The 115,343-nt window shown below is 41.7% G+C and carries 100 protein-coding genes, 3 rRNA genes, 3 pseudogenes and 1 other annotated feature; of the genes and pseudogenes, 80 read left to right on the top strand and 26 right to left on the bottom strand.

The genetic code is table 11. From position 1 onward, the window contains the following. Nucleotides 1–327: 327 nt before the first annotated feature. From BN1067_RS07145 to istA, 3 genes and pseudogenes are all read right to left on the bottom strand, one after another. Nucleotides 328–861: a helix-turn-helix domain-containing protein gene (locus tag BN1067_RS07145; protein WP_053218200.1), complete on the bottom strand. Its 534-nt coding sequence runs from the start codon at nucleotides 859–861 to the stop codon at nucleotides 328–330. A gap of 33 nt (nucleotides 862–894) precedes the next feature. Further along, a complete protein-coding gene (locus tag BN1067_RS07150; RefSeq protein ID WP_053218205.1) occupies nucleotides 895–1,581 on the bottom strand; it encodes an ATP-binding protein in 687 nt (228 codons plus the stop codon). Then, nucleotides 1,578–2,537 (bottom strand): annotated as a pseudogene (gene istA / locus BN1067_RS07155) (IS21 family transposase); the annotation flags it as partial. The gene BN1067_RS07150 and the pseudogene istA, both read right to left, overlap by 4 nt. Before the next feature lie 54 nt (nucleotides 2,538–2,591). Between istA and BN1067_RS20115 the strand changes: the two are divergent. From BN1067_RS20115 to BN1067_RS07185, 7 genes are all read left to right on the top strand, one after another. After that, nucleotides 2,592–3,068: a transposase gene (locus BN1067_RS20115; protein WP_234400639.1), complete on the top strand. Its 477-nt coding sequence runs from the start codon at nucleotides 2,592–2,594 to the stop codon at nucleotides 3,066–3,068. Nucleotides 3,069–3,133: 65 nt separating this feature from the next. Beyond that, nucleotides 3,134–4,141, top strand: a complete 1,008-nt coding sequence (locus BN1067_RS07160; protein WP_234400640.1) for a Mu transposase domain-containing protein — start codon at nucleotides 3,134–3,136, stop codon at nucleotides 4,139–4,141. Beyond that, the gene (gene istB, locus BN1067_RS07165) at nucleotides 4,138–4,893 is read left to right on the top strand and encodes an IS21-like element helper ATPase IstB (RefSeq protein WP_199868485.1); all 756 of its coding nucleotides are present in this window, start codon (nucleotides 4,138–4,140) and stop codon (nucleotides 4,891–4,893) included. The genes BN1067_RS07160 and istB overlap by 4 nt, the downstream gene beginning before the upstream one ends. 779 nt (nucleotides 4,894–5,672) lie before the next feature. After that, nucleotides 5,673–6,230 (top strand): reverse transcriptase family protein, encoded by a 558-nt coding sequence (locus BN1067_RS20120; RefSeq protein WP_234400688.1) that lies wholly within the window; start codon nucleotides 5,673–5,675, stop codon nucleotides 6,228–6,230. Next, nucleotides 6,146–6,526 carry a reverse transcriptase domain-containing protein gene (locus BN1067_RS20125; protein ID WP_234400677.1) on the top strand — a complete coding sequence of 127 codons (381 nt, stop codon included), beginning with the start codon at nucleotides 6,146–6,148 and terminating at the stop codon, nucleotides 6,524–6,526. Before BN1067_RS20120 ends, BN1067_RS20125 begins: the two co-directional genes overlap by 85 nt. Nucleotides 6,527–6,563: 37 nt before the next feature. Further along, nucleotides 6,564–6,971: a group II intron maturase-specific domain-containing protein gene (locus BN1067_RS20130; RefSeq protein ID WP_234400641.1), complete on the top strand. Its 408-nt coding sequence runs from the start codon at nucleotides 6,564–6,566 to the stop codon at nucleotides 6,969–6,971. 784 nt (nucleotides 6,972–7,755) lie between these two features. Beyond that, the gene (locus BN1067_RS07185; RefSeq protein ID WP_053218208.1) at nucleotides 7,756–8,673 is read left to right on the top strand and encodes an LCP family glycopolymer transferase; all 918 of its coding nucleotides are present in this window, start codon (nucleotides 7,756–7,758) and stop codon (nucleotides 8,671–8,673) included. A 77-nt stretch (nucleotides 8,674–8,750) separates the two neighbouring features. Here the strand turns inward: BN1067_RS07185 and BN1067_RS07190 are convergent, their stop codons facing one another. Then, complete coding sequence (locus tag BN1067_RS07190; RefSeq protein WP_053218209.1) at nucleotides 8,751–9,533, bottom strand: helix-turn-helix transcriptional regulator; 783 nt, start codon at nucleotides 9,531–9,533, stop codon at nucleotides 8,751–8,753. Between the two features lie 111 nt (nucleotides 9,534–9,644). On the opposite strand from BN1067_RS07190, the gene BN1067_RS07195 reads away from it, so the two are divergent. The 8 genes from BN1067_RS07195 to BN1067_RS07230 all read left to right on the top strand — a co-directional run bounded on the left by BN1067_RS07195 (nucleotide 9,645) and on the right by BN1067_RS07230 (nucleotide 22,401). Then, complete coding sequence (locus BN1067_RS07195) at nucleotides 9,645–11,918, top strand: FAD-dependent oxidoreductase (protein WP_053218210.1); 2,274 nt, start codon at nucleotides 9,645–9,647, stop codon at nucleotides 11,916–11,918. 22 nt (nucleotides 11,919–11,940) lie between these two features. Then, entirely contained in the window at nucleotides 11,941–13,713 is a 1,773-nt protein-coding gene (locus BN1067_RS07200) for a cache domain-containing sensor histidine kinase (protein ID WP_053218211.1), read from the top strand. Nucleotides 13,714–13,718: 5 nt separating this feature from the next. Beyond that, nucleotides 13,719–15,200: a response regulator gene (locus BN1067_RS19820; protein ID WP_053218212.1), complete on the top strand. Its 1,482-nt coding sequence runs from the start codon at nucleotides 13,719–13,721 to the stop codon at nucleotides 15,198–15,200. After that, entirely contained in the window at nucleotides 15,193–16,491 is a 1,299-nt protein-coding gene (locus BN1067_RS07210; protein ID WP_053218213.1) for an ABC transporter substrate-binding protein, read from the top strand. Before BN1067_RS19820 ends, BN1067_RS07210 begins: the two co-directional genes overlap by 8 nt. A 407-nt stretch (nucleotides 16,492–16,898) precedes the next feature. Further along, on the top strand, nucleotides 16,899–18,215 hold the full coding sequence (locus BN1067_RS07215) for an ABC transporter substrate-binding protein (RefSeq protein ID WP_110943365.1): 1,317 nt from the start codon (nucleotides 16,899–16,901) through the stop codon (nucleotides 18,213–18,215). A gap of 10 nt (nucleotides 18,216–18,225) precedes the next feature. Next, nucleotides 18,226–19,197 (top strand): carbohydrate ABC transporter permease, encoded by a 972-nt coding sequence (locus BN1067_RS07220; protein ID WP_199868486.1) that lies wholly within the window; start codon nucleotides 18,226–18,228, stop codon nucleotides 19,195–19,197. Nucleotides 19,198–19,210: 13 nt separating this feature from the next. Beyond that, on the top strand, nucleotides 19,211–20,041 hold the full coding sequence (locus tag BN1067_RS07225; RefSeq protein ID WP_053218214.1) for a carbohydrate ABC transporter permease: 831 nt from the start codon (nucleotides 19,211–19,213) through the stop codon (nucleotides 20,039–20,041). An 86-nt stretch (nucleotides 20,042–20,127) separates the two neighbouring features. Further along, nucleotides 20,128–22,401: an alginate lyase family protein gene (locus BN1067_RS07230; protein WP_053218215.1), complete on the top strand. Its 2,274-nt coding sequence runs from the start codon at nucleotides 20,128–20,130 to the stop codon at nucleotides 22,399–22,401. Between the two features lie 102 nt (nucleotides 22,402–22,503). Here the strand turns inward: BN1067_RS07230 and BN1067_RS07235 are convergent, their stop codons facing one another. Continuing rightward, the gene (locus BN1067_RS07235) at nucleotides 22,504–23,289 is read right to left on the bottom strand and encodes an IclR family transcriptional regulator (protein WP_110943366.1); all 786 of its coding nucleotides are present in this window, start codon (nucleotides 23,287–23,289) and stop codon (nucleotides 22,504–22,506) included. A 264-nt stretch (nucleotides 23,290–23,553) separates the two neighbouring features. Here BN1067_RS07235 and BN1067_RS07240 point away from each other — a divergent pair, with 264 nt between their 5' ends. From BN1067_RS07240 to BN1067_RS07340, 19 genes and pseudogenes are all read left to right on the top strand, one after another. Beyond that, a complete protein-coding gene (locus tag BN1067_RS07240) occupies nucleotides 23,554–24,726 on the top strand; it encodes a mandelate racemase/muconate lactonizing enzyme family protein (RefSeq protein WP_053218217.1) in 1,173 nt (390 codons plus the stop codon). Beyond that, a complete protein-coding gene (locus BN1067_RS07245; RefSeq protein ID WP_053218218.1) occupies nucleotides 24,726–25,646 on the top strand; it encodes a dihydrodipicolinate synthase family protein in 921 nt (306 codons plus the stop codon). The genes BN1067_RS07240 and BN1067_RS07245 overlap by 1 nt, the downstream gene beginning before the upstream one ends. Before the next feature lie 16 nt (nucleotides 25,647–25,662). Beyond that, entirely contained in the window at nucleotides 25,663–26,688 is a 1,026-nt protein-coding gene (locus BN1067_RS07250; protein WP_053218219.1) for a TAXI family TRAP transporter solute-binding subunit, read from the top strand. 58 nt (nucleotides 26,689–26,746) lie between these two features. Continuing rightward, nucleotides 26,747–28,684, top strand: a complete 1,938-nt coding sequence (locus tag BN1067_RS07255) for a TRAP transporter permease (RefSeq protein WP_053218220.1) — start codon at nucleotides 26,747–26,749, stop codon at nucleotides 28,682–28,684. Continuing rightward, the gene (locus BN1067_RS07260) at nucleotides 28,626–29,696 is read left to right on the top strand and encodes a 2-dehydro-3-deoxygalactonokinase (protein ID WP_110943367.1); all 1,071 of its coding nucleotides are present in this window, start codon (nucleotides 28,626–28,628) and stop codon (nucleotides 29,694–29,696) included. Before BN1067_RS07255 ends, BN1067_RS07260 begins: the two co-directional genes overlap by 59 nt. Further along, entirely contained in the window at nucleotides 29,697–30,350 is a 654-nt protein-coding gene (locus BN1067_RS07265) for a bifunctional 4-hydroxy-2-oxoglutarate aldolase/2-dehydro-3-deoxy-phosphogluconate aldolase (protein WP_053218222.1), read from the top strand. A 216-nt stretch (nucleotides 30,351–30,566) separates the two neighbouring features. Continuing rightward, nucleotides 30,567–31,283 carry a GntR family transcriptional regulator gene (locus BN1067_RS07270; RefSeq protein ID WP_234400642.1) on the top strand — a complete coding sequence of 239 codons (717 nt, stop codon included), beginning with the start codon at nucleotides 30,567–30,569 and terminating at the stop codon, nucleotides 31,281–31,283. A gap of 141 nt (nucleotides 31,284–31,424) precedes the next feature. Beyond that, nucleotides 31,425–31,910, top strand: a complete 486-nt coding sequence (gene agaV / locus BN1067_RS07275) for a PTS N-acetylgalactosamine transporter subunit IIB (RefSeq protein WP_053218223.1) — start codon at nucleotides 31,425–31,427, stop codon at nucleotides 31,908–31,910. Between the two features lie 37 nt (nucleotides 31,911–31,947). Then, complete coding sequence (gene agaW / locus BN1067_RS07280; RefSeq protein WP_053218224.1) at nucleotides 31,948–32,727, top strand: PTS N-acetylgalactosamine transporter subunit IIC; 780 nt, start codon at nucleotides 31,948–31,950, stop codon at nucleotides 32,725–32,727. Then, nucleotides 32,717–33,535, top strand: coding sequence for a PTS system mannose/fructose/sorbose family transporter subunit IID (locus BN1067_RS07285; RefSeq protein WP_053218225.1), 819 nt, complete (start codon nucleotides 32,717–32,719; stop codon nucleotides 33,533–33,535). Before agaW ends, BN1067_RS07285 begins: the two co-directional genes overlap by 11 nt. A 27-nt stretch (nucleotides 33,536–33,562) precedes the next feature. Then, the gene (locus BN1067_RS07290; RefSeq protein WP_053218226.1) at nucleotides 33,563–33,979 is read left to right on the top strand and encodes a PTS sugar transporter subunit IIA; all 417 of its coding nucleotides are present in this window, start codon (nucleotides 33,563–33,565) and stop codon (nucleotides 33,977–33,979) included. Between the two features lie 53 nt (nucleotides 33,980–34,032). Further along, nucleotides 34,033–35,214, top strand: coding sequence for an SIS domain-containing protein (locus BN1067_RS07295; RefSeq protein ID WP_053218227.1), 1,182 nt, complete (start codon nucleotides 34,033–34,035; stop codon nucleotides 35,212–35,214). A gap of 16 nt (nucleotides 35,215–35,230) precedes the next feature. Beyond that, entirely contained in the window at nucleotides 35,231–36,433 is a 1,203-nt protein-coding gene (gene nagA / locus BN1067_RS07300; protein WP_110943368.1) for an N-acetylglucosamine-6-phosphate deacetylase, read from the top strand. Next, nucleotides 36,396–37,358 (top strand): annotated as a pseudogene (gene lacD, locus BN1067_RS07305) (tagatose-bisphosphate aldolase). Before nagA ends, lacD begins: the two are co-directional and overlap by 38 nt. 34 nt (nucleotides 37,359–37,392) lie before the next feature. Next, nucleotides 37,393–38,328, top strand: coding sequence for a hexose kinase (locus BN1067_RS07310; protein ID WP_053218228.1), 936 nt, complete (start codon nucleotides 37,393–37,395; stop codon nucleotides 38,326–38,328). A 661-nt stretch (nucleotides 38,329–38,989) separates the two neighbouring features. Next, nucleotides 38,990–39,538 carry a hypothetical protein gene (locus BN1067_RS07315; protein WP_053218229.1) on the top strand — a complete coding sequence of 183 codons (549 nt, stop codon included), beginning with the start codon at nucleotides 38,990–38,992 and terminating at the stop codon, nucleotides 39,536–39,538. 1,121 nt (nucleotides 39,539–40,659) lie between these two features. Beyond that, on the top strand, nucleotides 40,660–41,628 hold the full coding sequence (locus BN1067_RS07325) for a hypothetical protein (protein WP_053218231.1): 969 nt from the start codon (nucleotides 40,660–40,662) through the stop codon (nucleotides 41,626–41,628). An 857-nt stretch (nucleotides 41,629–42,485) separates the two neighbouring features. Beyond that, a complete protein-coding gene (locus tag BN1067_RS07335; RefSeq protein ID WP_053218233.1) occupies nucleotides 42,486–43,334 on the top strand; it encodes a hypothetical protein in 849 nt (282 codons plus the stop codon). 96 nt (nucleotides 43,335–43,430) lie between these two features. Then, a complete protein-coding gene (locus tag BN1067_RS07340) occupies nucleotides 43,431–44,729 on the top strand; it encodes a PD-(D/E)XK nuclease family protein (RefSeq protein WP_234400678.1) in 1,299 nt (432 codons plus the stop codon). Between the two features lie 426 nt (nucleotides 44,730–45,155). Here BN1067_RS07340 and BN1067_RS07345 read toward each other — a convergent pair whose 3' ends face one another. Together BN1067_RS07345 and BN1067_RS07350 are read right to left on the bottom strand one after the other, a co-directional pair. After that, the gene (locus tag BN1067_RS07345) at nucleotides 45,156–45,641 is read right to left on the bottom strand and encodes a hypothetical protein (protein ID WP_053218235.1); all 486 of its coding nucleotides are present in this window, start codon (nucleotides 45,639–45,641) and stop codon (nucleotides 45,156–45,158) included. A 669-nt stretch (nucleotides 45,642–46,310) separates the two neighbouring features. Beyond that, the gene (locus BN1067_RS07350) at nucleotides 46,311–46,766 is read right to left on the bottom strand and encodes a hypothetical protein (protein WP_053218236.1); all 456 of its coding nucleotides are present in this window, start codon (nucleotides 46,764–46,766) and stop codon (nucleotides 46,311–46,313) included. A 287-nt stretch (nucleotides 46,767–47,053) separates the two neighbouring features. Between BN1067_RS07350 and BN1067_RS07355 the strand changes: the two genes are divergently transcribed. Together BN1067_RS07355 and BN1067_RS07360 are read left to right on the top strand one after the other, a co-directional pair. Then, a complete protein-coding gene (locus BN1067_RS07355) occupies nucleotides 47,054–47,248 on the top strand; it encodes a hypothetical protein (protein ID WP_053218237.1) in 195 nt (64 codons plus the stop codon). Nucleotides 47,249–47,830: 582 nt separating this feature from the next. Continuing rightward, nucleotides 47,831–48,010: a hypothetical protein gene (locus tag BN1067_RS07360; protein ID WP_053218238.1), complete on the top strand. Its 180-nt coding sequence runs from the start codon at nucleotides 47,831–47,833 to the stop codon at nucleotides 48,008–48,010. A 375-nt stretch (nucleotides 48,011–48,385) separates the two neighbouring features. On the opposite strand, the gene BN1067_RS07370 is transcribed toward BN1067_RS07360, so the two are convergent. Beyond that, nucleotides 48,386–48,952: a hypothetical protein gene (locus BN1067_RS07370; RefSeq protein ID WP_053218239.1), complete on the bottom strand. Its 567-nt coding sequence runs from the start codon at nucleotides 48,950–48,952 to the stop codon at nucleotides 48,386–48,388. Nucleotides 48,953–49,215: 263 nt separating this feature from the next. Between BN1067_RS07370 and BN1067_RS07375 the strand changes: the two genes are divergently transcribed. The 8 genes from BN1067_RS07375 to BN1067_RS07410 all read left to right on the top strand — a co-directional run bounded on the left by BN1067_RS07375 (nucleotide 49,216) and on the right by BN1067_RS07410 (nucleotide 57,721). Then, entirely contained in the window at nucleotides 49,216–50,010 is a 795-nt protein-coding gene (locus BN1067_RS07375; RefSeq protein ID WP_053218240.1) for an SDR family oxidoreductase, read from the top strand. A 23-nt stretch (nucleotides 50,011–50,033) separates the two neighbouring features. After that, nucleotides 50,034–51,917 carry a BglG family transcription antiterminator gene (locus tag BN1067_RS07380; protein WP_053218241.1) on the top strand — a complete coding sequence of 628 codons (1,884 nt, stop codon included), beginning with the start codon at nucleotides 50,034–50,036 and terminating at the stop codon, nucleotides 51,915–51,917. 3 nt (nucleotides 51,918–51,920) lie between these two features. Next, entirely contained in the window at nucleotides 51,921–52,394 is a 474-nt protein-coding gene (locus tag BN1067_RS07385; protein ID WP_053218242.1) for a transcriptional regulator GutM, read from the top strand. Beyond that, nucleotides 52,378–52,929: a PTS glucitol/sorbitol transporter subunit IIC gene (gene srlA / locus BN1067_RS07390; protein WP_053218243.1), complete on the top strand. Its 552-nt coding sequence runs from the start codon at nucleotides 52,378–52,380 to the stop codon at nucleotides 52,927–52,929. The genes BN1067_RS07385 and srlA overlap by 17 nt, the downstream gene beginning before the upstream one ends. 10 nt (nucleotides 52,930–52,939) lie before the next feature. Next, a complete protein-coding gene (gene srlE, locus BN1067_RS07395) occupies nucleotides 52,940–53,953 on the top strand; it encodes a PTS glucitol/sorbitol transporter subunit IIB (protein WP_053218244.1) in 1,014 nt (337 codons plus the stop codon). 21 nt (nucleotides 53,954–53,974) lie between these two features. Continuing rightward, nucleotides 53,975–54,325 (top strand): PTS glucitol/sorbitol transporter subunit IIA, encoded by a 351-nt coding sequence (locus tag BN1067_RS07400; protein ID WP_053218245.1) that lies wholly within the window; start codon nucleotides 53,975–53,977, stop codon nucleotides 54,323–54,325. A 654-nt stretch (nucleotides 54,326–54,979) separates the two neighbouring features. Beyond that, nucleotides 54,980–55,768: a zinc ribbon domain-containing protein gene (locus BN1067_RS07405; protein WP_053218246.1), complete on the top strand. Its 789-nt coding sequence runs from the start codon at nucleotides 54,980–54,982 to the stop codon at nucleotides 55,766–55,768. Between the two features lie 69 nt (nucleotides 55,769–55,837). Continuing rightward, entirely contained in the window at nucleotides 55,838–57,721 is a 1,884-nt protein-coding gene (locus BN1067_RS07410) for a zinc ribbon domain-containing protein (protein ID WP_053218247.1), read from the top strand. A 56-nt stretch (nucleotides 57,722–57,777) separates the two neighbouring features. Here BN1067_RS07410 and BN1067_RS07415 read toward each other — a convergent pair whose 3' ends face one another. Next, nucleotides 57,778–59,364, bottom strand: a complete 1,587-nt coding sequence (locus tag BN1067_RS07415; protein ID WP_053218248.1) for a bifunctional metallophosphatase/5'-nucleotidase — start codon at nucleotides 59,362–59,364, stop codon at nucleotides 57,778–57,780. A gap of 942 nt (nucleotides 59,365–60,306) precedes the next feature. On the opposite strand from BN1067_RS07415, the gene BN1067_RS07420 reads away from it, so the two are divergent. Further along, nucleotides 60,307–60,588, top strand: coding sequence for an AbrB/MazE/SpoVT family DNA-binding domain-containing protein (locus BN1067_RS07420; protein WP_053218249.1), 282 nt, complete (start codon nucleotides 60,307–60,309; stop codon nucleotides 60,586–60,588). A 160-nt stretch (nucleotides 60,589–60,748) separates the two neighbouring features. Here the strand turns inward: BN1067_RS07420 and BN1067_RS07425 are convergent, their stop codons facing one another. Continuing rightward, nucleotides 60,749–61,498, bottom strand: a complete 750-nt coding sequence (locus tag BN1067_RS07425; RefSeq protein ID WP_053218250.1) for a DeoR/GlpR family DNA-binding transcription regulator — start codon at nucleotides 61,496–61,498, stop codon at nucleotides 60,749–60,751. Between the two features lie 175 nt (nucleotides 61,499–61,673). Between BN1067_RS07425 and BN1067_RS07430 the strand changes: the two genes are divergently transcribed. The 6 genes from BN1067_RS07430 (at nucleotide 61,674) to BN1067_RS07455 (ending at nucleotide 66,377) form a co-directional block, all read left to right on the top strand. Beyond that, nucleotides 61,674–62,378 carry a ribulose-phosphate 3-epimerase gene (locus BN1067_RS07430; RefSeq protein ID WP_110943369.1) on the top strand — a complete coding sequence of 235 codons (705 nt, stop codon included), beginning with the start codon at nucleotides 61,674–61,676 and terminating at the stop codon, nucleotides 62,376–62,378. Then, nucleotides 62,379–62,939 (top strand): 6-phospho-3-hexuloisomerase, encoded by a 561-nt coding sequence (gene hxlB / locus BN1067_RS07435; protein ID WP_234400643.1) that lies wholly within the window; start codon nucleotides 62,379–62,381, stop codon nucleotides 62,937–62,939. Nucleotides 62,940–62,969: 30 nt separating this feature from the next. Then, nucleotides 62,970–64,142: a mannitol-1-phosphate 5-dehydrogenase gene (locus tag BN1067_RS07440; protein ID WP_053218251.1), complete on the top strand. Its 1,173-nt coding sequence runs from the start codon at nucleotides 62,970–62,972 to the stop codon at nucleotides 64,140–64,142. Nucleotide 64,143: 1 nt separating this feature from the next. Beyond that, a complete protein-coding gene (locus BN1067_RS07445) occupies nucleotides 64,144–64,581 on the top strand; it encodes a PTS sugar transporter subunit IIA (protein ID WP_053218252.1) in 438 nt (145 codons plus the stop codon). Nucleotides 64,582–64,649: 68 nt separating this feature from the next. Continuing rightward, the gene (locus BN1067_RS07450) at nucleotides 64,650–66,080 is read left to right on the top strand and encodes a PTS mannitol transporter subunit IICB (protein WP_234400644.1); all 1,431 of its coding nucleotides are present in this window, start codon (nucleotides 64,650–64,652) and stop codon (nucleotides 66,078–66,080) included. Nucleotides 66,081–66,161: 81 nt separating this feature from the next. Beyond that, on the top strand, nucleotides 66,162–66,377 hold the full coding sequence (locus BN1067_RS07455; protein ID WP_053218253.1) for a hypothetical protein: 216 nt from the start codon (nucleotides 66,162–66,164) through the stop codon (nucleotides 66,375–66,377). A 47-nt stretch (nucleotides 66,378–66,424) separates the two neighbouring features. On the opposite strand, the gene BN1067_RS19825 is transcribed toward BN1067_RS07455, so the two are convergent. Next, the gene (locus tag BN1067_RS19825) at nucleotides 66,425–66,595 is read right to left on the bottom strand and encodes a hypothetical protein (protein ID WP_199868487.1); all 171 of its coding nucleotides are present in this window, start codon (nucleotides 66,593–66,595) and stop codon (nucleotides 66,425–66,427) included. 150 nt (nucleotides 66,596–66,745) lie between these two features. Between BN1067_RS19825 and BN1067_RS07460 the strand changes: the two genes are divergently transcribed. Beyond that, entirely contained in the window at nucleotides 66,746–67,051 is a 306-nt protein-coding gene (locus BN1067_RS07460) for a DUF5634 family protein (RefSeq protein ID WP_053218254.1), read from the top strand. A 46-nt stretch (nucleotides 67,052–67,097) separates the two neighbouring features. Here the strand turns inward: BN1067_RS07460 and BN1067_RS07465 are convergent, their stop codons facing one another. Continuing rightward, on the bottom strand, nucleotides 67,098–67,931 hold the full coding sequence (locus tag BN1067_RS07465) for an aldo/keto reductase (RefSeq protein WP_324777872.1): 834 nt from the start codon (nucleotides 67,929–67,931) through the stop codon (nucleotides 67,098–67,100). 146 nt (nucleotides 67,932–68,077) lie between these two features. Here BN1067_RS07465 and BN1067_RS07470 point away from each other — a divergent pair, with 146 nt between their 5' ends. The 4 genes and pseudogenes from BN1067_RS07470 (at nucleotide 68,078) to wrbA (ending at nucleotide 70,865) form a co-directional block, all read left to right on the top strand. Then, nucleotides 68,078–68,533, top strand: coding sequence for a MarR family winged helix-turn-helix transcriptional regulator (locus tag BN1067_RS07470; RefSeq protein ID WP_053218256.1), 456 nt, complete (start codon nucleotides 68,078–68,080; stop codon nucleotides 68,531–68,533). Nucleotides 68,534–68,732: 199 nt separating this feature from the next. Further along, a pseudogene (locus tag BN1067_RS07475) lies at nucleotides 68,733–69,324 on the top strand (hypothetical protein). Nucleotides 69,325–69,334: 10 nt separating this feature from the next. Beyond that, nucleotides 69,335–69,946 carry an alpha/beta hydrolase gene (locus BN1067_RS07480; protein WP_199868514.1) on the top strand — a complete coding sequence of 204 codons (612 nt, stop codon included), beginning with the start codon at nucleotides 69,335–69,337 and terminating at the stop codon, nucleotides 69,944–69,946. A gap of 307 nt (nucleotides 69,947–70,253) precedes the next feature. Then, the gene (gene wrbA, locus BN1067_RS07485; protein WP_053218314.1) at nucleotides 70,254–70,865 is read left to right on the top strand and encodes an NAD(P)H:quinone oxidoreductase; all 612 of its coding nucleotides are present in this window, start codon (nucleotides 70,254–70,256) and stop codon (nucleotides 70,863–70,865) included. Between the two features lie 572 nt (nucleotides 70,866–71,437). Here the strand turns inward: wrbA and BN1067_RS07495 are convergent. The 8 genes from BN1067_RS07495 to BN1067_RS07530 form a co-directional block, all read right to left on the bottom strand. Next, nucleotides 71,438–73,234, bottom strand: a complete 1,797-nt coding sequence (locus tag BN1067_RS07495; protein ID WP_053218262.1) for a cation:proton antiporter — start codon at nucleotides 73,232–73,234, stop codon at nucleotides 71,438–71,440. A 257-nt stretch (nucleotides 73,235–73,491) separates the two neighbouring features. Continuing rightward, nucleotides 73,492–74,139 carry an HD-GYP domain-containing protein gene (locus tag BN1067_RS07500; protein ID WP_053218263.1) on the bottom strand — a complete coding sequence of 216 codons (648 nt, stop codon included), beginning with the start codon at nucleotides 74,137–74,139 and terminating at the stop codon, nucleotides 73,492–73,494. 128 nt (nucleotides 74,140–74,267) lie between these two features. After that, the gene (locus BN1067_RS07505; protein ID WP_053218264.1) at nucleotides 74,268–74,939 is read right to left on the bottom strand and encodes an ABC transporter ATP-binding protein; all 672 of its coding nucleotides are present in this window, start codon (nucleotides 74,937–74,939) and stop codon (nucleotides 74,268–74,270) included. Beyond that, the gene (locus BN1067_RS07510; protein ID WP_053218265.1) at nucleotides 74,932–76,053 is read right to left on the bottom strand and encodes an ABC transporter permease; all 1,122 of its coding nucleotides are present in this window, start codon (nucleotides 76,051–76,053) and stop codon (nucleotides 74,932–74,934) included. The genes BN1067_RS07505 and BN1067_RS07510 overlap by 8 nt, the downstream gene beginning before the upstream one ends. Further along, a complete protein-coding gene (locus tag BN1067_RS07515; RefSeq protein ID WP_053218266.1) occupies nucleotides 76,041–77,276 on the bottom strand; it encodes an ABC transporter permease in 1,236 nt (411 codons plus the stop codon). The genes BN1067_RS07510 and BN1067_RS07515 overlap by 13 nt, the downstream gene beginning before the upstream one ends. 20 nt (nucleotides 77,277–77,296) lie before the next feature. Next, on the bottom strand, nucleotides 77,297–78,856 hold the full coding sequence (locus tag BN1067_RS07520; protein ID WP_053218267.1) for a DUF6583 family protein: 1,560 nt from the start codon (nucleotides 78,854–78,856) through the stop codon (nucleotides 77,297–77,299). A 248-nt stretch (nucleotides 78,857–79,104) separates the two neighbouring features. Continuing rightward, nucleotides 79,105–80,355 (bottom strand): YIP1 family protein, encoded by a 1,251-nt coding sequence (locus BN1067_RS07525; RefSeq protein ID WP_110943370.1) that lies wholly within the window; start codon nucleotides 80,353–80,355, stop codon nucleotides 79,105–79,107. A gap of 189 nt (nucleotides 80,356–80,544) precedes the next feature. Beyond that, nucleotides 80,545–81,420 (bottom strand): NAD-dependent epimerase/dehydratase family protein, encoded by an 876-nt coding sequence (locus BN1067_RS07530; protein WP_053218268.1) that lies wholly within the window; start codon nucleotides 81,418–81,420, stop codon nucleotides 80,545–80,547. Between the two features lie 167 nt (nucleotides 81,421–81,587). Between BN1067_RS07530 and BN1067_RS07535 the strand changes: the two genes are divergently transcribed. Further along, nucleotides 81,588–82,079, top strand: coding sequence for a DinB family protein (locus BN1067_RS07535; protein WP_234400679.1), 492 nt, complete (start codon nucleotides 81,588–81,590; stop codon nucleotides 82,077–82,079). A 17-nt stretch (nucleotides 82,080–82,096) separates the two neighbouring features. Here BN1067_RS07535 and BN1067_RS07540 read toward each other — a convergent pair whose 3' ends face one another. Continuing rightward, entirely contained in the window at nucleotides 82,097–82,639 is a 543-nt protein-coding gene (locus tag BN1067_RS07540; RefSeq protein WP_053218269.1) for a competence protein ComK, read from the bottom strand. Between the two features lie 75 nt (nucleotides 82,640–82,714). Next, nucleotides 82,715–82,963 carry a helix-turn-helix domain-containing protein gene (locus BN1067_RS07545; RefSeq protein WP_053218270.1) on the bottom strand — a complete coding sequence of 83 codons (249 nt, stop codon included), beginning with the start codon at nucleotides 82,961–82,963 and terminating at the stop codon, nucleotides 82,715–82,717. A 446-nt stretch (nucleotides 82,964–83,409) separates the two neighbouring features. Here BN1067_RS07545 and BN1067_RS07550 point away from each other — a divergent pair, with 446 nt between their 5' ends. The 4 genes from BN1067_RS07550 (at nucleotide 83,410) to BN1067_RS07565 (ending at nucleotide 87,424) form a co-directional block, all read left to right on the top strand. Beyond that, nucleotides 83,410–84,468: a TRAP transporter substrate-binding protein gene (locus BN1067_RS07550; protein ID WP_053218271.1), complete on the top strand. Its 1,059-nt coding sequence runs from the start codon at nucleotides 83,410–83,412 to the stop codon at nucleotides 84,466–84,468. A gap of 121 nt (nucleotides 84,469–84,589) precedes the next feature. Further along, nucleotides 84,590–85,135 carry a TRAP transporter small permease gene (locus BN1067_RS07555; protein WP_053218272.1) on the top strand — a complete coding sequence of 182 codons (546 nt, stop codon included), beginning with the start codon at nucleotides 84,590–84,592 and terminating at the stop codon, nucleotides 85,133–85,135. A 3-nt stretch (nucleotides 85,136–85,138) separates the two neighbouring features. Then, the gene (locus BN1067_RS07560) at nucleotides 85,139–86,419 is read left to right on the top strand and encodes a TRAP transporter large permease (RefSeq protein WP_053218273.1); all 1,281 of its coding nucleotides are present in this window, start codon (nucleotides 85,139–85,141) and stop codon (nucleotides 86,417–86,419) included. A 9-nt stretch (nucleotides 86,420–86,428) separates the two neighbouring features. Then, a complete protein-coding gene (locus tag BN1067_RS07565) occupies nucleotides 86,429–87,424 on the top strand; it encodes a C-terminal binding protein (RefSeq protein ID WP_053218274.1) in 996 nt (331 codons plus the stop codon). 44 nt (nucleotides 87,425–87,468) lie between these two features. On the opposite strand, the gene BN1067_RS07570 is transcribed toward BN1067_RS07565, so the two are convergent. After that, entirely contained in the window at nucleotides 87,469–88,806 is a 1,338-nt protein-coding gene (locus BN1067_RS07570) for a GntP family permease (RefSeq protein WP_407701354.1), read from the bottom strand. A 324-nt stretch (nucleotides 88,807–89,130) separates the two neighbouring features. Here BN1067_RS07570 and BN1067_RS07575 point away from each other — a divergent pair, with 324 nt between their 5' ends. Continuing rightward, the gene (locus BN1067_RS07575) at nucleotides 89,131–89,964 is read left to right on the top strand and encodes a MurR/RpiR family transcriptional regulator (protein ID WP_110943373.1); all 834 of its coding nucleotides are present in this window, start codon (nucleotides 89,131–89,133) and stop codon (nucleotides 89,962–89,964) included. 42 nt (nucleotides 89,965–90,006) lie between these two features. After that, nucleotides 90,007–90,768 (top strand): SDR family oxidoreductase, encoded by a 762-nt coding sequence (locus BN1067_RS07580; protein WP_110943374.1) that lies wholly within the window; start codon nucleotides 90,007–90,009, stop codon nucleotides 90,766–90,768. Nucleotides 90,769–90,855: 87 nt separating this feature from the next. Here the strand turns inward: BN1067_RS07580 and BN1067_RS07585 are convergent, their stop codons facing one another. Further along, complete coding sequence (locus tag BN1067_RS07585; RefSeq protein WP_199868488.1) at nucleotides 90,856–91,377, bottom strand: sigma-70 family RNA polymerase sigma factor; 522 nt, start codon at nucleotides 91,375–91,377, stop codon at nucleotides 90,856–90,858. A gap of 398 nt (nucleotides 91,378–91,775) precedes the next feature. Here BN1067_RS07585 and BN1067_RS07590 point away from each other — a divergent pair, with 398 nt between their 5' ends. From BN1067_RS07590 to chrA, 17 genes are all read left to right on the top strand, one after another. Next, entirely contained in the window at nucleotides 91,776–93,890 is a 2,115-nt protein-coding gene (locus BN1067_RS07590; protein WP_053218278.1) for a helix-turn-helix transcriptional regulator, read from the top strand. Nucleotides 93,891–94,267: 377 nt separating this feature from the next. Then, entirely contained in the window at nucleotides 94,268–94,516 is a 249-nt protein-coding gene (locus BN1067_RS07595; protein ID WP_053218279.1) for a helix-turn-helix domain-containing protein, read from the top strand. Between the two features lie 306 nt (nucleotides 94,517–94,822). Further along, entirely contained in the window at nucleotides 94,823–95,188 is a 366-nt protein-coding gene (locus BN1067_RS07600; RefSeq protein ID WP_234400680.1) for a DUF192 domain-containing protein, read from the top strand. Nucleotides 95,189–95,211: 23 nt separating this feature from the next. Then, nucleotides 95,212–95,397 carry a Flp family type IVb pilin gene (locus tag BN1067_RS07605; protein ID WP_407701355.1) on the top strand — a complete coding sequence of 62 codons (186 nt, stop codon included), beginning with the start codon at nucleotides 95,212–95,214 and terminating at the stop codon, nucleotides 95,395–95,397. 66 nt (nucleotides 95,398–95,463) lie between these two features. After that, a complete protein-coding gene (locus BN1067_RS07610; protein WP_053218318.1) occupies nucleotides 95,464–95,979 on the top strand; it encodes an A24 family peptidase in 516 nt (171 codons plus the stop codon). Continuing rightward, nucleotides 95,976–96,353: a TadE/TadG family type IV pilus assembly protein gene (locus BN1067_RS07615; protein ID WP_234400646.1), complete on the top strand. Its 378-nt coding sequence runs from the start codon at nucleotides 95,976–95,978 to the stop codon at nucleotides 96,351–96,353. The genes BN1067_RS07610 and BN1067_RS07615 overlap by 4 nt, the downstream gene beginning before the upstream one ends. A 12-nt stretch (nucleotides 96,354–96,365) precedes the next feature. Further along, nucleotides 96,366–97,286 carry a pilus assembly protein TadG-related protein gene (locus BN1067_RS07620; protein WP_053218281.1) on the top strand — a complete coding sequence of 307 codons (921 nt, stop codon included), beginning with the start codon at nucleotides 96,366–96,368 and terminating at the stop codon, nucleotides 97,284–97,286. An 11-nt stretch (nucleotides 97,287–97,297) separates the two neighbouring features. Beyond that, on the top strand, nucleotides 97,298–98,248 hold the full coding sequence (gene cpaB / locus BN1067_RS07625; RefSeq protein ID WP_053218282.1) for a Flp pilus assembly protein CpaB: 951 nt from the start codon (nucleotides 97,298–97,300) through the stop codon (nucleotides 98,246–98,248). Nucleotides 98,249–98,270: 22 nt separating this feature from the next. Further along, entirely contained in the window at nucleotides 98,271–99,146 is an 876-nt protein-coding gene (locus BN1067_RS07630) for an AAA family ATPase (protein WP_053218283.1), read from the top strand. Next, nucleotides 99,091–100,521 carry a CpaF family protein gene (locus tag BN1067_RS07635; RefSeq protein WP_053218284.1) on the top strand — a complete coding sequence of 477 codons (1,431 nt, stop codon included), beginning with the start codon at nucleotides 99,091–99,093 and terminating at the stop codon, nucleotides 100,519–100,521. The genes BN1067_RS07630 and BN1067_RS07635 overlap by 56 nt, the downstream gene beginning before the upstream one ends. Before the next feature lie 6 nt (nucleotides 100,522–100,527). Further along, complete coding sequence (locus BN1067_RS07640) at nucleotides 100,528–101,454, top strand: type II secretion system F family protein (RefSeq protein ID WP_053218285.1); 927 nt, start codon at nucleotides 100,528–100,530, stop codon at nucleotides 101,452–101,454. A 3-nt stretch (nucleotides 101,455–101,457) separates the two neighbouring features. Further along, nucleotides 101,458–102,369 (top strand): type II secretion system F family protein, encoded by a 912-nt coding sequence (locus tag BN1067_RS07645; RefSeq protein WP_053218286.1) that lies wholly within the window; start codon nucleotides 101,458–101,460, stop codon nucleotides 102,367–102,369. 582 nt (nucleotides 102,370–102,951) lie between these two features. Then, nucleotides 102,952–104,517, top strand: a 16S ribosomal RNA gene (locus BN1067_RS07650). 82 nt (nucleotides 104,518–104,599) lie between these two features. Then, nucleotides 104,600–105,899 (top strand): 16S ribosomal RNA (locus BN1067_RS07655). A gap of 372 nt (nucleotides 105,900–106,271) precedes the next feature. Further along, nucleotides 106,272–108,933 (top strand) — a sequence feature (most likely nonfunctional fraction of RNA operon). Nucleotides 108,934–109,321: 388 nt separating this feature from the next. Continuing rightward, nucleotides 109,322–109,437, top strand: a 5S ribosomal RNA gene (rrf, locus tag BN1067_RS07670). A 510-nt stretch (nucleotides 109,438–109,947) separates the two neighbouring features. After that, a complete protein-coding gene (locus BN1067_RS07675) occupies nucleotides 109,948–110,253 on the top strand; it encodes a PadR family transcriptional regulator (RefSeq protein ID WP_053218288.1) in 306 nt (101 codons plus the stop codon). Nucleotides 110,254–110,267: 14 nt separating this feature from the next. Then, complete coding sequence (gene chrA, locus BN1067_RS07680; RefSeq protein WP_053218289.1) at nucleotides 110,268–111,470, top strand: chromate efflux transporter; 1,203 nt, start codon at nucleotides 110,268–110,270, stop codon at nucleotides 111,468–111,470. Nucleotides 111,471–111,580: 110 nt separating this feature from the next. On the opposite strand, the gene BN1067_RS07685 is transcribed toward chrA, so the two are convergent. Both BN1067_RS07685 and BN1067_RS07690 read right to left on the bottom strand, forming a co-directional pair. Beyond that, complete coding sequence (locus BN1067_RS07685; RefSeq protein ID WP_234400647.1) at nucleotides 111,581–111,976, bottom strand: hypothetical protein; 396 nt, start codon at nucleotides 111,974–111,976, stop codon at nucleotides 111,581–111,583. A gap of 210 nt (nucleotides 111,977–112,186) precedes the next feature. Beyond that, complete coding sequence (locus tag BN1067_RS07690) at nucleotides 112,187–114,703, bottom strand: PIG-L family deacetylase (protein ID WP_234400648.1); 2,517 nt, start codon at nucleotides 114,701–114,703, stop codon at nucleotides 112,187–112,189. Nucleotides 114,704–115,343 lie beyond the last annotated feature (640 nt).

The raw sequence follows: 115,343 nt of genomic DNA on the forward strand, positions 1-115,343 counted from the left end.
TGAGTATTGCGGAGAGATTGAGCCATTAGTGTGGAGATTTGAGCCACTGTTTGCGGTCAACTGAGCCATTAAGTGCGGGGGTGAGAGCCACTTTGATGAAAGTAGTTAATAATATAAACAACCACTGGAACTACACTGGCTCCAATGGTTGTTTATATTATTATTTAAATCTTTTATCTCTTAATTCCTTATCAATAATCTCAATAGCCCAGCGAACTAGTTCCTCCTCATCTATATCCTCTTCGTCGTTCCAAATGCAGGAGGGTGAATACAGCCAAGAGATTTTACCACCCTTGCCATCTTTTTTACCACTCTCCGCCAAGGAATTTACCAGGCTACGCCAACACGTTTACCATAGGGTAAGGTCGCAATAAAAACATACGCTGGAATCGTTTCTCCTGTTGAACGGTCATTAATCTTCAATGTAGTACCAGCCCAATCTACTTCCATCACTTCACCAGGTTTTCTGCGAATAGGCATGGTAAGTTTATACTTTTTCGCATATTTCCCATAGTTCTCACAAAAAGTACGATAGGCATAGGGGATCTTTCCACCTTCACGTGCCTCTGTCGAATACTCATGATGCAATAGAGACAGGGTCACATTCTTCTTTTGTAGTTCCTTATGCACTCTTTCCCAATCAATTGGGAAGTACCCTTTCTCAACAGCCTGTTTCTCTGGGAAGAGAAACGCTTCTAGCCATGTATTGGTCATGGTGTCATTCAAGCTTTCCACGCCAAGTTTTTTGGCACGTTGAATGACATCTGAAACTGTATTCCTTGAGTGCCCAGTGCTAGAACTAATCGTTCTTTGACTGACTTCTTCAAAGTGAAGTTCCAGAATCTTTAGGTAATTAACCATAAAAAAGCCTCCTGTATAATAATGTCATGCTTGCTAGCATGCAAGGTTATTATACAGGAGGCTTTTCCTTTTTCTATTTATAGTGGCCCTGCATTCCGCAAAGGGTGGCTCTTTCCTCCGCAATGACTGGCTCAAAACTCCGCATAAGTGGCTCATTTTCACTGCAATAATCAAAAGTGTGTGTGCGCTTAGTTCATCGAAACTAAAGTAACCTAATTCATCAATAATTAGTAATTCTGGTCGGCTATATCTTTTAATAATCCGTTGGATTAACCCTTGTTTCTCTGCCTTTTGGCATTCAGCTATAAAATCATTGGCTGTGATAAAAAGTGCTTGGTGTCCATTCGTGATAGCTTCAAAAGCCATGGAAATGGCTAAATGTGTCTTTCCTACTCCTGGTGGTCCAAGAAGTAGGATGTTATCCCCATTATGGATGTATCTACCCGATAACACTTCTTTAACTCTTCGTTCATCTATACTTGGTTGAAAACTAAAGTCGAAGTCATGAATGCTCTTAAGATAGGGAAGCTTCGCTTTCTTTAGACGTTTATCTAAAGCTGCCTTTTCCTTCTGTTCGATTTCTTGTGATAATAGCGTGATTAAGAAGTCCGAATATGGTACATTATTTTTAGATGCGTCTTCAAGCAGACCATCTATTTGATCGGCGGTGTAATGCCAACCGATTTCTTCTAAGCGTTCAACTAAAAGGTTTGTGGTCATGATTGATCACCTCCTTCTAGTTGCTCATAAATTTGAAGGGAACGTTGTTCTACTTCACTATCAGGGGACTGTAAACGGCTGTGGGTCGGCAAACCATCAGTAGTCGTTTGCAGTCCTTTATAATGTTCAAGGTTTATATAATCTCTTACCTTACCAGTCATAATAGGGTGCTTAGCCACACATTCATAATGGTCATAAATTTCTAAATGATGATCTAATGTTTCTTTTATTTTCAGTTCTTGTCCAACGTACCGAAAAGGTACTGAATATCTCTTACCGAGATAGGAGACAAAGCAATCCTTACTCACCTTCCTAATTTCCCAATGATGGATAGGGAACAATGGTTTCGTATTTGATGTCATTAAATGTTTTTGTTCATGCTGGAAACGAGTATGAGGTGATTCAAGCGTTGTCTGATGCACCTTACGGTTCGCTACCTGATCTAACCACACTCTCACATCTTCATTTAATGCTTTTAAAGTAGGTTCATGCTTGCGCTGCAAAAAGTTCTTCTTTAAATATCCAACAACATTTTCTACTTTCCCCTTCGTTTGTGGTCGGTGTGGTTTACATGCCTTTGGGACAATTCCATAGTAAGCTAGAAATTCTTCGAACTTCCGATTGAATCTTATTTCAACTGGACTATGCCTGATAACAGCAGTTTTCATATTGTCATATAAAATTTGCTCAGGCACTCCATTGAAATAAGCAAAAGCGTTCATATGGCACTTCATTAAAGTTTCTAAATCCATACTGTCTGTAAACTCTACATATTTAAGCCTCGAATAACTTAGTAAAATCACAAAAGCATAAATATCCTTCATTTCACCATCAACGGCGAATTTACCAATGTGTCCCCAATCCATTTGAGCTTGTTTGCCAGGAGGAGTCTCGTATCTTATGGTAGCTTGCTTTTTAGGTCGCACCCGATATGGTCGAATGAAATCCCGAAGGATNTAATTAATGGGCACACCGAAGGTGTGACATTTTTTGTATGGAGGTATTTTTAAATGATTCATTATCGAAGGATATTGGAGTTACATGATGAGGGAATCAGTCTAAGAGGTATTGCCGTAAGTACTGGTAACTCTCGTCAAAAGATAACAGAAATCATCCGATTAACGGAAAAGAAAGGCTTAGTCTGTCCGCTAGATGAAGAAATGACGGATCAATGGATTGAGGAGTTTCTCTTTCCGGAGAAGACTATGGAGGGGTCTGGACGGCAGCCATTAAACTTTGATTATATTCATGAAGAATTAGCCAAACCTAATTTGACGCTATCCCTTCTACACCATGAATACGAAGTGGAGTGTCGAGCGAATCGTAAGATTCCTTACTCCTATCGAAGTTTCTTACGTCACTACAGTAGATATGCGGATAAGTATAAAGCCACTTTACGCATTCGTAGAAAGCCAGGTGAAATTATGGAGGTGGATTGGGCAGGGTCTACATCCTTTATTATCGATAGAGACACTGCGAGAAAGTAAAAGCTTACGTTTTCGTTGCGACATTACCGTGCAGTCAATTATCTTATGCGGAAGCAACTTTATCAATGGATTTATCATCATGGGTTTCTGCACACAACCATGCCTTTAAGTATTTTGGTGGAACCACACAAATTCTTGTACCAGACAACCTTAAAGCGAGCGTGACAAAACATACGACACGTGAGTTAATCTTAAACCCTACTTATAGGGAAATGGCAGACTATTATAACACGGTGGTCATGCCTGGACGGGTTCGTACTCCGAAGGATAAAGCAAGCGTTGAGGGTTCGGTAAATGTAATCTCTACCTGGATTATCGCGGCATTAAGAAATACACATTGCTTCAGTATTGATGAATTGAATGAAGAAGTTTGGAAGAAATTAGCCGAATTCAATGAGCGTCCCTTTACTCGTAAAAAAGGATGCCGTCTTTCGGCATTCGAGGAAGAGGAGAAATTCGCACTTTCCCCTCTACCGTCCATTCCTTATAAAATATCTGAATGGAAAACAGCGAAAGTACGACCTGACTATCACATCTCTGTCGATAGTATGTTTTATTCAGTTCCATATGAATATATCAATCGAAAAGTCGAAGTGAAACAATCAGATACCCTCGTTGAAATCTATTTTAATCATATGCGGGTGGCATCCCATAAAAGATTATATGGGAAATTCGGTCAATTATCTACAGTTCGTGATCATATGCCTGAAAATCATAAATTATTTGTAGACCAAACACCAGAAGCCGCCATTGAATGGGGGGAAAGTATCGGGTCTTCTACATTAAACATCGTTAAATGTATTCTAGACGCTTCTCAAACTGAAAAACTAGCACTACAATCGATATTCACTTTGAAAAAATCTGAGCGCCGTTATACAAAATATGAAATTGAACGGGCAAGTAAAATGATTATCTCCATGACCAAAAGGCCAACGGTTAAGGGGATTCAGACACTTCTAAAGAGCAATAAAAAGAATGATGCCGAGCAAGAGATGAAACGCAAAACAGAAACTAGCGAAACCAACTATGGCTTCACAAGAGGAGCTCGTTACTATGGGGGAATAGACAAATGATGAATGACCAAACATTAACTAAATTACACGAAATGAAATTAAGTGGAATGGCAGAGGCTTATAAAGAACAAGCATTAAACAAGGAGTTTCAAAAGATGAGCTTTGAGGAACGTTTTTCTTTACTCGTGGATTTAGAGTATTCCCGTCGAAAGAGTAATAAGCTCCAACGCCTGATACAATCAGCGACCTTCTTAAACCCGAATGCCTGTGTCGAGGATGTAGAATATCATCAAGATAGAAAACTAGATAAAGACTTGATATTAAAATTAGCCAGTTGCATCTATATACAAGACGGTCACAATATTATTTTGAAAGGAGCCACTGGTGCAGGAAAATCATATTTAGCAAGTGCATTGGGGGTATCTGCTTGCCGTCAATTTTATAAGGTGAAATACATTCGTCTCCCAGAGCTTCTAGATGAGTTGTCACTCGCCAAATTAGCTGCGGACGGAAGTTACCGGAAATGCATCAAAAAATACACAAAGGTTGATTTACTTATACTTGATGAATGGCTATTAACGGATTTAACATCTGACGAAGCAGCTATCCTTCTGGAAATAACAGAAGCACGTCACAAAGTAGCTTCAACAATCTTTTGTTCACAAATCGATCCGGATGGCTGGCACTTTAAATTAGGTAATGAGACCATTGCGGAGGCTATTTTAGATCGTATTATCCATGACTCCTATCAAATACTAATAGATGGAGAAGTTTCTATGCGTGAACGTCATGGGCTAAGTGTGGAAATCTGATATGAGTATTATGACAGAAAAGATTTTAAAAGAGACAGAGGAATACTATTTTTATACAGGGTATAAGAACTGGTATCCATTCCCCAATGATCTAAAAACAAAGCTACTGGACATTTTCGGGAAGGAACCATTTCCCTATGAATGGACAGAACAGGACATTTATGAGGGTTCAAGAAAAATAATCCTAGAGTATTTTAAGAATACTTCACATTAAAAAAGCAAAAACCCTACGGGTTATTATACTAGTAGCGTGCCCAGCACGCTATTAATTGCTTACTGGTGAAAGTCCAGTCTGAGTAAGTGCCAAGACGCTCAGTAGCTGACAGGCGACTGGTGGAGAAATCCTAAGGTTGAAGCCCTGTGACAAAGTAACTCCTTTCGGAGTGCGAGCAACTTAACAGGTTGTAACATGAAGTGAATCTTGCAGCCTCGTCAATTAAACCCCTCTTCGGAGGAACAAGGGAAGTCGAGCCTCTTGCTTATGGGCGAAGACCATGGAAAGTGTGTAGAACTTGGAATGCAGCACTGAAGGATCCCTCGGGGTATGGAGAGCGACATGTTAAGACAGTAATTAATGGAACTGGGGATACCCTCCTCGGTCACTTCGAAAGAAGTAAAACAGATACCTATAAGCTGTCGGTGAAATGGTTGATGGACTGAGAGAGAGTCGGAGGGGGTCATAGTACCAATGATGACAAGGACAACACAACATTGTCTAGGGAAGGACGGCACAAGCCAATACCCTACTTCGTTCCTATGTTCAAAGGAGGTAAGAGTCAGTGAATGCCAAGAAAATGGCTAACTACGCCAGTAATGCAAAAGCTCAAGAACTCTGGAAAACATTATACCTTTGTGCCAAGGAAAGTGATACTCGTCGGTTTCATGCACTATATGATAAGATTTATCGCCCGGATATCTTGTGGGATGCATGGCAACGCGTGAAACGGAGAAAAGGAAGTGGAGGCGTAGATGAACAGACGCTGGAAGATATCATGGCTTATGGAGAGAAGAACTTTCTCAATGAGCTCTACTTGGAGTTGAAAGATAAGAAATATCATCCACAGCCGGTTCTTCGAACCTACATTCCAAAGGGTGATGGGAAGAAACAAAGACCGTTGGGAATCCCGACAATCAAGGACCGAGTAGTTCAAATGGCAACGAAGCTGGTGATTGAACCCATATTTGAGGCGGACTTCCAGGAATGTTCTATGGCTTTCGTCCAAAACGAAATGCGCACCAAGCTATCGCTAAAATACGTAAAGAGAGTAAGAAATCCTATTGGGTATTGGACGTCGATATCCAAGGTTTCTTTGACAATATCAATCAGGATAAGTTAATGAAACTTCTTGAACAGCGTATTAGCGATAGAAGAGTGCTAAAACTTATTCGGAAATGGCTGAAAGCTGGAATTATGGAGGAAGGAAAGCTCAGAAACTCCATAACTGGTACACCGCAAGGTGGAGTTATCTCGCCACTTCTGGCGAACATCTATTTGAATACAATGGACAGGTTATGGGAAAAGAAGTTCAGTCATTTAGGTAAACTTATTCGTTATGCGGAACTTTGTGGTTATCTGCAAGAGGAAACAACAGGCACTGGAAAGTGCGCAAGTAATAAAGGCCATTATGAATAAACTCGACCTTACCATTCACAAGGAGAAATCGAGATTAGTGAATATATGGGATGACCAAGATGGATTTGATTTTCTTGGATTACATCACCGGAAATTTCCAGTCCGCAAGAAAGGTGGGCGTACATTCTATATCATGAATCACGTACCATCAAAGAAGGCCATGAAAAAGATGCGGACTAAAATCAAGGAATACACCGAACCACGCCATAAATTATATATGGATATTCGTGATTTAGTGAAAGGATTGAACCGCAGACTTCAAGGTTTTAAGAACTATTATCAATTGTCCCCGATGGGAAAGAAGTGGTTAAATCGCATCGACTGGTATGTATTAACTCGTCTTAATCTGTTTAATAACAAGAAAAGGAATAGACGGAATAAACATGCCAAATTCCAAGATACTGCAGAAGAAGTTAAATACTTATTAGTGAAGTTGGCGAGTTAACACCGTAAAGCCAAAGGAAGAAGAACGTCGGAAAGCCGTATGAGGGAAAACTTCACGTACGGTTTGATGAGGGGGAGCTGAAAGTAAAGAAGATAGCCGAAAGGCTACCTTCTAGAAATCAGTTCTCTACTCTACATCTGTAGGGTTTATATTAGGTTGGTAAATGTATTGGCACTGTGTGGTAAATTCACTGGCGAACACTGGTAAAAAACTTGGCAAGGGTGGTAAAATCGTGTGGCCGTAATCAGTACTCCTTCTCCTTAGCAGGATGAGGTTTAAAACAAGCCCATTACCTTAAGTGGTAGTGGGTATTTTTTTATGCAATTCTATATATAAATTTTTATCCATTCAGCTCCACGGCGTTCATGCCCATACTCATCGTATTCTGGAATACCATTACACAATGGAGTCGTGGTGTGAACTACCTATAAGCCGGACATGGATCGCCCTGCAAATAATGCAGTTGGGTGTTCTGTGTCCGGCTTATTTTTTTGTTTCTTTTTTCCCTACGGCTCCTTGCCGGGCCATAGGAGGAAAAGAGAATGAGCGAGTTTTTTGTCAAAGTCGGCAAGAAGCAGGCTGATGACTTACCTTACATCTAATGATTTTATAAAGTAATTTAGTGATTTAATAATGATTGACCTGCTGAAAATTAATAAAATTTGAGTTGGAAAAGTTTCACTTTTTGGAAAATAAGTTCTTAAACTATCCTTGATTTTTGATATAATGTAAATACATGACACAAAAAATCAGATTTTGTACTTTAGAAAAAAGGAAGGTTTTTATGCGCTCAACAAATAATAAGAAATCCAAAAAGCTATGGTTTAAGATACTCTTGTCTGTTGTTTTATTCCTTGTTGTAGGTTCAGGTGCTTTCGCCTATTCCATTTACCACAAAACGAAGCAAACCGTCGCAAACAAAATAACCCACCCGGTTAGTTCCATCGATACATCAGTCGGCAAAAAGAAAGTAAAAGATCAAGAACCTTTAAACATATTACTCTTGGGTGTAGACGAAAGAGAAAATGATGTTGGCCGTTCAGACGCAATGATGGTCCTTTCCTTAAATCCAAAACAAGACAGTATGCAGCTTATCAGTATTCCGAGAGATACGCGGACAGAGATCGTAGGAAAAGGAACGCAAGACAAAATCAACCATGCCTATGCTTTTGGTGGCGTCGATATGTCGGTCAATACAGTAGAGCAATTTCTTGATATCGATTTGGACTACTATGTCCGTTTAAACATGGAAGGGCTGACAGAATTGGTTGGTGCAGTTGGGGGCGTCACTGTTAATAATGAAATCGAGTTTTCAAGTGGTGGCTATGACTTCCCGCTTGGAGAGATTCGACTAAGCCAAGACGAAACACTAAACTATGTCAGAATGCGGAAACAGGATCCAAACGGTGATTTTGGGCGTAACGAACGCCAACGCAAGGTAATTCAAGGCATTATCGATAAAGGGGCTTCCGTTGGTTCGGTTGGCAAGATTGACGATATCGTCCAGGTATTAGGCAACAACATGGCAAGCAACATGGACTTTGATGATATGCAAAACCTGCTGTTGAACTATCGAAATACCAGGAAAAATATTACGACGTATCAGATGCAGGGATCCGGAACAAAAATCGATGGGATTTACTATTACCTCATCGATGAAGAGGAAACGGCTAAGGTGCGCGATATGATAACTTCTAAATAATGGATAATGTAAATATATGAAGCCGTTTAGCATATTTCAATCCGCTGAACGGCTTTTTTTATGCTCATAAACTAGTTTCACACCTCATTCATCTCCCTGAACTTCGAAGGCGACACCCCAACTCTCTCAGAAAACCTTCGTGAGAAATAGAAACCATTATTATAACCGCACTGTTCTGCTATGTGCTCTACCGTATCATTTGTTTCTAATAACAGCTTTTTTGCCTGTTGGATTCGTAGATTTGTAATATATCCCCCGGGAGTGATTCCTTGATAAGCGTGAAATCTTCTTGTGAATTGGACTGGGCTCCATCCATACTCTTGTGCCACCTGCTTTACTTGTAAGTTTTTGTGGAAAGCATGTTGATCGATATAGTTTTTTGCATCCGCAATGAGAGAATTCTTCTTACTATGCACCATATGATCGGTATCCGTGTTCTTCTCCATAAAATAAAGCATCCAGATATCTGTCAGAAGATGGCTTTTCCAATTATTGTGTATTGGGTTATCTTCTAAAGCTGCATACCTGAAATGGGTATACGTGGAGTCAAGACGTTGGCGGTCTTTTATTGTGTATTTGCCAACGGATAGGGAGGTCTCCAGCCACTTATCATTGCATTCAAAACGCAGAAAATGGAAGGAAACTGGTGTTACTACTTCACGCTTGAATACAGTGCCAGGGGGACAGAGAATGACATCGCCATAGGTTGCTCCTCCTTCTTCCTCTTCCATTTTGTAAAAAATGGTTCCATCTTCAATCGCGAAAGCTACCCATTCTTCGTAAACATCTTCAGAAAGCTGAAACGCCTGTTTTTCCCTCCAATAGGTATGCTGCAGGATATTGGTCAAAGTATCACTCATGAGTTTCCCTCTCCAAAATGAAATTTTCTATATATTCATGATAAATAAGTGCATGTGAAAAGTAAATAGAAAGGAGTATGATGAAATAAAATATATATAAGAGGTGAGTGGATGAGGAGTGAACAGGTGAAATCGGATATTACCGTTATCGGCGGCGGGTTGGCAGGTGTATGTGCATCGATAGCAGCAGCGCGTCTGGGAAAAACGGTGTCCCTCGTGCAAAATAGGCCGGTTTTAGGTGGTAATTCAAGCAGTGAAGTTCGAGTGTGGGTATGCGGCGCTACCAAGCATGGCATTAATCGTTATGCTCGAGAAACGGGAATAATGGGAGAATTGTTTGTCGAGAATCAGTACCGTAATCCTGATGGAAATCCTTATTTATGGGATGCTTTAATATTGGAAAAAGTAAAAGCAGAGAAAAACATTCAATTATTCCTCAATACAGATGTCCATGAACTGGATTCAGAAGAAATGACGGAAGGTGAAAGGAAGATAACCTCCGTGACAGGCTGGATGGCTGGATCGGAACGAAAGATCACGTACCTTAGCGAGGTTTACCTTGATTGCACAGGAGATGGATTGATTGGTTATTTGGCGGGTGCAGATTATCGTATTGGCCGTGAAGCGAGGTACGAGTTTGACGAGTCATTAGCTCCTGAGCAAGCAGACGATATTTTATTGGGGAGTACCATTCTCTTTTATACGCGCGATGAAGGACATCCAGTCAAATACGTTCCGCCTGCTTTTGCGAAAGATATAACCAAAACACCGATTCCGACCAATCGAATCATTCGTAGCGGCGACTCTGGCTGTCATTACTGGTGGATTGAATTTGGCGGGTTGATGGATACGGTCCATGAAAATGAAGCCATCCGGGATGAACTGTGGTCGGTCATTTATGGTATTTGGGATTATATTAAAAACTCTGGGAAGTTTGATTCAGAGAATCAAACATTGGAGTGGATCGGCGCCATTCCGGGCAAGCGGGAATACCGTCGGTTTATCGGGGATTATATTTTCAACCAAAATGACGTCACGGAACAAAAGCTTTTCGAGGACAGGGTGGCCTTTGGCGGCTGGTCGATTGATCTTCATCCTCCCAAAGGGATGTATGATGAACAAAGCGGAGCAAAGAATTTACAAGCAGATGGGAATTATCATATACCGTTTCGTTCCTTGTATTCGAGAAATGTAGCGAACTTACTGTTTGCCGGCCGGGACATCAGCGCCACTCATATTGCTTTTGGGACGACAAGAGTTATGGCAACGTGTGCAGTCATCGGCGAAGCAGCAGGCACAGGGGCTGCCTTTTGTGTGGAAAAAGGCGCAAGCCCGAGACAAATTTATCAAAGGCATATGGAAGAGATGCAACAAACATTGCTGAGGCAGGATGCCGCTGTCCTGGGTATCCAGAATAAAGAGGACAAAGATATCGCGCGAAACGCCGTTCTGGAAGCGTCTAGTTTTCTCAATCGTCTGCAAATAGACCAGGTACACGAATCATTCCGACTGGAAGAGGATATTGCCTTTACTTTTCCTGTCGACGATGGGAATCTCCCGGGTTTAAATCTCCTGCTCTCCGCCACCAATGACACGGAACTAGAGGTAGAGGTATGGGATACCGGGAAACCGCAAAATTATATTCCGGATAAGTTTGTCAAAAAGCAAAAGATCCCGGTAGGAAAAGGAGAAAAACAGTGGGTAAGTGCTGTTTTTGCAGAGAAAGCATCTATAGGATACCAGGCTTTTGTCATCGTCAAAGCAAATCCAGCTGTTAATCTTTTTCTTTCCCATCAACCGGTTACAGGGGTGCTTTCTTTTGTGAAGCGGGAAGTAAAGCAAACCAACCTGCACGCTTATGAATCGGTCAATACCATTTTGGAATGGTCAATGAAGCCGGTGCAACGCAAACGGTTCTGTTTCCGATTAGATGAGGCGGTAACAGCTTATACACCAGAAAAAGCGATCAACGGATATGTTCGTCCCTATAATGGGCCGAATATGTGGGTATCGGATCACATGATGAATCAAAAGGAGGAATGGATCCAATTAAATTGGGAAAAAGCGGTTGAACTAAAGGAAATACACTTAACTTTCAACGATGATGTCAACGAGGATTTGATCAACCTTCATCATCATCGTACTCCTTTTGAGATTATCCCTGAGCTGGTTCGGGATTACCGTTTGGAAGCATTGGTTGATGACGAATGGAAAGTCCTTTTGAAAGAAACAGGTAACCGCAAAAGAAAGCGTATTCATATTTTGCCTGATGTGATAAAATCAAAGCAATTGAAAGTAGCGGTTGAATCGACTAATGGCTGCCCGAGGGCGGAGATTGTCGAAATAAGAGTCTATGAAAACCAAATTTCCGAGCAAGAAAGATAACCTTATAAAAGGAGATTTTGCCATGAGGAATTTTTTTCAGCGTTTTATTCCCAACAAGCTAAGAAATAAATTGTTCATGGCTTTCTTCTTTTGTGTCTTTATTCCGTTTCTTATTCTGAGTATCTATGTATTTAATGAGATTGAGCAGATTATTCAGGGGAAAATCAGTTCACAGGTTCACAATGAACTGAATTATATGAACCAGTCATTGGAAGACCTCACGGGGACAGTCATGAAAACGGTCGTTCTATTGGAACAGGATTCTATCATTGAATCTGTTTTTATGTCACCGGAGAATTATGAACCAATGGAAAGACAAGCCATCATCGAAAACAAATTGAAAAGCATCAATAACAGCCTCTTCCTCAACACTCCGCAAACATATATAACCCTTGTCGACTTTCATGAAAATATATATACCTCTTTTCAGCCAAGAGAAATGTTGGATTATCAACGAATGACGACTGAAGAGTGGTTTCAGGAGTTAAGTGAACCCGCAGCAGAAAATCACAGGTGGCTCACCAAAGATGAAAGTTACGTTCATCCGGATGTCACGCAAAGCGAAAACTTGCTCACCTTGCATGCCAAGTTATTGAATAAGCATTACAACCCCTATGGCGTGGTGAGAATCAGTATTGATTATCCGCAATGGTTTTCGGGATTAGTAAAAAATGTCCCGTTTGATCAAGATTATTTTATTCTCTCCTCGGCTGGTGAAGTCGTTTCACGATCAAATGACAACAGTATATTGCACAGCAACATAAAGGACCGGATATTTTCGGACGAGAAGACAGACGGTTATTTTATCGAACATTCATCAAATGCAATGGTCAATTATAATTATATAGAAAAATTGGATTGGTATTTGGTCAATAGTATTAATTTGGACCAGTTATTCAGTGAAATTAATGCATTGAAAATAAGCTTATTCGCTATCATGCTGGTACTGATTATTTTCTTTATTTTTTCCACCTATTTTATTTCGCATAAAGTAACCAAGCCACTAAGTTCCTTGCAGACAAGAATGAAAGAATTCATCAACAATAACAAGAAGGAATTGATTACTAGCACTAACTCTACCGGGGAAGTGCAGGTGTTGACCGATGCCTACAACCAAATGATCACGCACATTAACAACCTGATCAACAGACTGAAGCTGGAGGAAAGACAGAAGCAGGAATTGCGATTCAAAATGTTGATTGCTCAAATGAATCCACACTTCTTGCTCAATACATTGAACACGATTAAATGGATTTCCATCAAAAATGGCGATAAGGATATCACGGATATATCTGTTTCATTAGGTAAGCTGCTGGAAACCAGCTTGAATGATCAATCCGATTTAATACCGCTCAACCAGGAGATCGAACTAGTTCAATCCTTTGTCCAAATACAGAAATTCAGGTACATGGATCTATTCAAAGTCGACGTTTTCCTGGAATCTGGATTGGAGGAAGTAATGGTGCCGAAACTCAGTGTACAGATGCTTGTGGAAAATGCCATCCATCATGGCTTTTACCAGAAAGGAAGCAAAGGGAGTATCCAAATCCGCGCTTACGAAGTGGAAGAAGGATATTGCATGATTGAAGTGGAGGACGACGGAATAGGCATGGAGGAAGCGGCAAAGGCCTCCCCAAAACGCAAAAGGCAAGGAATTGGAATTGCCAACATCAAAGAACGGCTCGTTTTATTGTTTGGCAGACAAGCGGGTTTTTCCATACAATCTTCCGCTCACGGAACACTGGTGCAAATGAAGATACCGATTCCCGTTGCTTCCATAGAAAGGAGTGTTTAGCGGTTATGTGGACAGTGCTGCTTGTTGAAGATGAACTGTTTGTACGGGAATCCATTAAGCAAATCATTGCTTGGGAAAAGGAAGGGTTTACGGTTATCGGGGAAGCTGCTAATGGCCAAGAGGCTTATGACCTGATCAAACAGTATCAACCGGATATCGTTATTTGCGATATCATGATGCCGGTCATGGATGGGGTGGAATTATTAAAAAAGGTAAGGGCACAAGGCTGGAACAATCACTTCCTTATGTTGACTGCTCATACGGAATTTGAGTATGCAAGGCAGGCAGTGGAGTATGGAGCTTCCAACTATATATTAAAGCTTTCTATGAGTATTGAATCGCTGTTGGAGGCATTACAAAAAATCAGGGAAGAATTAGAACTCCAATGGAACCAGAATCTTGTGGGGGTAGAAGGATTTTATGAGTCTGGCTGGCAGAAGGTTTTGAATGATGAAGAAATCAAGGAAGCAGATCGACATACGTTGCTTCAATTTCAGAAGTTATACGGAAATCATTTGATTATAGCCGCCACGATGACAGAAAAAGCAACAGAGGCCGAACATGATAATCTTCCGGATCTCCTCGGAATGAGGGAGGGATCGGTTGTCCATTCTTACTCGGCTTTAGGACATACAAGTTACTTTTGCTGGTCCAATCAACCGATCAATCTTGATAAACACAAAGCCAAGGATTGTCAGCTTGTCTTTAAGGAAGTCGGTGAATTGTCAGCCTTCATGGATAGCTGGAAACAGGTAGTGGACCTGCTTGATTCTATATGGTATGGGAAAGAAACCGATATGTTGGAAAAAACACGGCTATCAGGGGGTTCTGCGAAGGAAAGCCTTCCTTGGGAATTGGAAAGTCGTTTTTTTCATACAGTCGAGCAGAAAAAAACGGAAAATTGCAAACAAGTAATCGAAGAACTATGGAATTACATGGAAAAGCAAGGCTTTTCGATGATAAGAGTAAAAGAAACTGCTTTATGGATTGATCAACTAGTAGGGAAAGTGGTGCAAAAGGACAGCCAATGCGAGTCCGCTATCAAAACAGCCTCAACGCATCATCGATTGAAGGAATTGGTGGAGGAAATGATAGATGATTATATGGTGTCATATTGGAATGAACAGTCCCGGCAAACCGATCACCCGGAGGTAAACCGCGTTATCGCCTTTATTCAAACAAACTATCAGAAGGATTTATCGGTGAAAAACATAGCAAAGCATATTGGAATGGATGAAAATTACTTAAGCGGCCTTTTTAAAAAGAAAACAGGTGAATCCTTGATACATTATATTCATCGGGTGCGGATTGATCATGCCGAAGTCTATTTACTGAATAACCAAGGCATGTCCATTGCGGATATAGCAGAAAAAGTTGGATTTTTGAATGATAACTACTTCATCCGGATATTTAAGCGGATCAAACATGATACACCGAGCCAATTCCGTCGTAAATACGCAATGGACCAGGTGAATGAGCATGAATAGGAAGGCTGTTGCAAAAAGATTATGTAGTTTGTGTTGCCTTTCGTTTCTCTTGATCGGTTGTACCTCTGCTGATAATTCCGATCGTGTAACGGATGATTCACCGATTGTGTTGAAATTCTGGGGAGGAGTTCCTAAGGAAGCTGGTCCGCAAGCGGTGATTGATTTATGGAACAGCAAGCATCCGGACGTCCAGGTCGATTATATGCGGTATTCAAACGATGATAATGGTAATCTTCGACTGGATACGGCTTTATTAAACGAAACGGATGTGGATATGTTTGTGAATTATTTTTCTTATAACTATAAACAGCGGGTGAAGATGGGGTTGACAACCGATCTGGCATCCATTGATCCGGACTATGACGTAGAAGAAAAAGTGGGGTCGGAAGCAGAAGAGTGGAAGGTGGACGGACAATATCACGCAATGCCCACGAAGAAGAATTTTTACTTTATTCTTTTGAATAAAGACTTGTTGAAGGAAAAAGGGTTGCCAATTCCCGCAGATTGGAGTTGGAAGGAACTGCGAAGGTATGCAGAACAGCTCAGCACCAAGGACCGCTGGGGGTTTGTTCAATATGATTTCGTCTTGCCTTATCCAATAGACGGGACTTTGGGGGAAAACGGCTCTATAAAAAGTGATGGCACATCTAATTTCGATCATATTGCCGTGTCTAAGCATTTAAAGCTATTATACGACATGATGTACAAGGATAAATCAATGCCTGCCTTGCCGGAGCAGTTGCTTAAAAAGATGCCGATCGATATGCAATTTTTAGAAGGAAAAGCAGCGATGTTATTTGGCGGAGAATGGGTATTGCGCTATGTGAACAGCAATAAGATCGCGGGCACACCTTCCTTTGATGTGGCTTTTGCACCGATTCCGAAAATGAGTGAAGATCAAACGGATTTTCGCTATATCGGCGGGGTCGGAGATGCTATTTCCATAAACGCCAATTCGAGATACAAAGAAGAAGCGATGGAATTTATCAAGTGGTATGTTGATGAAGGCATGTATGCGATGGCACGCGGAGGTCGCCTGCCAGCCTCTAAAGATGCCGATTTGGAAAAGGCTTTGCACTTATTGATAGGGGCACATGAACGCTTTGACAATCAATCGCTTGAACGTATTATAAATGGAGATCTGCCAACGATGCAACTAACGCTGGATCAGGAAGTGATAGAGATGCGCAAGGAAGCGTTTGAACATTATTTTTCCAAGAGTGCAACTTTAGAAGAAACATTGGAACGTTTAACAGCCAGGCATAATGCCTATTTGAAAACAGCTGACTAACTATAAGGAAGTTGTCGGGAAATCTTGGCTGTTTCCATAGTTCTGCTGTTATACTGTGTTACACCAGTTTAGTTTCCACGAATTTGGTCCAAGGCTCGGAATGGCAGTGATTTACTGCACAGAGCCTTGGGCTTAAGTCTGTCGCGAGCGGAAATTTCCAAAGGATGTGGAAGATTTAGCCTGTATTCCTTTAAACAGACCTTTTTGCTTTTTGTTCTTGTTTTCGAAGATTTGTATTATTAACAAAGAAATGTACGATTGGTAACCAATTATTTGTAAGCGTTTTCAACAGAAATGCTAATTCCTAAGTTTTCTGGTATTGATTCATAAGAAATGTTACTACTTCCTTTGAATATTGCTTGCTATGCTTTGCTTATAAATAAATTTTAACAAGGGAGTGGTCAGTAGTGACAAGGAAACACCTGGTATCTGGATTAATGATTCTCTGTTTATGCTTTTTCTTATTTGCCTGCAGCAACTCGGGCACGGAGACGTCTGAAGCTTCTTCTGGTGATGAAGGAGATAGTGGGTCAGACGGTAAGACCACAGAAATGGTCTGGGCTGGATGGTCTGGAGAAGAGGACTCCTCCAAAGATGTCATCAAAGGCATGATCGATGATTGGAATAACGAGCATTCTGATTCTACCTTTAGTTGGGTTGGGTGGCCTTGGGACAATACGCTAGAGCAACTGATTATCCGCAGCCAAGGTGGCGAAGCATTGGATGTGGCTCAGGTAGATATCGTTTGGCTGAAAGCACTGGCTAATGCTGGCGTACTAGAAGATTTATCCCCAGTGGTCGGTGAAGATTGGTTGCAAGAAAACATTGAAGAAGCTGCCTTGAAAACCGGGCAAGTGGATGGAACACAATACGGGATACCATGGACTACCGCGTCAATCGGTATGGTGAACAACCCTTCTTTGTTAGAAGAAGCAGGAGTAAGCGAAGTACCGCAAACGATCGAGGAATTCGAAGCCGCATTGAAAAAAGTCAAGAGTGCGAATCCAGACATCGTTCCTTATGCACTGACTACAAAAGGTGGCGGAACAGCAAAGGACTTCATGCAATGGCTTTGGACTTTCGGTGGTGAAGTGTTCGATGAAAATGGAAATGTGGTGGTCAATAGCGAGCAGGGGGTAGACACACTGAATTGGTTGAAAGAGATGGTGGATAATGGATACATTTCCATGGATATGGACCGTTTTGCCGCCCGCCAAATGTATGCGACAGATCAAGTGGCATTTTATGATGACGCAATTCTAGCCCGTGGGATTTTGGAATCAAATGGGGTGGCAGAAGCAGATCTCGACAAAAAAATAAAACCAATGCTTCGTCCTGTCGTGAAGGCAGGAGATACGCCACAATCCGTCATGTGGGGGCATGTCTTAGTGGCCTTCAAAAACACTTCCGACTTAGAGAAATCTGGAGAATTTATCAAACATCTTATCGGGGAAGAAGAAGCACTGAAATACTTCGATACCGTTGGTTTACCTCCTGTAACGAAATCAGCGATTTCCAATGAAAAAGTGCAGCAGGATCAATGGACGAGTGAATGGCTCGATATTACAGCAACCGGACAAAATGCAGAATCCATCAGTTACGAAAACTCCAGTGAATTAGATGGAATCATCTCAGAAGAATTACAAGCAGCGCTATTAGGTGATAAATCTGCACAGGATGCTCTCGATGATGCGGCATCCCGACTTGAAAGTGCCATAAATTGAGGTGAGCAGAGTGGAAACACAAGTAAAAGTGAACATACCGGAGCCTCCAGAAGTAAAAGCGGATGATCAACAAAAGCCGCCGAAACAAAAAAAACGCAGGCATAAAGGTCAAAAGTTAACAGAAAGCCAATTTGGCTTTCTGTTGCTATTACCCGCCTTATTGATTTTCACGTTTATCATTTTTTATCCATTTATTAACTCGATTATTATGAGTTTTACCGATCGCAGTTTAATGCGCCCCGAAAGTACTTTCATTGCTTTTGAAAATTATCTTAATATGTTCAAAGATCCAAATTTCTTGAATGTGCTGAAAAACACCCTGGTGTTTGTGATAGGGGGGACTTTGCTTCCATTCACTGTAGGTTTGATTTGGGCCATCGTCTTAAATGAAGGTTTTCGCGGGTCTGAATTTATGAGAGGCTTGACGCTCGTATGCTGGATTATTCCAAGCACTGCGATTTCCTTTCTCTGGATGTGGATTTTTCAGGCGCACTATGGCGTGCTGAATGAATTACTGTTAAATGTAGGTTTGATTGCTGAGAAAATAAACTGGCTTGGTCAGACGGAAACCGCCATGCTGGTAGTCATTATTGCAAAAACGTGGCAGACGATGCCCTGGTTCATGATTTTTCTTCTAGGAGGGCTGCAGGGCGTGCCGAAAGAACAGATAGAAGCTGCCAGGATAGATGGAGCCAACAATTTTAAAGTCTTTACAAAAATCATCCTGCCAAACATGAAAATGATTGTCTCGATTGTCTTAATACTCGGTACCATACAAAGTCTCCAGCACTTTGATTTGATTTGGGTCATGACAGAAGGCGGCCCGGCCCGTGCCACCACTACGCTGGCCGTAGAGGTTTATAAAAATGCCTTCCAAAATTGGGAACTAGGATCGGCTGCAGCAATCGGAACGGTGTGGGTGTTGATTGTATCCATCTTTTCTATTCTTTATATTCGTAGTTTAAAAGACGACTTAGCATAAGGAGGTGCCCGCTATGTTTGAGAAAACAGCAGGTTATCGAATCTTTTTTTGGATGTCCCTGGTGGTAATTGGAATCTTTGTGTTTTTTCCGCTCTATTGGCTGGTTAATACTTCTTTCAAGAATGCTAGCGAGATTTTTGAATTGACCTTTATCCCTTCAGCTCCAACCATTCAAAATTATGTCAATGTCATTACCGACGGAACACTGTTAACTTACTTGAAAAACAGCTTGTTTGTTGCCGGCGTGAGTGCTGTGCTGACGACCTTTGTTTCCGCTTATGCGGCTTATAGTTTTTCAAAGTTCAGATATCGCGGCAGAAAATCGTTGATGATTTTATTTATCTTGTCCAAAGTGTTTCCTTATGCCGTTTTATTATTGACCATCTATTTAATTATGAAAAATTTCGGGATTTTGGATAGCTATCTTTCCCTGATTCTGGCATTCGTCACCTTCACGCTCCCGGTAGGAACATGGACATTAAAAGCTTTCTTTGACCAAATACCGAATTCGTTGATTGAGTCTGCAAAGATTGATGGGGCAAGTCAATTTAAAATAATTCATAAGGTAATTTTTCCAATCACCGTTCCAGGATTGGTCGCGACTGCGCTTTACGGTTTTGTTTGGGCATGGAATGATTTGCTTTACTCGCTGACGCTCATCACTTCCCCGGAGAAGCGGACGCTGGCACCTGGCTTGATTATGAACTATATGGGTGAGTTTCAAAGCAACTGGGGAAATATGATGGCTGCATCTATCGTTGCTTCCATCCCAGTGACCATCATGTTTGTTTTGTTGCAAAAGTATTTTGTCCAAGGGCTAACATCAGGAGCGGTGAAAGGCTGATGGAAGCTGTCTTATGTTGTTTTCGATCGGATTATCCTCCCTTCAAAGGGAGGATGTCTGAACTAAATAAAAAAGGAGTGTAAAGAATGGGAAAGATGAAAGGGTGTTTTCTAATCATCCTGGTGTTTACAATCGCGGTGTTATGGTCACCTGCGTTGACAGCAATGGCTAAAACAGCAGAGAAAACCGACCAGAAAGTCTTTACTTCTCATTTTGATGGCGTGTTGTTCAATCAGGAAATGCTCGAATTAATGAAGCAAAGGATTGAGAAGAAGGAAGAACCAACTTACACTGCTTGGCTCGACGTAAAGGCGGCTGCCGACTATAGGATGGAGCAAGAGCCCCATGCACCGAAAAACTGGTATGTTCCTGGATTTTATACGGATCCAGAAGCACATCGGGCCGCAAAAGCAACAGTCATGAATGATGCGAATGGCGCCTATGAATTGGCTTTGGCCTATCAAATGACAGGCGAAGAAGCATATGCAGCAAAGGCAGCTTCTTTTATCAATGACTGGTCTACCACGGTGAAGACACTTGACCGTACGGATGATTCCATGCTTTCCTTCAGCTATCATTTTCCGGCGATGATTTATGCAGCAGATTTGATAAGGGATTCTTCCTCTTGGGAGAATGATGATCAAGCTATGTTTGAAGCCTTTCTTCGAGAGAAGGCTTTACCGATGAATACCATGGGGGCGGAAAACAACTGGGGCAACTGGGGGCTTGTTTTATTCCTTTCAACAGCCGCTTACTTAGGAGATGAAGGTCTTTTTGATCAGGGTATCGATCGCTGGAAGGAATTTATTGAAACCCAAATCGATGAGAATGGTCATCTAAAGCATGAAGTGAATAGAAACGGAGGAACGCATGGAATCTGGTATTCTCATTTTTCTTTACAACCGCAGACGATTGCAGCGGAAATCGCCCGCATAAACGGTGTTTATCTCTATGATTATATTTCACCGAGCGGCCATAGTTTGGAACAGGCATATGATGAGGTCGTAAATTGGGTTGCCGCTCCAGAAACTTTTCCATACTATGATGGGCCAGTAGAAAATATTGTTCACGTCACACATATTAGAGACGATGCATACTTGAATTTCCAAGGTGAATATCCTGCAAGTATGGGTTACTTTGAAATATTGAACAATGTATATGAGAATGACCAAGCAGAAGAACTGCTGCATGAACTGCGACCGCTGAATTCTGTCCATTCGGTACCGCATCCGACATTCACACATGGAGATTTAGGGGCGGCTAATTCGGAGGAAATTGCCAGAGCAAAGATCAGCATCGATAAGGAAGAACTTGTGGAAGGCGAAACCAGGCAACTTCACGTAGAAGCGTATGATGAACATGGTTTCCTTGTAGATCCTGAGGAATACAACATCGTTTTCTTTTCTGACAACAAATCGGTAGCAAAGGTGAAAAATAAAACTGGAATGGTGTCAGCTAAAGGAGAAGGAGAAGCGAGTATTTATGCTAAGGTAATCAGGAAAGGAAAAGGCAAGCCGATAGAGTCTAATAGTTTGAAGGTGATGGTTTATAAACCAGAGATCACGGTTGAACAGGAATCCATCACTGAAACAGTACATTTCCTTCCTCATTATATTGGTGGAACGAGTAAGGGGATCGAGGAACTGGAAATCCGGTTAGGTGATACTTCTTCTAGAATTGCTGTAGAAGAAAATGGAAACTGGCATTATCGATTAAGTGGTGTACAGGATGGTGACCATGAAATCGAATTGATCGGAAAAAATAGTGATGGTAAAGAAATTGTATCAGAACGTGTTGTTGTCTCAGTTTTAGTTAATGATTATCTATTTGAAGAGACATTTGAAAACCTTTCTGAATGGCAAACAGTGGAAGGAAATTGGGAGATTGTCGAGGATGGTGGCAATACTAAAGCTAAGGCGGAACCTTCGTCCTGGGGGTGGGGACCAGCACTTGCATTTGTGAAAGAAAAAACCTGGGATGATTTTGTCATTCAGGCAAGGTTTTCTCAAATCTCAGGTTCTTCTACTTATGGGGGATCATCAGGATTATTGTTCCGTTATCAGGATGAACAGAATTTTTACCATTTAAGACTGGAATATGCGGACGGAGAAAACCAATACCTCCAGTTGTATAAATGGGTCAATGGGTCTGCGACGAAATTGGCGGAAGAAAAGGTTTCCTTCCAACAGGATCAGTGGTATGACATGAGAGCGGTTGTAGATGGAGATAGTATAACGGGATATTTCAATGGGGAATTATTGATTGATGTACAAGACACTTCTTTCTCCTATGGGAAAATCGGTCTCCGAGGCTATCACCGATCCATGTATGTAGATGATTTGAGTGTGTTTGAGAAGTAAACATATTAGCTTACGGTTGTTGACTATTGCGGGAAACAAAATGAGAAAAGCAGTTGGGATCAACGCGGACCCAACTGCTTTTCTCTGGAAATCTAACATATATTACATTCTGGCGGGAGATGACATGTAGCCCATTTTCAAAGAAATTAAATCAGTTGTTTCGATTAAGATGCTAGCCAGTTCTTGCTGTCTTTCTTCCAACCTGATTTCAGATAAAGGACCGGAAAGACTGATGCCTGCAACTACCTTTCCACTCCTGTCCCTAACAGGAGCAGCTATACAAGCTCTGCCTAGAGCTAATTCCTCTATTTCAAGAGCATAACCTCTTTTTCGAGTCACCTCTAACTCCTTCAATAATTCTTCTTTGTCATCCACAGTATTAACAGTATATGGAACAAGGGCTGTTTTTTCTAAAATTTGATTCGCCTCATGATTTGTTAAATGTGCCAATAAAACTTTTCCGATTCCTGTAGAGTGCAAAGGGTTTTTATAGCCGACTAATGTGTACATTCTTGGAGATTTTCTGCTGTCCACATGGGCTAAGTAAAACATTTCAGTTTCATCTAATACAGCTAAATTAGCTCCCAGGTTCGTTTTTTGTTCTAAGTCGTAAAGTTCTGGAAGTGCTTGCTTTCTGATTTCATAGTTGTTTAATGAGACACCAGCTAATGATATAACCTTTTTACCTAGAAAGTATGCCCCGGAAAAATGATTTTTTTCTACAAAACCTCTGTCTACCAAGGTTGTTAATAATCGAGACACACTGCTTTGAGACATGTTTAGCATATTACAGAAATCAGCCACTCTTAATTCAAAGCGAGCATCTGAGAAACATTCTAATAATTGAAGTGCTCTATCTACACTTTGTGATTTACTACTATTAGTCAAAAGATAACACCTACCGATAATTGGATTTGATATCCAAATTATATAACATTTTTTTAAAAAATGAAATGAATCTTCATATTTTGTTTTATTTATAAAGAATTTTCGAAAAAATCATTGAAAAATCCATTGCTTGGTGTTTTAATAATCTTAAATGGATATAAAATCCATATAATGAATTAAATATTTCTTTTTGAGGTGGTGAAGGTTTAATTTACAAATTTTTCATCCGATTTATGGGATGAAGAAAGACGAGGCGATATAAAGTTGGAAATTACAAATGTAGAAGTTTTTCCTTTAAAGGTGGATAAAGGCGTCGTTTACTTAGGAGAATCCTCAGGTCTTCATTACAGCAAAAACAATTATTATTTAAGGCCGGAATATAGATCTTTTTATTCTAAAAGCCTGGAAACATTGCTTGTGAAAATCTCCACTAGCAGTGGGATAGAAGGATGGGGGGAATGTCTTGCCCCAGTTGCTCCAGAAGTGGCCGGGACAGTGATTGAATCATTGTTCTCTTCTTATTTATTAGGGAAAGATCCAAAGAGGATTGATGTTATTTGGAACAAATTATACGATTCAATGCGAGAACGTGGTTACTTTTCCGGCTTTATGGTGGATGCTATCACGGCGATCGACATTGCTCTATGGGATATTCTTGGTAAAGTACACAATGTCCCTGTTTATCAATTATTAGGTGGCAACTATATTGATAAGATTCCTGCCTATGTTTCAGGTTTGCCTAAGCAAACGATAGAAGAGAAAAAAGTTCTCGCCAATGATTGGAGAGAGAAGCAGTTTCAAAATATTAAACTTCATTTAGGTTATGGTTTGGAAGAAGACGTTCGTATAATCTCACAATTGAAAAATAATTATAGTGATATCAATTTTATGGTAGATGCCCATTGGCACTATTCTCCTAAAGAGGCGGTCATCTTATCTGAGAAGTTAAGTGAATATGATGTGAAATTTATTGAAGCCCCTGTTCTTGCAGAAGATATAGATGGAAATCATTTCGTCAGGGAGAATTCTAGGATTCCAATTGCTTTGGGAGAAGCCATCCGAACAAGATACCAATTTAAGGAAAGATTGGTTAAGCATGCAACAGATATCCTCCAGCCGGATATTGGAAGAGTTGGGATTACGGAAGCAAAAAAAATTGCCAATATGGCTGAAGCATTCAATGTCCCTATAGCACCCCATCTGAGTGTAGGTTTAGGAGTGTGCATTGCAGCGACTCTTCATGTAAGCGCATCTATTAATAATTTCTATATGCTAGAATATCAGCCGACAGTCTTTCCGGTCGCGAATGATCTGCTGGCGAATAACTTAGTCTGTGAAAAAGGTTTTTATCATCTTCCAGAAGATTCTGGTCTTGGGATAGCCATTGACGAAGAAAAAGTACGTTACTATTCAATCAGAAAAGAGGGTCAGTTTTAATGAAAAATAAAGAATTAAATGGTGTATTTCCTATTTTGGCAACACCATTTACTGATGACTATCAAGTTGATTATCAAAGTCTGAAGAGATTGATCAGGTTTCAGTTAGAAGCAAGGGTGGATGGAATATCCATTTTTGGTAATGCGAGTGAAATGTATACGCTTACGGAAGATGAAAGAGAACTTATTGGGCAGGTAGTAATGGAGGAAGTAGCCGGTAAGATTCCTGTAGTATTCGGTACAGGAGCTACAGGAATCCCCCAAGCCATCCAACTTAGTAAGAAAGCAGAACAAGCAGGTGCTAGTGCCTTGATGATTATTCCGCCATATATGGTAAAGCCGGATCCCCAACGGATTTACGACTATTTCGCAGAAATTGCTCAAGCTGTAAATATACCAATCATGATGCAAGATGCCCCCATCGCCAGTGGCGTCTCCATCCCTGTAGATATAATGGTTAAGCTGGCGAATAACTATGAAAATATTCAGTATGTAAAGGTGGAGTCCCCACCTACTACGATCAAAATTTCTAAGGTACTCGAGCAGGCAGACGGAAAATTAAAGGTTTTCGGTGGATTAAACGGAATGTACTTATTTGAAGAAATCAGACGTGGAGCTGTGGGTACGATGCCGGCATGCGAATTTCCTGATGTTTGCGTGCGGATCTTTGAATTATTTCATGATAGAAAAGAAGAAGAAGCAAAACGATATTTCTTTAAACATTTGCCTTTAATCCGAATAGGAACGTTGGCTAAATATGCAATGGGAGTACACAAACAAATTTTGAAAGATGGAGGAATCATATCGACCTCCCTTGTAAGAAACCCCAATGTGCCGATTGATGAATCGATTAAGGAAGAAATTGATCTCATTACGACAGAATTGGATCTTCTTGCTTTAAGTGGCAAGGTAACTATATAAAAGGAGGAGTTTTATTATGGAAAAAAGATTAAAGCGCATGATTCCTGTGTTTATAATTCTTCTATTAACATTAGCAGCTTGTGGAAATGGTGGAGAAGCAAGCACGGAAGGAGATTCTAGTCAAAGTACGTCAGACTTGAATGTAACTTTAACGATGGGTGCACAATCTGGTTCTATGTATCCGATCGGAGCTTCTATCGGCGAGTTTATTAGCGGGGAATACGAAGATGCACAAACTTCTGTGAAAGTTGGCGGTGCGTTGGCCAACTTGGAACTGGTAGGTAGTAACGAGGCGCAAATGGGCCATTCAAGCACTGGTCTTAGTTACGCGGCTACGGAAGGGATTGAACCGTTTGATGAAAAGTTATCTGAAGTAACCAGCATAGCTAAAGTTTTTGAATCAGTATTTCAGTTTGCTGTTCTGGAAAATTCTGAAGTTACTTCACTAGAACAAGTAAAAGAGGAGCAATATCCTCTAAAACTTTCAGTTGGACCTCGTGGAACGGAAAATGAATTATTAACAAGAAGGGTGCTGGAAGAATACGGCATGACATATGAAGACATCGAAGGTTGGGGTGGCAGGATTGAGTATGTAAGCATGAGCGATTCCAGTTCCTTAATGAGAGATGGTCACATAGAAGCAGTCACTTCTCTTGCAGGATTTCCTTCAGCCCCTTTTGAAGAAATGAATTCTTCCAGACAGCTTAAGTTCCTTAATCTATCTGAAGAGGTAACTCAAAATCTGGCTGATCAATATGGATACCAGGCGATGGAACTCCCGGCAGAGACATATACAGGCCAAGAGAATGCTGTAGAAACGGTTGGCGGGGGAGTAGTGATCATTGCTAATAAAAATATGCCAGAAGAAGTAATTTACGAAGTGACGAAGTGGATGAATTCTGAAGACGGTATCAATACATTAAGTAATATTAATGTTGGTGTAAAGGAATTTTTGTCTGATCCAGAAAAGGCGTCATCTGGTTTGGGGGCACCACTTCACCCCGGAGCTGAACGTTTTTATGAGGAAGCAGGAGTAGAGTAGAATTTCAGTAATTAAGAAGATTGATGGTGATTACTTGATGAGAGGAGGAGAAATTTAAATGAGTGAAAAAATAATAGATTCTCCGCATAATAAATGGAACACCATGAAGGTCATTCAAGGCTTGGTTTTCATCATAGCAGTATGTGCGTCCCTGTTCCATATCTATCTTGGTTTGACTGGTGTACTAGAATCTTATAAGATGCGGGGTTTGCATCTGGCTTTCTTATTACCGATTTCGTTTCTACTATATCCTTTAGCCAAATCAAAACGCAATAACGTCACACTACTAGTAGATTTTATACTATTTATCCTGTCCACTATCAGCATTTTATACTTAAGCGTATTTGAGTATGACCGAATTATAACTCGTATGGCTTATGTGGAGAGTTTGACACCCCTCGACTTAATGGTAGGGATTGCTTTGATCCTATGTATATTAGAAGCAACCAGAAGAATTATCGGCTGGAGCATGGTGATCGTATCTTTGGCTGCAATAGTTTATGCCCTATACGGCAACCTTTTATCAGGTCCACTAGCTCACACCGGTGTTTCCTTTGATCGATTGATCGAACAACTGGCATTCACCACCGAAGGGATATTTGGAATCCCGCTCGCTGCTTCTGCCACCTTTATATTCTTGTTTGTATTGTTCGGTGTATTTTTGGAAAAGTCAGGTGTAGGGCAGTTCTTTATTGATTTTTCTTATGCGCTTACTGGTCGTTCTCGGGGTGGTCCTGCCAAAATGTCAGTGCTAGCAAGTGGCCTAATGGGTTCTATTTCTGGAAGTTCAACTGCCAATGTAACTTCTACAGGAGCCTATACCATTCCATTAATGAAAAAGGTAGGGTATAAGCCTTCTTTTGCTGGGGGAATTGAGGCAGCGGCTTCTACCGGGGGACAGATTCTTCCACCGGTTATGGGAGCAGCCTCCTTCCTTTTGGCAGAGTTTGTCGGTTTGTCTTACACTTCTGTTATTATAGCAGCCTTAATTCCAGCCGTTTTGTATTTCTTGAGCGTCGGTTTTGTGGTTCATTTCCAGGCAGTAAAAATGGATATTAAAGGATTGCCTAAAGCAGATGTTCCGAAGTGGAGTTATGTGTTAAAGAATGCCCATTTGTCCATTCCGCTTTTTGTCATTATCGTTGCATTGTTTTTGGGATATACTCCTTACCTGGCTGCCTTGGTTGCGCTGGCTTCTGTAGTAATAGTTGGGGCTGTAAAAAAGGCAACACGAATGTCCTTGAAGCAAATAGTCGTCACATTGAGCGAAGGAGCAAAAGCAACAATAATGATAGCGGTAACATGCGCAGCAGCAGGAATTATAATCGGCGTAGCAAGCCAGACTGGAATAGGGATCGCTTTTACTTCTACTGTTATCGGTTTAGCACAAGGACACTTTTTTGTCATTCTACCGTTGGTTATGATTGCTTCTATTATTCTTGGCATGGGAGTACCAACTAGTGCTGCCTATATCATGGTAGCTGCAATAGCAGTGCCTGCTTTAGTAGAATTGAATGTTAGTGTTTTGGCTGCCCATTTATTTGCGCTATATTTTGGAGTTTTTTCTGGCATTACTCCGCCAGTAGCCATTTCTTCCTATGCCGCTGCAGGAATTGCTGGCGCTAAACCTATGCAAACGTCTTTAATGGCTTTTAAGATTGCAATTCCGGCTTTTATTATCCCGTACATTTTCGTTTTTCATAACGAATTACTGCTGCAAGGTGAATGGTACGATATCGTGTATGCTGTCATGACTGCACTTATCGGGATTATTACTTTGTCTGCGTCAATTGTGGGTTGTTATTTACGCAGGATGAATTGGCTGGAACGCCTTGCCCTTTTTTCGGCTTCTCTAGGTATGATCAGCTTTAATAATATTATCATACCAATTATAAGTTTATTTGTGATAGTAGCAGTTACTATCATGCAAATAGTGCATGGAAAGCGAAATAAAATTAATGGAGCCATTCAAACCCAACAAATTAAGAATTTATAGGAAAGGAGTAACTATGTACACTTGTTTAGTAGATTCCGGCACCAGTATGACGAGAATAAGGTTATTCCAGGAAAACCAACTAGTTGATGCTGTTATAAAACATGTGGGAGCAGCGGATGTAGCTGTGTCTGGAACGAAGAAAGCTTTAGTAGAAGGGTTAGAAAGCGGCATTTCGCAATTGAAAAAGAAAGTCGGACTGGCTGACGGGGATATCTCAGCTGTTATTTTGACCGGGATGGTCACATCCAATAATGGTTTGAAAGAGATTCCACATGTACGAAATACCGTTCCTTTAAATGATTTTTCTATGATAGAAGAAAAGAAATTCACACTAGCCGGCTGTCCCGTATTCTATATACCTGGTGTTAAAGTAGAGAATGGTCCATTGGAAGAAAAAGACATGATGAGAGGAGAAGAATGTGAAATAATCGGTTATCTTCAGTCACAAGAAAATGTGACAAATAACATGGTGTTTATTCACTATGGATCTCATCACAAAATAATAAGAGTAGAGAACAATCATATCGTTTCCTGTAAGACCTCTATGACAGGGGAGATCATGGCTCTATTATCCAACCATTCGATATTGAAAAATAGCATAGTGGATTTGGCAAACTTAGAGCAAAAAGAAGAATGGGTATTAAAAGGTTTTCGCCAGACATTTGAACAAGGATTTGGGAGAACGGTCTTTTCGACTAGGGTCCTAGATGTGATGGAAGGTAACGACAAAAATAACAATATGAACTTTTTGCTTGGTGCACTTTTAGCTTTAGACTATCAGTTTATGGAGCCTATACTATCCAATAGCAAGGGTAAGGTCGTTTTGTATGGTCGCCAGCTATTTCCTATGCTTTTCAGGAGAATACTACATCGTCACCATTCAACTTTGAAAGTGGAAATTGTAAACCCAGAAAAAGCAGGGATGTTGAGTACGCAGGGAGCACTAGCTGTTTATTCACAATATCTAAGGAAAAAACAAGATTTTGTTTCATTTGGAACAGGGGATGATTAGATGAACGAATACCAAAGAATAAGAGACAACAGTGTGATTGCTGTTATACGTGGTGCAAAGACTGAAAATGTGCTAGATGTTGCGAGGTCTCTTCTTCGTGGAGGTGTGAAGACGTTAGAGATTGCTGTCGATCATCCGTCAGCATTAGAAGCCATTAAACAAGTAAGGAGGGAATTCAGAGAGGAAGTAATCGTCGGGGCCGGGACCATACTAGATCCAGAAACGGCTAGGTCTGCTATCATGACTGGAGCACAATTTATCTTTTCACCTACTGTAAACATTGAAACACTAAAGATGACAAAAAGGTATGGAATCCTAAACATTGCAGGCGCGATGACCCCTACAGAAATTTTGACAGCCTTTGAACATGGATCTGAAATGGTCAAGGTTTTTCCGGCAAATGTATTTGGGCCTTCTTATATAAAAGACATACATGGACCTTTCCCACAGATTCCTTTGATCCCTACAGGAGGTATTAATGGTGACAATGCTGCTTCTTACTTAGGATCTGGAGCAGCAGCAGTCGGAGTGGGAAGTTCTCTTGTAAATATGAATAAACAAGTAAACGAAAGATTTCTGAGAGAGTTGGAGGAAAATGCCTCCATGCTAATGGAAAAGGTTAGAAATGAGAGGGACAATGACTCTCTAAGTTAATAAATTTAAAAATGAATTTTCTGTTGAAAATCGGTTATGCAAAAGTGTTGCTAACCGATTTTTTTCTGTATTTTAAACTTATTGTGTCTACTAGTATTAATAGGAAGAGACGAAAAAACGATGGAATCCTTTACATTCATTCTGAAAAAGGTTATCATATACTCAACTGGTCATAACCACTTCATTTTAAAATGAAAAAGAGCTAGGTGACAGCACGTGATAAAAAATAAGAGAATTCCATTATATCTTCAATTGATGGATCAAATCATTGATAAAATAAATACACAAGAATATCGAGAACAAGAAAAGCTGCCTTCAGAGCGGGAATTTTGTGATTTGTACGGAATGAGCCGTATTACGGTCAGACAAGCACTACAGGAATTGGAACGCGAAGGCTATATTTATAAATTACATGGCAAGGGCACATTTGTAGCACCGAAATCCTACAGCCAAAATTTAGTGAAATTATATAGCTTCACAGATGAAATGAGGAAGATTGGGAAAGTTCCGACCAGTAAAGTGCTTTCTTTTGAAGCGGTGAAAGCAGAAGAATCAATTGGCAACAAAATGGGGATAAACCCGACGGAAGAGGTATATAAAGTTGTGCGACTAAGGCTCGCTGATGGGGAGCCACTCATGTATGAAACATCCTACATTCCTGTTTCTAAATTTCCCGGTCTGACTCAGGAACTCTTAGAAAAAAAGCCAATGTACGAAGTGTTTTATGATGATTATACGGTTCCTGTAAATAAAGCAGTAGAAAGTTTCTCCCCTACACTTGTTAGGGAGGAAGAGGCGAAATATTTACAAATTCCAAGCAAACAAACAGCAATGCTGATAAAAAGGTATGCGTATTCAAATGAGCAATTAATTGAGTACACCATTACAGTTGCTAGGGGAGACAAATTTGAATATAAGGTAGAACTTACGTAAAAAAGGTATTTTAACCTTTTTTAACAAAACTGGTTATGACAACATAACCATTAATGATAAAGGGGGGATTTATGCTTTGGGAGATGAAATGGTGAAATATACTCTTTGACTTTAAATATTTTATAAAAGGGGATGGAGAAAATGGCAAATCCGAATATTTTATTGACAAGAATTGATAACAGATTGATACACGGTCAGGTAGGGGTCACCTGGGTAAACCACCTTGGGGCTAACTTAGTGGTTGTAGCCAATGATAAGGTGGCAGAGGATGAAGTACAGCAAAATCTGATGGACATGGTACTGCCGGATGTTATCCAAACCAGGTTTTTTACGTTGCAGAAAACGATTGATATCATCCATAAGGCTTCTCCAAAACAGAAAATATTTTTGGTGGTCCGAGACGTGAAGGATGCACTTTCATTAAAAGAGAATGGGGTTCCTATCGAGTATTTAAATATAGGAAACATGCATTATGAGGAAGGTAAAAAGCAAATTTCTTCAACAGTGTCTGTAGATAAAGAAGACATTGAAGCCTTCAAGAAACTGGATGAACTTGGAGTGAAACTCGATTTAAGAGGAGTGCCGAATGAAAAAGGAAAAAATATTATGGAACTATTAGAAAAATGATTGATCTACTGTCAAATACGAAAAAGGGGGCGTCACTATGTTAGTAGAAGCGATACTTATTGCCTTATGGGCCGGTATCCTTGGAATAGATTTATACAACGGCTTGACGCATATTCATAGGCCAGTTGTTTCGGGACTAGTTGTCGGTTTGATTCTGGGAGATCTCACCACCGGACTGATTGTAGGGGGAACGTTAGAGTTGATATGGATGGGAATGGTTCCACTTGCCGGTGCTCAACCTCCAAACGTTGTTATTGGCGGTGTAATTGGGACCGCATTTGGTGTCATTACTGGCCAGGATCCAGATGTTGCTGTTGGCATCGCCATTCCGTTTGCGGTGGCAATGCAAGGGCTTGTTACACTTTTATTTACATTATTCGCTCCGCTGATGCATAAAGCAGATCAATTCGCCTTAGATGCCAATACGAAAGGAATAGACAATCTCAACTATCTGGGTCTTACCATCACATTTTTCTTTAACGCTTTCATTGCATTCTTGCCAATTTACTTTGGGGCACAGACAGCTGCTGAATATGTGGAAGCGGTACCACAATGGATTATAGATGGGTTGGCCGTTGCAGGTGGAATTATGCCGGCTATCGGTTTCGCCATGCTTCTGCGGATTATGATGAAAGTTGAATACATCATGTTTTTCATTGTAGGGTTCATTCTTGCAGCCTATTTGGAGTTGCCTATACTGGCTATCGCATTAATCGGGTTGGCTATAGCGTTATATGATTTTTACCAAAATAAAAATAAAAATGGCCCTGCAGGTGGGAATCAAGTTAATGAGGAGGAGATAACGGATGGCATCTAACTACGTGTATGAAGACTCAAACCCGGCAGAGGAGTTGAGTCAGAAGCAAATCCACAAACTTGCCTGGAGATCCTTGTTGCTCCAAGCTTCTTTCAACTATGAACGTATGCAGGCGGCAGGCTGGCTTTACTCTCTAATCCCTGGATTGAAACAAATCCATAAGAATAAAAAAGATTTAAGTAAATCGATGAAGGACAATTTGGAATTCTTCAATACTCATCCATTTTTAGTGACATTTGTGATGGGAATAATCCTGGCTATGGAACAAAAGAAAGAAGACCGTGAAGCTATACGAGGGATCAAGGTAGCGACAATGGGACCGTTAGGCGGTATAGGAGATGCCTTGTTCTATCTGACACTTCTTCCGATTACGGCCAGTATAGGTGCTTCTTTAGCGGTGGAAGGGAACATAGCGGGTCCGATTGTATTTTTGATTGCCTTTAATATTATTCATTTCGGCGTACGCTTCGGATTAATGAACTATGGATACAAAATGGGTGTAAAGGCCATATCCAAGTTAAAAGAAATGATGGGTTATATTTCACGCTCTGCTTCCATTGTAGGTTTGACAGTTGTAGGTGGATTGATTGCTACCTATGTGGGTTTTGAAATAGACTACGTTTGGAAACAGGGTGAATCTGAGATGAACGTACAGACGGATATTTTGGATCAGATTATGCCTGGTCTGCTTCCATTAATTTATACATTGTTGGTTTACTGGCTTTTGAAAAAAGGACGTTCTCCTATAGCATTAATAGGATTGACAGTGGTCGTTGGGCTGATTGGTTCGTTCTTTAATATTATGTAATCACCACTTTCATTGAGGAGGGCTAGGATGATTGGAATTGTATTGACGGGTCATGGCGGTTTTCCGGAAGGTTTGCTGGATTCCGTTCAACTAATTGCGGGGATACAAGAAAATGTAGAAGCCGTGTCATTTAAAGAAGACAAAGGAGCGCTGGAGAATCAGCTTCGTGAAGCGATTGCCTCTGTTGAACAAGGGGATGGAGTCGTCTGTTTTGCAGACCTCGCTGGTGGAACACCATTCAATGTCAGCAGCTTGATAGCCCACGAAAAGGAAAATGTAAGAGTCGTTGGAGGAACCAATGTCCCAATGGTGTTAAGCGGTATTTTTCAACGCGAAAAATCACTAGATGAATTTGTTTCTTTTGTTTTAAGTGAAGGGGCTAGTAACATCAAGAAATTCGAGAAAAAGAGAAACAAAGAAACATCCAATTCTACAGGAATTTAAAGAATTACATCACAACTGGTTATGACAACATGACCAAATGAGGAGGGCTTGATTTGTTCAATTTATCTATAGAAGAAATTAAGGAGAGAGGGGCATTCCATACAGCCACAGAAATTCATCACCAACCTGAGGTATGGCGGGAGTTATTGTCGACTATGGAAAAGTCGAAATCCGGATTTAAAGAATTTTTGGAAGAAATTTCTGAAAAGCATGAACAAGTGCACGTCATTTTGACAGGAGCAGGTACATCAGCTTTTGTCGGGGATACCCTCGCTCCGGAATTGAATAAATGGTGTAAAAGAAACGTTTTTTTTGATGCCATCCCAACTACAGATATTGTCTCCAACCCACGCGAATATTTGAAACCCGATCGTCCGACCGTCATGGTCTCTTTTGCCCGATCAGGAAACAGTCCGGAAAGTGTAGCAGCTGTAGCACTGGGCGAGAAGTGCATCAAAGACTTTTACCAAGTTGTCATCACCTGCAACAAAGACGGTCAGTTGGCTGCAAATATAAAAGGGGATGATAGAAGCATAACCGTGCTAATGCCAGAAAAATCCAATGATAAGTCCTTAGCAATGACCAGCAGTTTCACCTCTATGCTTTTGGCAGGTTATGAACTTTTTCTCCCGGAAGAGGCTAAAGGGACAATTGCCGATCAAGTTATAGCAAATGGAGACAGACTGATAAAACGTGTTGGTGATCACATTGATACTGTTTTAGGTATCGATTTCAATCGAATCGTTTATCTCGGCTCTGGTCTTTTAGGGATGCTTGCCGAAGAGGCTTCCTTGAAAATGCTGGAGTTGACTGGTGGTCAAGTGATTGCTTTCCATGATTCTTCCCTTGGTTTTCGCCATGGTCCAAAGTCTGTACTGAATAAACAAACTGTGGTGGTCGTATTCCTTTCAGAAAACGAATACACCAGAAAATATGATTTGGACATGCTTCGACAACTTCATGAAGAAGGAACAGCAGCAATGGTGGTGGCGCTGACGCAAAATGCCGATAAGGATGTGGAGGAACTTGCCCATTTCACTGTTTCAATCAGTGAAGGAGGAAAAAGTCCACAAAACGATCTTCAAGCGGCTTTATCTTATATAATCTTTGCTCAAGCACTGGCTATGAAAAAATCGATGAAATTGGGAATCACACCTGATAATCCAAGCCCGAATGGCGAAATCAGTCGTGTAGTCCAGGGTGTCACCATTCACCATTATGATGAGGAAGCATAAAAGCAGGAGTGAAAACATGCGGTATTTTATAAATGCAGATCAATATTTACTTGAGCATGGAGTGATAGAAAAAGGATATTTGGTGGTGGAAGACGGGCGTTTTTCTTCAATATCCACTGAAGTACCTACCGGAGAAAAAGTCATAGACTGGAGCGGCTACATGGTCGCTCCAGGTCTGTTTGACACACATATACATGGAATCAACGGTCATGACATCATGGACGGTACGGAGGAAGCTGTAACGGAAATTTCCGCCACTTTGGCTTCGTACGGTGTCACCCGGTTTCTGCCGACAACCTTGACGTCTTCCGATACAGATTTAAGAAAGGCGCTTGAGGCAATAAAACGAGCGGAAGATAATGGGCTGCCCGGCGCTCAATCCCAAGGAATATTTTTAGAAGGTCCTTATTTTACTGAACAACATAGGGGAGCGCAAAACGAGAAGTATTTCCGGGACCCAGATATCGAAGAATTTAAACTATGGCAAGCGGTATCTGGTGGCAAGATAGTGAAAGTTGCCTTGGCACCGGAACGGGAAGGCTCACTTGCGTTCATCCGTATGGTAAAAGATTCGGGGGTGCAAGTAAGCATCGCCCACTCGGATGCTACGTTTGATTGCTGTATAAAGGCCCTTGAGAATGGTGTGAATAATTTCGTTCATTTGTTCAATGGGATGAGGGGACTCCATCACAGAGAACCAGGTGTAGTAGGAGCTGCTTTCCATTCGGAAGATGCGTTTGTTGAGTTGATTTCCGATGGCTTGCACGTCCATCCGGAAGCGGCTGCTCTTACCTATCGTTTGAAAGCAGATCAATTGATGTTGATTACGGATTGTATGCGTGCAGGGGGCATGCCTGACGGAAGTTATAAATTGGGAGAATTTCCTGTAATCATGGAGGCTGGAGTAGCGAGAACGGAAACAGGATCGCTTGCTGGCAGTACACTTAAACTGCTGGACGGAATCAGAAATTTGCAGAAGTGGACAAAAGCTGATTTACAAGATATTTGGCACTTGGCTTCCTTGACACCTCCTAAAAGTTTAGGGATGGACAATGAAATCGGCAGTATCACATTTGGAAAAAAAGCGGACTATGTGGTAATTGATTCAAACCTGGAAGTTCAAGCGACCGCCGTCAACGGAAATCTCATCTACACTAAGGAAGAAGAAAGGGGAAAAAATGATGCAAACCCGTACAATGAAAGCAGAACGATTAAGTAAGTTAATGAACGATAATGGCTATTTCAGCGCTTTGGCGATTGATCAACGTGGTGCCTTGAAACGGATGATGGGAGAAGAGACAACGAAACAAGAAATCGAGAAGTACAAATCACTCGTTTCTGAGCGGTTAACTCCTTATGCTTCCGCTATACTATTGGATCCTGAGTATGGCTGGCCGGCGGCAGGCAAAAAAGACGAAGAGTGCGGTCTTCTTGTAGCTTATGAAAAAACGGGGTATGACACAAGCGATGTTGGTCGTATGCCCAGTCTTCTTCCGGACTGGTCGGTCAAACGGCTTGTCGAGAAAGGAGCAGACGGAATAAAAATACTCATCTATCATGATATCGATGGTTCTATCGAAGTAAATGAGAAGAAGAATGCCTTCGTGGAAAGGATTGCATCCGAGTGTAAAGCGGAAGATATACCGTTTTTTTTAGAAATCATCACGTACGATGAAGGAATGCATGATATGAAAGGTCGGGAGTTTGCCAAAATGAAGCCTCGAAAAGTCCTGTCATCTATGAAACACTTTTCTGGTGAACGGTTCGGAGCTGACGTGCTGAAGGTCGAGGTTCCTGTAAATATGAATTTTGTAGAAGGGTTCACGGAAGAAGAACCAGTATATACCCGTGAGGAAGCCTCTTCCTATTTTAGAGAACAAAGTGAATCTACGAATCTTCCTTATATATTTTTGAGCGGTGGTGTAAGTGCAGAGCTTTTTCAAGAAACACTGAAGTTCGCAAAACAATCAGGCGCAGCATTCCATGGCGTCCTTTGTGGACGTGCAACATGGAGTGGATCTGCTTTTAAATATAAAGAAGCTGGATCAGCAGCTGCCAATGAATAGTTGGAAACAGAAGGGAAAGAAAATATCACGTCTCTAAACAAAGTACTAGCGGAAACAGCCGCTTCAAGCCAGCCATAAAATATATATGTTTCGAGAAAAATGAGGTGATGAGATGATTCTCACGGTAACGCTGAACCCTTCAGTGGACATCGGCTACAAGTTGAACGGCACACTTAATTTGGATGATGTCAATAGAGTTACTGAAATTAATAAAACTGCTGGAGGAAAAGGACTCAATGTATCGAGAGTATTGAAACAATTGAAAAACGAGGTAAAGGCGACTGGGTTTTTAGGCGGGCATTTAGGAGAGTTCATCGCCGAAGAATTGTCTGTACGTGGCATCAAGCATGATTTCGTGAGCATAAAAAAGGATACACGGAATTGTATTTCCTTACTGCATGAAGGGATGCAGACGGAGATTCTGGAAAAAGGCCCCACGATTGATAGTGAAGAAGCAGTCCAGTTTTTAAATCAATTCGCCATTCAATTAAAAGAAATAGATGTAGTTACTCTCTCAGGAAGTCTTCCTGCTGGTCTGCCGGATGATTTTTACAATCAGCTTTTAACCATTGCCCAGAATTTCAAGATACCGGTCTTGTTGGATACGAAAGAAGACCTGCTAGAAAAAGCCATCAAGCACACGACAAAACCATTTTTAATCAAGCCTAACGCAAAAGAAGTCGCAGGATTGTTTCAGAAAGATTTTCAATACCAGGAGGATTTACTCGCAAACCTCCAGTCCAAATACTTTTCCCGAATTCCTTGGATTGTTGTGACTCTGGGAGCGGATGGAGCAATTATTAAATGTAAAGAGAAATTCTATAAAGCAGAAATTCCTGTGGTGAAAGCAATCAATCCTGTAGGATCAGGCGACGCTGTCCTTGCCGGATTTGCTTCTGCTTTTCATAAAGGAATGAAGGATGAAGAAGCAATTAGGTATAGCCTTGCGATGGGAGTATCCAATGCCATGGAAGAGCAGACTGGGTGTGTTCAGCTTTCGATGATAGGTGAATTGATGGATCAGATTTGTCTTCTTAGGGTTGAGTGATAGATATTGAGGATACGTAGATTAATCTATTAATATTGTTTTAATGCTTTAATAAAAATAGCGAAATGATTTATGTGTTCAGCTAGAATGATTCTCCAGATTCCGGTGAAAGTGAAATAGTTTTTGAGATTCTTTATAATTTGATTGCCCTTGCAATACTAGAGTAACGAAGAGCTCGAAGAACATGGATAAAAGCATGTTACGCCAAAAAAGCTACCTTTGAGCAATGAAAAGGACTATCAAAATCAAGGTAAAGCCCGGTTAAGCATGATAGAAAAATGGAGGAGCCCCTCCTTTTTTCCTACCCTTCAAGCAAGCGAATCCACTCCGACAATGGAGTATTCCGCTTGCTTTTTTCACATCCCCTTTGAATAGATTTTTCCGCAACTTAACCACAAATAGTTGCCTCCTTTCGCCAAATTTTTTGTAAATCAACTAAATTTCGTCAAAAACCCTCCAATATGATGGTATAATATTCCTGATTCTCTCCTTTTTATAGGAAAATGGTATGATGTAAAACGAGCATTTTTATCCTGGGTTTGTTTACAGAAGTTTTGGTAGTTTTCTATTTATAAAATTGCCAGAAAAGGATTGGCATAGTACTAACTCTAATATATATTACTTATCATAGAGTTAGTACTAAATAAAAAAGAGGGATAGAGTGAAAAAAGTTATCGGTGGAGCCGTATATAACACGGAAACGGCTAAAAAGATTTGTGAACAATTGTCGGAAGAAATTGAATATGAAAAAGGAGCAAACGTAAAAAAATCCAAACAGCTTTTTAAAACAAAAAGCGGAAAATACTTTCTTTTTATTAAGAGTGAATTTACCGGATACATTGCGGTGAATAATGACGATTTAGACCCGGAATTTGAAGAGGCAGAATTAGAAGAAGAAAAAATCAAGCCAGTTCCCTATGAATTAGCTCTTCAATTTGCAAGCGAAACTATCACCTCGAATCCGGAGTCAAAAACATGGGTGGGGAAATATTTTCCCGAACTTATCGATGGAATCGAAAACAATAAAAAGATCCAAAAAAAGATTTATATCTCTGAAAAGGCTAGCTGGTATTTAGAAATGATGTTGACAGACAGCGACGACACGAATAGCAGCCTGATCGAGAAGTTGATTACGGATGAGTATCACAGACTCTATGAAAAAGGGCTGATGAAGCGGGATCCATACTTTGAAATGGAAGCTAATAAATGACCGATTGGAGGAAAGGTTCATGGAAACGACTGTTCGAGATTTTATTTTAGACAATTTGACAGATCAACACTTCGAAAAGCTGGTCAACAGGTTGATTATAGAGAACGTCCGTTTATACGATTTGGATGATAGGACGGAAACCGTTTCTCAGTACTTAAAGGAGCAAAAACCCAGTTATACGAAAAATGATTCCTTTGAAATAGTAAATGAGATCGAAAGAATGAATAACCCCCAAATGATGGATTTGAAAGAATTAAATGATTTAATACCTGTATGGATGCCCACACGAAATAACGTAGAGGAACATCCCGATAAAGGGATAAATACAGACGAAGAACTTGACGTTTCTGATTCACCTAATGGTAGGGACCCGTTGAATGGATCGGAATACAGTTCCTTTCGTCAGCTGAAAATTGCCTTTCTTTCTGAAAACCCCTTGGAACGTGAGAAAAATGATATTGCACCATATGAGGTGAATTCGACGAACTATAAAGCATACGTCCGGCAAGAGATTAACAGAGTTGCATGGGGATTGTCGAATTTTATTTATGAAATGTTGCATTATTCCCCAGCAAACAAGCCGGAGGAATTTCCTGATGAAAAATCGCTAGTNCAATTGTCGGAAGAAATTGAATATGAAAAAGGAGCAAACGTAAAAAAATCCAAACAGCTTTTTAAAACAAAAAGCGGAAAATACTTTCTTTTTATTAAGAGTGAATTTACCGGATACATTGCGGTGAATAATGACGATTTAGACCCGGAATTTGAAGAGGCAGAATTAGAAGAAGAAAAAATCAAGCCAGTTCCCTATGAATTAGCTCTTCAATTTGCAAGCGAAACTATCACCTCGAATCCGGAGTCAAAAACATGGGTGGGGAAATATTTTCCCGAACTTATCGATGGAATCGAAAACAATAAAAAGATCCAAAAAAAGATTTATATCTCTGAAAAGGCTAGCTGGTATTTAGAAATGATGTTGACAGACAGCGACGACACGAATAGCAGCCTGATCGAGAAGTTGATTACGGATGAGTATCACAGACTCTATGAAAAAGGGCTGATGAAGCGGGATCCATACTTTGAAATGGAAGCTAATAAATGACCGATTGGAGGAAAGGTTCATGGAAACGACTGTTCGAGATTTTATTTTAGACAATTTGACAGATCAACACTTCGAAAAGCTGGTCAACAGGTTGATTATAGAGAACGTCCGTTTATACGATTTGGATGATAGGACGGAAACCGTTTCTCAGTACTTAAAGGAGCAAAAACCCAGTTATACGAAAAATGATTCCTTTGAAATAGTAAATGAGATCGAAAGAATGAATAACCCCCAAATGATGGATTTGAAAGAATTAAATGATTTAATACCTGTATGGATGCCCACACGAAATAACGTAGAGGAACATCCCGATAAAGGGATAAATACAGACGAAGAACTTGACGTTTCTGATTCACCTAATGGTAGGGACCCGTTGAATGGATCGGAATACAGTTCCTTTCGTCAGCTGAAAATTGCCTTTCTTTCTGAAAACCCCTTGGAACGTGAGAAAAATGATATTGCACCATATGAGGTGAATTCGACGAACTATAAAGCATACGTCCGGCAAGAGATTAACAGAGTTGCATGGGGATTGTCGAATTTTATTTATGAAATGTTGCATTATTCCCCAGCAAACAAGCCGGAGGAATTTCCTGATGAAAAATCGCTAGTGAAAATAAGGGATGACGAAGATCAACAGGATGGTTATTGTGTCCATTTTCTTTTAGACAACAGGACACGATATATTTCCGAAGAGGCACATCAAGCCTATTTACGTAGATGGGACTCTGCTATTCCAATTGTCGAACCTGGGTTTATGGACTACTTTTCCATTTGGGAAGACTACATTACGGACAAAACGTATATCCTGGCTCCATTCACAAACTATTTGAACGAGAAAATGATCGTCCCGGAACTTTCCGAAGAAGGTTTGATGGACGTGCTTGTCCAGCTTGTTCATTTCTTGACCCTTAATGGATTTACAAAAGAAGAACAAATAGAAGAAATTATTTGCGCCAACAGCAATTACGATCATATATTCATGTAACAGCCGGTGTTTCAGTCACATATCTGGAAACTACATAATCTAGCAACAAAAGGCAGTAAGCAGGGGGATTTTAAATCAACAGCATGATTACTTGAATAGCCATCGCCACCTTTGGCTTAAAGCCTAGTCTAAAAAAAGGAGAACGCTCATGCACTATTTCATGCAGTACATAAAAGCAATCAAAAACCTTAATAAAAAGCTTTATTTGACCCCATTTCTTATTTTTATTTATTTAGGTAGTATTTTGCAAGGATGGGACCCATGGAGCCGGTTCATAAATCACGATGGCAAAGAGTTATCGGATATCGTCCTCTTTATCGTGAGTTCTTTTCAGGTTTATATCTTAATTTTTATACGGATAATCTTTTACCCCCATGCTAGTTTTTTTGTACAAACAACCTGGTTGTATAGAAAAGTTTTCGGAAATACATTGGGTGTTGTCTCGTCTGGGCTTTCCAGATTTGCGAATATCGGGAAGAATATACCGGACGATGTCCACATTCGCGGTTCCCACGGAACTTCGTATACGATACGTTCGGGCCATAAATCGAAAAGGGATAGAGTAAGTGACATGAGAGCTTCATATGGCTACTACTTAATAATGAAGTTTTTCTTGAAAGATGTTGCGTTAAGATTGTTCACACATCTCGGGATTCTTGCCATCAGCCCGATACTATTCCTTATTGCCGTTCCTATGCTGAAGAAAAGGGGACAACTGGTCGGTATAGAAAAATGACGCTCCCTTTTGATTTATTAAACTAGTCTTGCATTACGGATGATCAGAGTGAAAATGGTTAATGTCTGGACTGTAGGTAGAAAGAGGATCCCTTCGAGAAATCCTAAGAGGAGTGAAATAAATGGCTGACAAGGCGAAAAATTACAGCATCGAAAAGATTGTGGACCAAGTGATAAAAATACCAGGAGTAAAAGTGAACAGGGAAGACTTCTTGAAAAGTAAGTTCGAGAAGCTGGTGACGGAAAAGCAAATGAAGGAAATCATAGAGGTAGGTCCATATTTATCTGGAATAAAGCGTTCTAAATTAGAGAATATCGCAAAATCCGTCATTCATATGAGAACGATTAAAAGCTCATCCGTTTCCTTTGCGACTGGCGTTCCTGGTGGACTTGCCATGATAGGGACTGTCCCTGCAGACATTACCCAATTTTTTAGTCATTCATTCATTTTGGCACAAGAACTAGCTTACCTATACGGACATGAGGATTTGTGGCTAGAGGAACATTTGGATACGGAGAAAGCTAGAAATGAATTGCTTATATATTTAGGAGTAATGTTCGGAGTGGCAGGGTCTGCTTCTGTAATCAAGTTTGTTTCCTCCGGCCTGTCCCAACAAGTTCTAAAGAAAATACCCCAGAAGGCAATGACGAGAACTTTTTATTATCCAATCATCAAGAAAATTGCTGGGTACATAGGAATCAAGGTGAACAAGGATATTTTTGCGAAAGGGATTTCTAAATCAATCCCTATACTCGGAGGGGTGGTTTCCGGCTCCATAACGTATGCCTCGATGAAACCTATGGGTCGCAGATTAGCGAACGTATTAGCAGATACGCTCACTCTTTCGAAAGAAGACTTGTACGAAGAATATAAAGACATGAAGAAAAACTTTCCTGATATTATCGATATTGATGTAGAGGATATTTCTGAGGATGAGGAGGATCGTGACGGATTCGCTAGGAACGAATAGCTACGAACGAAGTATAGTATTGGTCTTATCTTATAAAGTTTGCTGTTTTCCATTCAGCCAGACGTCTATAGAACAAAGGGGGAAGTTCTATTGAATATGTTAAATTGTCCACGATGCGGTTCACCACTGATAGAAGATGCCGGGGAAAATCTTGAACAGAATGAAGACTGCGGGGTGGTCATGGATGTATTCCCAGCATATGTCTGCGAGGCACAGTGCGGTTATAAGAGACGAATAGAAGAAGTTCCGGAAGTGATTGCCCAGCAGGGGGAGGATCGCCTTTTATTACTGTATTCCAATCAACAAGCAAGAATTTTGGATGTGCGGGATTTGGTTTTATGGCCGGCAATGCATGTTGATTCATTGCTTGCCAGAGGCTATTGGGAGGATTACAAGGGAGATGATAATATCGAAGAATTACTGCAAAACGCCAAGGATAGTCAGTCTGCATATGTCGAAACACCGAATTTGTTCCAGTTCGCAACAAGTGAGTTGTCGCAAGATGCATTCTTGTGTTGGCTGACGGCTTGGAGTGACCAAGCTTACCGTTCGCTGAACCGGCCACTGCATGACGCAGGGGTGGAGTTCATTTCGGAGATTTTCCATGTCCATGACATTCCTGCTCCGGTGACTGACTCCATTGAAATCATCCGGCAGTTTAAATCATTGGATATTCTCGCCATCATCAATGACACGTATGCTATTTTGATAGAGGACAAAACCTATACGAAAAATCATTCCAATCAGCTTCAACGCTACCGTGATGCGATCCAGGAAGCATATCCGCATCTGATTCAGTTGCCGATCTATTATAAAATTGCAGATCAAAGCCACTATCGCTCTGTTGTGGATGCCGGTTATGTCCCCTTTAAACGGCCCATGATGTTAACCATACTAAAAAATGGTGTCGATAAGGGCATAGACAATACCATCTTCCTTGATTATTATCGGCACCTGCAAAATCTGGATGACAACGTATCTTCTTTTCGAACGAAGCCCCTTAAAGAATGGGATGATCATGCATGGCAGGGATTTTACCAAGAGATCCAAAAAGAAATAGATGGAGATTGGGGTTATGTACATAATCGGTCTGGCGGGTTTTGGGGTTTCTGGTGGAATTCCAAGCTTAACAAAAGATGTTATATGCAATTGGAACAAGAAACCCTTTGTGTGAAAGTAGTAGCGCGGGAAGACGAAAAACGAAGCAAGCTTCGCACAGAAGTCTTGAGCGATATCCTCGAGGAATCAGAAAAACAGGGACTTCACTTAAAGAGGCCAGCCAGATTAGGCAACGGAAAAACGATGACCATCGCTCAAAGAACGGACTATATCCAATGGAATGAAGATGGAACAGTGAATATTAGGGAAACGATTGATTTATTGAAAAGGTATTAACGGGTTTTCGGGATTGGAAGCGACTTATCCAAGGTTCTTAGCATCCATGAATCAAAAAGAAGATAGTTTGCTTCCTTCATAAATATTCCTTGAAATGCGTTAAGGCTACCGTTTTGAATTGAAGACGTTATCTGCTCATTTGGGAAAAGCATAAATCTTTCCACATAAAACTCCCCACTTCAATCAAAAAATTGAAATGGGGAAAAGTTCTCTTAGTATAAAGAAATCAAAATACTTTATCTGTTAGTTGTTCTTAATCACTTTATATGTAGTAAATGGAAGTGAGACTAAAATGAGTGAACTCAAGATAAGGAGAGGTACACTGTTTAAAAAAATTCCCAGTGACGTCATTATGCCGGATACACTGACTGTTAGTAATGTAGACACCACCAACAACCTTTTTCTTTTATTCATTATCTTTCCTCCTTAACTACCGAAAGCATTGGCTATACAAACCGCATCACCGCCAACCGCAAATCCGGCCAATCCGGCGACACATGCTATGCACCCTGCACCAGCTGTTAACCAACATGCCGCTGCGCAACCTATTCCGATTACATCGGCTAATCCCATCGAAATACCCAGACATTTAGCTAATTTGCTAACACTGAAATTCAAATGCGGCCCATTGAATTGGTCCTTATAAGCAGAAGCTGTCATAAACTTTTCATCGGTGTCCTTATCCACAACTTTTTTATTGTCTATGTAGGAAGTCACCTTGAAATTACCTTGAGCGTTCTTCGTCAAATACAATTCCGTGTATTGGACCAGTTTTCCATCTTGATTATAGATGATGGCCACATTTGAAAGTTCATGACTATCCTTCAAGGAAACAGGGATATTGTTTATATACAATACTTCTTGTGTTTCCGGATCTACATATTTCACCAAGGTGGCTGATTCAACTTTCAAATTCTCTTTTTCCGTTTGTAGTAGTATATCGTTGCCTATCTTTAATAGTGAGCGGGAAGTATAACCATTGTTCATTCTTAGTCAGATATAGTTCAATGTGTTGAACCATTTTTCCATTTTCGTCATAGATTACAGCAACATTGGTAAGGAACCGACTTAAGCTTACATTCACTGAAAAGGAAAGTGATGGGATACATTATTGAGGGCAACCTTAATTTGCATAGCTATATGAAGAAGATGTTAAAACAAAACGAGATAAGCTTATTCACTTTTATGAAATGATCATTAAGAGAATCGAAGGGATTAAGGATGTTTTTAGAAAAGGAGTAAGATATGAGAAAGGGTTAGCAACACTCCATTTTGTTTACTGTTTACATTTAGCTAAACCTTTTCTTACAAGAAGAAATTCATGTGAGTACAACTTCAATTAGCAACAACCAACAATAACAGATAAATCATTTAACCTTCAATTTATGAAATTGAAGGTTAAATGATTTTATGTTGGCTAAGTTAGACTAATCAAGTGTTTGTGTCCATTACAGGGCTTTTGATTAATTCAATAGCCTTAGACTGGAGATACTTTAAAAAGTATCAATTACCTTCTAACATCTTCCAATAGTTCTATTTAGAAATTCGATTACAACTCATATGTTTGCTTAACCCCTATAGTTAAGAATAGTGAGGTGTTAGAGAGCTACCATAACCATTGGGGTTTTCCATCAAAATGACATTAATTCCAGTATCATTCGCATATGCTTCTCGCACTTTTTCTTCAAATTTAGTTTCATGTGTTCCAGTGAAAACAGAAGATACTATTCCGGCTGTTGTACCTAATGCGCCCCCGAGTATACCTAATCCAGTTCTTGTAAGAGCATAACCAAATGAATTATGCTGTGCATACAAATCTTCTACTTCACTTTCTGAAATATAATAGCTTCCGGCATAAAGAGTGGTTCCTCCCTCGTCTGGTGGAACTACAGCATTAGTACCTACTGTAGCGTCTTTTGATTCACTCACAGATAGATTTGAATTCACATCTGCACTAACACTTATAGGTGCAAGGGCCATACCTGCTATTGCTGTTGCACTTAATAATGTTTTAGAAACTTTAGAAAAGCTCTTCATTTTTAAAGACCCCTTTCTTTAGATGAAAAATTAATAGAATCTAATTAATTATTCGATTTACAAAAAATTTGAATAATTATCTAAATTCTACCAAATTAACAGAAGTTAACAAAATAGTAATAAAATCGATTTAAACCTTTTTAATGGAATATATTAATTAATACTCCATTGTGCTTGAATATATTGGAAATTCTTTTATTTTACTATCAGATAAGGTGCTAGTGCTTTATTTAGAAAAATGTTAAAATCACCAATAAACGTTTATTTTATTTAAAGGAGGCAGATCCATGTTCAAAAATGAAAAAGCAAACATTGTTTACAGCATAATAGGATCTCTTATCATACTAGTAATGGTAACGTATATTTTATATCCAACTCTTGAAGGGGTTATCCCTTGGTTAGTTTATACTTTAATCTTATTAGGTTTTGTATTATTTTTCAGAAAACAATTTTATCGTTGGAAAGATAATAAAGAAAATTAAAGAGGCTGGGATAAAACCGTTTTAAAATGAATAAAACGCATGAAATCAAGATTTTTTCAGATTTCATGCGTTTTTATTTTCATGATGACCACGACCTTACAGAACATCGTTTTAAATTGAAACGCGTTATCGAGACTTAAAAAACATGGAAAGAGCATTTATTTCTTTAGGGAATTCTCTCAACTTTGAGGAGGGGTTCCATGTAAAGTGTTTCATATTTTTACGCTTTGGCAGCAATTGGATTAATTTTTTTGATTCCATATTTGATCATAAGATACTTTAAGAAGGGGCGGAAAATCTCTTCGGTTTTCACCTCTATTGTGAAATGAGAGTATTAACAGTGGGGGATTCGAAGGAATATAAATACGAGTGGCTATACAAATTTAGATACCTGTTGGTGGGGGTCGTTGGTGCACTTTTCCTCGGTGCTTCGTATCGATTGAATATACATCTTTCTTTTTTAACCTTTAAGGAGTACAAAGTTTCTTGGGGAAACTTGTTTTTTACTTTACTTAGGAGTATATGATAGATAGCTTTTTACTTGTAGGAAATGTTAGTAAGTATTAGTGGGAGGTTCAACATATGGAACATTTAATAGGGTTGGATGTTGTTATGGCAATAATGGTAGTTGTTACTTTAACAAGTAAACTTATATTTGAAAGTGATTATTCAGCTATTGCAATAGTGATGTTATTTCTTCTTGGAACCCAATTTTTAGTGAATGCAAGATATTTTTATCCGAAAAGTAGAGAGCTATATTAGCTATATTAGTTAAAGTTATACATAAATATCTTGAATTCGAGTCTTACGTAAACGGGGGCGATTATTCAATAAGGTTAGTGTGTTTTCAAGCCCGTTCCTTTTATGAAATCGTAGGGTATGAATTTGTAGGTGAAATTAAAAATTCTCCTCCTAGCAGCAGTTATTATACTATAGTAAAGACACTTATTTAACACGAGATCTTAATGAATATCTCGGATTCGAGTCTTAAAGAATTGGGGGCTTTACTTTAACAAACTTCATCAACAAAAAGACCTTCAATATACATCATTTTATATATTGACGCTAATATTGAAGGTCTTTTTAACTACAAAAAATATACTGCCATTTCATACGTGGATTAAATGCCAAATACACTCAGCTATCTTCCGCCTCTTCTGTAACAACTTCTTTTTCCTGTTCTTCTTCTTTTTGTTTGATCAATGCTTTAACCTCATCCGATAAGAGGGCCCCTATTATTTCATACTTGCTTTTAAATTCTTGCGTCAAATCATTGACGTTTTGGTTAAAAGATAGGAGAGAACCGGATGGATTATGAACCTGTTCTACTATAGAGGACAATGTTGCGTACAATGCTTTGCACTCTTGATAAATCTCATCGTATTCTTCGGGGTGTTTCTTTGAAGCTTCAGACAAAGTATTTAGGTTTTTAGACATTTCCTCCAACGATTCATCAGAAGCGTTAGCCATATCCTCAAATTTACTTTGTTGCATTCCAACTGCTATGCTGAAGTTTTCTCCATTATCAATCGCATTACTCCAGGCATTTGAATATCCAGATAAGGCAAAACTCGAGATAAAGAAGATTGTATCTGCCTCCGTGTAAAATTCCGCCAATGCTTCATTATATTCATCATTATTAGTGCATCCAACCAAAAGGATCAACAAAAGAAAAAGTAAACCAGCGTTTCTTATTCCATTCAACTGTTCACCTCCTTTAATAGCAACAACTTATTGCTAGGTTTCGCTGAGACACATATAAATGATCCTTTATATTTTATGTTTCAACTAGCAAGGAATGCCAATTGGGTTACCAAATAATCCTCTCAGGTAGCATAAAGCTGCTTCGCCCCACTAAAAACTTTCATTATTTCCCCTTTTTCCAATTTCACCACAAAAGTATGAATTAATTTTGAAAACGCTTATTTGTACAATACAATCAACAAGAAATTTAGGAGGCATTACGGATGGGAAATTGGTTAGGTATTGAAGGTAAGGTTGCTATTGTAACAGGGGGAAGTTCTGGAATTGGCAGAGCGATTGTTACAGCATTATTAGAAAATGGTTCCGTTGTATATAACCTGGATTTAAAAGACCAGCCGCTGGATGATGATAATTATCGCTTTATGGAACTGGATGTCACCGATGCGGCAGCTGTAAAACAAACGGTAGACACTGTAGCGGCAAAAGAAAGCAAAATCGATGTGTTGGTAAACAATGCAGGTATTAACCTCCCGAGATTGCTTGTAGATGTAAGAGGCGAGAAACCTGAATATGAAATGGATGAAAAAGACTTAGATGTTATGTTCAATGTGAATTTAAAGGGCCCTGTGTGGCTTAGCCAAGCAGTAGCCAGACATTTTATCTCTCAACAATCTGGTATTATTATTAATGTTTCGAGTGAAGCTGGACAAGAAGGATCGGATGGCCAAAGCATCTATTCAGCTACGAAAGCTGCGTTGATTGGTTTCACGAGGAGTTGGGCAAAAGAACTTGGGAAGTACAATGTAAACGTTATTGCTATTGCACCGGGCATTATTGAAGAAACGGGGTTACGTACATCACAATATGAAGAGGCTCTTGCTTACAGCAGAAATACGACTGTCGATCAATTAAATGGCGATTATTCAAAGTCGATTCCATTAGGCAGGGTAGGCAAATTGACGGAGATTGCTGACCTGATTTGTTATTTAAGTTCTGGAAAAGCTAGCTACATCACAGGCACCACAGTTAATATTTCAGGTGGTAAGTCTAGGGGCTGATTCCATAAGATAGGGGAGAAGTCATGCAACTTAATGAAAAACACCTAAAAATAATAGAATCTCTCATGAAGGAAGAGATTGAATCAGAAAAGTTGTCCTATCTATTAAATCTGTCGGAAAAGACGATTTCTAATTATATAAGACAAATCAATGGAGAATTTGAAAAGGAATCCTATATAACAAAACACCATCACTTGCTGTCACTCGTTATTAAAGATAATGACTCCTTCTTTGATAAACTAAATTTGCTTAAACAGCAATGCGAAGAAATTGAAAAAGAGAATCTACAAAGAAAAGATGAGCTTTTTTATCATTTATCCATTCACAAGCAAACGACCCTTGATGAAATGGCAGTAAGGTTGTTTTTAAGCAAGGCATTAGTTAGTAAGATATTGAAAGATATAAAACGTGACATCGAAGCCTATCACGTGCAGATCACAGGTACTCCAAATGTCGGCTTGGTATTAGAAGGATCAGAATTTGAGATACGCAAGTTAGCAATTGAACAATTTCCGTCCAAATTCTTGGAATATGAGGTGCCACAACGACTTATAACAGGCTTGTGTGATTTACAAAATGACTGGAGATTGGATGAGCAGTCTTTTGAGCGCTTGCTCCTGTCACTAAAGGTCACATTGCACCGTATGGATGAGGGGCATTTTATTGATGGTACCGTTGATTTGGATACCAATATCTTTAACTCTCAAGAATACGTTGCTTTAAATTTTATGAAAGCGTATTTAGAGATGCATTTCCCTGAAACAGATGCCAGGAAGGAAATCATATTAATTGTTATTCAGTTGATGGGACGCAGGGCTTCGATATTAGATGAGTTATTAACACAAAAAGATGAGAGACTGATTCAAAAAATCATTGATCAAACGATTCAGGATGTGGAGCGATTTTACGGCCTTAAAATTGACGAGACATTATTCACGAAGGACATTCGTTTACACATTAAGCATTTAATCAATCGATTGATCTTTCGAATCAAGTTGAATAACGAATTGACATATGACATGAAGCAGCGCTTCCCCTTTGCCTACGAATTGTCTACCGTATTAGGGGAAAGCATTACTCGTGTGACTGGCTTGAGGATGCCAGAGAAGGAATTGGGCTTTTTAACGATCTATTTCAGTGTTTATTTGGAACAACTCGAACAAAAGATGAATGAATTAAGGGATATTGCAATTTTGACGAATCAAGGACTAAGCACGACCAAGTTGCTTACCATGAACTTGCATAAAGTGTTTGGAACCCAAATCAACGTCGTGGTACTTGATGATTCAGAATTTACGGAAGAACGTATTCAGCCATTTGATTTAGTGCTTTCCACGGTTAAAACAAACAGAATGTTCAATAAAGTTATTTATGTAGAGGATGTTTTTGATCAGCAGCTGCTCAAATTAAAGATAGAGCAATTCTTGATTTACAAGGATGTGAATAATAAGAAATTTTTTAACCGCAGTGTGCTTGTGGATTTTCTTGATCACTCTGATTTTTATCACTTTCAAGGTCAGCAAAGCTATCAAAATATTATTTGTCGATTGGCTGATGAACTGTATGAAGAAGGCAAAGTCGATGACGATTTTAAGAAGAATATTATCGATAGAGAAAACAAAAAATCTACGATTAATGGTCCACTTGGCTTCCCGCATGCCAGTCATAAGCAGGAAGGTATTTTTATCAAGGTAGGGGTTCTGGATGAGCCGCCTGAAGATCATGAAAACGTCAAGATAGTAGTGCTAATTGCTTCTCCTGAAGCCAATGTGAACGAGGCGATGCTTATCCGGATTTACGAAGAAGTATTAGCGATAACGACCAACAACTATATATTGAAAAAGATCCATGCGAAGACGACTTATACAGAGTTTTGTCAAATTTTAAATCAAGAAATGAGGGAATAACCGATGTTTTTTATCATGCTGATTATCATGGCCGCTGTTGGCTTTGTCGTTCAGTACTTACTAGGTTTACTCCAAATAAAGAATTTTACTAAGAACTATACCCAATTGCGTGAAAAAGGGCGTGTCGCTATCGGAAGACGGCCAGCTATCATTAAAGCCGGGACATTAGTGTTATTGCAACTAAACAATAAAAATGTAATTGAAGACGCGAGATACATGCAAGGTGTTACCGTGTTTTCTAAGTTCAAGCCGCTCAAAGGTTTAGAGGGCATGAAACTTCGGAAACTGGGTGAAAGCGACTTAAAAAGCTATAACAAGTTATTAGCAAAAGCGATTTTGGATGCGCAAAATACTTTCCACATCATTCAAAGTGGCGGTGAAATTGCCCAAATTCCTTCGCCAATGATGAAAGCTGTACGTAAAGTAAACGGAATGTTTAAAAAAGAAAGGGGTCTAAAGCATGGATTACATCGTTAATTTTGCCGAAGGATTTATCAACCTATTTCAAACGGGTGCCGACACGTTTATCGATTGGATGACATCTATTGTACCGCTTGTCCTGATGTTATTGATTGCTATGAATACCATTATTCAGTTAATCGGCGAAGATAAGATTAATGTGATTGCACAAAAATCAGCAAACAATGTGTTCTTAAGGTATTTAGTTTTACCATTCTTGGGTTCGTTTATGTTAGCAAATCCGATGGTCCATTCATTAGGAAGGTTTATGCCAGAGAAATACAAACCGAGTTACTTTGCGTCTGCAGCACAATTCGCTCATACAAGTAACGGAATATTTCCTCATATTAATCCGGCGGAATTATTTATTTTCTTAGGTATTGCACAAGGCATTCAAGAACTGGGATTGCCCATGACGGATTTAGCTGTCCGGTATTTATTAGTCGGTTTAGTGATGAACTTTATCGGTGGCTGGGTGACGGACTTTACAACGAGTTATGTGGAGAAACAACAAAAAGTTAAATTAAGCAAAGAAGTAAACGTAGAAGGCTGAGGTGGACAACATGGGACAAAAAGCGAAAATCGTTAAAGGATCAGGTGGATTTGGTGGTCCGCTAACTATTGGGGTCAATGGAAAACGTAACAAGTTGATGTATATAACAGGTGGTCATAAGCCTGCCATTGTTGACAAGATATGTGACATCACTGGTGCAGAACCTGTGAATGGCTTTGAAACATCCGTGCCAGAAGATGAAATCATGGCAGCTGTGATTGATTGCGGGGGAACATTGCGTTGTGGCATTTATCCACAAAAGGGCATTCCGACAATCAATATCATGGCTACCGGTAAAAGTGGTCCTTTGCGTCAATATATAACCGAAGACATTTATGTATCTAATGTTGATGTGGAGCAAGTATCGGTTGCTGGTGAAGAAAGTGATCGTGCGGCAGTGACAGAGGCCCACACGGAAACCAAAGAAGAACAAGAACAGAAAGCGACTTATTCAAAAGATAAAAAAATTATGGAGACAAGGGCGGAACAAGAAAATAAAAGTGTCTTGACCAAAATCGGATTAGCTGCTGGAAAAGTGATCAATACTTTCTACCAAGCTTCTCGTGATGCGGTGGAAACGATGCTGCATACAGTCATTCCGTTTATGGGATTTGTAGCATTATTGATCGGTATTATTCAAGGCTCTGGCATCGGTGACCTGTTCGCAAACGTCATGTCACCACTTGGAGGGAATATCTGGGGGTTGCTTGCCATCGGTTTTATTTGCTCTCTGCCTTTCTTAAGTCCATTACTTGGCCCAGGAGGGGTTATTGGACAAGTTCTAGGTACCTTGATCGGTGTAGAAATCGGGAAAGGGAATATCCCTCCAAACCTGGCACTTCCGGCATTATTTGCGATCAATACCCAGAATGCCGCAGACTTTATTCCGGTTGGTTTAGGCCTCGCGGAAGCAGAAACAAAAACAATCGAAGTAGGGGTGCCATCGGTCCTTTACTCCAGGTTCTTAAACGGCGTCCCACGTGTGTTTGTTGCCTGGCTTGCCAGCTTCGGATTATATAAATAACAGACAAGGAGCGTATCAATCATGTATCAGACAGAAATAAAAAAAATTGGGAAAGATGCAAAAGCCTTTGAAGCTGAAAAGATGATGGTGTTGTTTGGAGAGAACGCACCGGCAGAACTTGCGGACTTTTGTTATATAATTGATGTCAATCCAGTAGAAAAAGAGATAACAGAAGATTCAAAGCTAACAATCGACGGAACAACTTATGGGATTACGAAAGTCGGTTCTGCCGTCAATAAAAACCTTAATGATTTAGGTCATATTACATTACGATTTAACGGGAGTACGGAAGCTGAACAATCGGGAACCTTATATCTGGAAGATGCAGAATTGGTGACAGTAGAGGTTGGATCGAAGATAACAATTGAATAAAAGTTGGATGCCCCCTCAAAGATATCTTTGAGGGGGTTATCTATGGATTGAGCAGAAGCAGTTGATTAAAGGTGAATAGTAAAACAAACTCTGATGATAATAAAAAGAACTGGAATTTGTTCAGGTTCAAACTGTATAGAAGCAGGTCAAATCTTAATTTTTTGGGAGGAAATAACATGTCCGAAGAACATCGTAAAAAGAACTTTAAGCCGACCAATCCGAGTAAAAAACAACCGGATGAACAAAGAAGAGGGCAATCGAAATCTAATTCCCGAGGCAAAACTCGATAGGATGTTAAGTAGGAGCTCATAGCTCTCCTATCTGTTGTACTTTTCCCATTTAAGAAAGCGAAACATCTTCAACAAAGGAGGTGTTTCACTTCCTCTATTCATCGGTAATCCCCTACCATATAAAGCTTTTTCCAAGGTATTACCGCAGATAAATCCCCGCCTCTCGACAAATTTTTATATAAAATTACAAATTTATTGATTAGTAGTTAAAAATCCCTAAAAATGGTGGTATAATATTCCTAATTGTCTCAATCGAATAGGAGTTTTATAACAAGTTTTTGAAATAATTTACATAATTACAGTAATAAAAATTTATTTCCTGAGAGAGACAAAAACTAACAGAGAAGAAAAGGGAGATGGAATCATGCATTGTACGCAATGTGGATCATTGAATGAAGCGGAAGCTAGATTTTGCGCTGAATGTGGAACAAAATTAGTTTCTGGGATTCAGCAAAGCCAGCAGCAGGCTAACCATGAACAAGCTGCTACGGTAGAAACGGCAGCAACCGCTGGAGGAAGCAACGAATACGTTGAAAAAGGGAAAGTGATCAGCCGGCAGTTTTTCTTCGCTTTTGCGAAGGAAGCTTTAAAGGGGCCAATGGTTGCAAGCAGGAAGGTTACTGGAGCAGATATGATCAATGGGATTATCGCCCATGTACTGTTTGCCCTGTTGCTGCCTTTATTTTCTTATTTTACTGCCAAAAATTTCAGTAGCGGTTTTATCACAATTCCTTTTGGAGCAACCGTAGTTCAGCCATTTATTTATCTATTAATCTATTTGGCTATCTATACAGCGGTAGTTTTTGGTGTAGCAAAATTGATGAAATCGAATGTTACATTTGTAGAAGTCATGAGTAGGTTCGGGGTATTCAATGTATTGCCGGCAGCTGTACTGTTAGTGGCAGTCATCTTTTCGTTAATTTCGGCAACTGCTTTTAGTATGTTTCTTTTTGGTGTTGCCCTTCTTTTATTTGTTGCTTCGAGTTTGGCAGTCATTTTTTCTGTCAAAGAAGACAATGTTTCCGGTGGAATCGATGTGTATTACGGGCTGATCATTGCAAATATTGCCCTGGTGATTATCTTTGCCATCATTGGAGACAGCATTGTTGGTAACTTAATAGATGATTTGGAAAACTCCTTTTACGGATTTTGATTGAAGTACAGGCACCTGATGTGAAGGTGTCTGTTCTTTCCTTACTACACAATTTACAAGGAGGCTAATATGAAATTTTGTAACCAATGTGGCACAAAAATCGATACGGACAAGAAGTTTTGTACAGAATGTGGAGCACCTTTGACAAATAATGACCAATCATCAGTTGAAAAACAGATACAATCAACTCCAAGCAACCAACCGCAACCTGCCAAAAGAGCATCAAGTAAAGCCCCAATGTCACCAAAAAAGAAAAAGAAAGTCATTATCATTGGTTCTGCAGTAGCAGTAGTGCTGGCAACAGTATATTTTATCGGTGCGTATTTTACTTCCCAAGAACGATTGGTCGATGCGTTTGAAGACGCGGTTGTTGAAGGGGATGCTGAAAAAATTGCTGACCTGTTATCCTTCCGTAATCAGGAACTAAAGATTGCTAACGAGGATGCCGAGGCGTTTGTGAAATATTTAGAGGCTAATCCAGAGGATGGAGATGTACTAGTCGAATCGGTGAAAAAGCAATCTGAAGCATACAAAGGTAATAAAGCTAATGCTGAGGATGAAGTTTTGGAATTTTTAGTTGGTGGAGAAGAATCGTTAGTCCGACTGGAGCAGGATGGGAAATTTCTGTTTTTTGATCGATACCAATTATACATAGAACCAATTTATGTGCAATTGCACACGGAATTCCAGGGAACGAAATTGTACAAAGGGGACGAGGAGTTGGTAGAGGCGTCCAGTAACGATTTTTCCAAGGAAGTGGGACCGTTCCTACCTGGTATTTATACTTTTTCGGCAGAATATAAGCACGAGTACATGGATGTGAAAGAAGAGCAGGAAGTGGAATTGACTCCTTATGACAATCACTCAACGATCAACCTGTCTGTGAACGGGGGAACGGTATATTTCGATTCTGCATTTGATGATTCCGTAAACAGTAACGTGATCATCAATGGGGAATCGGTTGATTTTAATGTATTCTCCGACGAAGCTTTTGGCCCTGTGGCATTGGATGGCTCTATGGAAATGGCCGTCCAGGCAGAATTTCCGTGGGGGACAATGACTACGGAAGCTGTTGCGTTGGAGAACGACTACTTTCCAATAGAGTTTGCCATGAATGATGCGCTGCAAAAGTCTTTGGTAGATGCGATTGCAACTCATTATACCTCTTATATGAAGGCCCTGGAAAAAGGGGATGTTGCGTTAATTGAAAATATGTCAGAGGACCTGATGGCCGATTTTAAAAATGAACTCGATTACCGTCAAGTGGAAGACTATATCTACACGAAAGAAACGACCAAGTTAGAAATGGATACAGATAATTTCTCCTTGATAAGTACAGAGGATGGACTTCTGTCTACTGTTTATTTGAAAGAAACAGGAAAAGAAGGTTTTTACTATCAGGCAGATGACCCTCAGCTAACGGAAGAGGAAAGCTATTTGATTTATGAACTTGTCTACCAGGATGACAATTGGGTGGTGACATCTAAGGATGGAACGTGGATAGACCCGAGTAATTTTGAACAAGCAGTGAATATAATCGAAGAGCCGGTTTCCATTAAACTCGATAATAGTACAGAAACTGCTGAAGCTGACGATGAATCCGATACAGAGGAAGCGTTGAAGGAAGTATATGATAGCTATTTAGGTGGTCTTATCGCTGCCATCAACAATGGAGATTACAGTGAAGTAGAGCCTTTTATCAAGGCAGGCAGTGAACTCGAAACTGCGCAACGTGATTTAGTGAAGCGGTTAAGTGAGAAAAATATCGTAGAAGAACTGCAGGACTACGATTTTGTTGGCTATGAAACTGATGGATCCTATTATGTCTTGGATACAACGGAAACGATTAAAATTAATTATCAGGACGGTACCTCAGAAGTACAGGACTATCAGTGGAAATATACAGCAGTTAAAGATGGAGACCAGTATAAACTAACTACTATTGAAGAATAGAGGAAAGCAGCAGGGGTAGCCCTGCTGCTTTTCCCATATATCCCGTTGAGTAAAGATTATTCAACGTCTATTCTTCCTAATTCAGGCGCTGTTACTTGCCCATCCAATCCTTCTAAATAGGTTATCATGGCATCTAAAGCGAGTGGACCTGTTACTTGGTCCGTTCCTTCGGTAAGAACGGTAAATCCGTCTCCGCCTTCAGCCAGGAAATTGTTCACCGTAACGGTGTACGGTTGATCGGATTCAATCGGGTTTCCTTCATTATCGGTTAACTCAACTACCTTCTCACCAATAGGAGCGTCTTGTTCCCAAGTGTACTGCAGCCCGGATACTTGCAACATGTGTGGGTAGCTGCCTTCCCATTGCTGTTCAAGCAAAGCTTTGATTTGTTCCCCGGTGAGGGTCATATTGACAAGGGTATTTCCGAAAGGCAGCATCGTATAAAGCTCACCCCATGTGACCGGGCCTTCATCCAGGTCGGCACGGATTCCTCCAGGATTCATGAAAGCGAAATCCGTATCCATGGCAGTCCGTTGAGAATCTGCTACAAGATTACCGAGTGCAGATTCTCCGCTGTCATCCTGGGCAGTAGTAATCGTTTCGGAAGTTTCCGCTATCACTTGGTCAACCAAATCCTCGATTTCCGTTTCATAAGTATCTACCATATTGGCGACTTGCTCATCTGGCTCGATTGCATCATGATACGTCGTAACGATGTTTGCTTCTTTGGAAATGATGTCTTTCGTCTTCGGATCGATCATTAAGTCGATATCCGAAAAAGCGGTGCCACTTGAGTACGATTGAACGATCAATTTGCCGTCGACAACGGTGTTGGCATAGTCGTGGTTATGACCACCTAATATAACATCGACCTCATCATCGATTTGTGGAGCAAATTCGACAACGTCTCCTGATGGGTTGGAGCCATCTTGCTCGGAAGAAGCAGGGGCATGCGCGAGTACGACGATGGATTCAACCCCTTGTTCCTTTAATTGCTTGGCAGCATCATTGATTGCCTCTGTTTCATCGGTGAATGCTACGCCTTCGATACCACTTGGCAGCACGATGTTTTGGGTTTCAGTTGTAACTACCCCGATGAAACCAATCGGAATGCCATTCACTTTTTTAATCACATATGGTGGGAGAATCGGTTCTCCGGTATTTTCGTCCACTACGTTTGCTGCCGTATAAGGGAAGGAGGATCCTTCGAAATCTCCTGTTATTTCGTGTTCCCCTCCGTCAATAAGGCGCATCATCTCGTCCACGCCTTCATCAAACTCATGGTTTCCCAACGTCCCGACATCAAAGCCTAGTTCATTTAAAATCTCAATGGTTGGTTCATCCTGGAGCAGTGAAGACACCGGTGAGCTGGCACCAACTACGTCCCCGGCATGGACGAGCAACGTATTTTTCGTTTCTTCCTCATACTGTTTAAGGTATGCAGCCAAATATTCCGCTCCACCTGCTTGTCTACCGCCAATGTCACGGTAAACGTCTAACTGCCCGTGTAAATCGTTAATCCCTAAGAGTTGGACATGCTTGTACCTGTTTTCGGCATGGTCATTTTCAGTAGCAGCTGCGGAAACAGACGTACTGAAGAGAGAAGTGGAAAGCAAGACAGCAAGCGTTACATTTTTCCACATGTGAATACCTCCTTTTAATATGTAGGGTCTCTTTTAAACTAGCAAACTAGCATTTAAGCTGGTTATATTTCTAATGTAAAAGTTCGATAAACAAAAGAACAGGGTAAAAAGTCGGGGTTTGGAGCTAATCTTGTCGGAAGATTCAGGGGATGAATTGGTTGAAAACCATTCAGAGATAAGTAGTGGAAACCACATTGAAAATAGAGGCATACAAGGCAGAAAAAAGAGGCGGGGATATAACTAAATAGGTAAGAAAGATCCGAAAAACCTGAACCTTGCATAGGCGAAATACGCAGACTCCTTTGGGAACAGCACGAGCTGAAGATCCGCTGTGTGCAATGTTCTTCTTCACACAGTTAGCTGAAGCCGTGCACAAGGAAAGCGAAGTATTTTACCTATGCGGGATGTGTATTCAGCAATCACTGTTCGGATTTTTCTTTCTATCCAATTAATCTTTTCCCAGCCTCTTCTTATTCACTATTATTATATATGTTGATTATTTGTGTTTGTCGAATAAGTAACGAAACGGATTATCGAGCCATTGCATTGTCATTTGAACGAGTAGGAGCATCATTTGAATGTAATTTAATTAGATGTGAAACATAAGATTTTAATTCAAATCTGTCCTCTCTGATGAATTGGTCTAACTTTACTTTATTACTGTGATGCATATTGTTTCCCTCCTAATCGTTTTGTTGTTTGGTATTATTATTCTCTTATTCTCGTTCTTTTAAACATGGTAGATTTTAAGTTTCCTTTGTAATTTATGGAAAGGGATAGGGTAAAGATACATTGTTTGTGAAAGACACAGAAAAATATGGACAAAAAAATCAAACTACTCGCTGAATGACAATATATCTTGTTACAATGAAGAGGTGTTCTCAAGACTAAGTCTTGAATCCAAATCGAATAAAATAACTTATACATAAGGGAGAGTATCACGTGAAAAGTACAGGTGTAGTAAGGAAATTAGATCAATTAGGACGTATTGTGATTCCAGTGGAGCTCCGTAATAACTTAGACATCGCAGAAAAAGATCCAGTTGAAATCTTTATGGATGACGACAAGATTATTTTTCAAAAATACAAGCCACGCAAACAATGCATGATAACTGGAGAAATCAGTGACGACAATGTGGAGCTTCCAAGTGGGATCGTTGTAAGCCCAAGGGGAATGGAAATCCTGAAAGAGCAGCTAGAAGGCAGCCTTACTGTTAACAACTAAATTTGATTTGGAAAAAAAGGAAGGGTTTGTAGCGGCTAGTACCCTTCTGGAATTTCTATTTATAGCAAAAAAGGCAGTTGGTCTCCATAAAGGGCCAACTGCTTTCTTTGTTTAGATATGATTTTTTCCTGTTGATTGTATAGACGGTATTCGCGCACCATTACTCTATTACAATGATGTCTTGTTTTTCATACTGTGTTTTGATGTCCTTGTTGATTTGTTCCGTGACCAGATAGGTTAATTGGTTTGTTGGGCATACGATATGTTTGGAAATAGTATCAAGCTTGTCGGATGTTACCATTCCCAGAATCTCGGATGAAACCGATGCCATTTTTCGTTTCACTAAAGCTTCGGATCTACTTGGCACACTTATCCCAGTATGTTGGTCGATTTTGTATATTCCCATAATATATAAATCAGCTCTTAAAGTGTTTAGTTCTTCTACGGTATCTATCCCTAAATTCACCATGGATTCCTTGAATAACGTTCCTCCAATCATGATCACTTCGATATGCTCATGATTGGATAGGGCCATGGCGATTGGGGGGCTGTTCGTTATAATAGTAGCTTTTAATGATAATGGTAAGTTATTAACTAAATGCAGATTTGTTGTACCTCCATCTATCAGCAGCACCATGTTATCTTTTACAAACGTTAGAGCTTTTTGGGCCAATTTTATTTTAATTTCATTATAAAGGTTTTGTCTGGTAGAAAAATCCACCACAGGTGGGCCCTTCCTCAATGCTCCACTATGTACTCTTTTGATTAGTCCTTGACTATCTAATTCCTTTAGGTCTCTCCTAATCGTATCCTCTGATACCGACAAACGTTTACTTAAGTCACTTGCTATCACTTTATGCTCTTCATCCAATATTTGTATGATTTGTTGTTGGCGCTCTTCTTTGAACATAATGTTCGTTTCACCTCCCCTTCCTTTTTATTATATTACCATAAGTTTGGAAATACATTCAAAAGCAAACGCGCAAATAAACATGCAAAAAAATGCGAATTTCTGCTTTACAACGGAATGTAAACGCTATATAATCATTAAATAAACGCACAATTACTTATAAGGAGGCACGAACGTGCATAAACAAGAAGTAAAAATTGCGCCATCGATCATGTGCGCAGATTTATGCAACTTAGAGCAGAGTGTAAGGCAAATGGAACAGGCAGGATTGGATACATTACACATTGATCTCATCGATAGTCATTTTAGTCCAAGTATGCCACTGGGCCTTGATACCATTAAACAATTAAGAAAAGTGACAGACATGGCATTTGACGTTCATATTATGTCGGAAAATAATGAGTTCTTCATTCAGGAGATGTTAGAAATCGGTGTGCAGCAAATCACCTTCCATCTCGAATCGAGCAAACATCTTGATCGGGAAATAAATTTAATTCGGAAAAAAGGTGTGAAAACAGGCGTCGCACTAAATCCTGCTACCCCTTTGTCGACTTTAGAATATGTGTTGCCTCAATGTGACACCGTGCTGCTTATGTTGATTAATCCGGGATTTGCCACAGATAAAAATGAAAAGCAGGTTCCGTACGCATTGGAAAAAGTTCAAGACTTGAAAGCTTTGATAACGGAAAAAAGATTAACAACAACTATAGAAGTGGACGGCAGAGTCTCATTAGATACCATACCCAGTCTTGTTAGTGCGGGGGCGAACATGTTAGTCGCCGGTTCAACAAGTTTGTTTATTCCTGGTAAGACTTTGCAAGAAAATATGAAATCGCTTGAGGAATCCATAACTGCAGGACTAGCAAGGGAGGTAAGTTGATTGATTAAATTTGACAACGTTACCAAAGATATTGTCGAGGAGCTTTCTACTACTTTGAGTCATGTTGATAGCGAGGATGTTGATAGCTTAATAGATGAAATTAAAAAAGCGGAAAAAGTATTCTTTGTGGGAGTTGGCAGGGTCTTATTGTCTTTGAAATCAATAGCTAAACGATTGGCGCATCTCGGAGTTGAAACCTATATTGTGGGGCAAGTAACAGAGCCGGCCATCACCGAAAAGGATTTGCTTATCGTTGGATCTGGAAGCGGGGAAACGGCTTTTCCTTTGATCATCGCTGAAAAGGCTAAAAAGTTTAATGCAAGAGTAGCCCATATTGGTGCGAATCCAGATAGTTCTATGCGTCAGTATTCGGACTTGTTTGTCAGAATACCAGTGGCAACAAAGCTGCAATTACCCGGTGAAATTCCTTCTGTACAACCGATGACTAGCTTGTTTGAGCAAAGTCTGTTATTACTCGGTGATACCATCGCACTACTGCTTGTCAGAGAACAAGATATAAATATGCATGACCTGTGGCAGTACCATGCAAATTTAGAATAACAGCTTAGAAGAGCGGAAAGGAGGAGTAAGATGAAAGCGTTGCATTTTGGGGCAGGAAATATCGGCAGGGGGTTTATAGGTTATCTCTTGAACCAAACCGGGTATGAAGTATGCTTTGCGGATATAAACCAGGATATTATCGGTAGCATTAATAAAAACAATGGCTATAGGATTGAACTTTTGGATGATAACCCCGATCCAAGGCAGGTATCTGGTTTTACTGCATTAAACAGTCTATCACAAAAGGACCAACTCATTGATGCCATAATCGATGCGGATTTGATTACGACCTCGATTGGAGTCAATAACTTTGGGAATATTGCCGAAGTGTTGGCAGAAGGGCTGTTAAAACGACTGAATCAGCATGAACGGAAACTCGATATCATTGCAAACGAGAATGCAATTAATGCATCTACCATGTTGAAGAAGCAAGTGGAAGCAGTCCTTTCCGAATCGGACAAGGAGAAAATGAACCGCTTTGTAGGATTCCCGAATGCCGCTGTTGATCGATTAGCTTTGTCAAAGGTCCGGGATGGGGAAGAAGTCGTGCAAGTAGAACCTTTCTGTGAACTCGTTATCAACAAGTCCGAAATGGTTAATCATCAGTTGCCGCCAATTAAGCATGCTACTTACGTAGATGATTTGAAGCCTTACATCGAAAGAAAGCTATATATTGTTAATTTAGGACATGCTGCCACAGCGTACATTGGTTTTTTGGCTGGAAAAACAACCATTCAGCAAACCCTGAGTGATCCAAAACTCGAAGGATTTGTTCGAAAAACGCTTCGGGAAGCTGCTCAGTATATAATTCATACATTTGGGGTTGATTCGGAAGACTTGGAAAAATTCATCCATACAACGCTTGATCGTTTCAAAAATGAAAACGTAAGTGATGATATTTTTCGTGTAGCTCGCGACCCGATTCGTAAACTAGGTCTTGATGAGAGATTAATCAAACCAACCCGAAAACTATATGAGATGGGATTATCTACAAAAAACTTATGTATTGCTATTGCGGCTGCTTTCTTATTTGATAATCCAAAGGATGTACAATCAGCAGAACTGCAAAACTACATTTCTGAACATGGGATAGCCAAAGCAATTCTGCATTTCACCAAATTGGATGGTGAAATGAGCAGCATGGTTGAAGAAGCGTACACGACATTAAAAAAACAAAAGCAAGGTTTAGTAGAGGAGAGTTAGTATGTTAAGTGAATACTTGCAAGGAAATGTAAACTTCATTGATTCTGTTACTTCTTGGGAGGAAGCAATCGAAACAGCAGCTTCCCCGTTACTGAAAAATCAATCGATCACAACCAAGTATATCCAGGACATGATAAAAAACGTACATGAAAATGGGCCTTATATCGTCATTGCGCCAGGAATCGCCATGCCTCATGCAAAAAATGAGGGTGGTGTTCTAAAAACGGGCATTTCTTTTCTCAAGCTAGATAAGCCTGTGCTCTTTCCGGAAAACAAGGAGGTGAATGTCCTTTTTGTTTTGGCAGCTGTAGATTCTTCCGGGCACTTGGATTTGATTTCCGACTTATCAGAATTACTGATAGATGATAGCATGATGGGTCAGTTGAAGGATGCAACTTCTGAAAAAGAAGTTATAGAGCTTGTTAACACTGTTGAATAATTCATTTAGGTGAAGAGCACAAACTCACAGGGATGGGAGAATAATCAATAAAAAAGGGAGATGAAATAATGGCGAAAGTAATGGAAATGGAAACTCCAACGCGCAGTACCCGCGCCCGAGTTCAAGCATTCGGAGGATTTCTTACCAATATGGTGCTTCCTAATATAGGAGCATTTATTGCATGGGGGATATTGACAGCACTATTTATTCCATCGGGCTGGATTCCTAATGAAAGTATGGCTGGAATTGTAGATCCGGCAATAACTTATCTTCTGCCTTTGCTTTTAGCTATAACAGGGGGAAGGATGGTTGCCGGTCAAAGAGGCGCGGTAATGGGAGCGATTGGTGCCATCGGACTTATCGTTGGCTCTGATATTCCAATGTTTTTAGGAGCCATGGTGATAGGACCGTTAGGCGGGCTCGTCATTAAGAAGTTTGATCAATTAATAGAAAACAAAGTGCCAGCCGGCTTCGAAATGATTGTTAATAATTTTTCTATCGGTATTTTAGGCTTTGCTCTGATGATTGTATCTTTCTTATTTATTGGACCGGTAATTGAGGCGGCAAACAACTTTGTAACGGCAATGATTCAAGCGTTGGTATCAACTGGTTTTTTACCACTGCTTTCTCTAATTAATGAACCTGCAAAAGTACTGTTTTTAAATAATGTTATCGACCAGGGAATTTATTACCCTCTAGGTATGCAGGAAACGAAGGAATTAGGCAAGTCTCTATTTTTCACTGTTGCTTCCAACCCTGGACCTGGTCTGGGTTTATTGCTGGCGTTCACGTTTTTTGGAGCGAAAACAGCTAAACGGACAGCCCCTGGCGCAATCGTTATCCACTTTTTAGGCGGGATTCATGAACTATATTTCCCATATGTTTTAATGAAACCACTTACAATATTGGGGATGATTGCAGGCGGTATGTCGGGCATTGCCGTTTTCAGTTTATTCAACGCTGGACTTGTTGCTGGACCTAGTCCAGGATCGATATTTGCTTACTTGGCCTTAACGCCAAAAGGAAGCTTCTTGGGTATCATATCAGGTGTTCTTGTAGCGGCAGCGGTATCTTTTGTTGTCACTTCTATTATTTTGAGTATGGACAGGAAAAAGGAAGACGATTTTTCCGATTCGGTAGAGAAAACAAAGTCCATGAAATCGGCAGGGAAACAAATATTAAATCCTGTACATTCCTCCTCTTCAGCTGATATCCGTAAAATCTCGTTTGCTTGTGATGCAGGTGCCGGAAGTAGTGCACTGGGGGCTACTACATTCAGAAAAAGGCTCAAGAAAAATAATATAGAAGGAATTGAAGTGAAGCATTTTAGAATCGAAGATGTTCCTGAGGATTCAGATGTCATTATCGTCCATAAGGATTTAGTAGAGCGGGTTCGACTTTCCAATAATAAAAGCAAAAGAATCATTACTATTGAAAATTATCTAAATGATCCTAATCTGGTTGAATTAATGGACGAATTAGAGGAGAAAAAATCATAAAGTCATTAAACAAGTCTGACCAGAACCATTCATACAAACGCGGATAATTGTAAAGGATAAACGTGTGAATGGAGGTCCTTTATGAAAAACGAAAAACAGCTTCGCAAAGAGATGAACAACGTTAAAACCGAAACAGACAGTTCGGCAATCTTGAACGACGTCATAAACAGCGAGTTTGAACAGCATCCTGGACAGAATGAAGAACTTACCAAGAATCATCCACTTAGCCCGGAGCAGGAGATTACTCAGAACAATACCGACGGGAAAACGTGGATGCACGCTGATAACGATGACTGAGCAGGAAAGCAGTTGGTTCCAATAACGGAGACCAACTGCTTTTTTGTTTAGTCTTGTTTTTTACCGCGTTGTTCGTTTAAATAACGGTTTTCTCCGGGAGAATAGGTGATGTCGCGGAAGTCATTTGCTTCCTGTCCCGGGTAGCTCAATGGCTGTTCCCCGATTGGGTTGTTTTTCTTTTCACGTTTCATGTTATTTGGATCTTTTGGTCTTGTCATTGGAATCCATCCTTCTAAAGTTCTTGTAGTACTTCTTTCTATAGTCTGCTTCAAACACACATAGTAAGACAAGGAAATTTTTGCATGCATGGCTTAATCAAAAGGAATGCATATTAATAGGTGCAAGTGTGTTTTATGGAGGGATAAAGCGTGGATAACGTAACCATCGATCAGATTAGGGGCGATCTGCAGGATTCTTTTCGTCCGCTAATGGAGAAGTATAATATAGATGATATCGGCACCTTTGAAGAAGAAGGGGCAGAAGACGATTATTATATCGGTTATACCGTGAGAAAAAATGGACGAATTTATATGGTGCATATGCCGTTCAAGAAAACGGGAGAGGGTCAGCTGGCGCTGGCCAAACAGGAATGGACGGTGGAAACGGACGATCCGACCGATGAGGATATTAGCGGGTTTCCGACCATCGACGCCGTGTTTGAGCATTTGTTTTAATAAGACAGAAAAAGGGGCTGATTGATTAGGTCAGCCCCTTTGTTCCTTATTTCTTTTCATCTGGATCACTAAAGGCACGGACGCCGGTATCCATTTGCTCGATTTTGTCCATGTCTTCTGCCGACAGCTTAAAGTCAAACACATCGGCATTGGCCACAATCCGATGTTCCTTTGTAGACTTCGGGATAGTGATGACGCCGGTTTGCAGGTTCCAGCGAATAATCACCTGTGCGGGCGACTTGCCGTACTTGTCACCAATTTCTGTTAGTGTCGGGTCATCAAGCAGCTGACCGCGTTTCAGCGGAGACCAGGCTTCCAGCTGAATATTACGCTGCTTGCAGTAAGCCTGCAGTCCTTTTTGCTGAAAATGCGGATGGAATTCTACCTGGTTCACCATTGGCGCAATCTCTGCATCCTCCAGCAGCTCATCCAGGTGATGTTCTTTGAAGTTGCTAACCCCGATTGCCCGCACTTTTCCGTCTTTGTACAGCTTTTCCAGCGCTTTCCATGTTTCTTTGAATTTTCCTTGGGATGGAACCGGCCAGTGAATCAAATATAAGTCCAAATAATCCAGTTCCAACTTTTTCAGGCTGGTTTCAAACGCCGCCAGGGTGGATTCGTAGCCATGATCATTATTCCATACCTTTGAGGTCACAAACAACGCATCCCGGGAGATGCCTGATTCTTTGATGCCTTGTCCGACACCCTCTTCGTTTTTATAAACGGCGGCAGTATCAATGCTTATGTAGCCGTGTTTGATGGCAGCTTTAACAGATTGAACCACTTCGTCACCATCTTCGACCTTGAAAACACCCAGTCCAAGCCAGGGCATTTCCACCCCATTATGTAAAGTCGTTGTACTATGCAAACTTTTTACCAACCTAAAAACCCCCCTGTTCATAGTTTCCTTTATTCTCCCACATTTCCGGTAAAATACAAACGATATACATACAAAACCAGTTGACACTTGAGTATGGTTATCGTATAATTATCTTGAATTCGAGATATTAAGAAGGAATGAGCAGGATGGATCGTCAGGAATTGGAGAAATACGAAGAGGATTTGTCTTTAAAGGCTTTTACCGTTTTATCTCGAGCCATACAATCAATTAAAAAGCGTGTGGAAGAAGACATAAAATGTTTAGGGATCAATCCAACAGAGTTTGCTGTTCTGGAATTACTTTATAGTAAAGGGGATCAGCCCATACAAAAAATTGGCGAAAAGGTCTTGATTGCCAGTAGTAGCATTACCTATGTAGTAGATAAACTGGAGAAGAAAGAATTCATAAAGAGAAAACCTTGTCCGAAGGATCGCCGTATAACATATGCTGTACTCACCGAGGATGGAAGGAAACTGATGAATACCGTTTTTCCTAAACATAAGGCAGCTATGAAAGAAATTTTTGCAGGATTAGACATCCAAGAAAAAGAAATTTTAATCGAGCAGTTGAAGAAACTGGGATTCCATGCACAAAGCATGTAAATTTTTTTGTAATTATATCTCGAATTCATAATATATTAATTCGTAATAATTTTGTTGCTGATAGAAGAAAGTTCTTGAGCTTAAGGGATAAGTGTTCTTTGAAAACGAATGAAGAAAGCTTTTGGATATGGCTTCCAGGCATATTGTCTAGGCAAGAATCTAACTGTGAGGGAAATGACAAGAGAAGAAACCAAGTGGGATCCATCACATCACCGCAATTGGAGGGCACCCGCTGGGGTACTTGGCCTACGACTTGTAAAAAAGACGATTAACTTTGATCGTGCCGAAGTGTATCATCTTTTTTTTGGCAATGAATCTGGCAGCCCTGGGACGATCATGACGTTTTTTCCGTGGAAAAAACAACTTAAAAGCAGAATTGGCGTAGGGTAGGTTGGTGAGACGAGTTACATGATTCCTAAAGGTTCTATGCGTTTTTGGGAGAATCGGTTGAAAAAATTCGCTGTTGAAACAGCGTACTCCACTCGATTTGGTGAGAAGTATCTCAAGTTCCGTGATCCGGACGGACTTCCAATAGAGTTGGTCGAAAGGGATGAAGCATCAGTAAATCAAATGGGTTTCATCCCACAGAAATGAAAGATCGACAATATTTCGAAGCAGTGTATTTTCATGAAGAAGGTGGCATTCTTTTCGAAATCGCAACTGATCCTCCAGGTTTTTCCGTGGATGAACCGGTGGATAAAATAGGAGAGAAGCTTATGATGCCTTCTTGGCTGGAAGGGCAGCGGGGAGAATTAGAAGCGTCCTTACCTGCCATGAGGTTAATATTCTAAGGGAGGATAAATAATGAAACACATATTCAATAAAGGGAAGGATCCGCAAAAACCTACGTTACTGCTGTTACACGGAACCGGGGGAAATGAATTAGACTTATTACCTCTCGCTGGAAGAATAGATGATGAAGCATCCGTTTTAAGTGTTCGGGGAAATGTCTCAGAAAATGGGATGCCCCGTTTCTTTAAACGATTGGCAGAAGGCGTATTTGATGAAGAGGATTTGGTTTTTCGCACAAAAGAGTTGAATCAATTCCTTGACGATGCAGCGCAAGAATATGATTTTGACCGTGATAATATGATCGCTATTGGTTACTCCAATGGGGCAAACATCGCAGCTAGCTTGTTATTTCACTATCAGCATGCATTAAAGGGTGCCATTCTTCATCACCCAATGGTTCCGCGCAGAGGAATAAAGCTTCCGGATTTGTCAGGGAAGTCCGTGTTTATTACAGCGGGTACAAATGATCCTATATGTTCACCAGTTGAATCCAATGAGCTGCAAACATTACTGGAAAATGCAAATGCAGAAGTATCCTTGCATTGGGAAGATAAAGGTCATCAATTAACAGCTCAAGAAGTGGGAGCCGCAAAAACATGGTATTCGATGTTGAAGAATTAGGATTAAAGGCAATGACGGGAAGTCCGCAGGGATATTACTTGAACGGACTTCCCCTTAAAAACTAGTGATTCTCTAGTGGATACGTATTTAGTAGTCCTTGCAATAACATTCTTTGAATGGCTCTGGACAAATAAAGGTTAGAGCGAGGGAAGCTTAAAAAGCATGCTATTTTCGCCGAATATCTCACAGATGAGAAATATGAATGAAAAGTAATGTGTAAGGTCGTTTCTATCAAAATAAATTGTAAGAAGGTGCAATAATGGGGTTTTTAACTAAATTATTCAAACAAACAAAGGAGACGGAAAATATGTCAAACGTAAAATTAGCTGTAGTATTTTATAGCATGGGTGGAACAAACTATCAGATGGCAAAATGGGCAGAAGAAGCAGCGAAAGAAGCAGGTGCTGATGTCAAAGTATTAAAAGTACAAGAATTAGCTCCACAATCTGTCATCGATGGAAATGAAGTATGGAAATCAACAGTCGAAGCGACAAAAGATGTTCCGGTAGCGACATCCGAGGATCTGGAATGGGCAGATGCGATTATTTTCAGTGTTCCAACTCGTTTTGGTAATATGCCATCTCAAATGAAGCAATTCCTTGATATGCAAGGTGGGCTTTGGGCAAATGGTAAAACAGTTAACAAAGTAGTGAGTGGAATGACTTCTGCGCAAAATCCACATGGTGGCCAAGAAGCTACATTGTTATCTCTCTATACTTCTATGATGCATTGGGGCGCTATTATTGCTTCCCCGGGCTACACAGATCCGGTTCTATTCGGAGCAGGCGGTAACCCTTATGGAACAAGTGTCACCGTCGACCAAGAGGGTAACATGGTTGAAGACGTTGAAGCTGCTGTGAAGCACCAGGCAAAGCGTACGGTTACTGTTGCTGAATGGGTTAAAAAAGGAAATCAATAAATCTTCAATATTTTTAGAAAAGGAAAGAGCCAGTAATGTTTGTGGCTCTTTTCTTGTATGCAAAGGGCGCGCAACTCGGTTGTCAGGAAACAAGGAACCAAGCTTGTTCTGACGAAAAATCGGGCATGGATCCAGTAGTATAGAAAAAGAGAGGCCATCCACCAAGAAAGCCTCTCTTTTCGTTTTCTCTTCTTCCCGGTTGAGTTGATCCTCTTCGGCTGGAACTTGCTCATCTTTCAGGTTGAGATGATCCTCTTTGGCTGGGACTTGCTCATCTTTCAGGTTAAGATGATCCTCTTCGTCCGGAACTTGATCTTCTTCCGGTTTGAGTTGATCCTCTTTGTCCGGAACTTGCTCCTCTTCCCGGTTGAGTTGATCCTCTTCATCCGGAACTTGATCATCTTTCAGTTTGAGATGATCCTCTTCGTCCAGAACTTGATCATCTTCCGGGTTTAGTTGATCTTCTTCGCCCAGAGCTTGCTCCTCTTCCCGGTTGAGTTGATCCTCTTCGTCCGGAACTTGCTCATCTTCCGCGCCGTGTAGATCATCTCAGCCGGAACAAGACCCTAGTATTATTCTTCCTCTTTCTTCATCAATACGATCAGCTGGTCTCCCTCTTCAAGCATGAATTTTTTCCGCAGGCTGATCAGCTCGACACCGTTTTTCTCTTTTTTAATGAAAAGTGGTACCACATCTGCGGGCAGGTTTTCTCTGGTTACTTTATTCTTTTCTTTTATGATAATGGTTTGCAGCGAGTAGACGGTATTGATTTTCCGGTTCAGTTCTGTGAAAATAGCGTCTTCGGAAAACAGCAAATGGGTTCGCTGCGACTTGTCGACTTGTTCCTGGTCGTTGGAATCGTTCCTGCCCGGTAAAGAGAAGGTGTTGTTATAACCGAATTCCGGTGCGTAAGACTGTATGACTAGTGCGTTATAGGAACTGTCACCGGTCATTGCCAGGATGGTTTCATACGGTGTCAGGTCCACATCATATTGTGTATGCTCGGCAAGTATCTGGCCGTGATGAACCGGGATGTCTTTAGCAATGGCGCCTTGAAGCCGTCCCGCAGAGGAGTCACTGATCAACACGGGAATATCAAATTTCCGCAGGTAATCGGCCAAAGCGATTGAAAAGCTGCTGGCACCGACGATGAGAATTCCGGGAGCTGCGTCATTGGCAAGTCCCAATGTTTTTGCTAACGGTCGTAACGTAAATCCGTGGGCGCAAACGGTAATAAAGACAAGGGCGAATGTTAACGTGGTCAGCAGGGAAGCTCCCTGATGTCCTTCTTCCATTAACAAGGCAGCGAAATATCCCGACACCGTCAGTGCGACAACGCCTCTTGGTGCCACCCAGCCGATCAGTGCTTTTTCGGAAAGGGTCAATTCGGTGCCGATTGTGGATATCCAAATCGATAAAGGACGGACAAGAAACAACATGACAAGCACAAAGCCGATAATTGGCAACGTGAAAATTTCGGCTATTGTTTCCCTGGACAGGGAAGCGGTCAGCAAAATAAAAATGGTCGACGTTAACATAACGGAAATGTTTTCGACAAAGTGGTTGATATTACCGATGGAAGAGACGTAACGTTTTGTCCGGGCAAGGGTCAAGCCCATTACCGTAACTGCGAGCATTCCTGTTTCATGCATGATCACTTCCGCCGCAGTGAAGCAGATCAAGACAAAGGCAAGCATGATCGGTGATTTCAAATATTCTGGAAATATACCTTTACTGATCATAATACTGACGGCCATGCCGATCGCATAACCAAATACGACTGCGATCAATGCACTGAAGAAGAAATTCAACAAGTAGTCAACATGCAACGAATCAACGGTCAGCACTTTGATGACTTCGTAGGCAAACAGTGCAAGCAACGGACCGAAGGGATCGACAATGATTCCCTCCCACTTAAGCGCTGCAGCGATACGCGGAGCCAGCTTGGCATTCCGTAATAAAGGAATAATGACTGTCGGGCCGGTTACGACAAACAAGCCGCCGATAATAAACGATACCTCATAACTAAGACCGGCGATGAAATGGGCAGCGAGTGACCCGGCAATCCAGGCAATGAACGCACCGACTGTAACGATGCGAAAAACAGACTTGGAGATGCCTCTAATTTCGCGAATGTCGAGACTGGAGCTTCCTTCAAACAAAACAATGGCTACGGCCAAAGAAATCAAAGGACTGTAGAGACTGCCCAATGTTTCCTGAGGGTTGAACAGGCCGAGAATAGGGCCGAGCAGCAAGCCGGCAATAGACATGATCACAATCGAAGGCCATTGAATCCGCCAGGCTAGCCACTGGGAGAAGATTCCGATTCCGAGGATGACGACAATGCTGACTAGTACGAGATTCTCCATTTATATAAAACACCTCTTTATATGTATCTTAGAATTAGGGAAGAAGGATAAATATTTGCGTAAAAACATCCTGCAGGCATAGCTCCCTGCAGGATGGTGGATTTGCTGTTAATCCTTATTCCATTTAAGATAACTTTGAATGAATTTATTATACCTATTAGAACAGAGAAAGAATAGCATTATTTCTTTTTATTGGTCATGAGAAATGTTGCAACAAGTGTATGTAAGAGATCGCTCTTTTCACCTATAGCTTTTATTTACAAAATGTCTGCCGGGTTTTCGACCTTTTCAAATAATTTTTCGATGAAAGGGAAGTTGAATGTGTCGTACCAATTTTCCGGCAGTTCCAATTCCTGCAACAAAGAAATAAATTCTTCCACCAGGTTTCCATCAAATTGGGACCAGGAGCACCGGCGCAACTCATCAAAAGCTTGCTGATGCGACATTTTCTGCTTTTTATAATTTCGCATATCATAGGTCATCGTATCAAATGAGTCGCAGATTCTGATAATCCGGCCCTGGATGGAAATGTCCTCTCCGATCAGGCCGCGCGGATAACCGGTTCCTTTCCAATCCTCGTGATGATCACGGATGAAACGGGCTGGTCTCAACTTACCGAGTTCTTTTCGGACGATGACGTTGCCGATATGCGAATGGCTCTCCACAATCGTCTTTTCCATCGTAGTCAGCTTTCCAGGCTTCAACAGGATTTCCTTAGCAATTCCCATTTTCCCAATATCATGTAAAAAGGCGGCTATTCGTAAGTCCTCATCGTAACAGCCAATTTTTTTGGCTAATAAAGTGGATAAGTACATGACGCGTAAGGAATGATGCTTAAACAATTGTAGTACTTCATTGTCTTGGGCGATATTATCAAATAACGATTCCGGAGTCCGTTTTGTCATTCAACCAACCCTTCCCTTTTATTACAACATATTATAACAAAATATAGTGAATTTTCACACTATTAGACAATGAACCAAGGTATCAATCACGCCTGTCTTTTTGTAAATCTAGTAATCCCACATGCTTTTTACAATACGTGCACGTCTTTCCCGTGATCCTCCAGGAATTTTTTATAGAATGGATCGGTTCCGATACCATAAATCCGGTCACATAATGAAGTGATTTCTTCCATGTCGTGAGAAGTATAAAGGATCAGTTTATTTTTGGATTTTGCCAGATGGCGCAGATAGGCACCTATTTCTGTTTTTGATTTTAAGTCGATGCCGACCGTCGGTTCATCCAAAAGTAAAATGTCCGGATCATGGATAAGACTAAGGGCAATATTTAGTTTGCGCTTCATTCCTCCGGATAAGGAGCTGGTTTTGTGTTTCCAATGCTCCAGTTTCATATCCTGGCAAAGCTGTCTAAGCTCTTTCTTTGTTCTTTTCTTCCATGACAACTGTTCAAAAAACACCATATTTTCTTCTACAGAAAAGTCTTCCCAGACAGCAATATCCTGCGGTACAAATCCGATCTTCTTTCGCAAATCAAACCGGTTGTCCTGATAGTTTAGCTCGTTATACAAAATCCGGCCGCTTTCGATTGGAGTCAGCGTTGACAGGATTTTAAGCAAGGTAGATTTTCCGGCACCATTTTCCCCTACCAGGCCTATTACTTCCCCTTTATTGACTGTAAAAGAAACGTCTGATAAAACAACTTTTTTTCCAAAGTGTTTCGTCAAGGATTCTACTTTAAGCATAGGCTTTCTCCTTTCTAAAGTACCAACATGCAAGCAAGATGACGGATCCCAAAAGCCAACTGTTCACTACTTTTCCCTTCAAAAAAGCATCTATCGGACTTAATGCCGTTACCCATCCATGATCGAAAGGAACCGAGATCCATGCTCCTCCTAAAATCGATAAAAGCATGACAATTGGAAGAACGGAAACATAGTAATGAAAGGTGGATCGGAAAAACTGGGCGAACAAAAAGGCTATCGTACTAATAGAAAATTGAAAACTGAGCATGGAAAGAAAATCGGCAAGACGGATTTGCTCATCCAGGTAGTAATCGAATATTCCAAGAACGATTCCATCAACCAGCCAAAGAAGGGCTAAATAAATCAGGCCGTTATAGAGCAAATAAGATTTATAGGAAATGTTCAAAAGCGACAATCGAAGGGTGATGCTAGACTGTCTTTCTTTAATTAGCCAGTCAAATAGAAAAAAAGTGGACAATAATGCGAACGCAGCCCAGATTCCCCAAATGTTCCAAAGGGAAATAGAGGTGTCCTCCTGTTTTTCTGATTGATGAAAAGAAAAGGTTGTATGCAGCAAAGCTTCCTGTTTTTTGATTTCCTTACTGGTTGTAACGATTTCCTCCCAATTCCAGCCAATATTCCCGTTTTGTTGTTCAGCCAGCTGGATGACATAATGGGCAGCCCGGGAACTACTCGCATCCTCCTGTACATAGGAGGCAATCGCTTCTTTTACAGGTGTATAAGCGAAAGACCTATCAGACGTATAAGCAGTAATCAGCCGGTTGCGGTTGTTGGAGCTTATTTCTTCTTCATATCCGTCTCTGATCACAAATACACTGTCCAGCTGATGTTGTTCCAGTTGGCGAAGCGCTTGATTCATCTCTGTTTGCTGGACGGAAAGTAACGGATTATCGTTTATTGCTTCCGTTAAGTCTGCAGCGAGCTTCGATTCGTCCTCAACCACTAGCCCGACCGGAATTTGCGTCTCCTGCTGCCATTGGGTCGCAGTAACAACAAACAACGTGGAAAAAACAACTGGGACCAAGAGCCAGAACAGCAGGCTTAGCCATTGCTTGTGAAAGTGCATGAATCGCGTTTTGATTATTGCTGCCATTCTTGAACACGCTCCTTCCAGATAGACAAAACAACCAAAACGGCGAAATGGACAAGTCCTAGTAGAATCAGTATCCCATATTCCGCGAACATTCGTCCTTCCATTGCCACTTTCGTCAGCTGGTCAAATGCTTGGGCTGAAAACAGATACGGAAGAACGGTTTGTACTTTTTCCGGGAAGTAAAGGGAAGGAATAAAAGCTCCGCTGATAAATAGAACCAACCCGGTGAAAATCCCCTGGATGAACAAGGTCATTTTTTTTGAGCGAAATAGTAAATCACTGATCGCCATTCCTGTTAAGAAAAGGAGGCTATAGATGGTGACCAGAAGAGTTATTCGGCCAAAATCGATCAAGTAAAATTCCGTTTTGGTAAGCTTGATATAGAGGATAAACCCAGACATGGCCAGCAACATCCCATAACCAAAGGTTACAGCCAACCGGGATATCATCCTTTGGAGAAAGGTCACGTTATACAATCGCATTCTGTTCCACATCGAAGTGCCTTCATCGTCACCTAATAACGTGAAGATGCCAAAAAACCAAATGGTAGTTAACACAAACCATCCTGCAAGTGCATAATAATGGGCGGGATTAGACGTTGTTAAATTTGTGACTTCTCTTTCATTGAAAATTTTCCCTTTTGCCGACAATGTATAGATCATAAATTCATTAAATTGATCGAGTAGGATTTCTTGTCTTTTTTTATCGCTGATCGGCAGTTGTTTGGCATACTCATTGATCGTCAGGATACTAGCCTGGGCAGAAGCGATGTAACGAGTCATGCTTTCGACTAATTCCTTTATTACATAGCTTTCTACCGGCCGGTCTGCGTTTCCCACAATTGGTATCTCTACTGATTTTCCGGTGTAGAGGTCATTGGTAAATTGTTCGGGAAATGCAATATAGGCGCTAATAGTCCCATCTTTAACAGCCCGTTCGGCTTCAGGGCCGGTAAAATGGGTGATATGTATATAGGAACCGAGCAATGAAGAGTTGTCGATGACATCGACAAGCATGGTTGTTTCTTCTGATTTATCTAAATCGACTAATCCGACCTGAATGGTCTCGTCTTCGTCGGGTAGAAGGATAGAAGAGACGATGTAAAAAAACAGCGCAATTAGGATAATTGGAAACAACAAAAGAAGAGGAAGAGACTTCCACTTCTTTTGTAGTTGCTTATGGTGTTGTTTGATGAAAAAAACAATTCGCGTTAAATGAAGCATGAATTCCACTTCCGTTCAGCTTAAAAGCCCATATTGGAATTGTAAAAGGATCCATAATATTCCATCATCCAATTTTGTAATTGGGGCATGACGTCTTCGTAGTAATAGGATTCCATCTCTTCTGGACTCATCTTCCCTATATCCACCACATTTTCGGATCCGGTATCGATATCCAGACTCTTAACTAGTTTAGCATCACTGCTTACGTTCAACTGGAAGATATCCTGGCTGATTCCTTCCCCTTCCAAGGCTAGGTGATGCTCTGCATTCATTTGATCCTTGTCATATGAAGACTGGCCATCCCAGATCAAATTGTAGGCTTCCATGGAAGCAGGATCATTCATTGAAAAGGAACGGTCGAAGTCTCTTGTTCCACCTGCTAATTCCTCTGTACTTGTATAATTAAATTCTAATCCGCTGCCTGTGTTGGTTAGTGTAATTTCGTCATCGGCTTTATTGTCTTTCCATGACAAATCACCGGTAATATGGAAAGTGTCGTCTGTCCATTCGTCTTTAAAACCGAGTGTGTAATCGAAGTTTTGAGCCTCTTTTGTAAGGAGTTGATCCGCTGTAAGGGATAACTGTACAGGCTCTTCTTCTTTATATCCAAGATCGACAGAGAAGGCGCGTTTTACAATCAGATCATCTTTCATCCATAAAATTGAGGTCAAACCGTTTGGAAGTTTGAGATCCTCCAAATCTTCCTTGCTTTCCTTGATTCCTTCTTCAAAGTCTTCGAGAAAAGCGGTAATCTCGCCATTGTTTAAGGTGACAGGATTTAGGGAAGCCTGGTCTTTTATGATTTCTTTTAACTGGTCATCGTTCTCCATCGTGCTCAGCACTTTTTTTAGTAAACCCTTCACTTGATTTTCTGAAAGGGACAGTGTGACTTTAGAAGCGTCGACTTTTTCTCCATTCACATCCACCGTTTCATCACCAGCAGCAAATGCGTCTTCCGGCAATTCATCGTAGATCATTTTTACGTATGTATCCTGAAGATGTTTCAACTGATCTTCACTCAAAGTAGATTGTTTGAAAAAATTGTCAAATTCGATTTCTTCTTCCCCTGAGAATGTATAAGGGTCGGCCTGCTGTAGCAGATCTCCAAGGTCCGTTTCATTCACTTGCACGAATTCCTTTAAAAATGGAAGGGTGAACATAGCCTTATCGCTTGTTAAATAAAATTGGATTCCTTCAATCGAAAGCTCGGCGATGTTTGCTCCCGCTTCAAGGGACATTTCTTGCTTCTCCGGATTATAACCACTTTTCAATGTAATGGTTGCATTATTGATAATATCGGACATGCCTGTCATATCATAACCGGATGGATCATTGTATTCGGCAGAAACTTCAAAGGTAGATTCACTTGGTTTTTCCTTTGTTGCTTCCACCCAGTCCAATTCATCGCTGTAACGATTCTCGACAACCTCTTTCATAAATTGGAAACTGTTTAACTCCGCACTAAAGTATTGCTCCTTTGGATTCTTTTTCAACAGTGCAGAAGCGGAAATTGAGGCGCCGATCACTATGACGGCCGCTAACACAATAATCCATAACGTTTTTTTTGAGATATTCTTCATTTTCTCCCCCACTTTTCCCTACGTAAAATTTGAACCGAACAAAAAGTCACAAAAATAGATAATACATAAAATTGCGAATTCCGGCACATTTTTATATATTATACTAATTTCCGACAAAATCCTAGTCCTTTTTCCCCTTATCTAAAGAATATAGAGCAAAAGATATGGTTGCCGGTAAACTTTATATCGGAATGAAAAAGTCTTACTTTAATGACGAAAAGAAAAAAGCCGCAGTTAACGGCTTTTTCTCACTCATTATTGTCATCATCCCTGCTTTCTTCGTAGCGGCGTCTCTGTCGATAGCCATAGGTCGTATTCAAGACAGTGTCCTCGCTTTCCAGTGCTGCACCCAATGCTCCGACAATGGTGCCGACAGAGCTTGCCAGCCAGGCCAATGTGATATAATTCGAAAAATCGACTTTATCATTGATTTGCGATTCCAAAATGTCACCTGGTATAAACACGATAACGGCGATGAAAAACAAGATAAACAGGGTAATATAATACATCGTCACCGCTACCATCAAGGTGAAGACCGTAGATACATTGTACAGCCTGGCTATATACGGCGACTTGGCGTTGACCGTGTTTTCCCATAAGCCATGAACAACGACGATCCATACAGAAAGCATGGTGATTGCTGTGACCATTAACAGTAATAGTCGAAAAGGTTCCAGCGCATTACTTAGCTGCCAAAGGGTAGGAAAGATAAGGCCATAGGCACCAGAGGTGAAAGCAGCAGCGATTACTTGCTTAAAGGCTGGAAAAGCGGTCCAAGGGCGATTGGCTCGGACCATTCCGGTTAACATACGCCAGCCTCCGTGAATCTTCGAATGGATTGTATAGCGAACATCCACCTCATAGTCTGCATCGGGGGTGGTTCTTACAATCGGAGATAACAGATCAAACAGTCTCTTGCTGAAAAGGTCCTTTGCCCCTTTCATCTTCCATCTTCTTTTGCCTTGTTGTTTTTTACGAGATTTTTCCGCTTGTGTTTTTGGTGGTTCTTCCGAGCTGCCGTTGTACATATCGTTTATCAATTGCAAAATGCCTTCCTGTACTCTGCGTAGAATGGGGGTTCCACCGAGCGCGGGTAAGGATAACCAGGCACTTCGCCTTTTCTGGCTTGCTTCAGCCACAACCAGCCGTTTGTTCAAAAAGATTGGCAAATCTGTGATACTCACCGCATAATCCCATTCAAAACGGTCTTTACAATGCATGGTTTCTTCTAATAGCTCGTCTGAATCTGCCGTTGCACCAGTCAGCGGATCCGTAACGGTTATGACTTCCCATGTTACTTGATCGTCCGTATAGTTGCTTAAATAGTCGGGTAAGTTTTTAGCCAGCTTATTTGCGAGTGCTTCTGGCAAATCCGGAGAAGGAACGAGACCTATTGTGATATCTGCCTTCGGATTGTCTGTTTCGGTTTGTTCCAGTTCCGTCTCAAGATGTTTCCGCTGCTGGTCGGCATCTGGCCTCGATGGATGTATGCTGTCCATGGCGATAGCTCCTTCTCTTTAGCGAATTCGTCCATTCGGGTATTGACGTTATTAAGGGTTATAACCCTTTCTCCGACAAGGTAAACAGTCTTATTGATGGTATTTTTTTACTGAAACAAGAAAGTCTTTATAGAAAGTAAAAAAACCAACCTTCCACGAAGGGAAGGCTGGACATTTCAGAAGATAGGCTTAAGCTTGCTTTGCCAGGTTCTCAACCAATTCCGGCAGCCAGTCCGACAAGTCGGTAAAAGGAAAGCCGTGACGGGCAGCTTTTTCATTGCTCATCGTCCAGTTGCCTGGAATGTTGTAGGGAGATTCTGTTTGTTTTTCTGAGTATATAACCGGTTGTCCGGTTTTTCCGGCTATTAGCTCCATCAATTGTTCCATGGAAATGGAACCGTTGGCGCAGGCGTTCAGCGGTTCAGCAATATGCATATCAGCCAGCCAGGCTAAAAATTGCCCTGCCTCCTCCTCCGAGATGAAGTTCATTTTTGCATGGGGAGTTTGCAGATAGACTCCTTGACGATATTGAATCTTTTTTATGTACAGAGCCAGACGTCCCGTGTAATCATTTTCGCCAAGCACGATTGGAAAGCGGACAGCAGTAACAGGGAAGGGGGCATGTTGAAAGAAGGCTGCCTCTGCTTGTTGTTTTCCCTGCTGGTAGGAAAAAGCGTCACTTCCAGCCACGACCAGTTTTTCTTTTTTCGGATCAAAATCTTCCTCTTTTACGGGAGGCGTAAGCTTTTCCATGTCATAAACGGATAGAGACGAAGTAAGTACATATTTATATGTCTTTCCTTTGAAAATTTCCATGGCCGTCATTGCATCTAGGGAAGAGAAGCAGATTTGATCATAAATGACATCCCATGTTTCGTTTTTAAAAGCGCGCGACAGGCTTTGTTTGTCTGTTCGATCCAGTACTACACGTTGAACGGAATCACCGAACGGATCAGGGGTTTTTCCTCTCGTCGCGATGGTTACCGAGTAGCCTTTTTTGAGCAGTTGGTTGACCAAATGAATCCCGAAAAACTTGGTACCTCCGAATACCAGGGCTTTTTTCATCGCTAATCCCTCATTTCGCTAATCGCTATTATATAGAGAAAATACACAAAATTTTCCTTCCTGGTTTCAAATATACTATTTACAGAAAAGTTTGTGAATGGATATGGATTATCTTCGCCCTCTACAGTACACTATTGTTAGAAACGAGAGGAGGAAAGACCTTGTCGATGTTAAAACAGCAATACGAGTTGGTGCGCTATACGAGAGAAAATTTGTTTTCCTTTTGTGAGCAGCTTGCTGCAGAAGATTATACCAGGGAAGTAGATGGATTCGGCTGGGCATCGATTCGAACGTTGCATGCCCACGTCGCGGATTGTTACCAGTCCTGGCTCGCTCATTTTGGTCTTAAAAAGAAAAGAGAGAAGTTGAACCCGGAAAAGATCAGCGACGTAGCGGACATGCGAAAGCAATTTTTAAAAATGGACCAGCTTGTACTCGAATTTTTGAATTACTACCAAGCTGATTACTTGCAGAAAATAAGCGGTACTGTGCCCTGGCAGGAAGAACAGGAACAGCTTTCCGCTCTTTGGTTGTTCACACATACGGTTACCCATGAATTTCACCATAAAGGTCAGATTGTTTCGATGGCCCGGCAGTTCGGCTACATCCCTGTCGATACGGATTTATTGACACCTTCCGACATGGAGAAGTATGTGTGAGCAACCGTCTATGCTGGTCAGGAGGGTGGTGTAAGCTCATCGGGCGGATCAAAGGTATAATCGGGTGCTAATTCCTGAGCTGTTTTCATGTAACTGGAAAGCTTGATGTCAGCAATCGCTGCGCGGTTATACTGTTTATTCAGAATATGACTGGATTCCTCCATTGGAAGTTTGAAGCCATTGTGGAAAACAATGATGGATTGTGCAGCAAGTTTCTCTTTTTTAGGAGCGGACATGATGTCGAAGATGTGTTGATAAAAAATCCAATGGCAGGATAGGGAGTCTGGAGCACAGGTGGGAAAGGCGATGATGTTATTCTCCGGACTGATGGGAATCGGCACCTTTTTCATGGAACCGGTGAGGTAGGTCACGGCTGAGCGTCGTCCGTCATAGGAGGAGCCCCCATTCAGACAGCCCTTTTTGATCAGTTCGAGCGGCGGTTTTCTTATGTACAGGCGGCGTTTCCGTTCAATTACGACGGTTTCGTACTCGATTTGGAAGGCCGTCATTAGCGCCATCGTCTGTTTGTTAATTTGGTAGTCCTTTTGAACATTATTCATCCTCAACACTCCTTAGTGAAATTTGTGCTGAATCATTGATGAATCAGAAGCGTGGTATATCCGCTTCTTATCGCGCTACTGAAGTTCGCCCTCCATGTCTTCTATTACCTCGTGAATCAAGTAATGAAGGTTTAATTCAAGTGGGTCGCTAAGCTTGGAAAAAATGTACAAAGAAGGATTCTTTTGTCCCCGCTCTATTTTTCCTAAATAGTTATCATCCACATCTGCCATAATTCCCAACTCACGCAACGTCATCTTTTGTTCCCTTCTCTTTTGCCTTAAACGTTTTCCAAGAAGTTTTCCAAAAATTTCTTTTTCTTTCATCCATCCCCCTCCTTTTCTCTATTATCCTCCTATAAATTGGAAAAATAAAGGTTCTAAAGTAACTTTTTCGAAAAAATTGGTGGATTTAGGAAGAGAAGTAGTGGATGAAAAGGGAAAAAAGGCGAAATGGATACAATGGTAGAGGATGATCGTTCATTTCGGCACATTTTGTTTGGAGGAAAAGTTTTGGTGACGGGCTTTAAAGTTGTCGGGAGAAATTCCCGGAGTTTTCAGCAAAAGCGTTACAGAAATGGAAGCAAGAAGGTCGACTTTTTTACAAAGTACAACTAACATAAAAAAGAAAAAATTTTTTCTTTTTTATGTTGTAATAGAAAAAATTTCGATATATAATGGACACAAGTTTCTGAAACCGCTTACATAATACGTGGTTTCAAATTGATTCAGGCGGGGCAAAACTCGTCACTAAACTTATGGGGGGAAATAAAGTGAAAAAAGTTTTTGCTGTACTATTTACTGTTATGATTCTGTTCGTTTTATCTGCTTGCGGCGGCAATAACGAAAGTACCGCGAAGGATGAAGGGGGAAACAATGAAAAGAGCAATGGAGAAAGTACTTCCGAAGAAAAGGTAATCAGAGCTGGCATTGGTTTGAATGACAAGCATCCGCAGTACAAGGGACTCTTAAAGTTCAAAGAAATTGTAGAAGAAAAAACGGACGGGGCGATCAAGGTTGAAACGTACCATAGTGGACAGCTTGGTGATGACCGGACGATGACAGAGGCTTTGCAATTAGGCTCACAGGAAGTCACCATTCCATCAACAGCTCCATTAGCCAACTTTGCAGATGAGTTCAGCATCTTTGATTTTCCTTTCTTATTTCCTAATGAGGAAGTTGCCGACAAAGTGTTGGATGGAGAAGTCGGACAAAAAATACTTAAGAAATTGGAAAGCAAAGACTTGGTAGGACTGACATATTGGGAAAATGGTTTCCGGGATGTGACCAACAGCAAACGCCCAATCAAAACGGTGGAAGATTTTAAAGGATTAAAACTCCGCACCATGGAAAATGATCTTCATCTAGAAGCATTCCGTGAACTGGGAGCGAATCCGACTCCTATGGCATTTACCGAATTGTTTACGGCCATGCAGCAAGGCACCGTTGACGGACAAGAAAACCCTTACGCTACTATTTATCTGGAGAAGTTTTATGAGGCACAGGATTATGTTTCCAATACTCACCATGTCTATAGTCCATTTGTTTTCTTAATGAGTAAATCCTTTTACGATGGTTTGTCTGCGGAGCAACAGCAAATTGTGACGGAAGCTGCCATTGAAGCAGGTCACTATGAACGAGATCTTAACCGCGAAGCGAATCAGCAATACTTAAGTGACTTGGAAGAGGAAGGAATGGAATATAGCGAGATTTCAGAGGAAGAACATGCGAAAATGAAGGAACTAGTCCAGCCCGTCATCGATAAATATGCAGAAGAAATCGGGAAGGAATTGGTTGACGAGGTTTACCAGGCAGTGGAAGATGCTCAATAATTAAGGCAAACGGGGCTTTGGGTTCTGCTCAAAGCCCCATCAAGGTTGCAAGAAAAAGGGCCGGGTAAAATTGGACCGCTTTTTTACAACTGCAATATGAAGTCTTAGAGAGGCGATAATATTGAAAATTTTAAAGTGGATAGATGCACACCTAGAAGAACTACTACTAGTACTTATTTCGTCTGTTATGGTTTCAGTCATTTTTGTGCAAGTAATCATGAGAATATTCGGTAACTCCTTGTCCTGGTCTGAAGAATTAGGTCGATATTGTTTTATCTGGCTTATTTATCTCGGTATCAGCTATGGGGTGAAAAAACAGCGACATATCAAAGTCGATGTTGTGTTGATGCTCTTGAAAAACAAAGCGAGAATCGCATTAAATATTTTAGCCAATTTGTTATTTCTCACCTTTGCATTATTTGTTGTTTACTATGGAAAAGATATTGCGGTCAAATTGCTGGAGTACGGGCAACAATCACCGGCGCTTCATATTCCAATGGGACTCGTTTACATGGCAACGCCGATCGGTTTCGGCTTAACCGCTTTACGTCTCATTCAAAATATTATTCAGGAGTTCCTGGCTCTGTTGAACCGCGGAAGGTACCGGGTTGCTTCGGAATATGAACGGCTACAGGAAGATAGCCAACAAAAGGTTCAGGGGGAATAAATCATGGCTACTAGTTTACTATTCGGTAGTTTCGCTGTTTTTTTGTTACTGAGCGTACCAATCGGAATAGCCTTGGGACTTGCGACGATGGCAACCATTTATTTTACAGGCTCCTTGCCATTGGAGTTTTTATTTAAAGAGCTTGTTACATCAGTTGACTCCTTTCCGATCATGGCTGTGCCATATTTTATATTGGCAGGGGAAATCATGGGCAAAGGAGGGATTTCCGACCGTTTGTTCAAAGTGGCCAATGCAATCGTCGGCAATAAGACGGGCGGTTTTGCAATTGCTACCATTATGACATGTATGTTTTTTGCAGCGATTTCCGGCTCAGGTCCTGCAACAGTAGCTGCTATTGGCGGTCTTATGATTCCGGTTATGGTTCAGCAGGGCTATGATAAAAAGTTCGCTACAGCTGTAGTAGCATCAGCAGGGTCTATTGGTGTAATTATTCCTCCAAGTATTCCAATGGTCATTTATGGAGTTGTCGGTAATGCTTCCATTGGGGATATGTTTATTGGCGGAATTCTCCCTGGTGTGTTGGTAGGACTAGCTCTGATCATATGGGCATATATATATTCAAAGAAAAAAGGATATCGTGGCAATCAAGTGAAAATGACTTTCCGGGATTTCCTGCTGGCTGTGTGGGATGCCAAATGGGCATTGTTAATTCCAATTATTATTTTAGGAGGAATTTACGGAGGTATCTTTACACCTACAGAGGCAGCGGTCATTGCAGTAGTGTATGGTCTTATAGCCGGACTGTTTCTCTATAAGGAATTGAAAATCAAAGACCTGCCTAAAGTGCTGGTGGATTCTTCGTTAACTACTGCAACTGTATTGATTATTGTAGGGACAGCTACAGCTTTTGGGCGGTTTCTTACCATTGAGCAAATCCCCAATCAAGTAGCAAATCTGCTGCTGAGTGTATCGGAAAACAAAATCATCATAATCCTGTTAATTATGTTGTTATTACTCTTGGTTGGTTGTTTCATGGACACATTGGCTGCCATCATCATTTTAACACCAATATTACTGCCGATAGCTGTAAATTTGGGATTCGACCCAATTCATTTTGGTATTATCATGGTAGTTAATCTGGCAATTGGATTCATCACCCCGCCTTTGGGTGTCAATTTGTTTGTTGGTTCTGGTATATCGGGATTATCAATCGAAGCTTTATCCAAGGCGATCATTCCATTCTTTTTTGCAATGCTTATTTCGCTGTTCCTTATTTTGTTTGTACCACAATTATCGTTATACCTTCTACAATTCAGGCAATAGGGGTGGATTATGGGGAAATTTAAAGTAGTGATCACAGATTATGAATATAACTCCCTCGCGGAGGAAAAAAACATTTTCGAAAAGTTGGATGTAGAGTTGGTCGGTGCCCAGTGCAGAACGGAAGAAGAGGTGATTGCTGCTGCGAGGGATGCGGATGGTATTCTGAATCAATATGCTCCGATTACCGCCAACATCATTCGATCGCTCCGTCATTGTAAAGTCATTTCCAGATACGGAATCGGAGTCGATACGGTTGATTTGAATGCAGCCACAAATGCTGGGATAGTAGTGGCCAATGTCACTGATTACTGTTTAGAGGAAGTTTCTGATCATGCGTTGGCTTTGCTCCTGAACGGTGCGAGAAATATAGCCGCCTACAATAAACAAATTAAACAGGGGAGATGGGATTACAAAAAAGGAAGCAAGTTGTTCAGATTGCAAAACCGTGTACTCGGATTGGTCGGATTTGGTCATATTGCCCAGCTGCTTGCCCGCAAAGCACAAGGCTTGGGGATGAAGGTGGTCGCTGCCGATCCTTTTGTGTCAGAACAAAATGCTGCATCCTTAGATGTTGAATTAGTATCTTTGAAACAGTTATGCCGGCAGTCTGATTTTATTTCGGTCCATACACCGCTGAACGAAAAAACAAGAGGGCTGATCGGTAGACAGGAATTTGATTGGATGAAAGAACAGGCATATATCGTCAATACTTCCCGCGGCCCGGTTATAAATGAAGCTGAATTGATTGAGGCTTTGCAGCAAGAGAAGATAGCTGGTGCGGGTTTGGATGTTTTGGAAAAAGAACCTCTGGAGGATCATCACCCCTTTTTATCGATGGAACAAGTAACACTCACCCCCCATGCCGCTTGGTATTCCGAAGATTCCGAGGCAGATTTGAAAAGAAAGTCAGCTCAAAACGTGGCAGATGTTTTATTGGGATATTTTCCGGAATACTTGGTCAATACAGAGGTGAAAGAAAAGATTTTTTTATCCGTAAAAGGTTGAAATATAAGGCCTGCAACCGTATAACATGTTGCAGGCCTTGCTTTCTATATAAATAAACTAAGCAGGAGCGTCATAGCAAAACCAACTAACGCAATGATCGTTTCCATTATACTCCACGATAAAATGGTATCTTTAACGTTCATCCCGAAGTAACGGTTCACAAGCCAAAAGCCGGAGTCATTGATTTGAGAAAAAATGGTTGCACCTGATGCTATCGAAATGACAATCAGTCCGAGCATCGGTCCGGTGATTGACAGGTTTGTCAACATAGGAGCTATCAGGCTGGCAGAGGTCACCATGGCCACCGTGGAGGATCCTTGTGCAACGCGCAGCGAAGCGGCGATCACGAAAGCGAGAATCAATGGGGGCAATTGAGTGGAAGCCAATTTTTCACCCAATACTTGTCCGATTCCTGAATCAATTAATACTTGTTTAAATACACCGCCAGCACCAGTCACGACCATTATGATTCCAGCTGGCTCCAAAGCTTTGTTCACCATAAAGTGTACTTCTTGTTTGCCATAACCGCGCCTTATACCGAGAAAATAGATAGCTAACATGGTGGCTATCAACAAGGCAATAATCGGATGGCCGATAAAGCTTAGTATGGAAAGAGGGAGGCCGTCGGACAGAAACATCATTGCAAGGGTTCTTATCAACATGAGAACCAGTGGAATTAAGATGATGACAGCAATTAAGGCAAAGTGAGGTAGGTCTTCCTTTTCCTCTGTTTCTGCTAAGTTCATATAATCCGGCACTTCCACTTGAATACGTTTTGCGATAAAGCCACCGAAAAGGGGTCCGGCAATTGCCATCGAGGGGATGCCTGCAAGAATACCAAACAGAACTACCCAACCCAGGTCGGCATGAATAAAATCAGCTACGATAATCGGGCCTGGTGTAGGGGGAATGTAACTATGGGTAACGGCTAATCCAGCCAATAAAGGAATGCCATAAAATAAAAGGGAACGACCTGTTTTTTTCGCAAGTTTATAAATGATAGGAATAAGAATAATTAGTCCAACATCGAAAAACACAGGGATGGCTACGAGAAAACCGGTGATACCGAGGGCCCATTGCGCTTTGCTTTCGCCGAATTTTCTAATCAGTGTACGGGCGAGCCGTTCAGCACCACCTGAGATTTCCAGCATTTGGCCGAACATTGCGCCCAATCCAATAATGACTGCAACAAAACCCAGGGTTGCTCCCATTCCCGATTGAATGGACTGGAGAATTTCGTCTGCCGACATTCCCGTACCTAAGCCAACAAATATACTAACTAACATTAGCGCGAGAAAGGCATGGAGTTTTGTACGTATAATAAAAAATAAGAGTAGGAAGATTGCAACACATGCAATCATGATAAAAATAATTCCTGGCAATAAGGCCACTCCTTTCTGGTGAAATCAATGTAAGTAAGCGTTTACAATCTTGTGGATGGATATTACCTGCAATCGAAGAAATTCTTATCTTATTATAACGAATAATCCGCCTGTCAGGGAAAAAATTTCGAATTTTGATCAACTGTTGTTAGGTGTGTCATGCAGAAAAGGCAATGGCAGTGATATCTGTCTCCACTGAGCCTCTTTGCAAGTCCGTGGATAAGGTGCATTTTGAAGAGCAAATACAGACCGAAAAAAATATTTTTCTCTTCAAAATTTTGGTATACTGTTTCTATAGGTTCTTCATGAAAAGAGGTGTTGAAAATGAGTCATTGCATTGCCAAAATCCATGCGAACTACCATCAGTTCAGTAAAACTGAAAAAAAGATTGCGGATTATATTTTAGACACACCTGAAAACTTAGTACACAAAACCATTGATCAAGTGGCAGAGGATTTGGATGTAGCCATATCCACTGTTTTTCGTTTTTCTAAAAGATTGGGTTTTAAAGGGTTCCAGGCGATGAAAATAGCTCTCGCTGCAGAAGTGGCCGAACCGATAAAAGACATTGTCCAGGCAAAAATTGAAGAAAATGATAACGAACAAGCGATAACAGAAAAAATCTTCAATACAAATATTCGTATGTTTAAAGAGACTATCCAGGTAATGGACTTTTCTTCTATAAAAAATGCAGTAAGCGTTATTTTAAAGAGTAACCGTGTCGAATTTTACGGCACGGGCGATGCTAGCATTGTCGCGCTGGATGCTCATCATAAATTCATTGGCTCCGGGATTTCTACGGCAGCTTATACAGAACCATATTTGCAAATCAAGGCAGTGTCTCAGTTAACCGATCGTGATGTTGCAGTTATCATTTCTCATACCGCAAACGACGAAAACTCATTGCAAATCGTTCAGGCAGCAAAAGAAAGAGGAGCAGCCGTTATTGCTATTACAACATACTCAAATACTCAACTCAGTCAGCGGGCTGATGTCACATTGAATGTAGTATCTGGTAGTGGTGTGCCGCCCATGGACGCCAGTTTTTTGAGGATCATTCAGTTAAGCCTGATTGATTCGTTATACCACAATGTAATCAGTATGAAAAATAGCTTTCTCAAAAACCCTATTGATAAACTCAAAAACTATTTTAAGTGAAAAAGGGTTAAAAGCGAGAAAGGCTGATATGTAAGGGGGATTATCGTGAACGACTTGTTTGACTTAACAGGGAAAGTCGCAGCCATTACGGGAGCAACTAGAGGAATAGGAAGGTCGATGGCTTTTGCATTAGCAGAGGCAGGTGCCGATATAGCCTTATTGCAAAGAAACCCCGACAACATTGATGTTCAAAAGGAATTGGAAGCATTGGGACGGAAATGTGTGATAATCCCTTGTGATTTAATTCGTATGGAGCAAGTAAGAGAAGCGATTCCTAAGGTGGTGGAGGCATTTGACAAGATTGACATTCTGGTAAATAATGCTGGGATTCAACGGCGGTCTCCTTCCGTTGATTTTTCTGAAACAGATTGGGATGACGTGATACAGGTAAACCTGAAGGTTGTTTGGTTGTTATGCCAACAAGCTGGACGTTATATGATCGAACAAGGAAGTGGAAAAATCATCAACATTGCATCGCTATTATCTTTTCAAGGCGGATTCACTGTGCCAGCCTACGCCTCGGCAAAAGGAGCTGTTGCACAAATGACAAAGGCACTGTCCAATGAATGGTCCCAACATAACGTAAATGTGAATGCCATTGTTCCCGGATATGTAGCTACAGATATGAACACAGCCCTGATTGATGATCCAGGTAGGAGCAGGAAAATTTTGGAGAGAATCCCGGCGGGACGATGGGGCAAACCAGATGATTTCAAAGGAACAGTAGTTTTTCTCGCTTCATCTGCATCTGATTATATTGATGGGCATTTATTGACTGTTGATGGAGGCTGGATGGGAAGATAATGGGCGAGCACTTCCTCGAATTTAGGAAAAGTTAGATTATATCTTTCTTACTAAATAGAAGTCCGCCGGAGAAGCATTAACCGCCGACTAATCGTCGACGGTTAATGCTTTGTCCAGTACCCTCCTTATTTTCGGCTTGGCAGCTCTCGCCCAGTTTTTGACGGCGGCAGTCGTTACCTGCTCTTTTCGCGCGATTTCTTTTACAGATAAATCCTCTAGTACAAACAACTGAAACCAGGTCATTTGTTTAGTTGTCAGCACATTTTTTAAACGATGAAGCAAAAATGGATCGATCCCAATCTGTAAGTAAGTTACTACATGCTCGGAGTTAGATTTTTCCATTCGTAAATATCTGTCTTCCTTTTCCTGTTGGCGGTTCTGTTTGCGGATTACGCTTAGCATCGCTTTCTCCATATGAAAATATGCATAGGTGGAAAATTTCCCTTTGGCAGGATCATAGGTTTCGGCCGCCTTCCACAAAGCAATTGTTGCTTCCTGGTAAAATTCTTTTTCCGGATCTCGGATGCCCCACTTATGAATCAAATAATAGATCATCCTTTCATACTCTGCTAATAACTTTTCAAAATTATCTTTTCTGAATTCGTACACCTTACCCTCAATTCCTAAAGGCGCCTCTAAGTTTATTCCGCGGTAAATCAAGCTTAATGTACGAGTCTCTATTTTTCCTCTTGCGAAAAAGGAAGTTTCCTAGTGCTGGAATTATGTTAGTCAGTTCAATTGTTACGTAATCGAAGCGATAAACGATGTTTGAACGAGTCTTTCGGCAATAAGATGACTTTTTTACTAAGCCAGAAACTAGAAGAAAGTGAGAAAGAGTATCCAGTTTTGGTAACTTTTCATTTGGGTAGATTATCTATAATCTATTTTTCCGTTCATGTAGTTGAGAGGAGCTAATAAATGAAGCAAAGTAAAAGCATATCCAGAAGCCAACTACCTATCCAACCTGTCAGCCCTGATGTCTATTCTTCTAATCGGAGGGATGATTGATGGCTCAGTCGCCGGAACTCCTGGAAAATCTCATCCAAACTTACGCTTTTCAATCCGGGTTGACCATCTTTTTAACAGATGAACAGGGGGAACGGGTTCTCTCTCCTAAAGGAACAAATGCATTGATCGAAATCCTGTTACAACAAGACGAAGCATACTTTTTTCAAGAGGTAAAAAAAAGTATGGAAGTGGAATGGAATATCTCTGCACCCATTTTTTACGATCTTATCCCTGGCATCCATTTCCTTGTGTTACCGGTACAAAACAGTGAGTATTTTTTATGGGCAGGAGGGATGGTGGAGGAGCAAAATCGTCCCTATGTTGAAGAACAGCTGGGAGGCATTGCCCAGGGGATAAACTGGGAGGAGCTTCTCCGACAAACGCCGGTTCTTACGAGAGAAAACAGGAAGGAATATTTAAACTGGTTAAATTACCTTGGGCAGCTGACTGCTCTATGTCTGAATGAAAAAAGAAAGGAAGATCCACTCCAGCTTTCTTCTAACTTACTTCATCAAATAAGTGAAGAGGATAAAAGTGATCACTCTACCGTGTTAGCGGAGTTCCTGAACCATACTTCTGATTTTGACTTTTTAGGAGTCGCAGAACAACAGAATGATATGTATCAGGTCACGCATGTAACGGGACAAGAGGCCCAATCGTTTAAGGGGGCTAACTTTTCACCTGGAGAGGGATTTTTGGGACGCGTTGCTCTTAATGGGAAGTATGCTTTACTGGAAAAGATGGATAACGATCCTCGCGCGGTATTCTTCTATCGTTATTCTTTTCGGCCAAAGTCCATGTTTTGTTCACCCGTTAAACAACGGGATGGATCCATGTTGCTTCTGTTTGGTGGAAGCTTTACTAGTCCCATCATGTCAGACGGGATGGAACGTGTAAGCAAGATGTTGGCCGCTTTTCTGGAAGTCAGGCTGCTGATTCATTCCCTGCGGTTAGAGAATGCGCAGCAGTTCAATCGATTAAGCTCCCTGGTGGAAGTATTGCAGCTGATGTCCGTTACTCCTGACTTTAAAAGAATCCTCTACATATTAGTGGATATCAGTATCAATTTAGTGGAAGGGCCTTTTTCTTGTGTCGTGCTAAAAGATAAAGATAGTAAAAAGATTCAACTGGTATCGCGAGGGGATTTTTACGGGGGGCTGCAAACCTACGCTAAAAATGTGTCGGATCGCTTCCTGGAATACACGGAAGAATCCATCTTGAACCAGGAGCCGGAAGTGCAACAAACTATAGATGGCCACAAGGTGATTGAGTGCCCGTTGTTTGATGGCGATCAATTGTTTGGCGTTTTATGTGTAGGACTCCCGCCAGAAACAGGCAGGTATTTGAACGAGCATCTTGCTTTTTTACAGACTTTATCCATTATCGGAAAGGTTTCCATCCAGCTGGCCAGCCAATCAAACCAGCATTACGATGAGGATAAAGTAGATTTACTCCAGCGGGCAACAGCTCAATTAGATGTGGAAGCCTATGTCGTTTCAAGGGAAACAGAATTGCTGGCCACCGAATTTACAACCCACCTTGGTGTGCATGCTGCCACCTCGAAAGAAGTGATTCAGGCATGCAAATTGTCTTTTTACGATGCAAACTTTATACGTGATACCATTCCAGGACTGAAGGCCGCCGATAGTTTGGAAGAAGGAAATGCCTGCAAGGAAAATCCACCATTTAATAAGAAGAAAGAAGTGAAGGAGTCGAGCAAAATCTTCGCCCTGGTTCGTTCATATGTGGATCATGGTCGTAATTTAGACAAACTGGCTCCCTTGAAAGAAATCGATGAGGAATTGCATGGCAAATTTGTTGCTTTTGTTAAAGGTAGGCTGATAACCGAACAGGAGATTACTGTTGAAGATTTGGAAGAAAAGCAAATAGGGGAATCAGCTGCCAGTGCTGTCAGAAAACATGTAAACCTTTCCCCGCGTGAACAGGAAGTGCTGGAACTTGTACTAGGTGGCTTGAATAATCGGGAAATCGCCGAGGAGCTTTATATAAGCGAGCACACAGTGAAAAACCACGTAACCAAGATCTTTCAAAAACTAGGTGTTTCCGACCGGCCGCAAGCGATATCTAAGGTTTATCAGCTCATCTATCAATAGGAAGAGAATGGAACAACCCCAATTCTATGAAATTTGCTTTTATAACGTTATCCATTATTCTGAAGTCGGAAAACGGTAACTTAGCGAAGGCAAGATACGGAGACTCCTACGGGACCAGCACGAGCTGAAAATCCCGCAAGAAAGCGATGTGTGCTTTCTGAGGAAGTTGAAGCCGTGCCCGTGGAAAGCGTAGTATCTTGACGTAGCGCTGAGAAGCGCTCATCAAACAATAGAAGGAAAGGAAGTCTATCTGGGGGGCTGGAAATAAGAAAAGCAGGGGATAGGTAATCCGTGAAATTTCCAGTAAGATAAGAGTATCCTCTTCCGAAGTATAGAGAAAAGGATAAAGGATATGGAAGCAGAGAGGAAAGGTTACAGTGGGGAAAACAGCATTAAAAATGGAATGTTCGGTTTTATTTCAAGCAAACCCTTCTAGGGCTTTAACGGTTGATGAGATACAAAGGAAGCTGAGGAAGACCAAAATAGAATTGGATCCTGTACTGACGCTGCTTATGAAACAGGGGATCGTTAAGCGAGTCGATAACAGTGGGAACGAATCTTATCGGTATCAGGAGCCGGTAACCATATTGCAGATGGACGGTACTGATCGAAAAGGACGTTCCTGAAAATCAGTTCAGGAATCCAGCCTCTCCAGATTAATAACAGGCCTTCGCCATACATAATGGCGAATGGCCTGTTTTTTTGTGCGATTCTACATTGTTTTCCACATAACAGTGCGAAACTATTGGAAGCAGGAATGCAGGAGGATATCGTCAGCCTTTCTTCCTGAATATAGGAATCTATTCTTACAAAATGCAAAGATTGAAGAACAGGAATGGCGGGGGATATTTTTTTCCTTTCCGCGGATGCATAATAAGGACTGTAAGGTTGATCAACAAAAACAAATCAGCCGGGAGGTGTAGCAGGTGAAAATGATCGATGCAGCCAGCAAGCAAGTTATCACAGAGGATGTCAAAAAAGCCTATCGCTTTTGGCCGAGGTTTAAAGGACTCATGTTAACAGAGGGGATGCCGGATCATACGGCGCTTCATTTGGCTCCTTGCCGATCGGTTCATACATTCTTTATGAAGTATAGCATTGATATCATCTATCTTAATAAACAAAACGAGATTGTCGGAATCGAAGAAAATCTAAGTCCAGGTAAACTAGGCAAGAGGTTTTCGGATGCACACTCTGTGGTGGAGCTTCCGGCAGGCAAAGTGAAAGATACCGCGATCACACTCGGACAAGAAGTGGCTTTTGTTGAGGAAACCGAAGCAATAAAACAAATCATTTAACATATATAAAGGGAGAGATTTACATGTTGGTAAATAAAATTAAAGGTCTATTCATCGAAGAAGAAGGACAAGGAATGACAGAATATGGTTTGATTCTTGGTTTAATCGCTGTTGGCGTCATTACGGTTTTAGGATTGCTTGGAGGCAATATCAAAACATTATTTACAAATCTAAAAGATGCATTACCATCTGGTACACCAGCAGAGTAATTGAATAGAAGGACCCTACCAACTGTAGGGTCCTTTTCTAAAGAAATCAAAAAACGAATGAAAGGGATGGCTGCTGTGATTGATGTTTTTCTTTTATTAATATTATTGATTTGTGTCATTACGGATATGAAAAGCCGAAAAATTTATAACAAGGTGATTTATCCTTCTTTAATTCTGGCATTTTCATTTCACGTGGCAGCTGCCGGATGGGCTGGATTTTCCCATGCTTTCCTTGGTTTTTTGATCGGCTTTGCCCTATTGCTGATTCCGTACTTTTTAGGAGGAATGGGGGCAGGGGACGTAAAGCTGCTGGCTCTGATCGGCGCTTTAAAAGGCGGAGAATTTGTGTTTCAGTCATTTTTTTATATAGCCATTGTGGGTGCAGTTATGGCGATTATCATCTTACTGGTTCGCCGTGGAGTGCTGAAGTCGGTTCTTTATTATGCAGCTAGTTTGATGAACGGAATCAGACTTCCGGGAGGCATTTCGAGAGGCTCGTTGACAGCTACGTACCCGTACGGCGTGGCTATTGCTGCGGGAGTTGTTCTCTGTCTCTTTCAGACAGGATGGCATGTTCTATGATGATCCGCAAAGAGGACGGCCAGTCGCTCGTAGAGTTTGCTCTTGTTTTGCCAGTTTTACTCATGCTGGTGGTAGGTATTTTGGATTTCGGGAGAATTCTTACTACGCATTTACAGATGGAAATGATAAGCCAGGAATCCGTCCGAATGGGCGGATTAGGGCGTGGAGATGAGGCGATCCGTTCCTATGCCATCGATCGCTTTGATGGAGATACGACTGATTTCGAGGTAACGGTGACACCGACAGAAGGCAGCAGGAAGACAGGGGATTATGTGACCGTCACCTTAACCTATAAGGAATCGTTTTTTGACGTATTAGGAGATGCTTCTATCCCTTATACGCTTCAATCCCAATCTACAATTCGGGTCGAATGAGGAAGGGATGTCATGAAAAAAATATCGAAAAACATCGCAAGACAACAAGACGGCAATGCCCTTGTCCTTGTGGCGTTAGCGATGGCAGCAGTGCTTGCTTTGACTGGACTTGTCGTTGACGGCGGCCACCTGTACTGGAATAAGGCCCACTTACAAAAAGCAGCCAATGCTGCTGCATTATCAGGCGCCCAGGAAATCGTCAACAGCCAGGAAAACATCGATAGAGTGGTAACAGAAATTCTAGAGGCACATGAGGCAGAGGGAAGTTTATTAGAAGCAACGGTGGAAAACGAGCGCCAGTTGAACGTTGTATTGGAGAAACAAGTTCCGGTATTCTTTTCTTCCATTTTCGGGGTGGAACATATCCCGATCAAGGTAAAAGCAAAGGCCGGTTTATCCCCAATGGGGGAGGCTGTCGGTGCTGTACCGCTCGGCATTGACGAATCAGTCCCTCTCCAATATGGAGAAACCTATCAGTTAAAAGTGGATGCCGGGGATTCGGCCGCCGGGAATTTTGGCGTTTTGGCACTGGAAGGACCAGGGGCCAAGTCTTATGGTGATAGTCTCATGTATGGATTCGATGACTTACTGCAGGTCGGTGATATTGTAAATACACAGACAGGGAATATCGCAGGAGCAACAAGGAGCGGTATCAATTATCGAATGGATTTATGTCCCAACTGGGAAGGCGGGACGGAATTAAGGGATTGTCCGAGAATTATGCTGGTGATTGTATATAAACCATACAGCCAGACGACGAATCAAATGAAGAGTGTAGAAATCACCGGCTTTGCTTATTTTTATGTGACAGAGAGAATGGGCAATACCGATGATTCGATTAAAGGAATCTTTATCAAACGGGCTGGAGCCGGTTCGGAAGGGCAAGGGAACCCGCCAGATCGTGGTGCATACGCGATTAAATTAACGGAGTAGGTGAACGACAGATGAAGCCAAAAAAACTATTGCTGCTTGCTCTAGCAGCAGGATTGATTACTACTATTATTTTTTATTTGTTCCTAAACCAGCTGCAGCCGACTGCCGCAGAAAAGCCGGAATTAGCAAGCGTCATAACAGCCAGTCAAGATATAGGGGAAAATCAAAAAATAACGGAAGAGGATCTTGCAGTAGTAGAGATACCAAAGGATCAAGTGCACCCTCAGGCTGTTTTGGATAAACAATTGGCGATTGGAAAAACTGCTTCAACGGACTTCAAAGCTGGAGAAGTAATGATGACACACCGGCTGGTAGAGCCTGCTGATGAAGCACTGTTTATTTCAAAAAAAGTCCAGGAAGGGTACCGCGCAGTTTCGATAAGTGTGGACTATGTTTCCTCTGTTTCCAACTTAATCGAACCAGGGGATCTGGTGGATATTGTTTCAACCGAAGCACAGGAATCTGGGGGGAAAACGGAGGCGGAATCAGAAGTGCTCTTGCAAAAAGTGAAGGTACTTGCAGTCGGGCAGCGGATGGTGGAAAGAATCAAGCCGGACAATGAGGAATCGGAAGGGCAGGATTATGTCGCCGTGACGCTGGAGCTTAAACCCAAAGATGCTGTAAAAGTCATTGAATCGAGTTCAAAATCAAGCGTGCAATTGGTCCTCCATAGCAAGCTTTTACCTGAAAAAGAAAAGGAACAAGAGCAAGCTTCCAAAAACGATGCACCGAGCGAAACGACCGTACAGACAAGTGAAGTTGTAACCCCGAATGATTCGTTGATTCGGTCGAAGCCGAATTTAGATGCACCAGTCATCGCCGTAGTGGAACAAGGTACTTCCTTGCGTTACTTAAACGATCAGGAAACAGACGAGGATCAACGACTTTGGCTGCGCGTAGAAACCCCGGAGCAAAAACAAGGATGGGTTAGCAGCAGAATTGTACAGCAAGCCAATGAGTAATGGAAAAGGAGAGCGGATAACAGTGTCAGCAAAACAAGAATACAAGAATAAAATGATTGTCGTATGCAGTGCTGTCGGCGGAGCAGGAAAAACAACCGTGACTGTTAATCTGGCAGCACTCCTGGCCCAAAACAAAATAAACACGGTATTGATGGACGGAGATCTTCAGTTTGGGGATATGTCTTTAGCGCTCGATCTAAAACCGTCCTGGACCTTAAAAGATTTAATCGAAAGAAATGATATAGAAAATGTAGTTGGTTATTATGGGTACCATTCATCAGGGATTAGGCTTTTGTCGGCTCCCGAACGTCCGGAACATGCTGATCTGATCCAGCCGGATGCGTTTATGTCGGTTGCCAGGTCTGTTTTAGCTGATAATAGAACACTCTTGATTGATACTCCTTATGGATTGAATGAGCTAAACCTATCGCTAATGGAAGAAGCAGATGAGGTGCTTATTGTATCAACGCCAGGTATGGCTGCAGTCAAAAATACAAAATTAATGGTGGAAACATTGGAGAAGCTTGGATTAAAGGAAAAGTGCAGGTTGCTCATCAATAAAGCAACCAGCTCCTCTGTATTGGATATAAAAGACATTCCTGGCTTGATGGATGTTAAAAGCGTTGTACTTTTACCGGAGGAAAAGCATCTTCCTTATACGTTTGATATCGGAAACCCTTTTGTTTTCAGCCATCCTAAGCTTCCCTTTTCCAAAGAAATGAAGAAGGTTGGGGAGCAATTAGGCTTGTTAATCGATTCCATCCAGATAACGTCACCAATAAATGATTTCTTGAAAAAAGTAAACAGGAAAGCAAGTAAAGTGAAATCAAGGAGGAATAATAATGAGTTTATTAACCAGGCTTCAATCGAAGGATCAGCAGGAAGTAAGAGCGGTTGACCAGAATATCTCTTTGGAAAAACAAACAAATGACGATACTCCGAGTGTGAATGTGACAAGGGAAGCAGACAAGCCGGTGCTGGAACCTGGTAATTTGCCCAAAAAGCCTCCGAAGTCTGTTGCTGCTGATGATTATGCAGATTTAAAAAATCTCATATTTGGTTACATCCTTAAAGAGCGAAAGGATGATGATATCGATTCGATCGTAGACGATCTGGATGGCATCATCTCGGATATTTTAAAGGAGAATGACCAGTTACAAAGCGTCAAAAACGTGGATAAATTAAAGGCAGAACTAACGAATGATTTAACTGGCTATGGCCCGATCAATCCATTGCTGCTTGACGAAGAAGTGTCGGAAGTAATGGTCAACGGACCGAACCAGGTATATGCAGAGCGGAATGGAAACCTGACATTGACGGATATTACATTTCGCGACAATGACCATGTTTTGGCGGTATTAGAGAAAATCGTGGCACCACTTGGGAGAAGGATCGATGAAAGCAGCCCGATGGTCGATGCTCGCCTGAAGGATGGATCGCGGGTTAACGCGATTATTCCACCGCTTGCCCTCGGCGGACCGACCATCACCATACGGAAATTTTCAAAAGACCCATTTACTATTCATGACTTAATCCGGTTTGGGACATTAACAGAAGAGATGGCTCTGTTTATCAAGGGTTGTGTCGAAGGCAAATTAAATATGTTTGTTAGTGGTGGAACAGGTTCCGGAAAGACAACGACCCTGAATGTATTATCTTCTTTCATTTCGAACAAAGATCGTATCGTGACCATCGAGGATGCTGCCGAGTTGCAGTTGGGACAGGAACATGTTGTTTCGTTGGAAACACGTCCGCCTAATATTGAAGGTAAAGGGGCAGTTACCATCCGGGATTTAGTGCGAAACTCGTTGCGGATGAGGCCGGACCGGATTGTTATTGGTGAGGTTCGAAGCGGTGAAGCATTAGATATGCTTCAGGCAATGAATACTGGCCATGATGGCTCTCTGGCAACAGGTCATGCTAACAGCCCGAGGGATATGATTTCCCGGTTGGAGACAATGGTATTGATGGCAGGGATGGAACTTCCCGTCAAAGCTATCCGGGAACAAATTGCCGGGGCGCTGGATGTCATCATTCAGCAATCCCGCTTGAAGGATGGCACCCGCAGAATTACCAACATCACGGAAGTCCAAGGTCTGGAGGGAGATGTAATCGTACTCCAGGACATATTCACTTTTCAACAATCAGGTTTAGATGAGGAAGGGAAAATTATCGGGAAATTGGTTCCGACAGGCATTCGTCCGCAGTTCTATGAGCGGTTGGAAAACGAGGGGATTCATTTTCCGGCTTCTATATTTACGGAAAAGGAGTAACAGGCAATGACAGGAATACTAGCTGCATCCATGTTTATCTCGATTTTTTTATTCTTATTGTTTATCGGAATCATGCAGAAACCCGATTCCTCAAAGGGAGAGAAGGAACCCAGGACACTAAAGGAAATGTTGCGATCCGGGAATAAACGATTAAAGTTATTGCTTGTTCGAAACAAAAAAACGAGTAAGAAAAAGGACCGGATAGAGCAAAGCCTGAATGCTGCAGGGGTACCGATCAAGCCGGAAGAGTATATGGTATTCCGCATTATTGCCATGTTGATTGGCGGAGGTTTGCTTTACCTGCTTTCCAACCAGTTCGTTTTATTGTTAGTCGGCTCTGTCACCGGATATTTATTACCAAGATTATGGCTGCAGCAAAAGCAAAGTAAACGAATGAAAAAGTTTAACGATGGGCTACCGGGAATGATCACATCCATCAATGGTTCGATAAGGGCCGGGTTTAGTTTATTGCAATCGTTGCAAATGGTTGCCGAAGAGGCTCACTCGCCTATCAAAGAAGAAGTGCAGTATGTTTTACGAGCCATGCAGTATGGGACGAGTCTCGATGAGGCGCTCCAAAATTGGAAGGTAAGAATGCCGAGTAAGGACTTGGATATGCTGGTGGAAGCAATCCTTATTCAGCGGCAGGTTGGCGGAAACCTTGCCTATCTTTTGGACAGGATTCTGGAAACGACAAGGGAGCGCTCACGCATTGAGAATCAAATTAAAACACTTACCGCACAAGGAAGGTTGTCCGGTTTGATCATCAGCTTGTTGCCAGTCGGATTGGGAATTATGATCTACCTCATGAATCCAAGTTATATCAGTACTCTTTTCTATGAAACAATCGGACAAATCATGCTTGGAATAGCATTGGTTGGCGGTATTATCGGATTTGTTCTTATTAGGAAAATCACAAAAATCGAGGTGTAGCAAATGTTGCTGCTGTCTTTCAGTTTTTTCTTGTTTGTTAGTCTGCTAATCTATGCGATTATAGCATTTCCTGCTGTAAAGAAAGCCCATCTCCAAAAGCGAATCGATACTTATTTAATCACCATTCCGGAGCAGGAAATGGAGGAAGAAGAAGCATCGGGATTTACCGACCGGATCATAAAGCCCTTTTGGAAAAGGATGAAAAAGGGATACCAAAAACGACTGAATAAGGAAAAAGCCACCCAGCTAGAAGTCAGGCTATTACAAGCTGGGCAACCGTTTGGATTCAATGCCGTTGAATTCAAGCTATTGCAAATTAGCCTGGCGGTTATTCTGCCTATGATGGTCGGTATAACGTTGTTTGCCATACATGCTTCCTCTATGATCAAGGTTCTCGGCATATTTGCAGCTTTAATCCTTGGAATCCTATTGCCAGGACTGTTTTTGAAAAAGAAAGCGCAAAAGAGAATGGATGCAGGTCTCAAGGATCTCCCCGACATGCTTGATATGCTGACGATCAGCCTTGAAGCAGGACTGGGTTTTGACGCTGCAGTGAGTAAAGTTGTCTCGAAAAAAGCGGGTGTACTTGCCGACGAATTTAAGGTATGTCTGGAAGAAATCCGTTTGGGCAGAACAAGGAAGCAGGCACTAACCAATCTTAGTTTACGTTTGCCTTTGGAAGAAGTTAAAGCACTGACCTATAATATTATCCAAGCTGAAAAGTTAGGGATCGGTATGGTATCGGTGTTAAAAGTCCAAACTGAAGATATTCGAGAGCAGCGCAAGCAAAAAGCGGAAGAAAAAGCCATGAAAGCCCCGATCAAAATGTTGTTCCCTCTGGTAATCTTTATCTTCCCTACATTATTTATCGTATTGCTTGGCCCGGCGATCCTGCAATTTATGGATTCTATGTGATGGTAGACTCAGGATGAGAAAAAAACTTCCTTATTATATAGTCATAAAAATTGATGTGGGTTAGAGACACTTTTATCTACTCGTTCATGTAAGGGATTTTAAGTAATTGCATTTATAAGAATTGATTTATGTAAATATAGGATGAGCAAATCAATAGCGATGGTGGGAATTTCCATCCCGAAGGTGTTGAATACTGGTTGTTCCTATGGTATATTATTAAACGCCCTACAAAAGGGAGCGCAGTTAAAAGTGTTTGGTAATCTATTATTTAGAAAAATAGTTATTGACCTCTTATTAGCTGGTATGTTATATTAATAAAGTTGCAATTGTGAATTGCACATACTTGATTAATAAAAATATGTTGGCTTCATATTGTGAACGTGTTATATTAATTAAGTTGCTGTTTTGAAGGAACAAACAATTTCTTTTGAAAGAGTTGTTGACTTTATTCTAGCAAACTGATATAATAATTAAGCTGTCGATGAGGCGGCGGACAATTTGATCTTTGAAAACTGAACAAAACAACCAGTATGTCAAGCAAGATATACAAGCTAGTTTTTGAACGAGCAAGCAAGCTCGCATTTTATGGAGAGTTTGATCTTGGCTCAGGACGAACGCTGGCGGCGTGCCTAATACATGCAAGTCGAGCGCGGGAAGCAGGCAGATCCCTTCGGGGTGAAACCTGTGGAACGAGCGGCGGACGGGTGAGTAACACGTGGGCAACCTGCCTGTAAGATCGGGATAACTCCGGGAAACCGGGGCTAATACCGGGTAATACTTTCTTCCGCATGGAGGGAAGTTGAAAGGCGGCCTTTTGGCTGTCACTTACAGATGGGCCCGCGGCGCATTAGCTAGTTGGTGGGGTAATGGCCTACCAAGGCAACGATGCGTAGCCGACCTGAGAGGGTGATCGGCCACACTGGGACTGAGACACGGCCCAGACTCCTACGGGAGGCAGCAGTAGGGAATCTTCCGCAATGGACGAAAGTCTGACGGAGCAACGCCGCGTGAACGATGAAGGTCTTCGGATCGTAAAGTTCTGTTGTCAGGGAAGAACAAGTACCGTTTGAACAAGGCGGTACCTTGACGGTACCTGACGAGGAAGCCCCGGCTAACTACGTGCCAGCAGCCGCGGTAATACGTAGGGGGCAAGCGTTGTCCGGAATTATTGGGCGTAAAGCGCGCGCAGGCGGTTCCTTAAGTCTGATGTGAAAGCCCACGGCTTAACCGTGGAGGGTCATTGGAAACTGGGGAACTTGAGTACAGAAGAGGAGAGCGGAATTCCACGTGTAGCGGTGAAATGCGTAGATATGTGGAGGAACACCAGTGGCGAAGGCGGCTCTCTGGTCTGTAACTGACGCTGAGGCGCGAAAGCGTGGGGAGCGAACAGGATTAGATACCCTGGTAGTCCACGCCGTAAACGATGAGTGCTAGGTGTTAGGGGGTTTCCGCCCCTTAGTGCTGAAGTTAACGCATTAAGCACTCCGCCTGGGGAGTACGGCCGCAAGGCTGAAACTCAAAAGAATTGACGGGGGCCCGCACAAGCGGTGGAGCATGTGGTTTAATTCGAAGCAACGCGAAGAACCTTACCAGGTCTTGACATCCTCTGACCCCTCTAGAGATAGAGGTTTCCCTTCGGGGACAGAGTGACAGGTGGTGCATGGTTGTCGTCAGCTCGTGTCGTGAGATGTTGGGTTAAGTCCCGCAACGAGCGCAACCCTTGACCTTAGTTGCCAGCATTCAGTTGGGCACTCTAGGGTGACTGCCGGTGACAAACCGGAGGAAGGTGGGGATGACGTCAAATCATCATGCCCCTTATGACCTGGGCTACACACGTGCTACAATGGATGGTACAAAGGGAAGCGAAACCGCGAGGTGAAGCAAATCCCATAAAACCATTCTCAGTTCGGATTGCAGGCTGCAACTCGCCTGCATGAAGCCGGAATCGCTAGTAATCGCGGATCAGCATGCCGCGGTGAATACGTTCCCGGGCCTTGTACACACCGCCCGTCACACCACGAGAGTTGGCAACACCCGAAGTCGGTGAGGTAACCTTTTTGGAGCCAGCCGCCGAAGGTGGGGCCAATGATTGGGGTGAAGTCGTAACAAGGTAGCCGTATCGGAAGGTGCGGCTGGATCACCTCCTTTCTAAGGATATACGAAAGGCGAAAGCAACCGGTTAGCGACGTACAAACTGGACTGAACCGAAGGAGATAAAGGAAACACAGCGAACTATGTGAGCTGATGTTGACTTATCGTACGGAGGTGAGGGAAGTTGTGCTAGTCGCTGGATGCTGGAGCTGGACANTGAGACACGGCCCAGACTCCTACGGGAGGCAGCAGTAGGGAATCTTCCGCAATGGACGAAAGTCTGACGGAGCAACGCCGCGTGAACGATGAAGGTCTTCGGATCGTAAAGTTCTGTTGTCAGGGAAGAACAAGTACCGTTTGAACAAGGCGGTACCTTGACGGTACCTGACGAGGAAGCCCCGGCTAACTACGTGCCAGCAGCCGCGGTAATACGTAGGGGGCAAGCGTTGTCCGGAATTATTGGGCGTAAAGCGCGCGCAGGCGGTTCCTTAAGTCTGATGTGAAAGCCCACGGCTTAACCGTGGAGGGTCATTGGAAACTGGGGAACTTGAGTACAGAAGAGGAGAGCGGAATTCCACGTGTAGCGGTGAAATGCGTAGATATGTGGAGGAACACCAGTGGCGAAGGCGGCTCTCTGGTCTGTAACTGACGCTGAGGCGCGAAAGCGTGGGGAGCGAACAGGATTAGATACCCTGGTAGTCCACGCCGTAAACGATGAGTGCTAGGTGTTAGGGGGTTTCCGCCCCTTAGTGCTGAAGTTAACGCATTAAGCACTCCGCCTGGGGAGTACGGCCGCAAGGCTGAAACTCAAAAGAATTGACGGGGGCCCGCACAAGCGGTGGAGCATGTGGTTTAATTCGAAGCAACGCGAAGAACCTTACCAGGTCTTGACATCCTCTGACCCCTCTAGAGATAGAGGTTTCCCTTCGGGGACAGAGTGACAGGTGGTGCATGGTTGTCGTCAGCTCGTGTCGTGAGATGTTGGGTTAAGTCCCGCAACGAGCGCAACCCTTGACCTTAGTTGCCAGCATTCAGTTGGGCACTCTAGGGTGACTGCCGGTGACAAACCGGAGGAAGGTGGGGATGACGTCAAATCATCATGCCCCTTATGACCTGGGCTACACACGTGCTACAATGGATGGTACAAAGGGAAGCGAAACCGCGAGGTGAAGCAAATCCCATAAAACCATTCTCAGTTCGGATTGCAGGCTGCAACTCGCCTGCATGAAGCCGGAATCGCTAGTAATCGCGGATCAGCATGCCGCGGTGAATACGTTCCCGGGCCTTGTACACACCGCCCGTCACACCACGAGAGTTGGCAACACCCGAAGTCGGTGAGGTAACCTTTTTGGAGCCAGCCGCCGAAGGTGGGGCCAATGATTGGGGTGAAGTCGTAACAAGGTAGCCGTATCGGAAGGTGCGGCTGGATCACCTCCTTTCTAAGGATATACGAAAGGCGAAAGCAACCGGTTAGCGACGTACAAACTGGACTGAACCGAAGGAGATAAAGGAAACACAGCGAACTATGTGAGCTGATGTTGACTTATCGTACGGAGGTGAGGGAAGTTGTGCTAGTCGCTGGATGCTGGAGCTGGACAGGAATAGCTTTTTCGAGCTAAAGATAAGACATACTGGTTCGTTTGGTTCAGTTTTGAGGGATTAAAACCTCAAATGATCTTCTGTTAAAATCCGTCACGTCCTGTGACGAACACAGAAGTCACCACCTCGTGTGGAAGCTTGTACCTTGAAAACTAGATAGGAAATGCAAGACATTCAACGACATTGAAGTAACACGTCATTCACGAACGATAAGTTAAGTGAAGAAGGGCGCACGGTGGATGCCTTGGCACTAGGAGCCGATGAAGGACGGGACAAACACCGATATGTCTCGGGGAGCCGTACGTAGGCGTTGATCCGGGAATTTCCGAATGGGGAAACCCCCTGCTCGTAATGGAGCAGGACGCTTATCTGAATTCATAGGATAAGCGAGGCAGACCCGGGGAACTGAAACATCTCAGTACCCGGAGGAAGAGAAAGCAAATGCGATTTCCCAAGTAGCGGCGAGCGAAACGGAAACAGCCCAAACCAGAGAGCTTGCTCTCTGGGGTTGTAGGACACTCCATCGGAGTTACCAAGAAACAGTTTAAGCGAATCGATCTGGAACGATCAGCCAAAGAAGGTAAGAGCCCTGTAACTGAAAGATTGTTTCCTCCGGAGTGGATCCTGAGTACGGCGGAACACGAGGAATTCCGTCGGAATCCGGGAGGACCATCTCCCAAGGCTAAATACTCCCTAGTGACCGATAGTGAACCAGTACCGTGAGGGAAAGGTGAAAAGCACCCCGGGAGGGGAGTGAAAGAGAACCTGAAACCGTGTGCCTACAAGTAGTCGAAGCCCGTTAATGGGTGACGGCGTGCCTTTTGTAGAATGAACCGGCGAGTTACGATCTCCTGCAAGGTTAAGTTGAACAGACGGAGCCGCAGCGAAAGCGAGTCTGAACAGGGCGATTTGAGTAGGGGGTCGTAGACCCGAAACCGTGTGATCTACCCATGTCCAGGGTGAAGGTCAGGTAACACTGACTGGAGGCCCGAACCCACGCGTGTTGAAAAACGCGGGGATGAGGTGTGGGTAGGGGTGAAATGCCAATCGAACACGGAGATAGCTGGTTCTCTCCGAAATAGCTTTAGGGCTAGCCTCAAGAGTTGAGTACTGGAGGTAGAGCACTGATTGGACTAGGGGCCCTCATCGGGTTACCGAATTCAGTCAAACTCCGAATGCCAGCCACTCGATCTTGGGAGTCAGACTATGGGTGATAAGGTTCATAGTCGAAAGGGAAACAGCCCAGACCGCCAGCTAAGGTCCCAAAGTATACGTTAAGTGGAAAAGGATGTGGAGTTGCTTAGACAACCAGGATGTTGGCTTAGAAGCAGCCATCATTTAAAGAGTGCGTAATAGCTCACTGGTCGAGTGACTCTGCGCCGAAAATATACCGGNTTGCATTATGGGCTTGTAGGGGAATGACTTATGACGCGAGCATCTAGCCCGCAGAGCTGGATTTCGAAAAAAACGTGTCAATGTTCGTTGATTGTCTTTCCTCTTATCTAGTTTTGAAGGTACATTTTCTAAAAAGCACCTAAAGGAAGTTCTGTTAAGACCGTTCACGTCCTGTGAACAACACAGAACGACCTGCATCCTGCAGGTCTGGTGGCAATAGCGGAGAGGTCACACCTGTTCCCATGCCGAACACAGAAGTTAAGCTCTCCAGCGCCCATGGTAGTTGGGGCTTTGCCCCTGCGAGAGTAGGACGCCGCCAGGCANAGCCGCAGTGAATAGGCCCAAGCGACTGTTTAGCAAAAACACAGGTCTCTGCGAAGCCGTAAGGCGAAGTATAGGGGCTGACACCTGCCCGGTGCTGGAAGGTTAAGGGGACGCGTTAGCCCTCGTGGCGAAGCGTTGAACCGAAGCCCCAGTAAACGGCGGCCGTAACTATAACGGTCCTAAGGTAGCGAAATTCCTTGTCGGGTAAGTTCCGACCCGCACGAAAGGTGCAACGACTTGGGCACTGTCTCAACGAGAGACCCGGTGAAATTATACTATGCGTGAAGATGCGCATTACCCGCGACAGGACGGAAAGACCCCGTGGAGCTTTACTGTAGCCTGATATTGAATGTTGGTACAGCTTGTACAGGATAGGTGGGAGCCTTAGAAACCGGAGCGCTAGCTTCGGTGGAGGCGCCGGTGGGATACCACCCTGGCTGTACGGACCTTCTAACCCAGGACCGTGATCCGGTCCGGAGACAGTGTCAGGTGGGCAGTTTGACTGGGGCGGTCGCCTCCCAAAGAGTAACGGAGGCGCCCAAAGGTTCCCTCAGAATGGTTGGAAATCATTCGCAGAGTGTAAAGGCAGAAGGGAGCTTGACTGCGAGACCTACAAGTCGAGCAGGGACGAAAGTCGGGCTTAGTGATCCGGCGGTGCCGTATGGAAGGGCCGTCGCTCAACGGATAAAAGCTACCCCGGGGATAACAGGCTTATCTCCCCCAAGAGTCCACATCGACGGGGAGGTTTGGCACCTCGATGTCGGCTCATCGCATCCTGGGGCTGTAGTCGGTCCCAAGGGTTGGGCTGTTCGCCCATTAAAGCGGTACGCGAGCTGGGTTCAGAACGTCGTGAGACAGTTCGGTCCCTATCCGTCGTGGGCGTTGGAAGTTTGAGAGGAGCTGTCCTTAGTACGAGAGGACCGGGATGGACACACCGCTGGTGTACCAGTTGTTCCGCCAGGAGCATAGCTGGGTAGCTACGTGTGGAAGGGATAAGTGCTGAAAGCATCTAAGCATGAAGCCCCCCTCTAGATGAGACTTCCCATCATTTCAAATGAGTAAGATCCCTCAGAGACGATGAGGTTGATAGGTCCGAGGTGGAAGCGTGGTGACACGTGCAGCTGACGGATACTAATCGATCGAGGACTTAACTTAAAACAAAAAGCGGAGACGACCGTTAAGGTCCGACTGGATAAGTAAGACCGCGACAAGGCTGGGTTTCAGCCTTGTAGAGGAATTGCTTATACAGCGAGGACCTGGGAGTCGGAGCTGGATTAAAACAAAAAGCGTCGCGGGCTTGGTCAGATGCGACACGCATAAGCCAGTCATCGAAAAGCCCTGCATTTATGGGCTTGTAGGGGAATGACTTATGACGCGAGCATCTAGCCCGCAGAGCTGGATTAAAAAAACGTGTCAATGTTCATTGAATGTCTTCCCTCTTATCTAGTTTTGAAGGTACATCTTTCTTAAAAGCACCTAAAGGAAGTTCTGTTAAGACCGTTCACGTCCTGTGAACAACACAGAACGACCTGCATCCTGCAGGTCTGGTGGCAATAGCGGAGAGGTCACACCTGTTCCCATGCCGAACACAGAAGTTAAGCTCTCCAGCGCCCATGGTAGTTGGGGCTTTGCCCCTGCGAGAGTAGGACGCCGCCAGGCAAACAGAAACACCCTTGAATGAGAATCAACTCGTTCAAGGGTGTTTTTTTGTATAAAATTTTTGCTGTACTAGATTCATTTATATTGGCAGTTTTCGTAAAGACGGACTCAGTTTTCAAAGATGCACAATCCACTTTTTATGTGATCTTCGGATGCTTGCTGTTTACGCTGCAGTCTGCGTATGCTTTACACTAGGCGTAGCACCCTTATCGCGGAGGAAATACCCGAAGACTCCTGCGGGAGGAAATGCCTCGGTGAGATCCCACAGAGCTTTAGCTCGAGGAAACTCACCAGCCGCTCGCGGAAAGCACAGGGTATCCCCGCAGCGCTGGACTAACAACATTTGTATCTGAGCCTTAATATTACACCAATGTAAATTATATGGATTTTTAATTAAGCAGCTTCGGCATCTATTGCACTACTCAGCAAGCACTTATATAATCATTATCGAAACTCGATATAGAGTTTCGCTTTCGATAGTTGTATGCCAGCTTTGAAAGGAGAATCGACTTGGATAATAAGGTATTACGTAAGTTATTTTTAGGGTTTATTCAAATCCACATCTTGCACCATGCAAAAGAAGAAGCGATTTACGGCTCCTGGATGCTTGAGGAATTACATGAACATGGATACGAAATCAGTGCAGGTACTTTATATCCGATTTTGCACAACATGGAGAAAGATCAGCTATTGAAAAAACAAGAAGTGAATGTGGAAGGAAAAATAAGAAAATATTATCGCATAACAAATAAAGGAGATGTCGTGCTTCAGGAAGCTCGGGCAAAAGCTTATGAATTGTTTAAAGAAATTACTTAAGGGTGGTGAATGAAATGTCAAAGCAAATAAAAAAACAAAATCAGCTACATACACTCCTGCAAATTTTGATTGCCTCCACGAAATTGGGGCTAACTTCATTCGGCGGACCTGTCGCGCATTTAGCCTATTTTAAGGATGAATATATCGATCGACGTAAGTGGCTGACTGATAAAACCTACGCAGATATCATCGCATTGTGTCAATTCCTTCCTGGTCCGGCAAGCAGTCAGGTCGGCATCTCTATCGGTATGTTGCGCGGCGGACTTTTAGGTGGACTGGTGTCCTGGTTCGGATTTACGGTGCCATCGATCATTATACTTGTTGTTTTTGCCATGTTGTATCAAACGTTTACGCTTGATGATGCCGGATTTATTCATAGCTTGAAAATTGTCGCTGCAGCAGTTGTTCTGCATGCATTAATCGGGTTAGGTAAAAAACTGACACCAGACAAAACCAGGCTGGCGATCGCGATCGTTGCTGCAGCCGTAATGCTGTTGTATCCTTCAGCATGGATGCAGATTGCCATCATCCTGGCAGCTGGATTAGTAGGTTTAAAACTATTTAAGGATAAAGCAGAATCCAAGGTGGAACCATTTAAGGTTAACATTTCTAAAAAGACCGGAGTCGCTTCATTAGGTATCCTGGTTACTTGCCTTATCGTATTACCATTGATCACACGTGTAACCGACAATCGATTACTGGATATTTTCGATACCTTTTTCCGAGTTGGTTCTTTAGTGTTCGGAGGCGGTCATGTTGTGTTGCCGATGATTGAAAGGGAAGTAGTGCCACAGGGATTGTTGTCACCTGATGAATTCCTGGCCGGTTACGGTATGGCACAGGCTGTTCCAGGTCCTTTGTTTACCTTTTCAAGCTACTTGGGGACCATGATGGAAGGAATAGCTGGAGCGCTTGTTGCAACGGCAGGTATTTTTCTGCCATCGTTTTTATTGATCATCGCTGCCCTTCCATTTTTAAATGCATTGCGCCAGCGATCAGCTTTCCAAGGTATTCTTATGGGAGTTAATGCAAGTGTGGTTGGTATTCTATTAGCCGCATTTTATGATCCTGTTATCAGCAGTTCGATTTTTGATCCATCTGATTTTGCGCTTGGTGTCATCCTGTTTGCTTTGTTGAACATATGGAAGGTTTCGGCATGGCTAATTGTCCTACTAGGGGTGATTGGCGGATATCTAATCAATATGTTAGGCTTTTAAGCTTTGAAAAACGCACGAAGAAATCCCACGAGGATGATAGAAAAAGTAGAGGTTCCATAACAATAGAAGCTCTACTTTATATAGTGAACGAACGTACTTATAGTTGCTAGTCAGCCATTTAACGCAGTTAACAAAAAACATACTGCTGTTATAAAAGATAATGGGGTCATGACAAGCTTTTCTTTATTGCTTTTGGAAAAAGCATTCATTACGGTATTTAAAAATAAATAGAATGCGAAAAAATAACAGCCTCCTTTTGCGATAGGGGCGATGAAACTTATCGAAATCACAGTCCCAACTTGTAATATAAATAGGATTGCAATCAATTGAATAAATACAGAAATCATACAAGCTACCCGCATTTGTTTAGGCATAATTTTATATTTTCCGCCCATTGCAAAATCTCCATATGGCAAACCTAAAGCTAACAGAACGTAAAAAATAGCCGCTGTCAGAAAAGCAATACTCCCTATCCATGCTGTTACCACCATATCACTCCCAGCCATTATCCCTCTTGAACCCAGTCATTACTTATAATTATGTACGGTATTTACTCTCATTCCTGCTTTTTTATTTCAACAAATATAGGTGCTAATCCTGCATGGAAACGGTGCATTCGGATAAAGTAGACATCGAAACACAGAGAACACTTGAAATAAAATCCAAGTGTTCTCTGTCTCTAGTATTCTAATCTTCATTTGATTTTTTTCAGTTGGTTATTCTTCGCTTCCATCATAACTGATCAGGTTTGTGAAAATCCGATAACCGCCGGGAACTAGGTTCTGGATTTGTCGATACCAGACAAGGTTTGTATAGAGATAAGTTCCCTCGCCGTAGTCAGTCAGCAAAATGCCACTTTCAAATTGATCTCCATCGAGATCGGTCATCGTTAGGAACGTTTCGTAATTGTCATCCCATTCCATTGGGAAGTATAATCCTCTTTCTTGAATCCAGCCTTCCCAATCTTGTTCGGTAATCTGATTAGGCTGATTGAATAGAGGGTGCTCCGGCTGCAAAATAGTATAGTCCGATGCTTCGTCTGTAACCCTCCACTCAATCGAAGGAGATCCTATGGTCAATGGATAGGGAGCAGTGGTATCAGGGTTCCAGTTGTCTCCCGGTTTATGGTACTGGACCACCACATGCCCGCCATTTTCTGCATATGCTAAAAGTTTATCGTTTTGTTCTGCCAGGTCATCACGTGAGAGATAAGCACGGATACCCGTAACGACTGTATCATATTTTGTCAGATCCTCCGTTGCCACATCCTCGATTTTCGTTATATTCATCCCGACTTCTGATAACTTTTCAGCTACTAGATCAAAGCCTGAATCGATATAACCGACTTGGAGATTTTGTGGGAAATCTAAGTGTAACGCAATCCCGTTTAAGTCGGCACTTTGTATGTGGTAAAAGGTGCCGATGTGTCCATAAGCTATTTCCTGGACTTGTTTTTGCAACTGCTTTCCATTTACTTCGGCTGTTGGCGTAATGACAAAAGGTTCATCTGTTAAATCTTCAGGCGGTACAATCGAGAAGGTCACGGTTTTTTCTGACTCTTCTTCTTCAAAGCTAACCTTCTTGCTAGCTGCCGGGTTCCACTCCTCAGGAAGCTGCAGGGAAATTTCTGTCTCCAAAGGATGCTGCGTATAGTTTGTTACAGTCACGTCGACATCGACTGCTTCTCTTGGTTGGGCTGTATTAATCGCCAATGTATCTGGTTCTGCTTTCAATCCAACCTCCGGAAGTAGGGCGATGGTTTCCTCCGGATTAAGCGAAATGGTCGAGGTAACATCGTTCACCTGGTATGAAACGTTCGTTTGGATGATTGGCTCCTCGTATGGTTGGTAATACCCCGCGTCCTCGGGAGCAGTTACAGAAAACGTTACAATTTTCTCTTCCTCTGGCTGTAAAGCAAAGGGGCTATCTTCTCCATTAATTTCCCAATCTTTTGGCACTGATAAGGTCGGAGACAGGTTATCCAACGTTTTCGTGCCGTTGTTCTGCAAGGTTATCGTGATTGTTGCTTCTGCTCCCTGGACAAGGACAGGATTATCGATTGCTGTGGTTACTTCAAGTTGAGAAGCAACGAGGCTTGCCTGTTGCAATTGCCCTTCTTTGACGTCCAGCCGATGCAATAGATCATTCTTATTTAGTTGCTTAAAGGTGGAACGCACTACTTTTTGCTTCGTTTTATGAAGTTGTTTCAGTGCTTGATGAACCGTTTCTAACACTTGCTCATCGTTTGGATAGGCATCTATGACCTCATCCAGTGTTTGCTGGAGCTTTCGTAAGTCACCTTTTATATGATTATCCGATTTCTTTAAGCTGCTTGAGTAGGCATCAAAGTCATAGTTGAGTCCTTCAAAGATGGAACTTTCCTGGTCCGGGATTTCACCAACGGATGATTTTACTAGTTCTAAGTATTCGATTTGTGACCCGGGTTCCATGTCTCTCCCCATTCCCTGACTTTTATGCAAGTACCTCGATTGCTCGCCTAATTGGGGGTAGGTCATACCATAGACGGGATCATAATCGCCGACTTCGATTCCGACGGTTGCATTATCTTCGGAAGCTGGCAAGTATAATTTTTTGATTTGCCATGGGTGCAGTCCTTCTTCCATATGCTCCGGAAAAACGGCAGGATCAGCTGCGTCTTCAAAAGCTTTCATGCTTAGTTGGGCGATGGCGCGGTGGTGCCCGTGCTGGCTCTCCACATCACGGAAAGACGGCATTACAATATCAGGCTGATACATCCTGATTCTCTTAATAAACCGCTCATAGGTTGTTTCTTCTCCCCATTTTGTCAAAGTTTCGTCAGGAGACTTGGAAAAACCGAAATCATAAATGTCATCATTGGTTGTTTCGCTTAAATGAAAAACTTGGACACCGGTAATTTTGGATGCTTCGATCATCTCTCTGGAACGGATAATTCCCAGCCCGTTCCCGAGTTCCTCCCCAATCTCGTTTTGTCCTCCTTCTCCCCGATTAGCAATAATGCTTGCGGTATGGACGCCAAGCCCTCTGGACAGGTAAGCGAGTAGGTGACTCCGCTCATCATCTGGATGAGCCCCGGTGTTCATAAAACTGGTAATGGTACTCAAGGGTTTTACAGCACTCCAAAGATCTTGGTTGTGTTCGTCGTCTGTACTTTCCCCAAATACTTGGGAAGGAATAAAAGAGGGTAGGAAAAGGGCTAAACAAAGCAATACATAACTCCACTTTCTAATCATTCAAAAACTCCTTTCTCCACTAGCTTTAATTTTTCCTTGCCCTATAAAAAGATGTTGTTCCCTCCTTCCTTTATTTCAAGCTCGACTAGCAAGGCAATTAGGTTAGTAAACTTTACTAATCAACTGCTGGCAAGGCATTTATTTGCTTTTAACAGTAAGGAAAAAGAGGAGGGGATACAACTTCAGGAAAATCCTTTATTTAGGATGAAGAGAGCCAATTTGGAAATATAATACCGATTTCCTGCAGTTTGTTACGTTTTGCTTTTGTTTCCTTCCTAAAAGGGAATAAAGGCTTACTTATCATGAAAGCGCTTTAAAATTTGTTGGTAAATTCTTCTCTTTTTGGGGTGAAAGGATGAAATGAAGCTAAACAAATAGCAAAACATTTCTTGTGTATTGTCTGATTAAGTCGAAAAAACAGGTGTAACAGACTATTTCACAATTTCCTGTTTTACAAGAACCATCCAGGTATGAATAATAAGTCTTACTTGTGGTGGCTATTCGTTTGAAAAACGAAGGGAATAAAAGAATGATAAAGAATAAAATGGAATAATCGAAAAAACGGCACGTAAACTAGTTAAAATTGTAAAATTCGGAGTTTTACAAATATAAACGCTTTCAAATATGATGGGCATAGTTG

This window comes from Virgibacillus senegalensis (assembly GCF_000821245.2).
Classification (GTDB): Bacteria; Bacillota; Bacilli; order Bacillales; family Amphibacillaceae; genus Sediminibacillus; species Sediminibacillus senegalensis.

Coding starts and splice junctions, on each gene's coding strand:
- BN1067_RS07145 (WP_053218200.1), bottom strand. CDS start 861: ATGGTTAATTACCTAAAGATTCTGGAACTTCACTTTGAAGAAGTCAGT.
- BN1067_RS07150 (WP_053218205.1), bottom strand. CDS start 1,581: ATGACCACAAACCTTTTAGTTGAACGCTTAGAAGAAATCGGTTGGCAT.
- BN1067_RS20115 (WP_234400639.1), top strand. CDS start 2,592: ATGATTCATTATCGAAGGATATTGGAGTTACATGATGAGGGAATCAGT.
- BN1067_RS07160 (WP_234400640.1), top strand. CDS start 3,134: ATGGATTTATCATCATGGGTTTCTGCACACAACCATGCCTTTAAGTAT.
- istB (WP_199868485.1), top strand. CDS start 4,138: ATGATGAATGACCAAACATTAACTAAATTACACGAAATGAAATTAAGT.
- BN1067_RS07185 (WP_053218208.1), top strand. CDS start 7,756: ATGCGCTCAACAAATAATAAGAAATCCAAAAAGCTATGGTTTAAGATA.
- BN1067_RS07190 (WP_053218209.1), bottom strand. CDS start 9,533: ATGAGTGATACTTTGACCAATATCCTGCAGCATACCTATTGGAGGGAA.
- BN1067_RS07195 (WP_053218210.1), top strand. CDS start 9,645: ATGAGGAGTGAACAGGTGAAATCGGATATTACCGTTATCGGCGGCGGG.
- BN1067_RS07200 (WP_053218211.1), top strand. CDS start 11,941: ATGAGGAATTTTTTTCAGCGTTTTATTCCCAACAAGCTAAGAAATAAA.
- BN1067_RS19820 (WP_053218212.1), top strand. CDS start 13,719: ATGTGGACAGTGCTGCTTGTTGAAGATGAACTGTTTGTACGGGAATCC.
- BN1067_RS07210 (WP_053218213.1), top strand. CDS start 15,193: ATGAATAGGAAGGCTGTTGCAAAAAGATTATGTAGTTTGTGTTGCCTT.
- BN1067_RS07225 (WP_053218214.1), top strand. CDS start 19,211: ATGTTTGAGAAAACAGCAGGTTATCGAATCTTTTTTTGGATGTCCCTG.
- BN1067_RS07230 (WP_053218215.1), top strand. CDS start 20,128: ATGGGAAAGATGAAAGGGTGTTTTCTAATCATCCTGGTGTTTACAATC.
- BN1067_RS07245 (WP_053218218.1), top strand. CDS start 24,726: ATGAAAAATAAAGAATTAAATGGTGTATTTCCTATTTTGGCAACACCA.
- BN1067_RS07250 (WP_053218219.1), top strand. CDS start 25,663: ATGGAAAAAAGATTAAAGCGCATGATTCCTGTGTTTATAATTCTTCTA.
- BN1067_RS07255 (WP_053218220.1), top strand. CDS start 26,747: ATGAGTGAAAAAATAATAGATTCTCCGCATAATAAATGGAACACCATG.
- BN1067_RS07260 (WP_110943367.1), top strand. CDS start 28,626: ATGGAAAGCGAAATAAAATTAATGGAGCCATTCAAACCCAACAAATTA.
- BN1067_RS07265 (WP_053218222.1), top strand. CDS start 29,697: ATGAACGAATACCAAAGAATAAGAGACAACAGTGTGATTGCTGTTATA.
- agaV (WP_053218223.1), top strand. CDS start 31,425: ATGGCAAATCCGAATATTTTATTGACAAGAATTGATAACAGATTGATA.
- agaW (WP_053218224.1), top strand. CDS start 31,948: ATGTTAGTAGAAGCGATACTTATTGCCTTATGGGCCGGTATCCTTGGA.
- BN1067_RS07285 (WP_053218225.1), top strand. CDS start 32,717: ATGGCATCTAACTACGTGTATGAAGACTCAAACCCGGCAGAGGAGTTG.
- BN1067_RS07290 (WP_053218226.1), top strand. CDS start 33,563: ATGATTGGAATTGTATTGACGGGTCATGGCGGTTTTCCGGAAGGTTTG.
- nagA (WP_110943368.1), top strand. CDS start 35,231: ATGCGGTATTTTATAAATGCAGATCAATATTTACTTGAGCATGGAGTG.
- BN1067_RS07310 (WP_053218228.1), top strand. CDS start 37,393: ATGATTCTCACGGTAACGCTGAACCCTTCAGTGGACATCGGCTACAAG.
- BN1067_RS07325 (WP_053218231.1), top strand. CDS start 40,660: ATGGAAACGACTGTTCGAGATTTTATTTTAGACAATTTGACAGATCAA.
- BN1067_RS07335 (WP_053218233.1), top strand. CDS start 42,486: ATGGCTGACAAGGCGAAAAATTACAGCATCGAAAAGATTGTGGACCAA.
- BN1067_RS07340 (WP_234400678.1), top strand. CDS start 43,431: ATGTTAAATTGTCCACGATGCGGTTCACCACTGATAGAAGATGCCGGG.
- BN1067_RS07350 (WP_053218236.1), bottom strand. CDS start 46,766: ATGAAGAGCTTTTCTAAAGTTTCTAAAACATTATTAAGTGCAACAGCA.
- BN1067_RS07355 (WP_053218237.1), top strand. CDS start 47,054: ATGTTCAAAAATGAAAAAGCAAACATTGTTTACAGCATAATAGGATCT.
- BN1067_RS07360 (WP_053218238.1), top strand. CDS start 47,831: ATGGAACATTTAATAGGGTTGGATGTTGTTATGGCAATAATGGTAGTT.
- BN1067_RS07375 (WP_053218240.1), top strand. CDS start 49,216: ATGGGAAATTGGTTAGGTATTGAAGGTAAGGTTGCTATTGTAACAGGG.
- BN1067_RS07380 (WP_053218241.1), top strand. CDS start 50,034: ATGCAACTTAATGAAAAACACCTAAAAATAATAGAATCTCTCATGAAG.
- BN1067_RS07385 (WP_053218242.1), top strand. CDS start 51,921: ATGTTTTTTATCATGCTGATTATCATGGCCGCTGTTGGCTTTGTCGTT.
- srlA (WP_053218243.1), top strand. CDS start 52,378: ATGGATTACATCGTTAATTTTGCCGAAGGATTTATCAACCTATTTCAA.
- srlE (WP_053218244.1), top strand. CDS start 52,940: ATGGGACAAAAAGCGAAAATCGTTAAAGGATCAGGTGGATTTGGTGGT.
- BN1067_RS07400 (WP_053218245.1), top strand. CDS start 53,975: ATGTATCAGACAGAAATAAAAAAAATTGGGAAAGATGCAAAAGCCTTT.
- BN1067_RS07405 (WP_053218246.1), top strand. CDS start 54,980: ATGCATTGTACGCAATGTGGATCATTGAATGAAGCGGAAGCTAGATTT.
- BN1067_RS07410 (WP_053218247.1), top strand. CDS start 55,838: ATGAAATTTTGTAACCAATGTGGCACAAAAATCGATACGGACAAGAAG.
- BN1067_RS07415 (WP_053218248.1), bottom strand. CDS start 59,364: ATGTGGAAAAATGTAACGCTTGCTGTCTTGCTTTCCACTTCTCTCTTC.
- BN1067_RS07425 (WP_053218250.1), bottom strand. CDS start 61,498: ATGTTCAAAGAAGAGCGCCAACAACAAATCATACAAATATTGGATGAA.
- BN1067_RS07440 (WP_053218251.1), top strand. CDS start 62,970: ATGAAAGCGTTGCATTTTGGGGCAGGAAATATCGGCAGGGGGTTTATA.
- BN1067_RS07445 (WP_053218252.1), top strand. CDS start 64,144: ATGTTAAGTGAATACTTGCAAGGAAATGTAAACTTCATTGATTCTGTT.
- BN1067_RS07450 (WP_234400644.1), top strand. CDS start 64,650: ATGGCGAAAGTAATGGAAATGGAAACTCCAACGCGCAGTACCCGCGCC.
- BN1067_RS07455 (WP_053218253.1), top strand. CDS start 66,162: ATGAAAAACGAAAAACAGCTTCGCAAAGAGATGAACAACGTTAAAACC.
- BN1067_RS19825 (WP_199868487.1), bottom strand. CDS start 66,595: ATGACAAGACCAAAAGATCCAAATAACATGAAACGTGAAAAGAAAAAC.
- BN1067_RS07470 (WP_053218256.1), top strand. CDS start 68,078: ATGGATCGTCAGGAATTGGAGAAATACGAAGAGGATTTGTCTTTAAAG.
- wrbA (WP_053218314.1), top strand. CDS start 70,254: ATGTCAAACGTAAAATTAGCTGTAGTATTTTATAGCATGGGTGGAACA.
- BN1067_RS07495 (WP_053218262.1), bottom strand. CDS start 73,234: ATGGAGAATCTCGTACTAGTCAGCATTGTCGTCATCCTCGGAATCGGA.
- BN1067_RS07500 (WP_053218263.1), bottom strand. CDS start 74,139: ATGACAAAACGGACTCCGGAATCGTTATTTGATAATATCGCCCAAGAC.
- BN1067_RS07505 (WP_053218264.1), bottom strand. CDS start 74,939: ATGCTTAAAGTAGAATCCTTGACGAAACACTTTGGAAAAAAAGTTGTT.
- BN1067_RS07510 (WP_053218265.1), bottom strand. CDS start 76,053: ATGGCAGCAATAATCAAAACGCGATTCATGCACTTTCACAAGCAATGG.
- BN1067_RS07515 (WP_053218266.1), bottom strand. CDS start 77,276: ATGCTTCATTTAACGCGAATTGTTTTTTTCATCAAACAACACCATAAG.
- BN1067_RS07520 (WP_053218267.1), bottom strand. CDS start 78,856: ATGAAGAATATCTCAAAAAAAACGTTATGGATTATTGTGTTAGCGGCC.
- BN1067_RS07525 (WP_110943370.1), bottom strand. CDS start 80,355: ATGGACAGCATACATCCATCGAGGCCAGATGCCGACCAGCAGCGGAAA.
- BN1067_RS07530 (WP_053218268.1), bottom strand. CDS start 81,420: ATGAAAAAAGCCCTGGTATTCGGAGGTACCAAGTTTTTCGGGATTCAT.
- BN1067_RS07535 (WP_234400679.1), top strand. CDS start 81,588: ATGTTAAAACAGCAATACGAGTTGGTGCGCTATACGAGAGAAAATTTG.
- BN1067_RS07540 (WP_053218269.1), bottom strand. CDS start 82,639: ATGAATAATGTTCAAAAGGACTACCAAATTAACAAACAGACGATGGCG.
- BN1067_RS07545 (WP_053218270.1), bottom strand. CDS start 82,963: ATGAAAGAAAAAGAAATTTTTGGAAAACTTCTTGGAAAACGTTTAAGG.
- BN1067_RS07560 (WP_053218273.1), top strand. CDS start 85,139: ATGGCTACTAGTTTACTATTCGGTAGTTTCGCTGTTTTTTTGTTACTG.
- BN1067_RS07565 (WP_053218274.1), top strand. CDS start 86,429: ATGGGGAAATTTAAAGTAGTGATCACAGATTATGAATATAACTCCCTC.
- BN1067_RS07575 (WP_110943373.1), top strand. CDS start 89,131: ATGAGTCATTGCATTGCCAAAATCCATGCGAACTACCATCAGTTCAGT.
- BN1067_RS07590 (WP_053218278.1), top strand. CDS start 91,776: ATGGCTCAGTCGCCGGAACTCCTGGAAAATCTCATCCAAACTTACGCT.
- BN1067_RS07600 (WP_234400680.1), top strand. CDS start 94,823: ATGATCGATGCAGCCAGCAAGCAAGTTATCACAGAGGATGTCAAAAAA.
- BN1067_RS07605 (WP_407701355.1), top strand. CDS start 95,212: ATGTTGGTAAATAAAATTAAAGGTCTATTCATCGAAGAAGAAGGACAA.
- BN1067_RS07610 (WP_053218318.1), top strand. CDS start 95,464: ATGGCTGCTGTGATTGATGTTTTTCTTTTATTAATATTATTGATTTGT.
- BN1067_RS07615 (WP_234400646.1), top strand. CDS start 95,976: ATGATGATCCGCAAAGAGGACGGCCAGTCGCTCGTAGAGTTTGCTCTT.
- BN1067_RS07620 (WP_053218281.1), top strand. CDS start 96,366: ATGAAAAAAATATCGAAAAACATCGCAAGACAACAAGACGGCAATGCC.
- cpaB (WP_053218282.1), top strand. CDS start 97,298: ATGAAGCCAAAAAAACTATTGCTGCTTGCTCTAGCAGCAGGATTGATT.
- BN1067_RS07635 (WP_053218284.1), top strand. CDS start 99,091: ATGAGTTTATTAACCAGGCTTCAATCGAAGGATCAGCAGGAAGTAAGA.
- BN1067_RS07640 (WP_053218285.1), top strand. CDS start 100,528: ATGACAGGAATACTAGCTGCATCCATGTTTATCTCGATTTTTTTATTC.
- BN1067_RS07645 (WP_053218286.1), top strand. CDS start 101,458: ATGTTGCTGCTGTCTTTCAGTTTTTTCTTGTTTGTTAGTCTGCTAATC.
- chrA (WP_053218289.1), top strand. CDS start 110,268: ATGTCAAAGCAAATAAAAAAACAAAATCAGCTACATACACTCCTGCAA.
- BN1067_RS07685 (WP_234400647.1), bottom strand. CDS start 111,976: ATGGCTGGGAGTGATATGGTGGTAACAGCATGGATAGGGAGTATTGCT.
- BN1067_RS07690 (WP_234400648.1), bottom strand. CDS start 114,703: ATGATTAGAAAGTGGAGTTATGTATTGCTTTGTTTAGCCCTTTTCCTA.